The sequence below is a fragment of the Kocuria varians genome, assembly GCF_006539885.1.
Taxonomy (GTDB): Bacteria; Actinomycetota; Actinomycetes; order Actinomycetales; family Micrococcaceae; genus Kocuria; species Kocuria varians.
Genome location: NZ_BJNW01000007.1, coordinates 56,702 through 141,336 on the forward strand (window position 1 = coordinate 56,702; position 84,635 = coordinate 141,336).

Annotated in this window: 75 protein-coding genes and 2 pseudogenes (1 of these 77 cut by a window edge); 34 read left to right on the forward strand and 43 right to left on the reverse strand. The window is 70.1% G+C overall.

The window, feature by feature from the left end:
- Window positions 1-833 carry the 3' portion of a VWA domain-containing protein gene (locus KVA01_RS05190; protein ID WP_068467285.1) on the forward strand. 508 nt of this gene lie to the left of the window's left edge, so only the last 833 of its 1,341 coding nucleotides appear in the window; the start codon falls outside the window, past its left edge; its stop codon occupies window positions 831-833.
- 355 nt (window positions 834-1,188) lie between these two features.
- Here KVA01_RS05190 and KVA01_RS05195 read toward each other — a convergent pair whose 3' ends face one another.
- Both KVA01_RS05195 and KVA01_RS05200 read right to left on the reverse strand, forming a co-directional pair.
- Window positions 1,189-4,797 carry a bifunctional proline dehydrogenase/L-glutamate gamma-semialdehyde dehydrogenase gene (locus tag KVA01_RS05195; protein WP_068467287.1) on the reverse strand — a complete coding sequence of 1,203 codons (3,609 nt, stop codon included), beginning with the start codon at window positions 4,795-4,797 and terminating at the stop codon, window positions 1,189-1,191.
- Window positions 4,798-5,025: 228 nt separating this feature from the next.
- Window positions 5,026-7,110, reverse strand: a complete 2,085-nt coding sequence (locus KVA01_RS05200) for a glycoside hydrolase family 15 protein (RefSeq protein ID WP_068467288.1) — start codon at window positions 7,108-7,110, stop codon at window positions 5,026-5,028.
- Window positions 7,111-7,271: 161 nt separating this feature from the next.
- Between KVA01_RS05200 and KVA01_RS05205 the strand changes: the two genes are divergently transcribed.
- From KVA01_RS05205 to KVA01_RS05225, 5 genes are all read left to right on the forward strand, one after another.
- On the forward strand, window positions 7,272-7,745 hold the full coding sequence (locus KVA01_RS05205; protein ID WP_068467290.1) for a DUF805 domain-containing protein: 474 nt from the start codon (window positions 7,272-7,274) through the stop codon (window positions 7,743-7,745).
- A gap of 100 nt (window positions 7,746-7,845) precedes the next feature.
- Window positions 7,846-8,232 carry a DUF805 domain-containing protein gene (locus KVA01_RS05210; RefSeq protein WP_141269206.1) on the forward strand — a complete coding sequence of 129 codons (387 nt, stop codon included), beginning with the start codon at window positions 7,846-7,848 and terminating at the stop codon, window positions 8,230-8,232.
- A gap of 236 nt (window positions 8,233-8,468) precedes the next feature.
- The gene (locus KVA01_RS05215) at window positions 8,469-9,404 is read left to right on the forward strand and encodes a metal ABC transporter substrate-binding protein (protein ID WP_068467294.1); all 936 of its coding nucleotides are present in this window, start codon (window positions 8,469-8,471) and stop codon (window positions 9,402-9,404) included.
- The gene (locus KVA01_RS05220) at window positions 9,401-10,204 is read left to right on the forward strand and encodes a metal ABC transporter ATP-binding protein (protein ID WP_068467296.1); all 804 of its coding nucleotides are present in this window, start codon (window positions 9,401-9,403) and stop codon (window positions 10,202-10,204) included. The genes KVA01_RS05215 and KVA01_RS05220 overlap by 4 nt, the downstream gene beginning before the upstream one ends.
- Window positions 10,201-11,070, forward strand: a complete 870-nt coding sequence (locus KVA01_RS05225) for a metal ABC transporter permease (RefSeq protein ID WP_068467297.1) — start codon at window positions 10,201-10,203, stop codon at window positions 11,068-11,070. Before KVA01_RS05220 ends, KVA01_RS05225 begins: the two co-directional genes overlap by 4 nt.
- A gap of 32 nt (window positions 11,071-11,102) precedes the next feature.
- On the opposite strand, the gene KVA01_RS05230 is transcribed toward KVA01_RS05225, so the two are convergent.
- Window positions 11,103-11,786 carry a metal-dependent transcriptional regulator gene (locus KVA01_RS05230; protein WP_068467299.1) on the reverse strand — a complete coding sequence of 228 codons (684 nt, stop codon included), beginning with the start codon at window positions 11,784-11,786 and terminating at the stop codon, window positions 11,103-11,105.
- A gap of 61 nt (window positions 11,787-11,847) precedes the next feature.
- Here KVA01_RS05230 and KVA01_RS05235 point away from each other — a divergent pair, with 61 nt between their 5' ends.
- From KVA01_RS05235 to KVA01_RS05255, 5 genes are all read left to right on the forward strand, one after another.
- On the forward strand, window positions 11,848-12,144 hold the full coding sequence (locus KVA01_RS05235; protein WP_068467301.1) for a hypothetical protein: 297 nt from the start codon (window positions 11,848-11,850) through the stop codon (window positions 12,142-12,144).
- 88 nt (window positions 12,145-12,232) lie between these two features.
- A complete protein-coding gene (locus KVA01_RS05240) occupies window positions 12,233-12,835 on the forward strand; it encodes a TetR/AcrR family transcriptional regulator (RefSeq protein ID WP_141269208.1) in 603 nt (200 codons plus the stop codon).
- A gap of 194 nt (window positions 12,836-13,029) precedes the next feature.
- Window positions 13,030-13,347, forward strand: coding sequence for a metal-sensitive transcriptional regulator (locus KVA01_RS05245; protein WP_068467306.1), 318 nt, complete (start codon window positions 13,030-13,032; stop codon window positions 13,345-13,347).
- A gap of 62 nt (window positions 13,348-13,409) precedes the next feature.
- A complete protein-coding gene (locus KVA01_RS05250) occupies window positions 13,410-13,619 on the forward strand; it encodes a heavy-metal-associated domain-containing protein (protein ID WP_068467308.1) in 210 nt (69 codons plus the stop codon).
- A complete protein-coding gene (locus KVA01_RS05255) occupies window positions 13,612-16,164 on the forward strand; it encodes a heavy metal translocating P-type ATPase (protein ID WP_141269210.1) in 2,553 nt (850 codons plus the stop codon). Before KVA01_RS05250 ends, KVA01_RS05255 begins: the two co-directional genes overlap by 8 nt.
- A gap of 193 nt (window positions 16,165-16,357) precedes the next feature.
- On the opposite strand, the gene KVA01_RS05260 is transcribed toward KVA01_RS05255, so the two are convergent.
- The 3 genes from KVA01_RS05260 to pdxR all read right to left on the reverse strand — a co-directional run bounded on the left by KVA01_RS05260 (window position 16,358) and on the right by pdxR (window position 19,088).
- On the reverse strand, window positions 16,358-16,798 hold the full coding sequence (locus tag KVA01_RS05260; RefSeq protein WP_068467311.1) for a hypothetical protein: 441 nt from the start codon (window positions 16,796-16,798) through the stop codon (window positions 16,358-16,360).
- A 78-nt stretch (window positions 16,799-16,876) separates the two neighbouring features.
- On the reverse strand, window positions 16,877-17,518 hold the full coding sequence (locus KVA01_RS05265) for a hypothetical protein (RefSeq protein ID WP_231860538.1): 642 nt from the start codon (window positions 17,516-17,518) through the stop codon (window positions 16,877-16,879).
- A 64-nt stretch (window positions 17,519-17,582) separates the two neighbouring features.
- A complete protein-coding gene (gene pdxR, locus KVA01_RS05270) occupies window positions 17,583-19,088 on the reverse strand; it encodes a MocR-like pyridoxine biosynthesis transcription factor PdxR (protein WP_141269212.1) in 1,506 nt (501 codons plus the stop codon).
- Between the two features lie 112 nt (window positions 19,089-19,200).
- Between pdxR and pdxS the strand changes: the two genes are divergently transcribed.
- The 6 genes from pdxS to KVA01_RS05300 all read left to right on the forward strand — a co-directional run bounded on the left by pdxS (window position 19,201) and on the right by KVA01_RS05300 (window position 24,334).
- Complete coding sequence (gene pdxS, locus KVA01_RS05275) at window positions 19,201-20,130, forward strand: pyridoxal 5'-phosphate synthase lyase subunit PdxS (RefSeq protein WP_068467315.1); 930 nt, start codon at window positions 19,201-19,203, stop codon at window positions 20,128-20,130.
- Window positions 20,127-20,744 carry a pyridoxal 5'-phosphate synthase glutaminase subunit PdxT gene (pdxT, locus tag KVA01_RS05280; protein ID WP_371858568.1) on the forward strand — a complete coding sequence of 206 codons (618 nt, stop codon included), beginning with the start codon at window positions 20,127-20,129 and terminating at the stop codon, window positions 20,742-20,744. The genes pdxS and pdxT overlap by 4 nt, the downstream gene beginning before the upstream one ends.
- A gap of 200 nt (window positions 20,745-20,944) precedes the next feature.
- On the forward strand, window positions 20,945-22,078 hold the full coding sequence (locus KVA01_RS05285) for a trans-sulfuration enzyme family protein (RefSeq protein WP_068467318.1): 1,134 nt from the start codon (window positions 20,945-20,947) through the stop codon (window positions 22,076-22,078).
- 15 nt (window positions 22,079-22,093) lie between these two features.
- Window positions 22,094-22,930 carry a transporter substrate-binding domain-containing protein gene (locus tag KVA01_RS05290; protein ID WP_068467320.1) on the forward strand — a complete coding sequence of 279 codons (837 nt, stop codon included), beginning with the start codon at window positions 22,094-22,096 and terminating at the stop codon, window positions 22,928-22,930.
- Complete coding sequence (locus tag KVA01_RS05295; protein ID WP_068467321.1) at window positions 22,927-23,601, forward strand: amino acid ABC transporter permease; 675 nt, start codon at window positions 22,927-22,929, stop codon at window positions 23,599-23,601. The genes KVA01_RS05290 and KVA01_RS05295 overlap by 4 nt, the downstream gene beginning before the upstream one ends.
- A complete protein-coding gene (locus KVA01_RS05300) occupies window positions 23,594-24,334 on the forward strand; it encodes an amino acid ABC transporter ATP-binding protein (protein ID WP_068467323.1) in 741 nt (246 codons plus the stop codon). Before KVA01_RS05295 ends, KVA01_RS05300 begins: the two co-directional genes overlap by 8 nt.
- Before the next feature lie 12 nt (window positions 24,335-24,346).
- On the opposite strand, the gene KVA01_RS05305 is transcribed toward KVA01_RS05300, so the two are convergent.
- From KVA01_RS05305 to KVA01_RS05325, 5 genes are all read right to left on the reverse strand, one after another.
- Window positions 24,347-25,342: a TPM domain-containing protein gene (locus KVA01_RS05305; RefSeq protein WP_231860539.1), complete on the reverse strand. Its 996-nt coding sequence runs from the start codon at window positions 25,340-25,342 to the stop codon at window positions 24,347-24,349.
- 181 nt (window positions 25,343-25,523) lie between these two features.
- A complete protein-coding gene (locus KVA01_RS05310) occupies window positions 25,524-26,414 on the reverse strand; it encodes a universal stress protein (protein ID WP_068467325.1) in 891 nt (296 codons plus the stop codon).
- 61 nt (window positions 26,415-26,475) lie between these two features.
- Entirely contained in the window at window positions 26,476-27,471 is a 996-nt protein-coding gene (locus tag KVA01_RS05315) for a universal stress protein (RefSeq protein ID WP_068467327.1), read from the reverse strand.
- Window positions 27,472-27,647: 176 nt separating this feature from the next.
- Window positions 27,648-29,102 (reverse strand): MATE family efflux transporter, encoded by a 1,455-nt coding sequence (locus KVA01_RS05320; RefSeq protein ID WP_443093540.1) that lies wholly within the window; start codon window positions 29,100-29,102, stop codon window positions 27,648-27,650.
- A 46-nt stretch (window positions 29,103-29,148) separates the two neighbouring features.
- Window positions 29,149-29,505, reverse strand: a complete 357-nt coding sequence (locus KVA01_RS05325; protein WP_068466757.1) for a universal stress protein — start codon at window positions 29,503-29,505, stop codon at window positions 29,149-29,151.
- 193 nt (window positions 29,506-29,698) lie between these two features.
- On the opposite strand from KVA01_RS05325, the gene KVA01_RS05330 reads away from it, so the two are divergent.
- The 3 genes from KVA01_RS05330 to KVA01_RS05340 are packed head-to-tail and all read left to right on the forward strand — an operon-like array spanning window position 29,699 to window position 32,781.
- Entirely contained in the window at window positions 29,699-30,700 is a 1,002-nt protein-coding gene (locus KVA01_RS05330; RefSeq protein ID WP_231860506.1) for a tripartite tricarboxylate transporter substrate binding protein, read from the forward strand.
- The gene (locus KVA01_RS05335; protein ID WP_068466759.1) at window positions 30,697-31,275 is read left to right on the forward strand and encodes a tripartite tricarboxylate transporter TctB family protein; all 579 of its coding nucleotides are present in this window, start codon (window positions 30,697-30,699) and stop codon (window positions 31,273-31,275) included. Before KVA01_RS05330 ends, KVA01_RS05335 begins: the two co-directional genes overlap by 4 nt.
- Complete coding sequence (locus KVA01_RS05340) at window positions 31,276-32,781, forward strand: tripartite tricarboxylate transporter permease (RefSeq protein WP_068466761.1); 1,506 nt, start codon at window positions 31,276-31,278, stop codon at window positions 32,779-32,781. It begins immediately after the preceding gene.
- Between the two features lie 37 nt (window positions 32,782-32,818).
- On the opposite strand, the gene KVA01_RS05345 is transcribed toward KVA01_RS05340, so the two are convergent.
- Window positions 32,819-34,102, reverse strand: a complete 1,284-nt coding sequence (locus tag KVA01_RS05345) for an MFS transporter (RefSeq protein ID WP_068466763.1) — start codon at window positions 34,100-34,102, stop codon at window positions 32,819-32,821.
- A gap of 102 nt (window positions 34,103-34,204) precedes the next feature.
- Between KVA01_RS05345 and KVA01_RS05350 the strand changes: the two genes are divergently transcribed.
- Entirely contained in the window at window positions 34,205-35,452 is a 1,248-nt protein-coding gene (locus KVA01_RS05350; protein ID WP_068466764.1) for a hypothetical protein, read from the forward strand.
- 92 nt (window positions 35,453-35,544) lie between these two features.
- On the opposite strand, the gene uhpT is transcribed toward KVA01_RS05350, so the two are convergent.
- From uhpT to KVA01_RS05370, 4 genes are all read right to left on the reverse strand, one after another.
- Entirely contained in the window at window positions 35,545-36,969 is a 1,425-nt protein-coding gene (gene uhpT, locus KVA01_RS05355) for a hexose-6-phosphate:phosphate antiporter UhpT (protein WP_068466766.1), read from the reverse strand.
- Window positions 36,970-37,138: 169 nt separating this feature from the next.
- Window positions 37,139-37,792, reverse strand: a complete 654-nt coding sequence (locus tag KVA01_RS05360) for a LysE family translocator (protein WP_068466768.1) — start codon at window positions 37,790-37,792, stop codon at window positions 37,139-37,141.
- Window positions 37,789-39,147 (reverse strand): glycosyltransferase family protein, encoded by a 1,359-nt coding sequence (locus KVA01_RS05365; protein WP_082810155.1) that lies wholly within the window; start codon window positions 39,145-39,147, stop codon window positions 37,789-37,791. Before KVA01_RS05365 ends, KVA01_RS05360 begins: the two co-directional genes overlap by 4 nt.
- 169 nt (window positions 39,148-39,316) lie before the next feature.
- Window positions 39,317-40,624 carry a glycosyltransferase family protein gene (locus KVA01_RS05370; RefSeq protein WP_068466770.1) on the reverse strand — a complete coding sequence of 436 codons (1,308 nt, stop codon included), beginning with the start codon at window positions 40,622-40,624 and terminating at the stop codon, window positions 39,317-39,319.
- Between the two features lie 237 nt (window positions 40,625-40,861).
- On the opposite strand from KVA01_RS05370, the gene mptB reads away from it, so the two are divergent.
- A complete protein-coding gene (gene mptB / locus KVA01_RS05375; protein WP_141269216.1) occupies window positions 40,862-42,430 on the forward strand; it encodes a polyprenol phosphomannose-dependent alpha 1,6 mannosyltransferase MptB in 1,569 nt (522 codons plus the stop codon).
- 132 nt (window positions 42,431-42,562) lie between these two features.
- Here mptB and KVA01_RS05380 read toward each other — a convergent pair whose 3' ends face one another.
- Genes KVA01_RS05380 through eat form a run of 5 tightly spaced genes read right to left on the reverse strand, consistent with a single transcriptional unit; the run spans window position 42,563 to window position 48,393 of the window.
- The gene (locus KVA01_RS05380) at window positions 42,563-43,339 is read right to left on the reverse strand and encodes a 3-oxoacyl-ACP reductase (protein ID WP_141269218.1); all 777 of its coding nucleotides are present in this window, start codon (window positions 43,337-43,339) and stop codon (window positions 42,563-42,565) included.
- Between the two features lie 56 nt (window positions 43,340-43,395).
- Window positions 43,396-44,754 (reverse strand): aldehyde dehydrogenase family protein, encoded by a 1,359-nt coding sequence (locus KVA01_RS05385; RefSeq protein WP_141269220.1) that lies wholly within the window; start codon window positions 44,752-44,754, stop codon window positions 43,396-43,398.
- A complete protein-coding gene (locus KVA01_RS05390; protein ID WP_141269222.1) occupies window positions 44,751-45,527 on the reverse strand; it encodes a gamma-glutamyl-gamma-aminobutyrate hydrolase family protein in 777 nt (258 codons plus the stop codon). The genes KVA01_RS05385 and KVA01_RS05390 overlap by 4 nt, the downstream gene beginning before the upstream one ends.
- A gap of 1 nt (window position 45,528) precedes the next feature.
- Window positions 45,529-46,911, reverse strand: coding sequence for a glutamine synthetase family protein (locus KVA01_RS05395; RefSeq protein ID WP_141269224.1), 1,383 nt, complete (start codon window positions 46,909-46,911; stop codon window positions 45,529-45,531).
- 48 nt (window positions 46,912-46,959) lie between these two features.
- Window positions 46,960-48,393 (reverse strand): ethanolamine permease, encoded by a 1,434-nt coding sequence (gene eat, locus KVA01_RS05400; protein ID WP_141269226.1) that lies wholly within the window; start codon window positions 48,391-48,393, stop codon window positions 46,960-46,962.
- Window positions 48,394-48,600: 207 nt separating this feature from the next.
- Between eat and KVA01_RS05405 the strand changes: the two genes are divergently transcribed.
- The gene (locus KVA01_RS05405) at window positions 48,601-49,308 is read left to right on the forward strand and encodes a FadR/GntR family transcriptional regulator (protein ID WP_141269228.1); all 708 of its coding nucleotides are present in this window, start codon (window positions 48,601-48,603) and stop codon (window positions 49,306-49,308) included.
- A 27-nt stretch (window positions 49,309-49,335) separates the two neighbouring features.
- Here KVA01_RS05405 and KVA01_RS05410 read toward each other — a convergent pair whose 3' ends face one another.
- From KVA01_RS05410 to KVA01_RS05425, 4 genes are all read right to left on the reverse strand, one after another.
- Entirely contained in the window at window positions 49,336-49,719 is a 384-nt protein-coding gene (locus KVA01_RS05410) for an RNA-binding S4 domain-containing protein (protein WP_141269230.1), read from the reverse strand.
- 249 nt (window positions 49,720-49,968) lie between these two features.
- Window positions 49,969-51,486, reverse strand: a complete 1,518-nt coding sequence (locus tag KVA01_RS05415) for an APC family permease (RefSeq protein WP_141269232.1) — start codon at window positions 51,484-51,486, stop codon at window positions 49,969-49,971.
- On the reverse strand, window positions 51,483-52,409 hold the full coding sequence (locus KVA01_RS05420; protein ID WP_141269234.1) for a universal stress protein: 927 nt from the start codon (window positions 52,407-52,409) through the stop codon (window positions 51,483-51,485). Before KVA01_RS05420 ends, KVA01_RS05415 begins: the two co-directional genes overlap by 4 nt.
- Window positions 52,406-53,866 (reverse strand): flavin monoamine oxidase family protein, encoded by a 1,461-nt coding sequence (locus tag KVA01_RS05425; RefSeq protein WP_141269236.1) that lies wholly within the window; start codon window positions 53,864-53,866, stop codon window positions 52,406-52,408. The genes KVA01_RS05420 and KVA01_RS05425 overlap by 4 nt, the downstream gene beginning before the upstream one ends.
- A gap of 130 nt (window positions 53,867-53,996) precedes the next feature.
- Here KVA01_RS05425 and KVA01_RS05430 point away from each other — a divergent pair, with 130 nt between their 5' ends.
- A complete protein-coding gene (locus KVA01_RS05430; RefSeq protein WP_233438768.1) occupies window positions 53,997-54,698 on the forward strand; it encodes a TetR/AcrR family transcriptional regulator in 702 nt (233 codons plus the stop codon).
- 15 nt (window positions 54,699-54,713) lie between these two features.
- On the opposite strand, the gene KVA01_RS05435 is transcribed toward KVA01_RS05430, so the two are convergent.
- Together KVA01_RS05435 and KVA01_RS05440 are read right to left on the reverse strand one after the other, a co-directional pair.
- Window positions 54,714-56,147: a gamma-aminobutyraldehyde dehydrogenase gene (locus tag KVA01_RS05435; RefSeq protein WP_068466786.1), complete on the reverse strand. Its 1,434-nt coding sequence runs from the start codon at window positions 56,145-56,147 to the stop codon at window positions 54,714-54,716.
- Window positions 56,148-56,345: 198 nt separating this feature from the next.
- A complete protein-coding gene (locus KVA01_RS05440) occupies window positions 56,346-57,728 on the reverse strand; it encodes a YncE family protein (RefSeq protein ID WP_141269238.1) in 1,383 nt (460 codons plus the stop codon).
- A 116-nt stretch (window positions 57,729-57,844) separates the two neighbouring features.
- On the opposite strand from KVA01_RS05440, the gene KVA01_RS05445 reads away from it, so the two are divergent.
- The 5 genes from KVA01_RS05445 (at window position 57,845) to KVA01_RS05465 (ending at window position 61,334) form a co-directional block, all read left to right on the forward strand.
- Entirely contained in the window at window positions 57,845-58,747 is a 903-nt protein-coding gene (locus KVA01_RS05445; protein WP_233438769.1) for an NAD(P)-dependent oxidoreductase, read from the forward strand.
- The gene (locus KVA01_RS05450) at window positions 58,744-59,232 is read left to right on the forward strand and encodes a carboxymuconolactone decarboxylase family protein (protein ID WP_141269240.1); all 489 of its coding nucleotides are present in this window, start codon (window positions 58,744-58,746) and stop codon (window positions 59,230-59,232) included. The genes KVA01_RS05445 and KVA01_RS05450 overlap by 4 nt, the downstream gene beginning before the upstream one ends.
- Window positions 59,229-60,359, forward strand: coding sequence for a pirin family protein (locus KVA01_RS05455; protein ID WP_082810152.1), 1,131 nt, complete (start codon window positions 59,229-59,231; stop codon window positions 60,357-60,359). Before KVA01_RS05450 ends, KVA01_RS05455 begins: the two co-directional genes overlap by 4 nt.
- A 116-nt stretch (window positions 60,360-60,475) precedes the next feature.
- Window positions 60,476-60,838: a GNAT family N-acetyltransferase gene (locus tag KVA01_RS05460; RefSeq protein ID WP_068466792.1), complete on the forward strand. Its 363-nt coding sequence runs from the start codon at window positions 60,476-60,478 to the stop codon at window positions 60,836-60,838.
- Window positions 60,839-60,983: 145 nt separating this feature from the next.
- Window positions 60,984-61,334 (forward strand): DUF488 domain-containing protein, encoded by a 351-nt coding sequence (locus tag KVA01_RS05465; RefSeq protein ID WP_068466794.1) that lies wholly within the window; start codon window positions 60,984-60,986, stop codon window positions 61,332-61,334.
- A gap of 63 nt (window positions 61,335-61,397) precedes the next feature.
- Here the strand turns inward: KVA01_RS05465 and KVA01_RS05470 are convergent, their stop codons facing one another.
- The gene (locus KVA01_RS05470; protein WP_170221122.1) at window positions 61,398-62,351 is read right to left on the reverse strand and encodes a hypothetical protein; all 954 of its coding nucleotides are present in this window, start codon (window positions 62,349-62,351) and stop codon (window positions 61,398-61,400) included.
- A 494-nt stretch (window positions 62,352-62,845) separates the two neighbouring features.
- Here KVA01_RS05470 and KVA01_RS05480 point away from each other — a divergent pair, with 494 nt between their 5' ends.
- Together KVA01_RS05480 and KVA01_RS05485 are read left to right on the forward strand one after the other, a co-directional pair.
- On the forward strand, window positions 62,846-63,808 hold the full coding sequence (locus tag KVA01_RS05480; RefSeq protein ID WP_068466798.1) for a hypothetical protein: 963 nt from the start codon (window positions 62,846-62,848) through the stop codon (window positions 63,806-63,808).
- Between the two features lie 213 nt (window positions 63,809-64,021).
- A complete protein-coding gene (locus KVA01_RS05485; protein ID WP_068466799.1) occupies window positions 64,022-64,213 on the forward strand; it encodes a CsbD family protein in 192 nt (63 codons plus the stop codon).
- A gap of 109 nt (window positions 64,214-64,322) precedes the next feature.
- Here KVA01_RS05485 and KVA01_RS05490 read toward each other — a convergent pair whose 3' ends face one another.
- On the reverse strand, window positions 64,323-65,678 hold the full coding sequence (locus KVA01_RS05490; RefSeq protein WP_068466801.1) for an MFS transporter: 1,356 nt from the start codon (window positions 65,676-65,678) through the stop codon (window positions 64,323-64,325).
- 148 nt (window positions 65,679-65,826) lie between these two features.
- On the opposite strand from KVA01_RS05490, the gene KVA01_RS05495 reads away from it, so the two are divergent.
- The gene (locus tag KVA01_RS05495) at window positions 65,827-66,150 is read left to right on the forward strand and encodes a putative quinol monooxygenase (RefSeq protein ID WP_068466803.1); all 324 of its coding nucleotides are present in this window, start codon (window positions 65,827-65,829) and stop codon (window positions 66,148-66,150) included.
- 4 nt (window positions 66,151-66,154) lie between these two features.
- A complete protein-coding gene (locus KVA01_RS05500) occupies window positions 66,155-67,084 on the forward strand; it encodes an N-acetylglucosamine kinase (RefSeq protein ID WP_231860507.1) in 930 nt (309 codons plus the stop codon).
- Between the two features lie 163 nt (window positions 67,085-67,247).
- On the opposite strand, the gene KVA01_RS05505 is transcribed toward KVA01_RS05500, so the two are convergent.
- From KVA01_RS05505 to KVA01_RS05515, 3 genes are all read right to left on the reverse strand, one after another.
- Window positions 67,248-68,423 (reverse strand): acyl-CoA dehydrogenase family protein, encoded by a 1,176-nt coding sequence (locus tag KVA01_RS05505; RefSeq protein ID WP_174805707.1) that lies wholly within the window; start codon window positions 68,421-68,423, stop codon window positions 67,248-67,250.
- A 57-nt stretch (window positions 68,424-68,480) separates the two neighbouring features.
- Entirely contained in the window at window positions 68,481-69,659 is a 1,179-nt protein-coding gene (locus tag KVA01_RS05510; RefSeq protein WP_068466834.1) for a CaiB/BaiF CoA transferase family protein, read from the reverse strand.
- 320 nt (window positions 69,660-69,979) lie between these two features.
- Entirely contained in the window at window positions 69,980-70,225 is a 246-nt protein-coding gene (locus KVA01_RS05515) for a hypothetical protein (protein WP_068466807.1), read from the reverse strand.
- A 724-nt stretch (window positions 70,226-70,949) separates the two neighbouring features.
- On the opposite strand from KVA01_RS05515, the gene KVA01_RS12725 reads away from it, so the two are divergent.
- Entirely contained in the window at window positions 70,950-71,402 is a 453-nt protein-coding gene (locus tag KVA01_RS12725) for a GNAT family N-acetyltransferase (RefSeq protein ID WP_197461419.1), read from the forward strand.
- Here KVA01_RS12725 and KVA01_RS05525 read toward each other — a convergent pair.
- From KVA01_RS05525 to KVA01_RS05575, 11 genes and pseudogenes are all read right to left on the reverse strand, one after another.
- Entirely contained in the window at window positions 71,365-72,597 is a 1,233-nt protein-coding gene (locus KVA01_RS05525) for a M20 family metallo-hydrolase (protein ID WP_068466811.1), read from the reverse strand. The two genes, KVA01_RS12725 and KVA01_RS05525, sit on opposite strands and share 38 nt — an antisense overlap.
- Window positions 72,598-72,714: 117 nt before the next feature.
- Window positions 72,715-73,956 (reverse strand): MFS transporter, encoded by a 1,242-nt coding sequence (locus KVA01_RS05530; RefSeq protein ID WP_068466813.1) that lies wholly within the window; start codon window positions 73,954-73,956, stop codon window positions 72,715-72,717.
- Window positions 73,957-74,019: 63 nt separating this feature from the next.
- Window positions 74,020-74,583: a hypothetical protein gene (locus KVA01_RS05535; RefSeq protein ID WP_141269244.1), complete on the reverse strand. Its 564-nt coding sequence runs from the start codon at window positions 74,581-74,583 to the stop codon at window positions 74,020-74,022.
- 264 nt (window positions 74,584-74,847) lie between these two features.
- Window positions 74,848-75,819, reverse strand: coding sequence for a glycerophosphodiester phosphodiesterase family protein (locus KVA01_RS05540; RefSeq protein WP_068466817.1), 972 nt, complete (start codon window positions 75,817-75,819; stop codon window positions 74,848-74,850).
- Window positions 75,820-75,849: 30 nt separating this feature from the next.
- The gene (locus KVA01_RS05545; RefSeq protein WP_068466819.1) at window positions 75,850-76,782 is read right to left on the reverse strand and encodes a glycerophosphoryl diester phosphodiesterase membrane domain-containing protein; all 933 of its coding nucleotides are present in this window, start codon (window positions 76,780-76,782) and stop codon (window positions 75,850-75,852) included.
- Window positions 76,783-77,071: 289 nt separating this feature from the next.
- A complete protein-coding gene (locus KVA01_RS05550) occupies window positions 77,072-77,578 on the reverse strand; it encodes a metallophosphoesterase family protein (RefSeq protein ID WP_068466821.1) in 507 nt (168 codons plus the stop codon).
- A gap of 13 nt (window positions 77,579-77,591) precedes the next feature.
- Window positions 77,592-78,635 carry an ACR3 family arsenite efflux transporter gene (arsB, locus tag KVA01_RS05555; protein WP_068466836.1) on the reverse strand — a complete coding sequence of 348 codons (1,044 nt, stop codon included), beginning with the start codon at window positions 78,633-78,635 and terminating at the stop codon, window positions 77,592-77,594.
- A 106-nt stretch (window positions 78,636-78,741) separates the two neighbouring features.
- Window positions 78,742-80,118, reverse strand: coding sequence for an L-serine ammonia-lyase (locus tag KVA01_RS05560; RefSeq protein ID WP_141269246.1), 1,377 nt, complete (start codon window positions 80,116-80,118; stop codon window positions 78,742-78,744).
- 155 nt (window positions 80,119-80,273) lie between these two features.
- A pseudogene (gene nrdF / locus KVA01_RS05565) lies at window positions 80,274-81,292 on the reverse strand (class 1b ribonucleoside-diphosphate reductase subunit beta).
- Window positions 81,293-81,324: 32 nt separating this feature from the next.
- Window positions 81,325-82,455: pseudogene (locus KVA01_RS05570) on the reverse strand (ribonucleotide reductase barrel domain-containing protein); the annotation flags it as partial.
- Between the two features lie 781 nt (window positions 82,456-83,236).
- Window positions 83,237-84,427 (reverse strand): alcohol dehydrogenase catalytic domain-containing protein, encoded by a 1,191-nt coding sequence (locus KVA01_RS05575; protein ID WP_068471233.1) that lies wholly within the window; start codon window positions 84,425-84,427, stop codon window positions 83,237-83,239.
- Between the last annotated feature and the right edge of the window lie 208 nt (window positions 84,428-84,635).

The following is an 84,635-nucleotide window of genomic DNA, read 5'->3' on the forward strand; positions in this document are numbered from 1 at the left end:
CCGCGGAACCGACCCCGCTGAGCCCCGCACTGGCGGCGGGTGCGGCCTCCGGCGGACCGCAGCCGAACACCACCGTGGTCTCCCGCGCGGACTGGGACGACTACCACTCCAAGCACTCGGACACGGACCTCGTGGCGAGCACCCCCGCGGACACGGACGCCCCCACCGCGGACGACGCCACCCTGCAGAAGGCCCTCGACCAGTGGGCGCACCTCGCCGAGGCGTTCCACGCGCTCGTGGCGATCGACGCCTCCGGGTCCATGGCCGCGAAGGTCTCCGAGGACGGCTCCACCCGCATGGACCTCACCAAAGCGGCCGCCCAGACCGCGGTGAAGCTCTTCCCGGACCACGACGAGCTGGGTCTGTGGAAGTTCGGGCGCGAGCTCGACGGCACCAAGGACTACAGGGAGCTCGCCCCCGTGCGGGAGCTCAGCGAGACCGTTGACGGCACCACCCAGCGGGACGCCCTCGCCAAGGACGTGGACGGGCTGACCTACTACCCCAAGGGCTACACCGGCCTCTACGACACCACGCTCGCCGCCTACCGGCAGGTCCTCAAGGACGACGCCCCGGACCACCTCAAGACGGTCATCGTCCTCACGGACGGCATCAACCAGGACGCCGGGTCCATCGGCCTGGACGAGCTGCTGACGAAGCTCAAGGACGAGCAGGACCCGGACAACCCGGTACGCATCATCACCGTGGGCATCTCCCAGGACGCGGACGAGACCGTGCTGCAGAAGATCGCGGCGGCCACCGGAGGCTCCTCGCACATGGCCCGTGCGCCGGAGGACATCCAGGACGTGTTCGTGAAGGCGCTGACGAGCGAGTAACCCGGCGACGCCCCGCCGCGCGCTTCCGCGGGATCGGTTCACTCTGAGGTGTAGTTCTGACAGAAAAACCCGCCGCCCGGGAGTCAGAACTACACCTCAGAGTGCTTCCGGTCGGGGCTCGCGCCGGGGCGAAACATCTGGGGCACGATCTGCCCACAGAATCGCCCGTTCCGTGGGCAGGTTGCGCCTCAGATGTCGCGCCGCGGCCCCCGCCCCGAGCGTGCAGGTCCTATGGCGCTCAGGCGGTCATCGGCACCCGGGCCGCCCGCCGTCGCCACCACCCAGGGACGACGACGGCGGGCCGCCACCCCGGTCTCCCGGAGGCGCGGCCCGCCGCACGTGCACGGTGCGTGGATCAGCGCACCAGCTCGTCCACCACCCGCTGCATGGACTGACTGTGGTTGCCGAAGCGGTGCATCGTGATGGACACGGCCTGTTCGGCGAGCATGTACATCATCTCCATGCGCCCGGCGCCCACCACGTCGTCCGTGATGAGGGCGATGTCCGGGTGCTCCGCGCGCACCGCGTAGAGGCTCGCGAGGTCCTCGTCGGTGCCGTCCCACGGGGAGATCACGCGAACGCGAGCTCCGTGGCGGACGTCCAGGGCGTCGTCGTCGAGGGCACGCAGGTCCGCGAGCTGGCCGAGCGCGCCCAGGGAACCGGTGTCCAGGGCGTGTGCGAACTCCTCGTCCGTGGCGGGGTTCAGCACGGTGGCGAACAGGCCGTTGACCGCCGCGGGCAGCGAATCGGCGGCGCTGAGCACCACCTGCGAGCCCGAGCGAACGGCCGCGAGACCCACGCGCAGAACGTCCGTGAGCGAGGCACCCTCACGGGCACGGACGATCACGGTGCGGGGACGGTAGCGGAACAGGTTGGCCTCGCTGCGCAGGGCAGTGGGGTCCTTCACCTGGCCGAACTCGCGCTGCCACTCGGACTGGTCCGACTGCGCGGCTCGGCGCAGCCACACGAGGTCCTCGTCCGAGAGCAGCGGGGTGACGCTGTCCAGCGCCCGGTGCACCCGCGGGTCCAGGACCCAGGCGCCGGCCGCACCGCGGTCCGTGCTCGAGGATGAGAACGGGGCCCGGGTCCACCGGCCGAGCGAGGCCAGGTAGTTGGGACCGCCGGCCTTGGCGCCGAGGCCCACGGAGGAGCGCTTCCAGCCGCCGAACGGCTGGCGCTGCACGATCGCCCCGGTGATGCCGCGGTTCACGTAGAGGTTGCCGGCCTGAACGGTGTCGATCCAGCGCAGGATCTCGTCCGCGTCCAGCGAGTGGATGCCCGCCGTGAGCCCGTAGTCCGTGGCGTTCTGCAGCTCCACGGCCTCGTCCAGGCTGTCCGCGGACATGAGCCCCAGGACGGGCCCGAAGCACTCGGTGAGGTGGAAGAAGGACCCGGGCTTCACACCCGTGCGGATTCCGGGGCGCCACAGGCGGCCGGAGTCGTCCAGCTGCTTGGGCTCGATCAGCCACTCCTCGCCCGGTTCGAGCTCGGTGAGGGCCTTGAGGAGCTTGCCCGCGGGCTGTTCCACGGTGGGGCCCACGGTGGCCTGCAGATTCACGGGCCAGTCCACGACCATCGACGACGCGGCGTCCACGAGCTGGCGGCGGAACCGCTCGGACTTCGCGACGGAGCCCACCAGGATGCCGAGCGACGCCGCGGAGCACTTCTGTCCCGCGTGGCCGAAGGCGCTGGAGACGAGGTCCCACACGGCCTGGTCGCGGTCGGCACTGGGGGTGATGACCAGGGCGTTCTTGCCGGAGGTCTCCGCGGACAGCGGGCGCTGCGGGTCCCAGGAGGCGAAGAGCTGCGCGGTCTCGTACGCGCCCGTGAGGATCACGCGCTCCACGTCCGCGTGGGAGATGAGGGTCTTGCCGGCCTCACCCTCCACGGCGTCCACGAGCTGCAGCACGTCGCGCGGCACACCGGCCTCCCACAGCGCCTCGCACACCGCGGTGGAGCAGCGGCGGGACTCGGGGGACGGCTTGTGGATCACGGCGGAGCCGGTGGCCAGGGGTGCTACGGTGGTGCCCGTGGGGATGGCCAGCGGGAAGTTCCACGGCGGGGTCACCACGGTCACGTGGTGGGGCACGAAGGTGCCGCCGTCCACGAACTCCAGCTCCAGGGCACGGCGCGCGTAGTAGCGGCAGAAGTCCACGGCCTCGGAGACCTCGGGGTCACCCTGTTCCAAGACCTTGCCGGTCTCCGCACCGGCCACGGCCATCAGGTGCCCGCGCCGCGCGGCGAGGATGTCCGCGGCGCGGTTGAGGATCTCCGCGCGCTCACGGGCGGGGGTCTCGGCCCAGCGCTTGCCGGCCTCCTTGGCGGTGGCCACGATGTCGTTGACCGCCGCGACGGCCTCGTCCGAGTCCTGGTCCATGTCCTTGAGCAGCTCGGGGGTTGCCACGGAAGCGTACCACTCGGCACTGCCGATCTTCTCCGCCAGGGTCTCCGCCCAGCGCTGGTTCGCGGAGACGGAGACGTCCGTGTCCGGTTCGTTGCGGAACGGCTCGTCCAGCGGGAGCGTGGCGCTCTCGCCCACGGTCTCCGCGGTACGGTCCTGGTTGCGACGCGGCGCGGGGGCCTGCGGGTCCGTCTCCAGCGCGGCCAGGGCGGCACGGAAGCGGCCCTCCTCGCGGCGGAAGACCCAGTTGTCCGGGCCGAGCTCGAAGATCCCCGACATGAAGTTCTCGTTCGCGGAGTTCTCCTCGAGCCGGCGCACCAGGTAGGACACGGCGACGTCGAACTCCGCGGGCTTCACGGCCGGCACGTAGAGCAGCAGCTGGCCCACGTCCGTGGACACGGCCTCGCTCTGGCTCGTGGCCATGCCCTGCAGCATCTCGAACTCGATGCGGTCGGTCACTCCCCTCTCGTCCGCGAGCAGGTGCGCGAAGGCGATGTCGAAGAGGTTGTGCCCGGCCACGCCCAGGCGCATGCCCGTCATGCGCTCGGGGTGGAAGAGCCAGGAGAGCACGCGCTTGTAGTTGGTGTCCGTGGCCTGCTTGGACTCCATGGTGGCCAGCGGCCAGCCGTGCATCTCCGCGTCCACGTTCTCCATGGCGAGGTTGGCGCCCTTGACCAGGCGAACCTTGATCTGGGCGCCGCCGTCCGCCACGCGCTGTGCGGACCACTCGGACAGCCGCTGAATCGCGCCGAGGGCGTCCGGGAGGTAGGCCTGCACCACGATGCCGGCCTCGAGGTTCTTCAGCTGCGGCTTGTCCAGCAGGCGCTGGAAGACCTCGATGGTGAGCTCCAGGTCCGAGTAGACCTCCATGTCCAGGTTGATGAACATGGTGCCGGTGCCCTTGGTGGCGGCGGTCTCGTACAGCGGCAGCAGCCGCTCGACCACACGCTCGGCGGTGCGCTCGAAGCCCCAGTGGGACAGCTGCGGGACCACGGAGGAGACCTTCAGGGAGACGTAGTCCACGTCCTCGCGGCGCAGCAGCCCCTCGGCGTCAGCGAGGTGCTTCTTGGCCTCGTCCTCACCGAGCACCTCCTCGCCCAGGAGGTTGATGTTCAACCGGTGACCGTGCTGCTTGAGGCCCTTCACGGACTTGCCGAAGGGCCCGGGGCGGGCGTCCACGACCATGTGGCCGACCATCTGGCGCAGCCGCGTGCGCGCGGCGGGGACCACCACGGAGGGCAGCGCGCCGGCGAGCACGGTGCCCGCCTGGATCTGCGCCCGGTCCGCGGCGGGCATGGACTGCGGCGCCAGCTTGGCGATGTCCTGCAGCGCCTTCGCGGCCGCCCTGGTGTCCTCCGTGCGGATCACACGGTCCACGAAGCCCACCGTGAACTCCAGCCCGTTGGGGTCCTGGAGCACGGCCGCGAGGCGGTCCTCGGCGGGGTTCTTCTGCTTGTTCTTGCGCTGGTTCTCCTGCGCCCTCTGCAGCCACGTGCGCACGAGGTCCACGGCGGGATCGGCCAGAGCGTGAGGGTCGGTTCCGGTATTGACGGTGCGTGCCATTGCAGCGCCTCCAAAGTCTCGGCCCGGGAAAGGTGCCGAGGCACTCCCTCGGCCACCAGCCGAATCCCTCCGGGCCAGGCGTGGCTGGTGGCATCACGCTACCGCGCGGGCGCCGTGCGCGAGTAGTCGGCCTCACAGCAGCCTGCAACACACCTCACGCGGGGCTCTGCCACGCCGACGACGCCGCCCGCTCGCCCGCTTCTCGCGGCGTCGCGCCCGGGCCCGCGCTCAGGAGAGCTCGGCCTGCAGGATGTCGAGCACCCGGATCAGGTGCAGGTGCGCCCCGGTCTGCGGGAAGTTCCCGGTGGCCCGGTGCTGGGAGGGGGAGTAGGTGGCGGCGAGCAGCCCCAGTTCGTTGGCGGTGCCGAGCACGAGGTCCGTGAGCCGCACGGCCTCCCGGGTGTGCCCGCACATGGCCAGCTGCTCGGCGAGCTGCAGCGTCGCGGAGGTGGACGGCGCGGACTGGCCGGTGAAGCCGTCCTGGCCGATCGAGGAGGCGAAGGCCTCGGCGTCGTCCAGGTCCGTGAGCTGCGGCAGGTTGCGGTAGCGGTGCAGCAGCCCGGAGCGGTCCGTGAGCTCCGTGCGGATGCGCTTCACGGTGCCGAGCATGCGCTCGTCGTCGTAGGCCACGAAGCCCACCGTGGGCAGCTGCAGCAGGGAGGCGTCCACGTCCGTGGAGCCGTAGTACTGCACGAACGAGCCGACCTGCGGGTCGTAGCCGCTGGTCCAGATCTCGTGCGCGAGCTGGTCCCGGTGCTCCTCCCAGGTCTCCACGTCCCCGGGCAGGCCGTGGATGCGCACGGCGTCCACGCCGGCCTGCATGGCGGCCCACATCATCACGCGCGAGTGCGTGTAGTACTGGGGCTCACCGCGCATCTCCCAGATGCCCTGGTCCTTCTCTTCGTAGTTGGCGACGACGGCGCGCAGCAGCGCCTGCTGCAGCGGCCAGGACAGGTGGTCCTCCTGCACCCCGCGCCGGCGCAGCATCTCGAAGACCCGCAGCACGTGCCCGGCCACGTCCGACTGGTAGTGCAGACCGGAGGAGTTGCCGTCGCGCACCGGCCGCGAGCGCTCGTAGCCGGGCAGGTCCACGAGCCGCTCCCGGATCTGCCCGGAGCCGTCCAGGGTGTAGACGTTCGAGGGGTTGTTGACGTCCCCGGCGACCGCACGCAGCAGCCAGTTGCGCAGCTGGGCGGCCTCGCGGTCGTGCCCGTGGTCGAGCATGACCTCCAGCCCCAGGGCGGCGTCCCGGGGCCACGCGTGACGGTGGTCCCAGGTGCGGTCCCCGCCGAGCACCTCCGGCAGCGAGGTGGTGTCCGCGGCGATCAGACCGCCCGTGGCCTGGTGCATCAGCCCCCGGACCACGAGCAGGCTGCGGCGGATGATCTCCGCGGGGGTGTCCTGGGTCGCGGAGAAGGTGAGCTCGCGCGCGGAGGCGGTGCCCGGCGTCGTCGGCTCCCCCTGCCCGCCGGCCACGGCGTCCAGGCGGCCGGTGGCGACGCCGCCCGCGGCGCCTCCCACGGGCACCGCGCCGGTCCCGGTGAGGTCCGTGCTCTCCGCGGAAGTGGGATCCGTGAGGGGGTCGTACGGCTCGTAGAGGTCCGTCCACTCCTGCCAGACGTTCAGGGTGGTGGTCAGCGTCTCGTTGACGTCCACCGCCTCCGGGGGAACCCCGTGGGAGGGGAACCACGTGAGGGTGAAGTCCCGGGTCTGGCCCGCGGCCACCTTGAACGAGCCCGCGTGACGGCGCTTCGCGGGGTCCGGGTCCGCCTCCGGGAGGGGGTCGCCGTGGAAGACCACCGAGTCCGGCCCGGCCATGCCCACCAGCACGGACTCTGCGGCGGCACCGGACTCCTCGGCGTCCTCCTCGAGCATCTCGAAGCGGGTCAGCCACGGCACCGACGAGCCGTAGTTGAAGCGCAGGCGCAGGTCCTGGAACATCTCCACCTCGCCGGTGAGACCCTCCACCCGGCGGATCAGCTCCGTGCGGGAGGTCAGCGGCATGAAGTCGGTGACACGCACCGTGCCGGTGTCCGTGATCCACACCGTGTGCAGCACGAAGGTGCTCTCCGCGTAGAACCGTTCCACGGTGGTGACCCCGGGCAGGGACATGTCCACCTGGGCGTCGTCGTCCACCGCGCAGGCCGGCGCCAGCAGCCACCGGCCGTGGTCCGGGGAACCCAGCAGGGCCGCGAACAGCGCCGGGGAGTCGAAGCGCGGGACGCACCACCAGTCCACGGAGCCGTAGCGCGAGACCAGCGGCCCGCTGCGCATGTTCGACAGCAGGGCGTAGTCCTCGATCTTGGAAGCCATGCCCCCAGAATTCCACAAACGCCGCAGCGCCTCACCCCGCGCAGACCCCTCGCCGGGAACTGCTGGCCGTTCGGCCAGGACACCGCCCGCGCGCCATCGATAGCCTGGGCAGGACCTGGGCGTCCCTCCGGACCCTCGACCACCCCACGAGAAAGGCACCCATGAGCATCCCCCAGCAGTACGAGCCCCGAGCCACCCAGCCCGGCGAGCCCGTGGGCCCCCTGCGCGCCGTCGGCAACTACGTCCGCAAGGGCTTCCAGTTCTCCGGCCGCGCCTCGCGCTCCGAGTACTGGTGGATCGCCCTGTGGTCGCTCCTGGTGGGAGGCGTGCTCAAGTACGCACAGACCCAGAACGAGGACTGGATGGAGACCACCAACGCCCTCGGGAGCCTCGTGGGAGTCCTCCTGTCCCTGGTGCTCCTGGTCGTGGGGCTTCTCGTGGTCATCTTCAGCATCTCGCTGTCCGTCCGCCGCCTGCACGACTGCAACCTCTCCGGCTGGCTGTACCTGCTGATCCTCGTCCCCGTCCTGGGCTCCATCGCGCTGCTCATCATCGCCGCGCTGCCGCCGGACCCGCGGGGTGTGCGCTTCGACAACCCGAACCCGCGGCGCGTGCAGGAGAACGCGGCGGGCTGAGCCCCCGCTCGGAAAGTCCGCACGAACGAGGAAGGTGCCCCATGAACCCATTCCATGTCCTGGCGCGTCGTGCCGCTCAAGCCGGTGAGCCCGTGGGCCCGTGGGCCCGCTGAGGGCCGTCGGGAACTTCTTCCGGAAGGGAACCACTTTCTCCGGCCGGGCCTCACGGTCCGAGTACTGGTGGATCGCGCTGTACGTGGCGCTGCTCTCCGTGGTGCAGCAGGTGCTCCTAGACCGGCGCTCGAAGAAGCCTCACGCCCCGGAGAAGCAGCGGCACCAGCCCCGAGTACTGCCGGTGCTAGGAGCGCTCGCGGGCGTCACCGCGCTGGTCACCTGCAACGTCTCCCTGTCCGTGCGCCGGCTGCACGACGTGAACCGCTCCGGCTGGTGGTTCCTGCTGACCTTCATCCCGGGGCTGGGCACCGTGGCGCTGATGGTCCTGTCCTCGCTGCCATCCAACCCCCGGGGCGCGCGGTTCGACCGGTAGCGGCCCTGAGCTGTGGGGGCTTTGCACCCTGACTCCACCCGGTCTACGTGAGCGCCGGTTCTCGCCGACGCAGCCGGCAGACCGCGGGCGAGCGAGGACGACGCCGCTCGGCCCCTGCGCGGGCCGGGCGGCGTCGTCCGTCGTGTCGTCCTTGCCCCGCCCCACCCGCCTCACTAAAGTTCGGTGCACCGAACTTTAGAATTTCTCGATACGGAGCTCGATGCGGAGGAGGCGTCATGGCGGGGTGGGGAAACCGGTGGCGGGCGGTCGCGGCGGTGGCCGCGGGAGTGGTGATGCTGTGCGGGTGCTCAGGCACCCCGGAGGCCACGTCCGCCGGTGCCACGCACCACGACGGCAAGCCGACCGTCCTCACCACGTTCACCGTGCTCGCGGACATGGCGTCCGTCGTCGGCGGAGAGCATGTGACGGTGGAGTCCATCACCAAGCCCGGCGCGGAGATCCACGACTACGAGCCCACCCCCGCGGACGTGGGCAAGGCGTCCCAGGCGCAGCTGATCCTCGACAACGGGCTCGGGCTCGAGCACTGGCTCGGGCAGTTCGTGGCCTCCGCCAACGTGCCGCACGCCGTGGTGTCCGACGGCGTGGAACCCATGGACATCGCGGACCGCCCCGGCACCCCGAACCCGCACGCGTGGATGAGCCCCACGAACGGGCAGCGCTACGTGGACAACATCGTCACGGCCCTGAGCAACCTGGACCCCGAGCACGCCGAGCAGTTCCGCGAGAACGGCACAGCGTACAAGGCGCAGCTGGAGAAGGTGGGTACCGATCTGAAGAACCGCCTGGCCGAGCTGCCCTCCCAGCAGCGCGCCCTGGTCACGTGCGAGGGCGCCTTCTCCTACCTCGCACGGGATGCCGGGTTGAGCGAGCACTACCTGTGGCCCGTCAATGCGGAGCAGGAGGCCGGGCCGCAGGAGCTGCGCAGGGCCATCGACGTCGTGGGACGAGACCGCGTGCCCGCCGTGTTCTGCGAGTCGACCGTCTCGGACCACCAGATGAAGCAGGTCGTGGAGGCCACCGGCGCCACGTTCGGCGGCACCCTCTACGTGGACTCGCTGTCCGAGAAGGACGGCCCCGTGCCCACGTACCTCGACCTGCTGCGCCACGACGCCGAGACCATCGCCCGCGGTCTCACCGGGGAGAAGCGGTGAGGCCCGCGGTGCAGGCGCGCGGCGTCGTCGTCGACTACGGCAGCGTGCGCGCCCTGGACGGCGTGGACCTGACCATCCGGCCCGGGTGCGTCACGGGGCTCGTGGGGATGAACGGGTCCGGGAAGTCCACGCTGCTCAAGGCCGTGACAGGAACCGTGCGCCCGGACGCCGGGACCGTGGAGGTGGCCGGCGGCAGCCCCCGCGAGGCACGCCGGAAGGGCCTGATCGGGTACGTGCCGCAGAGCGAGGACGTGGACTGGTCCTTTCCGCTGTCCGTGCGGGACGTGGTGATGACCGGGCGCTACGGCCGCATGGGGTTCACGCGGCGAGCGCTCCCGGCGGACCGGGACGCCGTGGCGGACGCCCTGGAGCGCGTGGAGCTGACCGACCTCGCCCGGCGGCAGATCGGCAGGCTCTCCGGAGGGCAGCGCAAGCGCGTGTTCGTGGCGCGCGCCATCGCCCAGGGAGCCCGGATCATGCTCCTGGACGAGCCGTTCGCCGGCGTGGACAAGCGCAGCGAGGCGACCATCGTGGGCCTGCTCCACGACCTCGCCGCGCGCGGCTGCGCCGTGGTGGTCGCCACCCACGACCTGCAGGCCCTGCCCGAACTCGCCCAGGAAGTGGTGCTGCTGCGCCGCCGAGTGCTCTTCCACGGGCCCGTGGCGCAGGGCCTCGCGCCCGAGAACCTCGTGCGCACCTTCGGCCTGGACGTCATGGCGCGCCCCGGGGACGACGACGCCGCGCCCCCGGAGACCGCGCCCGGCACCGTCCAGACCCCGCCGTGGGAGGAGAACGCATGAACCTCGTGGAGCTGCTCGCGGAACCGTTGACGTACGAGTTCATGCTGCGCGCCATGGTCACCACGGTGGCCGCGGCGGCGGTGTGCTCGGTGCTCTCGTGCTGGCTCGTGCTCGTGGGCTGGTCGCTCATGGGGGACGCCGTCTCCCACGCGGTGCTGCCCGGCGTGGTGCTCGCCTACATCCTGGGGATCCCGTTCACGGTGGGTGCGATCGTGGCGGGTGTGCTCGCGGTGGTGCTGATCGGGGGTCTGCGCGGGACCAGCAGGGTCAAGGAGGACGCCTCGATCGGGATCGTGTTCACGGCCATGTTTGCGCTCGGGCTCGTGCTCATCTCGGTCACCCCGAGCCAGACGAGCCTGAGCCACATCGTGTTCGGCAACGTGCTGGGCATCTCCGCGGCGGAGCAGCTGCAGATCTGCGTGCTCGCGGCGGTGGGGCTGCTCGTCATGGTGCTCAAGCGGCGCGACCTCACCCTGTACGCCTTCGACCCCCTGCACGCGCACGCGATCGGACTGTCCCCGGCGCGCCTCGGTGCGCTGCTGCTCGGCCTGCTCGCGGTGACCTCGGTGGCCGCGCTGCAGGTGGTGGGGGTGGTGCTCGTGGTCGCCATGCTCATCATCCCCGGCGCCACCGCGCACCTGCTTACCGACCGCTTCGGTGTGATGCTGCTGCTCGCCCCGGGCATCTCCGTGGCCTCCTCGGTGACCGGGATCTACCTCAGCTACTGGCTCGACGCCTCCCCCGGCGGACTCGTGGTGCTGGTCCACGCGGGCGTCTTCGCGCTGGCCTACCTGCTCAGCCCCGCGCACGGGGTGCTGGGCCGCAGACTCGCGGCACGACGTCGCCGTCGGGCGTTGGCGGGGTAGGGCACCAGGGCAGGCCCTCTCGCGACTCCAACTCAGGCATTGTGGGAGAGCGACACCCACACCGCGTCCGTGGCGGTCTGTCCGAGGGCCACACTGTGGGCGCCGTCGTCCAGCACGGCCTGGACGGACTCCGAGTACGGGCCGCTGGAGTGGATGTCCAGGGGGACGCCCACGCCGATCCCGTTGTCCGCGAAGAAACGCAGCAGCTCCGAGTCCCGGTCCGAGATCCGTTCCACGCGCACGCGGGTGCCGTCGGGAACCGTGGAGAGGGAGACCGCGTCCGGGGAGGTGACGGTGCCGTCCCGCGCGGGGATCGGGTCGCCGTGGGGGTCGCGTGCGGGGTGGCCCAGGAGGTCGTCCAGGCGGTCGATCATGAAGTCGGACGCCGCGTGCTCCAGGTGCTCGGCCTCGTCGTGGACCTGGTCCCAGCGGTAGCCGAGCGTCTCCACGAGGAACGTCTCGATGAGGCGGTGACGGCGCACCATCTCCACCGCGAGCGCGCGGCCCTGCTCGGTGAGCTCGATGGCGCCGTAGGGACTGTGCGCCACGAGCCCCTGCTCCGTGAGCCGCTTGAGGGCGTCCGAGACGGTGGACTGGCGCAGCCCCACCTGGGCCGCCACGGCGGAGGTGGTGACGGGGTCCGCGGACCACTCCCCCAGGTTCCAGATGGCCCTCAGGTAGTTCTGGTGGCTCACCGACAGTTTCGCGACGGACATGGTGGGAGACTAACAAGAAGCCGGGCCGGCCCGGGCGGTCGAATGCGAGCCAGGGGGTTCCGTGGACAGGACCAGCAAGGCCCAGTGGAAGGCGATCTTCCTCAACCTCCTGAGCGGGGTCTGCGGCCCCCTCGGCATCTTCCTGTTCGTCACCCACCACCCGGTCCTGGGAGCGGCAGCGGTCCTGACCAGCCTTGGCATGGCAAGAATGGCCGGCACCATCCGGCAGGACGGCGCCATCGACGAGGCGATGGAGGCCAAGGCGGAGTGGGACCGCAACCACCCGGACGAGGCCCAAGAACCGGAGGAGCCCACCGCCCAGGATCCCGAGACACCCGGCCCCACCACCAGGCTCTGACTGCACCCACCGGGGCGCGCAAGGCGAGCACCGGGGCACGCGCCGCGGGCTCCGGGGCCGCGCCGCGGCGTCGTCGTAGCCTGGAAGCATGGACGACACGGCCCCCGACCCCTCCCCCGAACGCCCGGCCGACATCCGCGTGGCCCACACGCGCAGGGCGATCCGCGAGGCCTGCCTGCAGCTGCTGGGCACCCAGGACGTCCGCAGCCTCACCGTCTCCCAGCTGTGCAAGGAGGCCGGAGTCTCCCGCGCGAGCTTCTACCAGCACTACACGGGGCTGGACGACGTCTACGCGGACATCGTGCGCCAGGAGCTCGCCCGCACGGCGAAGGACCTCGAGGCCTCCGAGGACACCCCCGGCCACGACCCCCTGGAACGCCTCGTGAGCTACGTCCACGCGCGCGGCACGGGCCCGGTGGTCATGATCACCAACCCGGTGCTGGCAACCCGCGTGCGCCCGCTCGTGGAGCAGTGGCTCACGGAGCGGATCGCCCGGGCCTCCTACGCCGCGGAGCTCGCGGACCTGGACACCGACCGGCGCGCACGGGCCTACTTCGTGGCCGGCGGCCTCACCACCCTGCTCGGACGGCAGGCCCGCGGGGCGACGGCGTCTGCGAGCCCGGCGGAGATCACCCGACTGATCCGCGCCTCCATGAGGACGGTCCTGCACCCGGACGACGCCGCCCACTGAGTGCCCGGCGCGGAGCTACGGTTCGCGGCGGGGCTCGCCACCGCTCAGGGTCTGAGCCCGGCATCAGGGCCGGTAGTCGAGTCCCGCGGTCAGGCCCGGGCGGGCGCCCCGGACCCCACGGCGACGCCGCACGCGCACCTCGTGTGCCCGGCATCACGTTGTTCGCATACCCCCCTAGGGTATAGGTTCGAGGCATGAGCACAGCAGAGACCCCCACCCGCGGCTACGCCCAGGACAAGGCCGCCTATGCCCGGCGCCTCAAGCGCATCGAGGGCCAGGTGCGCGGCATCCAGCGCATGGTGGAGGAGGACGCCTACTGCATCGACGTCCTCACCCAGATCTCCGCGATCCAGTCCGCCCTGAAGTCCGTGAGCCTGGGCCTCATGGAGGAGCACCTGGGCCACTGCGTCAAGCACGCCGTGGAGCACGCCCACGACACCGGGGACACCTCGGACATGGACGCCAAGCTCGCGGAGGCCAACGCCGCGATCGCCCGTCTGGTCAAGAGCTGACCGCTCACCCCGAACCCCACAGGGCCCACCCGGTCCTTCCCCCGAGCACCAAGGAGAACATCATGACCACCACCGTGAACGTTGCCGGGATGACCTGCGGCCACTGCGTCTCGTCCGTGAAGGAGGAGCTCGCGGAGGTTCCCGGTGTGACCGCCGTGGACGTGGACCTGCACTCCGGCGGGGTCTCGCCCGTGACCATCGAGAGCAGCCGCGAGCTGGCTCCCGCGGAGATCACGGAGGCCGTAGCGGAAGCGGGGTACAGCGTTGCCTGATCCCACCACGTCCTCCACCCCCACCATCGACCGGGAGGTCCACGGGCCCCTGCGGGAGCTGGACCTCCAGATCACCGGCATGACCTGCGCGTCCTGTGTGGGCCGGATCGAGCGCAAGCTCAGCAAGATCGACGGCGTGAAGCCCTCGGTCAACCTGGCGCTCGAGTCCGCATCCGTGCAGGTCCCGCGGGACGTCTCGGACGAGCAGATCCTCGACACCGTCAAGCGCGCCGGCTACCAGGCCACGATCACCGGCGGGGCGCAGCCCTCCGGTTCCGACGCCCCGACCACGTCCGCCACGGGCGGCGGCTCCGGGACGGGCGGCACGGCGTCGTCGTCCGCGGCGGACGGCGCCGCACCGCGTCCGGAGCCCGGGGACGACGACGCCGCGCGCGCCCGCGCACCCCGCCCCACCGCGAGTTCCGGGTCACCGCGCACCGCGGAGGCCCCCACACCGGCCGGGGACACCCGCACCGGCCGCCCCTCCGGCTCCGGCGACCAGCCGGACGCCCCCGAGCGTTCGGCAACCCCCGCGAACGAGCACCGCGACCCCGCCGCGGAGGTGACCCCCGCCCAGCGCCGGATGGACGACCTCAGGAAGCGCTTCTGGGTGGCCGCGGCGTTCTCCGTGCCCGTGTTCGTGATGTCCATGGTCCCGGGCACCCAATTCCCGCACTGGGGCTGGGTGGCCGCCGTGCTGGCGCTGCCCGTGGTCACGTGGGCGGCCTGGCCGTTCCACCGGGCCACCGCCGTGAACGCGCGGCACCTGTCCACGACCATGGACACGCTCGTGTCCCTGGGCGTGGCCGCCGCATACCTCTTCTCCCTGTGGCACCTGGTCGCCGATCCCGGCATGACGGCAGACGCCCACCTCGGCATGCCCATGGACATGTCCGGGCACCAGCTCTACTTCGAGTCCGCCGCGCTCGTCACCACGTTCCTCCTGCTGGGCCGTTGGCTGGAGGCACGCGCCAAGTCCCGCTCCGGCGAGGCCCTGAAGGCGTTGCTGGACCTGGGCGCGCAGCAGGCGACGGTCGTCGCCCAGGACGGCACCGAGCGCACCGTGCCGGTGGCCGAGCTGCAGGTCGGGGACACCTTCGTGGTGCGACCGGGCGAGAAGATCGCCACGGATGCCGTGGTCGTGGAGGGCGAGTCCGCCGTGGACGCCTCCATGCTCACCGGGGAATCCGTCCCCGTGGAGGTGGGCCCCGGGGACAAGCTGACCGGCGCCACCGTGAACACCACGGGCCGCCTGCTCGCCCGCGCCACGCACGTGGGGTCGGACACCGTCCTCGCGTCCATGAGCCGCACCGTGGCCCGCGCCCAGGCAACCAAGGCCCCCGTGGCGCGGCTCGCGGACAAGATCTCGTCCGTGTTCGTCCCGGTGGTCATGGGGATCGCCCTGCTGACACTCGTGGTCTGGCTGCTCGTGACCGGTGACCTCAACCGCGCGTTCGTTGCGGCGGTCTCCGTGCTCGTGATCGCGTGCCCCTGTGCCCTGGGCCTGGCGACCCCCACCGCCATGCTCACCGGCACCGGCCGCGGCGCCCAGCTGGGCATCCTCATCACCTCCGCGGAGGTGCTCGAGGACACCCGCTCCGTGGACACCGTGGTGCTCGACAAGACCGGCACCGTGACCCACGGGGACATGGCGGTGAGCGGCGTGACCCCGCTGAACTCGTGGTCCCGGGACCAGGTCCTGGACCTCGCGGCGGCCGTGGAGCGCTACTCGGAGCACCCGATCGCGCAGGCCATCGCTGCGGCCACGCCGCACCGCTACGAGGTCTCCCGCTTCGAGTCCGCCCCGGGCGGAGGCGTCCGCGGATATGTCCCGGACGGCATGAACGCCCGGCACGTGGTGGTGGGCCGCGAGTCGTGGCTGGCCAGGAACGGGGTCATGCTCGACGCCCAGGAGACCGAGGCGCTGCGCCTCGCCCGCCAGAACGGTTCCACGACCATCCTGGTGGCCATCGACGGCCGTCTGGCCGGCTTCGTGGACCTGCAGGACACCGTCAAGGAGGAGGCCCCGGGGGCCATCGCCGAGCTGCGCCGGCTGGGCCTGCGCCCGGTGCTGCTCACCGGTGACAACGCCGCCGTGGCACGTTCGGTGGCCGCCCGCGTGGGCATCGGCGAGCAGGACGTGATCGCGGACGTCACCCCGGACGGCAAGGTCCGGGCCATCGAAGACCTGCAGGCGCAGGGTCACGTGGTGGCCATGGTGGGCGACGGCGTCAACGACGCCCCCGCGCTCACCCGCGCGGACCTGGGCATCGCCATGGGCTCCGGCACGGACGCCGCCATGCAGGCCGCGGACATCACCGTGGTCCGCAGCGAGCTGACCGCCGTTCCCCTGGCCATCCGGCTGTCCCGCAAGACGCTGGGAACCATCAAGTCCAACCTGTTCTGGGCCTTCGCCTACAACACGGTGGCCATCCCGGTGGCGGCCCTGGGCCTGCTGAACCCGATGGTGGCCGGTGCGGCCATGGCGTTCAGCTCGGTGTTCGTGGTCCTCAACTCGCTGCGGCTGAGGCGGTTCGCCCGCTGAGCCTGGCAGGGCCGGACCAGCTCTGGCCCCGCCGGGCCGCCCCTGCGGCGCCCGGGACTCGCCGACCCCGGCGCACGCCGCCCGATGCCGCGCTGCCACCAGATGGCACCCACGGAAACGGCCCCGGAGAACCTCAGGTTCTCCGGGGCAGTTCGTGTGTGCTGGAACAGGGCCCGTGCACGTCAGGCGGTGCTCAGCGGGCGCTCGAGCCCGGCTCCTCGCCGGTGGTGTCCGGGCGCACGCGCTGGCCGAACTCCGGTTCGTCAGTGGTCGCGGCGGGGCGCTCCGCGGTGCCGCTGGCGGCGTCGTTCTGAGTGCGGGCCCGCTCGGCCTCGCGCCGGGCCTTGTTCTCCGCGAAGATCTTGGCGGAGGAGCGGTTCACACCGGTGCCCTGGCCGAGCTCCTCGGCGTTGGGCTTCTCGAGCAGCATGAGGGTGGCGCACACGACCACCGAGGCGATGAAGGCGATGCCCGCCGCGATCAGGCCCAGGCCCACACGTGCGGTGTTCTCGGTGCCGCCCGCGGCGACGGTGGAGACGACCACGAAGGCGACGACCGCGAGGACCACGGAGATGACCAGGGGGCCCTTGATGTCGGTTTTGCGTCGGCCGTCGTGCTCACTGCGCTGGGCCACGTGATTCCTCCTGGCGGTGCTCTCGGTGTGGTGCGGGAGCGGGTGACGCCCGTCAACCCGACATGTCAGTCTACGCGGTCAGGCCGTGCGTTCCGGGCCCCGAGGGGCCTCGTCCGCCGCCCGCGCGTCGTGGCGCAGGCTCAGCGCGGCGATCAGCTGGCTCACGCCGATGAGGATGGCGGCACCGCCGGCGATCCCGAGCTCCGCCTTGGTCCCCAGGGGCTCCACGAGCACCATGCCCATGGCCGCGAACACGCTGACCACGCCGCACAGGGTCCAGTCGCGGCCGAGCGGGAACTCGTGCCGGAAGCGCATGCCCAGGACCAGTTCCGTGATCCCGCACAGCCCCAGGATCACCGCGGAGCACAGGACGAACAGCCAGTCGCTGCCGGCGACGACCGCCGTGAGTGCCCCGCCGAGCACGTACAGCACGCCGTAGGACTGGGGGATGCTGCGGCTCGCACCCAGGTCCACGTCCTCGCGGCGGTTCAGGCGCATCTGCAGGAAGACCGCGGAGACACCCGTGCCCACCAGGAAGAACGCCATGACCCAGCGCCCGCCCTCCAGGGTGGGCCGCTGCCAGAACACGGTCACGGCCGCGAAGACCAGGGCGACGACGGCCCGCAGCAGCGTGGGCGCCCACAGGTCGTGGCGCACGTCCGCCCCCGCGGGGCGGTTGCGGGCCTCCCCGCCGTGCGGTGCGGAAATCTGCTCGGGCACGCTGGAACTCCTGATCTGCCGTGGTGGTCCCGCCCAGTCTAACGAGAGGGGCCCCGGGAGTTCCCTAGGAGCCGGCCGCCCGGCGCAGGATCGCGCGCAGCACGGCGGTGCCGCGCGTCAGCTCCTCGTCGGACACCGTCAGCCCCAGCACGAGCCCCTCCGCCGACGGCGACGACGCGGCCCCGCCTCCCGGCCCCGCCTCACCGGGACGCGCGGTCCAGTACCCCCGCAGCCCGCTCACGAGCACCCCTCTCTCCTGTGCCTCGCCGAGCACACGGTCCTCGTCCCGCACCTCCACGACCGCGTGCGCTCCCCCGGCCATGGGCACCACGGCCGCCCCGGGAAGGTCGGCGAGCGCGGTGGCGACGAGCGAGCGGCGTCGTCGGAAGGAGCGGCGCATCCGGGCGGTGTGGCGCTGGAACTCGCCGGAGGCCATGAACCGGGCGAGCGCGTCCTGGGCCACGAGGGACACGGGAGACCCCAGGGCGGCGCGGGTCTCCAGCAGCGCGGGCAGCAGCGGCGCGGGCGCCACGAGGTGCCCGAGGGCCGCGGAGCCGCCCAGCACCTTGGCGAAGCTGCCGAGGGTGACCACGGTGTCCCCCGCGGCATCCAGGGCACCGAGGGCGGGCAGGGGCTGGCCGGTGTGGCGCAGCTCGGAGTCGTAGTCGTCCTCGACCACCACCGCGCCGTGCTCACGGGCCCAGGCGAGGAGCTCGAGGCGACGGCTCACGGGCATGGTGCCGCCCAGCGGGTACTGGTGCCCGGGGGTGACCACCAGGACGTCCGGGGGCACGGCGACGTCCCACCGACCGTCACCACCCCAGCAGCCGGCGGGGAGCACGGCGGGGTCCAGCCCGTGGTGGTCCACCGCCACGGGCAGCGCGAGATGCCCGGCGGCCTCGACCACGCGCCGCAGCGCGGGGTAGCCGGGGTTCTCCACGGCCACGCGCAGGATCCTGCGGCGGGCAACGCCGAGCACGCGGAGCACGAGCTGCAGCCCGTCCCGCACGCCCGCGGTCACCAGGATCTCCTCCGGTGCGCGGACGATCCCGCGGTTCAGCCGCAGGTGGTCGGAGAGGTGCGCCTGGAGGGAGGTCCCCGCCCCGAGACCCCGGGCGGTGGCGCCGGCGGCGTCCCGCCACGCGCCGCGCCAGGCGGGGGTGTCCAGCGCGGTGACGGGCCCGGCGCCGGGGCGCAGGTCGATCACCCGGGCCCCCTTCTCGGGTGCCGCGACCACGGCGGGGGCACCGGGGACGGGGGCGGGCGGCGTCGTCGTCGAACGGGACGACGACGGCGCCGGCACCGGGGACAGCGACGGCGTGATCCGCGTGGCCCCCCGGTCCGCGACCAGGTAGCCCTCCCCGGTGAGCACGTCCCAGGTCGCCGTGACCGTACCGCGGGAGATGCCGAGCCGGGCGGCGAGCGCCCGGGAGGACGGCAGCGGGTCGCCGGGATGCAGCACACCCCGCGCCACGAGGTCGCGAATCTGCCGCACGAGCTGTTCCCCCAGGGGCACCTCGGAGGCCCGGTCCGCGGTGAGGGGAAGGTCCGCATCCCGGGGATGGCGCACGGGGACTCCTTGTGCTCGCTGACAGTCGATGCCACGACCGCCCGGCGTGGACCAGTCGTTTCGGTCAATTATGGCCCTACCACTGGACCACTCCCCGGACGACGATGGACCCATGACTGAATCGACCCGCACCTCGGACCAGAACCCCACCCCCGTGACCGGCTCGCCGCTGGTGAAGCGCGGCCTCGCGGACATGCTCAAGGGTGGCGTGATCATGGACGTGGTCACCCCGGACCAGGCGCGGATCGCCGAGGACGCCGGCGCCGTGGCCGTCATGGCGCTCGAGCGGGTCCCCGCGGACATCCGCTCCCAGGGCGGCGTGGCGCGCATGAGCGACCCGGACCTGATCGAGCAGATCATCGACACCGTCTCCATCCCCGTGATGGCCAAGGCGCGGATCGGGCACTTCGTGGAGGCCCAGGTGCTGCAGCACCTCAAGGTGGACTACATCGACGAGTCCGAGGTGCTCTCCCCCGCGGACTACGTCAACCACATCGACAAGCACCGCTTCGACGTCCCGTTCGTGTGCGGCGCCACCAACCTGGGCGAGGCGCTGCGCCGGATCACCGAGGGCGCGGCCATGATCCGCTCCAAGGGCGAGGCCGGCACCGGGGACGTCTCCGAGGCCACCAAGCACATCCGCACCATCCGCGCGCAGATCGCGGAGCTGCAGGCCGTCTACGCCGCCGCCCCGGACGCGCTCTACGTCAAGGCCAAGGAGCTGCAGGCGCCGTACGACCTCGTGGCCGAGGTGGCCCGCACCGGCTCCCTGCCCGTCGTGCTCTTCACGGCCGGCGGCGTGGCCACCCCGGCGGACGCCGCCATGATGATGCAGCTCGGCGCGGACGGCGTGTTCGTGGGCTCGGGCATCTTCAAGTCCGGCAACCCCGCCGAGCGCGCCCGCGCGATCGTCGCGGCGACCGCCTACTACGACGACCCCGCCCGCATCGCGGAGGCCTCCCGCGGCCTGGGCGAGGCCATGGTCGGCATCAACGTCTCGGACCTCCCGGCCCCGCACCGTCTCGCGGAGCGCGGTTGGTGAGCGGCTCCCCCGGATCCGCGGCACCGGTGGTCGGCGTGCTGGCCCTGCAGGGCGGGGTGGTCGAGCACATGCGTGCCGCGGAATCCTTGGGCGCCCGCGCGGTCAAGGTGCGCGCCCCCGAGGACCTGCAGGCCCTCGACGCCCTGATCCTCCCCGGCGGCGAGTCCTCCACCGTGGACCGGCTGTGCCGCACGTTCGGACTTTTCGAGCCGCTGCGGGACGCGATCCGCGGCGGGCTGCCCACGCTGGGAACGTGCGCCGGGCTGATCATGCTGTCCTCGCAGATCGAGGACCCGGCGCCGGGCCAGCAGTCCCTGGGGGTCCTGGACGTGACCGTGAACCGCAACGCGTTCGGTTCGCAGGTGGCCTCCGAGGAGGTGGCGCTGGACTGGCTGGCCCCCGACCCCGCGAGCGGAGCGGAGGGCGCCACCGTGCGCGCCGCCTTCATCCGGGCACCGGAGGTCACGCGCACGGGAGAGGGCGTGGAGGTCCTCGCCCGCCACCGCGGGGCCGTGGTGGCGGTGCGCCAGGGCAGCGTGCTCGGCATCAGCTTCCACCCCGAGCTCACCGGGGACACAACCCTGCACCGGACGCTGCTCGACGCCGTCGGCTAAGCCTGCGGCCCGCTCGGGTCGCGGGGGCCAAGACGGTTCCCCACGACCGCCGCGCGGGTGCCGTGGAACCGGACCGCGGCACCCGCGCGGGCGGCACCCGGGCACATCCCCGCACCGCGTCTTCTGACGCAACACATCTCGCTTTACGGTGCTGGAACGGTGCAGACCTGACTCCCTTGACCACTTCGACGGAGGACTCCTTGCCCGGCTTCACCACCCGCACCATCCACGCGCTCCACGACGTCAGCCTGGGCGCGGTGGTGCCTCCGATCTACACGGCGTCGACCTTCCTGCAGCCCACCGAGGGCGGTGAGGGCCCGTTCGAGTACCAGCGCGGCTCCAACCCCACCCGCACAGACGCGGAGACCACGCTGGCCGCTCTGGAGGGTGCCCGGCACTCCTTCGCCTTCGCCACGGGCATGGCGGCGACCGGCGCGGTGCTCGGCACCCTGAGCTCCGGTGACTCCGTGATCATGGGTCTGCCGGTCTACGGCGGCAACTACCGCTGGGCCACCATCGAGCTGCCCAAGCGCGGTGTGACCACCCACTTCCACGACGACCTCAACGGCCTCTCGGACGAGGACTTCGACGAGAGCACCCGCATCGTGTTCCTCGAGACTCCCTCCAACCCCACGCTGCGTGTGACGGACATCCGCCGCGTCGTGGATCTGGCCCACCGCCACGGCGCCCTGGTGGTCGTGGACAACACGTTCCTCACCCCGTACCTGCAACGACCGCTCGAGCTCGGCGCGGACGTCACCGTCCAGTCCGCCACCAAGTACCCGGGCGGGCACGCGGACCTGTTGGGCGGCGTGGTGAGCACGAACGACGACCCCCTGGCCGAGCAGGTGCACCTGGCCCAGATGGTCTCGGGCGGGGTGCTCTCCCCCATCGACTCCTACCGGCTGATCCAGTCCGTGAAGACCCTCGGGATCCGCCTGGACCGGCAGCAGGAGAACACGCGGCGCGTGGTCGAGTTCCTGCGCGGCCGTGACGAGGTCGCCCGGGTGCTCGTCCCCGGCTCCTACAGCGACGCCGAGGCGCGCATCCAGGAGGGCCAGGCGGACGGCCCCGGCGCCCTGTTCTCCTTCGAGCTCACCCCGGACAAGGACGTCCGCGCCTTCCTGGGGGCACTGAAGGTCTTCGGTTTCGCGGTGAGCCTGGGCGGCATCGAGTCCCTGATCTGCCTGCCCACGTCCATGACCCACGGGGCATATTCCTCCGAGGACCGCGAGCTCGCCCACCTGACCGAGAACCTGCTGCGCGTGGCCGTGGGGATCGAGGACGTCGAGGATCTTCTCGCGGACCTCGCCCAGGCCCTCGACGCCGCCTGAGCACCGGGAGCCCCCGTGGAGTCTCATCGTCCGACGCGACGCACCGTGCTCAGTGGCACCGGTCTGGCGGGGCTCGCCGCGCTGCTGAGCGCGTGCTCCTCCGACGGCGGCTCGGACGCCTCCGCGTCCTCCGCCGCCCCGGAGGACGCCCTCGCGAAGATCAAGCGCTCCGGCGAGGTGCGCATCGGCATGGAGGGAACCTTCCGCCCGTACGGCTACCACGACTCCTCCGGTGCCCTGGTGGGCTACGAGAAGGAGATCGGTGACCTGATCGCCAAGGACCTGGGCGTCCGCGCCACGTACGTGGAGACCCAGTGGGACTCGCTGATCGCCGGTGTGGGTGCCGGGCGCTACGACCTGGTCATGAACAACATCGCCCCCACCGAGGCGCGCCGGAAGAACTTCGACTTCTCGATCCCCTACGCCGTCTCCCAGGGCCGGGCGGGCGTCGCGGCGGACTCCCCGCTGACCTCCGTGGACCAGGTCGCGGGGCACACCTCCGCGCAGACCGAGACCTCGAACTTCGGGCAGACCATGGCCGCGATGGGCGCGCAGCTCGTCCCGGCCGCGGGTTTCGACGAGGCCATCATGCTCGTGTCCTTCGGGCGCGTGGACATGACCGCCAACGACTTCGTGACCTTCCAGGCGTTCTTCGACCAGCGCCCGGACGTCCACATCCGGCTGCTGGACGGCCAGGTCGGTGACGCCTCCGAGTCCGCGGTCCTCATGGCCCTGAACCAGCCCACGCTGCGTGCGGCCGTGGACAAGTCCCTGACCACCCACATGGACAACGGAGATCTGGCCAAGATCTACGAGAAGTACGTGTCCACCGACCTCACACCGGAGCCATGACCGACTTCCTGGGCCTCTGGGCCGACTCCCTGCCCCAGCTGCTGGCGGCCACCGTGAAGGTGACCATCCCGCTCAGCATCATCGCCTTCGTGCTGGCCCTCGTGGTCGCGGTGCTCGCCACCGTCATGCGCCTGAGCCGGATCCGGCCCCTGCAGTGGCTCTCGCGGTTCTACGTGTGGCTGTTCCGCGGCACCCCGATCCTGGTGCAGCTGTTCATCATCTTCTACGGTCTGCCGGCCGCCGGGATCACGCTCTCGGCGTGGACCTCCGCGATCCTCGCGTTCACCCTGAACACCGGTGCCTACGCGGCGGAGACCCTGCGCGCCTCGGTGCAGTCCATCCCCCGCGGGCAGCTGGAGGCCGCCCGCACCCTGAACTACACGGGGTGGCAGACCGTGCGGCACGTGATCGCACCCCAGGCGCTGCGCATCGCCCTGCCGCCGCTCGGCAACGACCTGATCGACCTGGTCAAGGGCACCTCCCTGGTCATGGTCATCACCCTCGCGGACGTGTTCCAGGTGGGCCGCCAGATCGCGGCCACCAACTTCCAGCCCCTGGCGCTGTACGCGGAGGTGGCCGTGATCTACCTGGCCATCTTCACCGTGCTGTCCTTCGCGCAGTCCCGCCTGGAGCGGGTCTCCAACCGCTACATCAGGAGCTCCCATGCTTGAGCTGACCCGCGTCTCCAAGAGCTTCGGGGAGACCACGATCCTGCGGGAGATCTCCCTCGCGCTGCGCAACGGTGAGACCACCGTGATCCTGGGCCCCTCCGGCTCCGGCAAGTCCACCCTGCTGCGCACCATGAACCTGCTGGAGGTGCCCGAGTCCGGGCGGCTGGAGATCAACGGGGACGCGGTGGAGTTCGGCGGCAAGCTCACCCGCCGGCAGATCTCCTCGATCCGGCGCCGCTCCGCCATGGTCTTCCAGGGCTACAACCTGTTCCCGCACCAGACGGTGCTCGAGAACGTGGCCATGCCCCCGGCGCTGAACGGCAAGAGCGACCGTGCCACCGCCAGGACCCGCGCGGTGGAGCTGCTGGAGTCCGTGGGCATGGGCCAGCGGCTGGAGGAGTACCCGGACAACCTCTCCGGCGGGCAGCAGCAGCGCGTGGCGATCGCCCGGGCGCTGGCCGTGGAGCCCGACTACCTGCTCTTCGACGAGCCCACCTCCGCCCTGGACCCCGAGCTCGGGGCGGAGGTCATCCGGGTCATGGAGGGCCTGGCCCGCGAGCGCCGCTCCCTGGTGGTCGTGACCCACAACATCGGCTTCGCGCGCCGGGTCGCGGACCGCATCGTGTTCCTCGCGGACGGCGGGATCGGCTTCGACGGCACGCCCGAGGACTTCTTCGCCTCCGAGAGCGAGCGGATCCGGCGCTACCTCAACGTCTTCGACGCCGCCGTCTGAGCCCCGCAGTCCTCAGAAGCTCCCGGACGCCCCGCCCCCGGTGAAGCCGCCGCCACCACCGAAGGAGCTGGACGCACCGCCCCCGTAGGAGGAGGACGTGGCGGACGGCGTGTAGGTGCTCCCGCTGTACACGGCCGGGTACATCACGTAGAGCGGCAGCCAGGACTGGAACGTGGGAGCGTACTGGATCTCGTGCTCGATCCCGTCCTTGTCCCTGCCCTTGCGGGGTGTGTCGTTGAGACCCGGGGCCTTCCGGTTCTGCGCGCGGTACCGGTAGTAGGCGCGGCGCATGCCCTCGGTGATCTCCTCGTCCGGGTGCTCCCGCTGGTACTGCTCGATCTCGCGGTCCGCCCGCTCTCGGATCCGCCGCGTGCGGCTCGCCCTGACCGTGAAGAACCCGATGGCCGCCACGGCCGCGGCCCCCAGCACGCTGAACAGGATCGTCATGAGCGTCCGGTGGTAGGCGGCCCGGTCCGCGGCGGCCTGGGGATCGGCCTCGTCGTAGACCTCGGTGACGGTGTCCGTGAAGGCCTCGGCGTACTGGCCGTCCTTGAACCCCGGTTCGAGCTTGTCCTCCATGATGCTCCGGGCGTCGTCGTTGGAGAGCACCTCGCGGGCGCCGTCCGCGACCTCGATGCGCAGCTTCCGCTCGCCCATGTCCGCGACGATCAGCACTCCGTTGTTGCGGCCGTCCTCGCCCACGCCCCAGTCCGTGGCGACCTTGCGGGAGTAGTCCTCGATGTCCTCGCCCTGGGTGTCGTCCACGGTGAGCACCGCGGCGCGGATGTACTCGTTCTCCCGGTTCTTGTCCCCGATCAGGTGGTTGAGCTGCTTCTCCTGGTCGGGGGTGAGCAGGTCCGCCTGGTCCTGCACGGCGCCCTCCGAGGGCCGTGGCGGCACATCCAGTGCCTGGGCGGGGGTGACGACGCCGGCCACCAGGACCGCGCCCAGCGCACCTCCCACCAGGGCCCGCCGCAGTAGGGTCGGTGTCTGTTCGGCAGTTCTCACGGGGTCCTCCAGCTCATCGACATCAGGTGTCCTGCACCCTGTTCTCGTGCGTCCAGGCCACGCCGGGGGCCTGCCCGCGCCCGGGAGCGGACACGACGACGGCGCGGGACCTGGCCCCGCGCCGTCGTCATCATCTCAATGCGTATGCATATTCAGGCGGCCCGCCGACCACCCGCCCCACTCACTTCTTGGCCGTGGGGACCACCATCATCGGAGACTCCGCGTCCGCGAGCACCGCCTGCGAGACGGAGCCCATCAGCAGCCCACGGAACCCGCCGTAGCCGCGCGTGCCCATGACCAGCAGGTCTGCGGTGCGGGAGGCGTCCACCAGGGCATCCGCCGGGCGACCCTCGAGGACGCGGGTGGCCACGTCGAGCCCCGGGTACTGGCCCCGCAGCTCCTCGGCCACGCGGTCCGTGAGCTCCTGGGCCGGGGCCTTGAGCTGCTCCTGCACGGTCTGCTCGAGCTCGTACGAGTTGACCGGCAGGTAGCCGGTGGTGGGCACCACGTTCACGACCGCCAGGGTGAGGCCGTGGTCCGCGGCGTAGCGTGCCGCCACACCCACGGCCTTGTTCTCGGTGCCGAGCTTGTCCACGCCCACGACGACGGCGCCGGCAAACGTCTCGCCCTCCGGCCGGGTCTCGCGCTCGTCCGGGTTCCAGCTCTCCGGCAGGATCACCACGGGCGCCGTGGAGTGGGCGGCCACCGCGGAGGACACCGAGCCCACACGGCCGCGGATACCGTGGTGACCGCGCTTGCCCATGACCACCAGGGCGGCGTCCTTCGCCTCGTAGACGATCACGCCGGCGGCGTCGCCGCGCTCGATGACGCCCTGGGCGGTGACGCCCGCCGTCTTCGCCTTCGCCACGGCAGCGCGGGCCAGCCGCTCCGACTCCTCCTGGAGGGCCTCCGCGAACGCGCCGTAGATCGACTGGTCCAGCCCGGTCTGGCTCCCCGTGGAGAGCACGATCTTCAGCGGGAGCTGCTGCTCGAGGGCGTCCGCGATGGCCCAGTCCAGGGCCCGCTCGCTGTGGTCGGAGCCGTCGTACGCCACCACAATGTTCTGCGTCATGTCTTCTCTACCTGCCTGTTCCGTGTGGGAGTCGTGGGGTCGGATCATGTGCTCGGGGGGGTCAGCGGCCGCTGGGGACCACCATCACCGGCCCGGCCGCAGCACCCAGCACCGCCTGGGAGACGGAGCCCATCAGCAGCCCGGTGAAACCGCCGATGCCGCGGGAGCCCACCACCACGAGGTCCGCGGTGCGGGTGGCCTGCGTGAGCACGCGGCCCGGGCGGCCCAGGAAGGCGTGCTGCGTGACGGTGAGCCCCGGTTCGCGCTCGGAGATGCGGCAGGCCAGTTCCGAGAGGTTCTCGAGCGCCTCCTGGAAGTAGTACGGCCGGCTGTACTGGTCCTGGAACCACCCGGGGGTCCCGGAGAGCGCGCCGTTGACGGAGACGATGCTCAGCGCGGCACCGTGCGCCACGGCGTACTTCACGGCCTCGGCCACGGCGGGGTTCTTCTCGCCGGAGGAGTCCACGCCCACGACCACGGAGCCGGTGTAATCGGTCTCGGACGCGGAGGGCCGGTCGTCGTCCTTCTCGCGCGGGTCCGGGAGCCGGACGTCCTCAGCGGCGCGGGCCTCCCGGCGCACGATGTCCGCGTCCGAGGCGTCCTGCGCGGCGCTGGGCGGGACCACGACCACGGGCACGGGGCTGTGCGCCGCGACGGCCGCGGAGACGGAGCCGAGCCGACCGCGCAGGGCACCGCCCTTGCCGCGCTTGCCGGTCACGACGAGGCACGCCCCCTTGGCCTCCTCCAGGATGGCGCGGGCGGCGTCGCCCTCGCCGAGAGTCTCCTGGACCTCGACATCGGGGGCCTGCTCACGGGCGTACTCGCTCGCGGCCGCCAGGTAGCTCTTGCTCTCCGCCACCACGGCCTCGTGGAAGCGGGCCTCCAGGCCGGGCTCGCCCACGGCGAGCAGTGGGTAGGAGGTGATCAGGCGCACCGGCACGTGGCGGGCGCGGGCCTCCGTGAGGGCACGGTCCAGCGCCCTCAGGGCGATGTCGGAACCGTCGATGCCCACGAGGACGGGAGCGGTGGGGGGGGTGTTCAGAACGTCTTTGTTCATGCTTCAAGAATACTCCTCGCGGCCCGTTCCGGGGCGGTCCAACCCGCGTTTCGGGGCCCGTTACCGCCCCTCTGGCGCAGGCCGGCCACCCCCTCACGCGGGCACATCCCACCCTCTCGCACGTGCCCCGCCCATACCTTCACGAGGACCCCACCCGCACCGTGCAGGGAGTGCCGTCAGGCCATCGCGAACATCCAGCGCGAGCTGCGGATCCGCCACCCGAGCGTGACCGCGCGCACCGCCGTGTACCCGCCCGCGTAGGCGAGCCACAGCCACACCGCACCGCCCACCCCGGTGCCGCCCCACTCGAGCACGGCCCACAGCAGCGGGAGGTAGACCAGCAGGTTCACCACGCCCGCGATGGCCAGGTAGCGGGCGTCCCCGGCGCCGATCAGCACGCCGTCGAGCACGAAGACGAACGCCGCGAGCGGCTGGGCCACGGCCACCACCACGAGTGCCGCGCCGAAGACCGCCTGGACGCCCTCCGAGCGCGTGAACAGGAAGGCCAGGTGCGGTCCGAGCACACCCACCACGAGCCCCGTGACCACGCCGAAGCCCAGACCCCAGCGCAGCAGCCGGTGCATGAGCCGGCGCACCTGCGCGCGGTCCTCCTCGCGGGAGACGTCCCGCGCGCCGAGCTCCTTGCCCAGCAGGGCCTGCGCCGCGATCGCGAGCGCGTCCAGGGCGAACGCGAGGAACATGAAGACGGTCATCGTCAGCTGGTAGCCGGCCAGGTTCTCGGGGCCCTGGGCGGTGGCCACCACCACCGTGAGCAGGATCGCCACGCGCAGGGACAGGGTCCGCAGCATGAGCCACGAACCCACGGTGAGGTGCGAGCGCACCCGGCCCCAGGACGTCGCCAGCCCTACCTCCTGCGCCCGGAACCGCCGGCCGAGCATCACCAGGTAGGTCACGGCCATGGCCCACTGGGTCAGGCTCGTGCCGATCGCGGCACCGGCCACGCCCAGGTGCGCCCCGTAGACGAGCGCGAGGTTCAGGACCAGGTTCAGACCGGCACCCGCGGCCGCGACCACGAGCGGGGTGGTCGTGTCCTGCAGCCCACGCAGCACACCCACCGAGGCGAGCACGAGCAGCATGGCCACGAGGCCGGGCAGGGACCACAGCGCGTACGACGTCGCCTGGTCCAGGACCTCGCCGTGCGCTCCCATGGTGCTGAGCAGGGGCCGCATCACGACCGCCCCCACCCCCGCGAGCACCACGCCCAGGCCCGCCGCGGTCCACAGTCCGTCGCGGCCCACGGCCAGGGCCTCGGCCAGCCGCCCGCCGCCCAGGTGCCGGGCCACGGCGGGAGTCGTGCTGTATGCCAGGAACACCATGAGTCCCACGACCGTCTGCACGAGGGTCGAGGCAACCCCCACACCGGCGAGCTGGGCGGTGCCCAGGTGACCGATGATCGCGGAGTCGGCCAGCAGGAAGAGCGGTTCGGCGATCAGCGCCCCGAATGCGGGGACGGCGAGCGCGAGGATCTGCCGGTTCAGGCTCGGGCCGGCGGCCCCGGAGGGTCGGCCGCCGGGTGCGGGCGACGACGCCGCCCCGCCGGAACCGGGGGCCGGGACGTCGTCGTGCGGGGGGCGGGCGGCGTCGGCGGAGGAGGCGTCGGGAGCGGGCACGGGTCCAGCGTAGGCGGGGCGGCAGACACCGCCGAGAAGCGGGGCGTCAGTGACCGGGGGCGGGCTTCACGGAGATGACCGGGACCGCGGACTCGAGGATGATTTGCTGGGCGGAGGACCCCAGGAAGATCTTTCCCGCCGGGGACCGGCGGCGAACGCCCACCACCACGGCCTCGACGTCCTCCCGGTTGGTGAGGTCCACGAGATCTCCCACCGCGTCACGGCTGCGGGCGGCGGCGCGCTCGAAGCTCACCCGCTGGTAGTCGAAGGCGGCGGCGTCGGGCTCGGAACCGTCCACGGGGAAGACCACCAGGTCGGTGTCGCGGCGCCGGGCCTCCTGCACGGCGAAGTCGCGGGCGGCGTGGCCGGCGGGGGAATCTGCGGCGGCGAGAATGATGGCCATGGGTCCTCGTTTCGGTCGGTGCTGGCGGGGCCGTCCGGGGACGGCGGGATGGGTCGCCCCCGAGCGTACGGGGAGAACCACGGACGCGAGCAGGGGTGCCCGTCCACGACCCGTGGGCAAGTGTATGGTAGGTCACATTCTCGCGGCCCGGAGGGCGGCACAGGAAGCCCCGCTCCCCGACCCCGGAGGAATCGTGAGTCCCACACACTCCCCCAACCGCCGACAGTTCCTGACCTACGGGCTCGGGGGCATCGTCGCGGTGGGTGCCATCGGAACCGCCACGGTCGGCTCCATCACCTCGGCCTCGGGAGGCAATGACCTCCGGTCCTCGCTGACGATCATCGCGCCGGCCGCCGCGGGTGGCGGATGGGACACCGTGGCCCGGGAGATGCAGCAGGCGCAGCGGGCGAACGGCATCGTCAACAACACCCAGGTGGTCAACATCCCCGGGGCGGGCGGCACGATCGCGCTCGGCAACATGGAGATCCTGGCCGGCAAGGCCAACAACCTCATGGTGGGAGGCACCGGCCAGCTCGCCGCCACCATCCAGTACGACTCCGCCACCACCTACGCGGACGTGAACCCCCTCGCGGTGCTCGTGGAGGAGTACGACGTCATCGCCGTGGCAGCGAACTCTCCCTACAAGAACCTGAAGGATCTCATGAGCGCGTGGGCCGAGGAGCCGGGGAAGGTGCCCTGGACCGGCGGCGGCTCCTTCGACCAGCTCGTGGTCGCGGACATGGCCCTCAAGGCCGGGCTCTCCCCCAAGGACATGATCTACGTGTCCTCGGACGGGGGCGGGGAGTCCACCCAGGCCCTGCTCAACGGCACCGCTGCGGCCGCGGCCTCCGGCTACCCGGACACCATCGACCAGGTGGAGTCCGGACGCCTGCGGGCCCTGGCGATCGTGGCCAAGGAGCCCGTGCCGGGCGTGGACATCCCCACCACCGTGGAACAGGGGTACCAGGTGACCCTGGCCAACTGGCGGCTGGTCGTGGCCCCGGGCGGCATCACGGAGGACGAGAAGAGCGAGCTCGAGACCATCGTGCAGGAGACCATCCACACGCCCCAGTGGCGGGACGCCATCGAACGCTTCTACTGGAACGAGAACGTGATCACGGGCGCGGACCTCTCGCGGTTCCTCGACGAGGAGAAAAAACGCATCCAGGGCCTCTACAAGGAGTTGGGACTGTGACAGACCAGGTGACCGGCTCCGCCCCGGAGACGCCCCTTCCGCCCACGGACGAGGCGCCCGCCGCACAACCCTCGCTGCTGGGGGAGCTGACCGTTCCCCTCGTGCTCGCCGCCTTCGCCACGTACCTGTTGGTGGGGCTGCTGAGCATGGAGGTCCCGGACTCGGTGGACTTCCCCGGGCCGAGGTTCTTCCCCGCGGTGATCGTCGCCGTGATCTACGTGCTCGTGGTCCTGGAGGTGCTCGGCGCGCTGCGTCGCAGGGCAGCATGGCACCGCACTTCGGCGAGCACGTCGCCCGCCTCACCGGGGCAACGGCCCGAGAAGGCCACAACGTTCTCGTGGCCGTCCTTCGCCTGGGTCGTGGGCGGCTTCCTGATTTTCTCGCTGACCCTGGAGTTCCTGGGATGGATCATCGGGGCGGCCATGCTGTTCTGGTTCGTGGCGCGTGGTTTCGGAGACCGCCGCCCGGTCCTCTCTCTCGTCGTGGGACTGACGCTGAGTTCCCTGGCATACATCGCGTTCGACATGGCCCTGGGGCTCTCCCTCCCCTCGGGCATCCTGGGAGGTGGGTTCTAGATGGACACCCTGTCGCTGCTGATGGACGGCTTCGCCGGAGCCCTGACCGTCCAGAACCTCTTCTGGGTGGTGCTGGGATGCTTCCTGGGCACCGCCGTGGGCGTGATGCCCGGCCTGGGGTCCTCCATGGCCGTGGCCCTGCTGCTGCCCGTGACCTTCGCGCTGGAGCCCACCGCGGCGTTCATCATGTTCTCCGGCATCTACTTCGGAGGACTGTTCGGGGACTCGACCATGGGCATCCTGATGAACACCCCGGGGCAGTCCTCCGCGATCGCCTCGACCTTCGAGGGTCACAAGATGGCCCTGTCCGGGAGGGCGCCCCAGGCCCTGGCCACCGCGGCCATCGGGGCATTCATCGGTGGTTTCGTGGCCTCCGTGGTGGTGGTCTTCTTCGCCCCGCTGCTCGCGGACTTCTCCACGAAGTTCGGACCGGCGGAGTACTTCGCCCTGGCGCTGTTCGCCTTCGTGGCCACCTCCTCCGTGGTGACCAATTCCGCGGTCAAGGGGCTCCTCTCGCTGGCCTTCGGACTGGGAATCGCCGTGGTCGGCATCGACTCCGTCACGGGCATCCCCAGGTTCACCATGAACTCCCCATACCTCTTCGACGGCATCTCCCTGGTCACCGTGACCGTGGCGGTGCTCGCGCTGGGCGAGGTCATCCACTTCGCAACCGTGGCCCGCTTCAAGTCCGAGGGCCAGATGCTGCGATCCCAGGGGCGTCCCTGGCTCAGCCGTGCAGAGGTGCGGGAGGCCATGCCGGCGTGGCTGCGCGGCACGGCCATCGGCCTGCCGTTCGGCGTCATCCCCGCGGGTGGCGCGGAGATCCCCACGTTCTTGGCGTTCGGTGCGGAACGGAAACTGGACCGGCGCCGCCCGGACCCGCAGTTCGGCAAGGGTGCCATCCGTGGCCTCGCCGCCCCCGAGGCCGCGGGAAACTCCACCACCGGCATGGCCATGGGTGCTCTGCTCGCCCTGGGTCTGCCCATCTCCGGCACGGCCGCCATCATGCTCGCGGCATTCCGACAGTACGGGTTGCAGCCCGGGCCGCTGCTGTTCGAGCGGGCCCCGGACCTCGTGTGGTCGCTGCTCGCCAGTTTCTTCATCGCGATGGTCGTGCTGCTGATCATCAACCTGCCCTTCGCGATGGTGTGGGCCAAGCTTCTGCTCATCCCCCGCCCCTACCTCTACGCGGGCATCACGGTGTTCTGCGGCCTGGGCATCTACGCCACCTCCGGGTCCACGTTCGACCTGCTCATGCTGCTGGGGGTCGGCATCGTCGGGTTCCTGATGCGCATGCACGACTACCCGCTGGCACCCCTGATCATCGGCATGGTGCTCGGCCCGCTCGCGGAGTCGAGTCTGCGAGATGCCCTCATCAGCGCTGACGGGGACGCCTCGGTGCTGCTCAGCGGCCCCATCAGCATCACCCTCTACGCCGTCCTGCTGGTCGTGCTCCTTCTGACGCTGCGCAGCAAGGTCACCAGCCGCACCCGCAGGGACGTCTGAGCGACGACGACGCGGCTGCCGCCGCGTAGAAAACGTGTCAGGGCTGCGGGTCCCGCGCGTCGTAGCGCATGAACCCGGGGAACATGCGCACGAGCAGCAGGACCAGGGCAAGGCACATCGTGGCACCGCCGAGGGCGGCCCAGCCGGGGCCGAGCCACTCGCCGCCGGTGCCCATGGTGGCATCGCCCAGGCGGGGACCACCGGCGACGACCACGATGAAGATCCCCTGCAGCCGCCCGCGCAGGTTGTCCGGGGTGGCGGCCTGCAGGATGGTCGTGCGGAAGAGCATGGAGACGGAGTCCGCGACCCCGGCGGCCACGAGTGCGAGGCAGGAGACGATCAGGGGCCAGACGGTGTCCGCGCCCCAGCCGCCGGAGGCCACGAGGACCACCGCGCCGAACGCCATGATGCACACGGCCCACCCGGCCACCGCCGCCGCGCACGCCCGGCCATGGTGGTTGATGCGGATGAACACGCCGGAGAAGATCCCGGCGATGATCGACCCCGCGGCGAGCGCGGCGGTGAGCAGTCCCACCGTGAACTGGCCCCCGCCCAGCACCGACGCGCCGAGCACGGGGAACAGGGCGCGAGGCATCGCGAAGATCATGGCGGCGAGGTCCAGCAGGAACGTCATGCGCAGGTTGGGCCGGGTGGCGAGGAACGCGAAGCCCTCCACCACGGAGCGGAAGCCGGCCCTCGTGGCGGCGCCGTCGTCCCCCGGCTCGGGAGGCAGCGAGGGCAGCATGTACATGGCCCACAGGCTCACGCCGAAGCTCAGGGCGTCCAGGGTGTAGGCCCACTGGAAACCCATGGTGGCCACGGTGAAGGCGCCGAGCAGTGGGCCGATCATCAGGCACGAGCCCATGGTGAGCTGGAACAGCGCGTTGGCCGCGGGCAGCTGCCGCACGGGGACCACGCGGGGGACGATTGCCCCGCGCACGGGCTGGTTCAGGCCCTGCGCGAAGGAGTGCAGGGCCACGATCGTGTAGAGCACCGCCACGTTGCGGATGTCGAGCCACGCGTGCGCGGCGAGCGCCACGGTCATCGCGAACAGCCCCACGGTGGTCCACAGTCCGGCCAGGCGGCGGTCCGTGGTGTCCCCGATGGACCCGCCGTAGAGGCCTGCGACGATCAGCGGCACGAGCGCGAAGACCCCCACCAGGCCGACCGCGAACGTGGAGCGGGTGAGCTCGAAGACCTCCAGGCTGATGGCGATCACCGTGAACTGGCTGCCGAGCATGGACAGCGTGGACCCCATCCAGAGCCTGCGGAAGGCGGGGATCTCACGCACCGGGGAGATGTCCAGGAGGAAGCGGGCCACGGGTTGATCCTAGGTCGCATCCTGGGTCCCGGTGTGCTGTGCGTGTCCGCCGCAGCGCTTACCCTGGGACCACCCCACGTCCCCGGGATCCCAGGAGCAGCCATGCGCACACGCGAGCAGCGCTGGGCCGCGCGCTCTGCCCGCGGCTGGCCTCGGCTGCGCGTGCACGCGGTGCTCAACGGTCTCGGGGCGATGCTCGCCGGGGCGGGGCTGCTGTGGTTCACCCGGGGTCCGCTGCACTTCCAGAACTTCCCCGCGGGGGACGTCGCCTGGTTCTGGCGGGTGGTCTCCCTCGTGCTGGCGGTCCTGGTACCGTACGTGCTGCTCGCCACGGGCCTCCACCTTCTCCTCGCGGGCGCCACCGCCACCCGGCGCGCCGCCCTGGCCGCGGGCCGTTCCCGCACGGTGGTGCTCAACCCCGACGACCCGGACGAGCCGCCCGTGACCGTCCAGAAGCTCACGGAGCACACCCCACCGGGCGTGAAGATCCGCGCCCACGCCCTGCACGGTCGCCACCACGACAGCCGCTACACCCGGGACCTGCTGGGCCTGCTGCCCGTCCAGTCCCCCGCAGCGCTCGTGCCCCTGGGGGCGGGCATCCTGGCGCTGGTCGTGGCCGCCGTCTACTACTCCACGGGATATGCCGAACCGGCCATGGTTCTGCTGCTGGGCGTCCTCCACCTGGGGTGGAAGCTCTTCCGGGGCTGGCGCAGCCACCGCGTCTTCGCGGACACCCGCTGGGAGACCCCCCGGGAGGTCGTCGTGGACACCGGCCCCGTCCCACGCGTCACGCCCCTGCGGAACGAGGACACGGGGACCGGGCCCACCGCCCGGGTCACCCGCTTCCCGGACGACGACGCCGCGGCGCCGGTCCCACGCGAACGGGAGTGGACGACGTCGTCCCCCCGCTCGGAGGTGGGGTACGAGGACGAGCCCTACGAGACCACGGACGAGCTTCCCGTGATCGAGCAGATCCGCGACCGCTACGCCGCGCCCAAGAAGCAGAGCGCCTCCCAGCGACGGCTGGCCGAACGCGCCGAGCGGGAGGCGGTCCGCCGCAGGCTGCCTCGGGTGGTGGCCGCGGAGCGCACCGCCACCGCGCCGACCACCCCCGTCACCCGTGTGCCCGCGGAGCGGGACGGTCCCGGCACCGTGGAGGATCCGCAGTGGGAAGCCGCCGAGCAGCAGGAGCAGCGGTTCCAGCAGAAGCGCTACGAGGACCACCTGCAGCGCCACCGGGAGAAGCGCGAGGACCGGCTGCGCAGCGCCGAGGCCCGGGAGCCCGAAGAAGCGCCGTCCCTGCTGGGCTACGCCGTGAACCGGTTCCGGCGCCGCGGGGACGAGCGCTGAGCCACCAGGTGGAATGGACAGCGGGGCCCGCACTGTGTGCGGGCCCCGCTGTCCTCGTCACACCCCCGCAGCAGGCGCCGCGGCGTGGGCGCTCAGACGCTCTCCGTGTGGGCCACTCGCTCACCACGGCGCTCAGCGGCCTGCAGCGCACGGATCCGCTTCTCCTCACCGAATGCCACCAGGGCCAGCAGCGCGATGCCGCAAGCCAGGGCGATGTAGAAGACCGTGAAGACCGCGGGCCACCCGTGCAGGTTCATCCCGAAGAGATTGAGGCCCTGGCTCTCCGGATCCGCAATGGCTGCGAGACCCACCTTGGCCATGGAGTCTCCGAAAAGGTAGGCGAACGTGCCGGTCATCCCGTTGGCCACCGAGATGGCCCGCTTGGGCACGAAACCCACCAGGGACACCCCGATCAGCAGCTGGGGACCGAAGATCAGGGCACCCAGCAGGAAGAGGGCCACATTGACCATCATCACGCTGGTGGCGTTCTTGTACAGGCCCACCGCGAAGATGATCAACACCATGCAGCCCAGCGCCACGACGGCACGGCGACCCTTGAGCAGGTCCGAGATGTACCCCCACAGAAGGCTGGCCACGAGCGCGCCGATCTCGAAGAAGAAAATGGTGTTCACGGCGTCACCGGCGTCGAAGTGCAGCTGCTCGGTGACGTAGAGGGGTGCCCAGTTGTCGATGCCGATCCGCACGATGTAGACGAAGACGTTCGCCACGCACAGGATCCAGATCCACGGGTTGCGCAGGATGTAGGTGCGGAAGATCGCGCCCTGGGTCATGGCCTCCGCAGTGGTGTTCTCCTCCTCGATGGCCTCGCCGAAGATCTCCTCGATGCGGTTCCACCCCAGCTCCTCGGGGTCATCCTTGCCGATGAACAGGCCCGCCACACCGATGAGCAGGCCCACCACCGCGGGGAAGAGGAACATGCCCACCACATTTCCGCCGAAGAACGTGTTGGCGCCCCACAGGGCGATGCCACCGGCCAGCGCACCGCCGATGTTGTGCGAGGCGTTCCAGAAGCCGAGGTACCGCCCGCGCTTGGCGCGCGGCGCCCACCGGGAGATCGTGGAGTAGGAGGCGGGGCCACCCACCGACTGGAACACGCCGTTGAGGCCCCACAGGACGATGAACAGCCCGATCACCGAGCCGAACGCACTGAGCAGCAGGCCCATGACCAGCACGGTCAGGGAGGCACACACCAGCATGAAGCTGATGATCCGCTTGGTGTTCTTACCGTCGATGAAGTACCCCAGGAGGGTCTTTCCCAGGCCGTAGGTGATGCTGAACGCCAGGCCGATGTACCCCAGTTCCAGGGTGCTGAGACCGAACTGGTCCTTCAGCATGGGCTGGGCTGCCTTGAAGTTGTTTCGGATCAGGTACATGGCCATGTACGTGAGGAACACCACGAAGAAGGCCTTGAGGAACTGTTTCAGCCACAATTTTCGCTGGACGCTCAGCGGAATGCCCACGTTCGGCTTTTTGTCAATGGCGAAGAACTGCCGCATGATTTACCACATCCCCCTCGATGTGCCATCCGATGATGAAAAATATCGTACTCTTTATAGCACTTTAAAAGGTTGCTCTCATCCGGAACACGCCGCGCGAGAGAACTCCGGGTCCAGCCCGCAAGGACTCTCCGGTCCCGCTCTGTGCCGGCTCAGCCGAGCCCGGCGATCACCCCCGGGATGGAACCGCATCCACCGCCAGCGCGACCCCAAAGCCGATCAGCACGAGCCCCGTGACGCGGTCGATGCCCCGCATCACCCGGGGACTCGCCAGCCACCTCCGCGCCCAGCGGCCACCCGTGATGAGCACACCGAACCACGCCACGGTCAGCGCTCCGTGCACGGCAGCGAGCAGGGCTCCCATGAGCAGCGGAGAGGTGCCCTCCGGAAGGAACTGCGGGATGGTCGCGATGTAGAAGACGCCCACCTTGGGGTTGAGCAGGTTGGTCCCGGCACCCGTGAGCCAGCCGCGCCACGGGGAGTCAGCGGCCGGGGGTGCGGCGTCGGCAGCTTCCGGCGCGCCGGGCGTCCGGCGGAAGGAGCGTACGAGCATGGAGGCGCCGAGCCAGATCATGTAGACCGCCCCGGCCGCCGTGAGCAGGCGGTACGCCACCTCGGAGGCCGCGAGCAGCGCGGAGACCCCCGCGGCCGCCGCAACGCCCCACACCATTGCCCCGCTGGCGACACCCAGGGCCGTGGCCCACGCGTAGGGGCGCGTGCGGGTCAGGGTGGAGCGCAGCACGAGCGCGGTGTCCAGGCCGGGAACCAGCGCGAGCAGCCCCGCCACCACGGCGAACGCCAGCACAGCGTCCAGCACGCTCATGCGCCTGCTCCGGGGGCCAGCGGACGACGCCGCCCGGGGGCCTCCCGGCCCGCGTCCCGGTCCCGCGCATTCCGGTCCAGCGCGTCCACCGGGGCCCGGCTGCCGAGCTGCCAGATCCGCCGGGCGGTCCACAGCAGCAGGGCTACGAGCAGCACGTTGCGCACGGTGAGCACCGCGGCCATGACCGGGTTCGCGTGGATCAGCGGCGTGTAGAACAGCGGGTAGATCACGAACGTGGTGGCCGCGATCCCCAGCACCATGAGCGCGGGGGTGCGCCAGCGCACGCGGTCGTGCAGCAGACCCACCATGATCACGGGCGCGAGCCACACCATGAACTGGGGGGAACCCACCTTGTTGAACACGATCAGCACGGTGGTCAGCAGCAGGGTGCCCGCGTAGACCAGCCGCCCGCAGTCCGCGCCGCGCCGCAGGGCCCGGATGAGCAGGGCCGCGGCACCGGCCACCGAGAGCAGCAGCAGGGGCTGCATGAGGGAGGCCATCATGTCCACACCGGGCCCGTAGACCTCGGTGGAGTTGATGGCGGTGTTGTCCGCGATCTTCGAGCCCCCGATGCCCAGCACCGCCGCCCACACCCACGGCGTGGAGAACGTGGCCTCGAGCTGCATGCCGCGGGAGCCCTGGTTGAGGGCGAAGTCCGCAATGTGCTCGATCCCGCCGAGCACCAGCACACCGGCCACCACCAGCGCGCTCACCACCACGCCGGTGAGCACGATCCGCGCGCGCCGGCGCAGCGCGATCACCATCGCCAGGACGGCGGCGGCGGGCCACACCTTGATCCAGGTGGCCACGCTCAGCAGTGCCGCGCCCACCACGGGCCGCCGCACCGCGTACAGCAGGCCCAGGAACACGATGGGCGCGGCCACGCCCTCCACGCGCGCGAAGCTCAGGTAGCCCAGGAACACGGTGAACACGACCCACCACCAGCCGGCCACCACGGCCGAACGGCTGCGGCTCAGCACCGCAGAGCTCCCGTGCGGAGCCTCCGGGGACGACGACGCCGCGCGGCCGGGAAGTTCCCCTGCCTCGGGGCGGTGCGCGCGGTGCAGCAGGAACCACATGGCCACCGCGTTGAGCGCAGTGATCATGAGCGTCCACGCGAGCAGGTAGAGGTCGTGCCCGGCGATCCGCGGGAGCATGATCGGGATCTGCGCGAGCACGGGGTACACCCACGGGCTCACGGACCCGGAGGCCGGGGCGTCGTAGCCGGCCATGGCCCACTCGCGGTACTGCTCGGTGTCGCTGAACGCCCAGCCGTGCAGGAAGAACGTGGCCATCCAGCACAGGAAGTACACGTGCACCCCGGCGAAGCCGCACCACACCGCGGCGGGAGTCATCAGCCACTCGCGCGGGGGACGGCGCACCGCGCCGGAAGCGGCCCGGCCGGCAGAGTCGCCGGAGCCGGACGTCGCGGCAGCAGCGGCGGGTTCCCCGGAAGTCGCGGACGTCACCGGTGCCACCGCGTCGGGGCCCGACGCCGCGGAACCGGCCGCCGCGGCGTCGTCGTCATGCCTGCGGGGCCGCAACCGGGGCTCCCTTCGGTGCGGAACCGAGCCGGTACAGGCCGCGGGCGGACCACCACATCATGACCACCAGGAGCACGTTGCGGATGGTCAGCACGAGCGCCATGGCGGGATTGTTGTGGCTGAGCTCGGTGTAGAAGAGCGGGTAGATGAAGAACGTCGCAATCCCGATCAGCACGGCGAGCAGTGCGGGGGTGCGCCACGCGTGGCGGTCGTGGACCAGGCCCACGGCGATCACGGGGCCGAGCCACACCATGAACTGCGGCGAACCGACCTTGTTGAAGACGATGAACGCGGTGACCATGGTCAGCGAGCCCGCGAGGAACAGGGCGGTACGGTCCAGGGTGCCCGCCCGCAGGCCGCTGCGCAGCCCGCGCACGATCAGCACCACGACCACCACGGCGGCCACGAGGAACAGCGGCTGCATGAGCTTGGACATCACGTCCGAACCGGGGCCGTCCACCTGCATGGAGTTGATGTCCGTGTTCATGTACATGTGCGAGTCGCCGATGCGCAGCACGGACAGCCACAGCCACGGGGTGGTGAAGGTGGCCTCGAGCTGCATGCCGCGGTCCCCCTGCTGGGTCGCGAAGTCCGCGATCTTGTGGACCGAGCCGGACGCCGCCGCCACGGCCACCGCGACCAGCGTGGCCAGGACGCCGGCCAGCAGCACCGCACCGCGACGCCGCGCGGCGCTCAGCAGCGCGAGCACCACCGCGGCGGGCCAGACCTTCATCCACGTGGCGAGGCTCAGCAGCAGGGACGCCACGAACGGGTGGGCCACCCCGTAGACCAGGGCGATCAGCACGATCGGCGCCGTGAACCCGTCCATGCGGGCGAAGCCGAGCCAGCCCATGAGCAGCACGAAGCCGAGCCACCACCAGCCGGCGGCGAAGGCCTCGCGCTTGCGGCCCCACGCGGTGAGCTTGCCCATGGCCACGGCGTTGAGCACCGAGATCATGAGGACCCACAGGAAGAAGAACGGTCCCGGGCCCGCCAGGCCGGCGAGCCACATGGGCACCTGCGCGAGCACCGGGTAGACCCAGGGGCTCGGGCCGGAGGGGATGTTGCGCTCGTCGAAACCGGCGGACGCCCAGTCCCGGTAGATGTTGGTGTCACTGAACGCGTTGCCCCTGAGCGAGACGATCAGCGCGAAGACCAGGAACCCCAGGTGCACCAGCAGGAAGCCCACCAGCAGCGCGCGGGGCGTCATCAGACGCTCCTGCCAGCGCGGGGGGAGCACGGCGTCACGGAACCGGGTCAGGGCCGCGAATGATCTGTCTGTGAGCACGGGTGGGATCCTTCTGCGAGTGCGCGGTGCGGGTGGTGCGGGGCGTGCCCCCGGCCGCGAGCGACATAGCCCTCCCCAGATTCTATGGGCCCGTGCCCGACGCCGCCCTGCCGCCCCGCGGGGCGGCCCTCCAGATTGCCTCGGCGGGCGGTGGCCGTCCTGTAAAGTCGGGGTTCTGAGCCGCTGGACACCTCGGCTCGCCCACCACTGGTCGGCTGAGGGGGCTGCGAAGATCTCATGACCGCAACGGGCTCCCCCACCACGCACACCGGATCCACCGCCATCGTGGAGTCCAGGGCCCACGTGGCCGTGATCCAGGGCGTGATCGGCTCCCTGATGATGCTCGTGGGCTCCGTGGGCACCGGGTGGATCGCCAACGGCTCCCCCATGGTCCGTCACCCGCTGGTGATCGAGCTGCGGGTCAACGCGTGGGGCGTGTACACGTGCACTGCGCTGCTGACCCTGGGCGCCATGCTGCTCATCCGGTCCTGGTTGCGGCTCGGTCAGCGCCTGCGCGGCTGGCCCCCGGGCTCACTGCGCACCGTGCGCACCGCCGTGATCGCGTGGTCCGTCCCGCTGCTCTTCGCGGTTCCCATCTACTCTCGGGACGTCTACGCGTACATCGGGCAGGGCCGGCTCATGCTCGCCGGCAAGGACCCGTACGTGGAGGGCATCTCCTCCCTGGACAACTGGTTCATGCTGGGCGCGGACCCCGAGTGGGCGGAGGCCCGCACCCCCTACGGCCCCTACTTCCTGTGGATCGCCGCCGCGGTGGTGCGCCTGACCAACGCCCAGCCGGACGCCTCCGTGATGCTGTTCCGGCTCGCCGCGTACGTGGGCGTGATCCTGTGCATGGTCTACGTGCCCAAGCTCGCCCGGCTGCACAACGTGAACGGGGCCCGCGCCCTGTGGATCTCCGTGGCCAACCCGCTGTTCCTCATCAGCTTCGTGGCCAGCGCCCACAACGACGCCCTCATGGTGGGGCTGGCCGTGGCCGGCGTGTACTTCGCGGCCACAAAACATCCACTGATCGGCATACTTCTGGTCACCGGGTCCATCGGGATCAAACCCATCACCATCCTGCTGCTGCCGTTCATCGGGCTGCTGTGGGCGGGCAAGGGTGCCTCGTGGCCGCGGCGCTTCGTAATCTGGGCGGCCACCGCCCTCATCAGCTTCGGCCTGCTCGCACTGAGCGGCTGGGCGGACGGGCTCGGCGTCGGATGGGCCTGGGCGCTGCTCGACCCCACCCCCGGCTACACGGGGTACTCGCCGTCCGGCTTCCTGGGGCAGCAGGTCGAGCGCCTCGGGAACTTCCTCGGTCTGCCCGGCGGGGACATGGCCGGAACCTTCCGCAGGCTCCTGCAGGCCGCCGCAATCCTCCTGGTGCTCGTGCTGATGTTCGTGGGCGGGGACCGCAAGATCGTCCGACGCATGGCCATCGCGTTCGCCGCAGTGGTCCTGCTCTCGCCCATCATCCAGCCCTGGTACATCCTGTGGCTGCTGCCCCTGCTCGCCGCCACCGGCATCAAGGACAACTGGCAGATCCGCATCATCTACATCGTGGTCACGTTCTTCGTGGTTTTCGGTGCGCAGGACCAGCTCTCCGTGTGGCCGTTCCTCACCCTCAGTGTGAGTGTGTCCCAGGTGGCGTTCGTGATCACCGTGGCGTTCACGCTGTACCTCGCGCTGATCGACCCCCGCACCCGGACGCTGCTGACCCACGGCGGGTGGCGCGGCTGGTTCGGCCCCGGCCCGGCGTGGCCGTCCACCGAGCTGGTGGCCCCGCCGCGCCGTCGCCGCGGCTGACCCGCCGACGACGCCGTCCGCCGGGTGGGGGCGACGCTGCCGATCCGAGCCGCACCGCGGTCACGACGCGCAGCGGGGACGTGTCGTCCGGCTCTCCGGACGACACGTCCCCGCCGCTGACTTCCCTGCCCGTCAGAGCGGAGTGACGTACGCACCCGAGATGCCGCCGTCCACCAGGAACGTGGACGCCGTCATGAAGGAGGAGTCGTCGCTCGCCAGGAACGCGACCGACGCCGCCAGCTCCTCCGGCTCGGCGAAACGCCCCAGGGGGACGTGCACGAGACGGCGGGCCGCCTTCTCCGGGTCCTTGGCGAAGAGCTCCTTCAGGAGAGGGGTGTTGACCGGCCCGGGGCACAGTGCGTTGACCCGAATTCCCTGACGGGCGAACTCGACCCCCAGTTCACGGCTCATCGCCAGCACGCCCCCCTTCGACGCGCTGTAGGAGATCTGGGAGGTCGCCGCTCCCATCACCGCCACGAAGGATGCCGTGTTGATGATCGACCCCTTGCCCTGTTCCTTCATGTAGGGGATCGCGTACTTGCAGCAGTAGTACACGGAGGTCAGGTTCACCTCCTGGACCCTGCGCCAGGCGTCGATGTCGGTGTCCAGGATGGAGGCGTCGTCCGCCGGGGAGATCCCCGCGTTGTTGAAGGCGATGTCCACGGACCCGAACTCCTCGTGGGTCCGCGCGTACAGGGCCTCCACCTCTTCCTTGTTCGTCACGTCCACCCGGACGAACATGCCGTCGACCTCGGCCGCAGCCTTTTCGCCGGTGGCGGGATCGATGTCCGCGATCACCACGCGGGCTCCCTCGGCGGAGAGCCTGCGGGCCGTGGCAAGACCGATGCCGCTGGCACCTCCCGTGATGACGGCGCTTCGGTCGACCAGACGACGGGCATTGACATCCATGAATTCTCCTTCTTTCGACTTTCGAACTGGTGCGGCGGAGGGTTTCCCCGCGCGACTCACTGACTGGAAATGAAGACGTTCTTCGTCTCGGTGAAGGCGTCGGGCGCGTCGGGCCCGAGTTCCCGTCCGAATCCGGACTGCTTGAAGCCGCCGAACGGGGTCCAGTAGCGCACCGAGGCGTGGGTGTTGACGGACAGGTTCCCCGCCTCCACGCCGCGGGACACCCGCAGTGCACGGCCGACGTCGCGGGTCCAGATCGAACCCGACAGGCCGTACTCGGTGTCGTTGGCCACCCTGATCGCGTCCGCCTCGTCCTCGAACGGCACCACCGAGATGATCGGCCCGAAGATCTCCTCCTGGAACACCCGCGACGTCGTGGACGGCAGCAGCACCGTGGGAGGGAACCAGAACCCGGCACCGGACGGGGCAGACCCCTGGAAGGCGACCGGGGCGTCGGAGTCCAGGAAGGATGCCACGGAATCCCTGTGGTGCGCCGAGACCAGCGGCCCCATCTCAGTGCCCTCGCCCCAGGGGTCCCCGCACGTGAAGTCCTTGACGGCCGGTTCGAGCAGTTCGAGGAACCGGTCCAGCACCGAGCGCTGCACCAGGACCCTCGAGCGGGAGCAGCAGTCCTGCCCTGCGTTGTCGAAGGCACCACCCGGCGTGGCGGCCGCGGCCGCTTCCAGGTCGGCATCCGCGAAGACGATGTTCGAGTTCTTCCCCCCGAGCTCCAGGGTCACTCGCTTCACCTGCTCGGAGCAGCCCGCCATGATCTTCTTCCCCACGCCGGTGGAGCCGGTGAACACCACCTTCCGGACCGCTGGATGAGTGACGAACCGCTCCCCCACCACGGAGCCCTTGCCCGGGAGCACGGTGAAGACCCCCTCCGGGATACCCGCTTCGAGCGCCAGTTCCCCCAGCCGGATGGCCGTCAGAGGTGTGATCTCGGCCGGCTTGAGGACCACGGTGTTCCCGGCCGCGAGCGCCGGCGCGAACCCCCAGCCGGCGATCGGCATCGGGAAGTTCCACGGCACGATGATGCCGACGACCCCCAGTGGTTCGTGGAAGGTGATGTTGACGCCCCCCGGCGCGGGGATCTGACGCCCTGAGAGGCGTTCCGGTGACCCCGCGTAGTAGGTGAGCACGTCCCGCACGTTGCCGGCTTCCCACCGCGCATTGCCGATGGTGTGTCCGGCGTTGCGCACCTCGAGTGCGGCGAGGTTCTCGATGTCCGCGTCCACGGCATCCGCGAAACGGCGCAGCAGGCGGGCCCGGTCCGCCGGGTCCACCGCCCGCCAGGTAGCGAAGGCCCGCTGCGCGCGGTCGATTGCGGCGTCCGTCTCCTCCAGCGAGGCCATTCCGACGGACTCCACGACCTCTTCCGTGGCGGGGTTGATGATGTTCGTTGCGCTCATGAGATCGGAGCGTCCTTTCGGTCTGGGGAAATCGAGGTGCTGGTCCGGTGGTGGTGTGCATACTCGCGGGCTGCAGCGAGGAACCCGTCGAAGAGCCGCACGTCCTGGCGGTTCTCCTCGGGATGGAACTGCACGCCCAGGGTCCAGCCCCCGGTTGCGGTCTCCACGGCTTCCACCGTTCCGTCGTCCGCGCGGGCGGTGACAACAAGGCCGTCTGCCACCCGGTCGAGCGCCTGGTGGTGGTAGCAGGGAGAGTCGGCCGACTCCCCCAGGAGTTCCGCACACCGGCTGCCGGGAGCCGTGGCGAAGTGCACGCGTCCGTACACACCGGGTTCGGGCTGGTACCGAGCGGCACCGGGGTTCACGTCCGGCAGGTGCTGCTCGAGCGTGCCCCCGAGGGCGACGTTCAGGACCTGCGCGCCGCGGCAGATCGCGAACAGCGGCAGCTCCATGTCGAGGGCCCTGCGGGTCAGAGCGATGTCGTGCTCGTCCCGCGAGGGCTGCGACCTGGTCCTCGGGTGGGGCTGCGCCCCGTAGAAATCAGGGTCCACGTCCACCCCACCGATCACCACCAGGCCGTCGACGAGATCCAGGACGTCAGGGTCCGTGCCCAGGGGCGGGAGCAGCAGTGGTACGCCCCCGGCGCGGACGATCCCTTCCACGTAAGCCCCGGGGACGATCGCCGCCGTGGCATTCCACACCCCCCAGGAGCCCTCCTGGTAGTACGTGGTGACGCCGATCCGCGGGCGCCTGACGTCCTCCTGCCCCGCCATGTCAGAGCCTCTCGAAGCCACGTCGCAGCTCCCAGTCGGTGATCGCCGCCTCGAAGGCGGCCAGCTCCACGTCCGCGTAGTGGACGTAGTGGTCCACGACCTCGTCACCGAACAGTTCCCGGGCGAGCTGCGAGCCATCCAGCAGATCCCGGGCCTCCCGCATGGTGGAGGGCACCACGGGAGCGTCCGACTCGTACGCGTTGCCCTCCATCATGGGCTCCAGCTCGAGCTGGTGCTCGATGCCGTAGAGACCCGATGCCAGCATGGCCGACAGCGCCAGGTAGGGGTTCACGTCGCCACCCGGCAGGCGGTTCTCCATGCGGGCCGACTGCCCGCTGCCCACCAGACGGACCGAGCAGGAGCGGTTGTCCATGCCCCACGCCACCGCCGTGGGGGCGAAGCTGCCCTTGACGAAGCGCTTGTAGGAGTTGATGTTCGGTGCGTAGAAGATGGTCAGTTCCCGCATCCCCTTGAGGACGCCGGCGATGAAGTGATCGTAGACCGCGGTCCGCTCGCCCTTCTCCTTGTCCCAGAACACCAGTTCACCGTCGAGTCCCCGCAGGGACATGTGGATGTGGCACGAGCTGCCTTCGCGGTCGTTCGGCTTGGCCATGAACGTCACCGATTTGCCCTGGTTGTGCGCGATCTGCTTGGACGACAGCTTGTACACCACGTGGTTGTCCGCCGTGACCATTCCGTCGTCGTACCTGAACGCGATCTCGTGCTGGCCGTAGTTGCACTCGCCCTTGGCGTTCTCCACGGTCAGCCCGGCCGCGTACATGGCGTTGCGGACCTCGCGCAGCAGCGGTTCGACGCGCTGCGACCCGAGCAGGTTGTAGTCCACGTTGTACTCGTTCGCCGGTTCCAGGTTCCGGTAGTCGGAGTCCCACGCATCCTCGTAGCTGGTGTTGTAGACGCAGAACTCCAGCTCGGTACCGGTCAGCATCGTGAAACCCATGTCCTTGGCACGATCGAGCTGACGACGGAGCATGGCCCGGGGCGACATGGGGATCGGTTGCCCGTCGTGCCCCACGAGATCGCACTGGATCATCACCTGACCCGGGTTGTGGGGCATCAGACGGATGGTGTCCAGGTCCATGTCGAAGCTCATGTCCCCGTACCCCGCCTCCCAGCTGCTGATGGCGTAGCCGGCAGGCGTGTTCATCTCCGTGTCCACCGCCAGGAGGTAGTTGCAGCCCTCCGCGCCCTCATCGAGGATCGCGTCCAGGAAGAACTGGGCGTGGTTGAGCTTTCCCTGCAACCGGCCCTGCATGTCCGTGAATGCGAGCACCACGGTGTCGATCTCCTGGTCCAGGATCTTCTTCCGCAGTTGGTCCACGGTGAGCATTCGATCGTTTCGGGGGTGCTTTGCTTCTGCGCTCATGTCGTTCATTCCTCAGTGGGTGTCAGTGGTGCGACGGTCGGTGCAAATTCATTGGAGAGACGTTTCGGCGCTCTGGACGAGGGCGAATTCCTCCTCCGGTGCGTTCGCCACCAGGTGGTGACGGCTGTAGAACCAGAAGTACGCCACGAACACCACAAAGACGCCCGCTGTGATGGAGGCGGCGGTGACATCCACGAGGAACGTGGCGACCACCGCGACGAGCGCGAGGACCATGGCGACGCCCGTCGTCACGACTCCGCCGGGCGTGCGATAGCCCCGCGGGAGGTTGGGCTCACGGAACCGCAGGACGATGTGGGAGAGGTTCAGCAGAACGTAGGAGACCGTGGCACCGAAGACGGCGATGTTGATCAGGAGACCACCGTTCTTGGTAGCGGCCGCGAGAATGAAGCCGATCGTGCCCGGCACCAGCAGGGCGACCCAGGGGGTCCGTCGCTTCCCGGTCAACGAGAGGAAGCGTGGCAGGTAGCCCGCGCGTGACAGGGCGAACAGCTGCCGGGAGTAGGCGTACATGATGGAGAAGAAGCTGGCGACCAGACCGGCCAGTCCCGCGTAGTTGACCACACCGGCCATGATGCTGTCCGGCCCGTCGACGGCGCGGATGGCCTCCGGCAACGGGTTGTCGGAGGTGCTCATGGCCTCGGCGCCCCCGCCCCCCGGCACCAGGACCAGCATGGCCGCCCCGCTCACCAGGAGGATGAGCATCGCCACGATGATGCCCCTGGGCATGTCCCGCGTGGGGTCGGTCGTCTCCTCCGCGGCGAGAGGGACACCCTCCACCGCGAGGAAGAACCAGATCCCGTACACCAGGGCCGCCAGGACCCCCGTGTACCCCATGGGCAGGAAGGCACTCGACCCAGCGGCGTCGTTCGGGACGATGTCGAAGAGGTTGGCGGCGTCGAAGTGCGGGATGAGCGCGACGACGGTGACGACGAGCGCGAGCACGGCGACCGCCGTGATCCCGAACATCAGCTTGAGAGCCTCGCCCACACCGCGCATGTGGATGCCCATGAACACCAGGTAGGTCACCAGGTAGACGGGCCACGAGTTGGTCAGCCCGAACAGCCCTAGCGCTTCGATGTACCCGCCGATGAACGTGGCAATGGCAGCCGGTGCCACCGCGTATTCGATGAGCACTGCGGTGCCCGTCGCAAAGCCGCCGAGAGGCCCCAACGCACGGCGGGCGAACCCGTAGCCTGCGCCGGCCGTGGGCAACGTCGAAGACATCTCCGCGAGGCCGAAGACCATGCACGTGTACATGACGCCCATCAGCACGAACGCGATGAGCAGACCGCCCCAACCGCCCTGGCCCAGACCGATGTTCCACCCGGCGAAGTCGCCGGAGATCACGTAGGAGACTCCGAGTCCGGCGAGCAGCACCCACCCCGCAGCCCCGGCCTTCAGCGTGCGGTGCTCCATGTAGCTGGAGTCAGCGACATACCCTGTGGTCTGCTCGTGCGGCATGGGGTTCCACCTCTGGATGTCGGAGCTCGCAAACTCAGGCCTAAAGGACTAGTTTCAGTCCATAATGATTTCCTGAAGTGTTACAGGACACACTGAGGGCGTCAAGGGGCGGAACCGGTTCCCCACCTGGGCGTGTGTCTCTCCGGAGATCCCCACGCGCTCGTAGAGTGGGGCCGGTTGTCACAGTCGAGGAGAAGGAGTCCGGTGGTGGAGTTCGGACACCCCTACGCGATTCTGCGCCCCGTTCGTTCGGGCAACACCTTCGAGGAGACCATCGAGCACCTTCTCCAGGCCATCAAGCTCGGCCTCTTCCCCCGGGGCGAGAAACTGCCCCCGGAGCGGGATCTGGCGGTGCACCTTGGGGTTTCGCGGGCCACGCTGCGCGACGCCCTGGCGGAGCTGCAGAGAGCCGGGTACCTCGAGATACGCCGGGGCCGGTACGGGGGCACCTACATCCTGGGCAGCCCCCACCTCGCCGACGGCGCGGCGGGCCCCCTGGATCCGGAGGCGTGCCAGGACGTGCTCGTGTTCCGCGCAGTGGTCGAGCCCGCGGCCGCCGAGCTGGCAGCCAGGGCGGACCTGTCAGCCTCCGCCCGGCAGCACCTGCAGACGTGTCTCACCGATGTGCAGCAGGCGGACGAGAGCACCTACCGCACCCGCGACGCCAGGTTCCACATTGCCGTGGCCGAACTCGCCGGGAGCCCGTCCCTGGTGGCAGCTGTCGCCGATGTACGAGCACGGGCAAGCGCGCTGCTGGACCAGATCCCGTTGCTCTCCACCAACCTGGACCACTCCAACGCCCAGCACAGCGCACTGGCCGAGGCGGTGCTCCGCGGGGACCCGGTCCGAGCGGAGGCCCTCATGCGCAGCCACCTCGAGGGAACCGCTTCCCTGCTGCGGGGATTCCTGCCCTGACGGGCCCAGGGGCAGGCGCGGGGGCCCTCAGTGCTCCCCGCGCAGCCTCTCCAGCTCGCGGCGGTCCTTCTTGGTGGGACGCCCCGCACCGCGGTCACGCCGCGCCACGGGCACGCTGAGCTCGGCCGGTCGCGGTGGGGAGTGGTCGATGTAGCACTGCGCGGCCACCGACGCGCCCACGCGCTTGACGATCAGGCGGCGCACCTCGAACTCCTGCTGCCACCCGGGGCGTTTCACGCTCACACGGTCGCCCACACGCACGGGCTGCGCGGCCTTCACGGGGGCGCCGTTCAAGCGGACGTGCCCGGCGCGGCACCCCTGCGTGGCGGAGGAGCGTGTCTTGAAGAGTCGGACCGACCACAACCACACGTCCAGGCGCGCGGAGGCGGGCTCGTTGCTGGGAGCAGACATGCCCTCACGGTACCCGGACGAGCCGGCCCGGTGCCCGGCCCCGACCGCGGAGAAAGGACGCGGAGAGAGGACGAAGAGAGGAGAGAGCAGAGACTCGGAGACCCCGCTCCCGCCACCCTCTGACCTGCCGACCGGGGCAGGGACTGAGGCGGCACGTCCTGGAACGCGACGACGCCGCCACCCGGGCGGTGGCGAACCACCCGGGGGACGGCGTCGTCGTCGGACCGTGTCCGGACCGCGGTCCGTGGGTCAGTCGACCACGGGCAGCTCCGTGGTCTCGAAGCGGTCCTTGAAGAAGGACGGGTTCCGGTAGTACTGCGTGACCATCACGACGACGCCCAGCAGCAGGATGCCGATCCCCAGGATGAAGACCAGGCCCACGCCCCCGATCTGCGAACCCGAGCCGTACGAGGGGTCCGTGGAGTCCACGGCCGTCTGCACGAAGAACATCAGGAGCAGGATGCCGCCCAGCAGGGGTGCCAGCAGGTTGCTCAGGAAGCTCTTCACGGACCGGAACCAGGACCTGCGGAAGTACCACACGCACGCGAGAGCGGTCACGCCGTAGTAGAAGCACACCATCATGCCCAGCGCGGTGATGGTGTCCCACAGGACGTCCTCACTCACGATGCGCATGAACGTGTAGAACAGCGAGGAGACGACCGCCGCCGCCACCGTGGCGAAGCCCGGGGACTGGAAGCGGCGCGTGATGCTCGCGAACCGACGGGGCAGCGCACCGTAGTAGCCCATGGCCAGCATGGTGCGGGCCGGGGACACGAACGTGGACTGCAGCGAAGCCGCGGAGGAGGAGAGGATCGCCAGGGACAGCAGGATCGCCATGGGCCCCATGACGGGACCGGCGAGCGCCGCGAAGACGTTCTCCTGGATGTCGGGGTTGTTCAACCCCACACCCGTGTCCCCCAGGCCGGCGAAGCTGAGCACCGCGAGACCCACCACCATGTAGAGCACCACGATGGAGAAGATGGTGGCCAGCGCCGCGCGGCCGGGAGTGGTGGCCGCTCCCTTCGTCTCCTCGTTGATGGTCAGCACCACGTCCCAGCCCCAGTAGACGAACACCGAGAGCGAGACACCTGCCGCGAACGCGGACAGCGAGCCCACGCCCAGCGGGTTGAACCACTCGGCCTGGATGGCCAGGCCGCCCTCGGCCGTGCCGTTGGCCACATGGATGAACGCCGCGACCGCGAACCACAACAGGATCAGGATCTGGAACGCGACCAGCACCCACTGCACCTTCTCGGTGGTCTCCACCCCTCGGTAGGAGATCCAGCACGCCGCCGCCATGAACACCAGACACGTGAGCACGTTGACCTGCACGTTGCCGGCCAGATCCGCGAGCTCCGGGCGCCCGGTGATCTGCGCCAGCATCAGGTAGAAGAACTCCACCGCGACACCTGCCAGGTTGGAGAGCACCAGGATGGTCGCCGCGAGCAGACCCCAGCCGCCCATCCAGCCCACCCACGGTCCGAAGGCCTTGGAGGTCCAGGTGAAGGTGGTGCCGGAGTCCGGCATGGCCCGGTTCAGCTGGCGGTAGCCCACGGCCACCAGCAGCATGGGGAGGAACCCCACCAGGAAGATGGCCGGGAGGTGGACCCCCACGACCGCCGCGGTGGGGCCCAGGGCCCCGGTGAGGGTGTAGGCCGGCGCGATGCAGGACATGCCGATGACCACTGCGCCGAGCAGGCCCACCGATCCCGAGCTCAGCCCCTTGCCCGTGCCGCCCTCGGCCTCGTTCTCGATCTCGGTGCTCATGACTCCTCCTCCGCGCTGGAAGCCCTCATGGGAAGCACGACCATGGGGATCGGCAGGTGACGGAGCATCCGGATGGCCGTGGTGCCGAGGAAGATCTGACGATCCCCGGCGAGACGGGACGAACCGATCAGGAAGACGGCGTCGGGCTGCCAGTCCACGGAGGCGATCGCCTTCTTGAGCGTCTTGCCGCGGGCCACCTTCACGGAGACTGGGACCTGGGCCCCGATCTCCTTCGCGTCGCCCTGGAGGTTCTCCTCCACCTTGGCAATGGCCTCGGTGGCCTCGCCCTGGACGTGGTCCAGGGGCAGGAAGCTCACCAGGTCCAGCTCCAGGCCGCTGCGGTACGCGGCCTCCCGGGCCTCCCGCATGATGCGGTGACCCCCCGGTCGCATGCCGATGCCGGCATAGATCCGCTGGATGGCGGTAACACCCTTGTAACCGCGGGGGGCGAGCGCCACGGGGACGCCCGCCCGGTGCAGGAGGGTGTCCGTCACGGGACCCACGGAGAACTTGGCGGTGTACTTGCCGCTGGCCGCACCCACGACCACGAGGGTCGCGTCGAACTCCGTGACGGCGGCCAGCAGGCCACCCGCCACGGAGGTCGAGGTGCGGATGTGGCCGCGTGCCACGACATCCGCGGGGACGACGTCGAGCGCCTCCTGCAGCCACTCGTTGGCCTGCCGGCGCAGCATCGGCGTCACGTCACCCACGGGCGGGTAGACCGGAAGGTACGGCTCGTCCACCCGGAGGACGCACACGACCTCCAGCTCGGCCCCGAACGCCGAGGCCATGGCGATGCCCAGACGCAGCGCGTCCCGGCTCCGCTTGTCCCCCTTGTAACCGATGACGTAGCGGAAGACGTCGTCCTTGCCGGCACCGCGCGTCTCGTCGCGGTCCCCGGCGGTCGAGGCCGGGCGGGTCACCGCGCGTTCCTCGCTTCCACGATCTGCTCGGCGGCGAGGGCACCCTGGCGCAGCGCGCCGTCCACGTGCTGGTAGCCCTCGGCCGCGAGGTCGGAGCACGCCCAGCGGATCGGACCCACGGGCTCGGACTGGATGGCGCCGTAGCGGTGCAGGCCACCGAGGTCGTAGGACGCGGCGTAGGCACCACGGGTCCACTCCTCGGAACCGAAGTCGGACTCGTAGTACACGACCGGCTCGAGGGCCTCGTCACCCAGGTAGTGGGCGAGCGACTCGAGGATGCGGCGCTTGCGCTCCTCGGCGGGCAGGCGGAAGACCTCGTCCGCCTTCTCGTCCGAGACGAAGCCCACCAGGGTGCCGCGCTCGTCGCCGTGGTTGGTGTTGTCGTAGACCTCCTGCGAGAGCTCGTTCGCCCCGAAGCCCGTGCCGGACAGGCCCTTCTCGCGCCAGAACGGGGTCTCGTAGACCGCGTGCACCTTGATGACGATGCCCAGCGACTGGTGCTGGTGCATCTGGTGCTGGAAGCGGGGCAGCGGCGGCTCGAAGGAGATCCGCGAGTAGAGGTTCGGCGGCACGGCCACGACGACGTCCTTGGCCTTGACCGTCACGCGGTCCGAGAACACACGCACCGTGTAGTCGGGGTCGTGCTCCTCGTAGGTCTCGCCCTCGCCGGCCCACTGGATGGTGCGCACCGCGGAGTTGAGGAAGACCACGGCGTCCGTGCCGCCCTCGACGACCTCGGTGCCTTCGTCCACGCCCAGCTGCTCGGCCATGGTCTCGGACACGGACTGCATGCCACCCACCACGCGGCGGTCGAGGATGAAGTCCTCGTCCACCAGGTTGGAGAAGGAGCCGGCCGATGCCGCCATGAGCACCGCCTGCAGCGCCGAGAAGGCGTGCGAGGGCTTGGTGAGCATGCCACCGGCGATGTAGATGCCGATGTTGTTGCAGGCCTCTTCGTCATCGCTGTTGCGGCGCAGCCAGTCGTGGAAGGACACGGTGTCCAGCTCACGGGCCTTCTCGGCGGCCCACGGCTCCTTGGCCCCGACCTCGGCGGCGAGCTCGTCCAGGATCCCGATGAGCTTGTCCATCTCCTGCTGCGTCTTCTCGGACGCGGGGAACATGTGGCCGGAGTAGGTGTGACGGGTGCCGTCCGGGGCGATGTAGACGGACTCGCCCTCGCGGTAGCGGGCGAAGGTCTCCAGGCCCAGCTCGTCCGCGAGGTCGAGCAGCACGGTCTGGTCCGGGGAGATCCACTGGCCGCCGATCTCGAGGAACGCACCGTCGATCACGTTGGACCAGGTGCGCCCGCCCACGCGGTCGCGGGCCTCCAGGACGGCCACGGACTTGCCGGCCTCCTTGAGGCGGCGGGCCGCCATGAGACCGGCGGGGCCGGCACCGACGACGACGACGTCGCGCTCGATGGCCTGCTGGGAACCGAATACTCGTTGTTCAGACATTGCTTTTCCTTTCAGGAAATGTGGCTAGCTTTTATAGGCGGGTCATATCTGATCCGGTGAACCCTTTAGAGTGGTGCACCCGTGCATCTGCATCGATCAAAGCCGTGTTTGCGGCGGACCAGGAGGAGCGTTGACGCAGGTTTCCCCGGACCGCGGCCGTGGCAGGCCCCGCACGCCGATCCTCACCCGACGCCGGATCACCAACGCCGCAATGGACCTGATCCAGACCTCCGGGTACCGCTCGTTGACGATGTCCGCCCTGGCGGCACAGCTCGGGGTCTCCGCGTCTGCTCTCTACAACCATGTGGGCTCCAAACGGGACATCATGATTCTGGTCCAGGACCGGGTCAACGAGGAGATCGACTGCTCCGGGTTCGAGGTGGAGGAGTGGGACGCGGCCCTCGAGATCTGGGCCCGCTCCTACCGGGACGTGTATTCCCGGAACATCCCCCTGATCCCCGTCATTGCAGTGCTGCCGGTGGCGAATTCCCCCCATACGCTGGCGATGTACGAGAAGGTGACCGCCGGACTCATGAAAGCCGGCTGGCCCGAGCCGTGGGTGGTCAATGCCGTGACGGCCGTGGAATCTCTGGTCTTTGGTTCGGCCTACGACGCCACCGCTCCCGACGACATCTTCGATCCCGGTGATCTCAACGACGTCGCACCAATCTTTTCGGCGGCCGTGGCGAGCCGGGATCTTGTGCTCACGCTCGACGAGGACGAGGTGGAGGTCCGCAGCGGCGCCGACGCCGCGTTCGACCTCGGCCTGCGCTGCCTGCTCGCGGGATTCCGCCAGGAGCTGGCGGCCCTGCGCCACGGTGTCTCACCCTGACGCAGGGCCTGCACCTCAGGCCTCGAGGGAGTGCATCACGTGCTTCACCCGGGTGTACTCCTCCACGGAGTACAGGGAGAGGTCCTTGCCGTAGCCGGAGTGCTTGAAGCCGCCGTGCGGCATCTCGGAGACGAGCAGCATGTGGGTGTTGACCCACACGCAGCCGAAGTCCAGGTCCCGGCTGACCCGCATGGCCGTGCCGTGGTCGGACGTCCACACGCTGGAGGCCAGCGCGTAGAGGACGTCGTTCGCGAGCTCCACGGCCTCCTCCTCCGAGCTGAACGTCTGGACCGTGAGCACGGGGCCGAAGGTCTCCTCCTGCACGAGGGCGTCGTCCTGGTGCATGCCGGTGATCACGGTGGGCTCCACGAAGAAGCCGTCCGTGCCCTCCACCGGCTTGCCGCCGGCCACCACGGTCGCGTGTGCCGGGATGTTCTCGAGCTTCGTGCGGACGTCCTCGAAGTGGCGGACGTTGTTCAGCGGGCCGAAGTCGTTCTTGGACTCGTCCGCGTCACCGGTGACCGTCTTCTTGGCCTGCTCCGCGAGAAGCTTCACGAACTTCTCCTCGACGCTCTTCTCCACGAGGATGCGGGTGACCGCGGTGCAGTCCTGGCCGGCGTTGAAGGTGCCGTACTGGACGAGCTGCTCGGCGGCGCGCTCGAGGTCCGCGTCCGCGAAGACGAGGGCGGGCGCCTTGCCGCCGAGCTCCAGGTGGGTTCGCTTGAGCCCCTCCGAGGCGCTGCGTGCCACGGCCTGTCCCGCCCGCACCGAGCCGGTGATGGAGACCATCCCGGGCACGCGGTGGGTGGTGAGCAGCTCACCGGTCGTGGCGTTGCCGAGCACCACGTTCAGGACGCCCGGGGGCAGGATCTCCCCGGCCAGGCGGGCCAGCACGAGCGTGGACTCGGGCGTGGTGTCGCTGGGCTTGAGCACGATAGTGTTGCCGGCCGCCAGAGCGGGACCGATCTTCCAGATGCCCATGAGCAGCGGGTAGTTCCAGGGGGCCACCTGTGCCACGACGCCCACCGGCTCGCGGCGGATGTAGGAGGTGTGCTCGGACATGTACTCCGTGGCGGCGCGGCCCTCGAGCGTGCGGGCGGCACCGGCGAAGAAGCGGAGGTTGTCCGTGCCCGCGTCCACCTCTTCCGAACCGATCTGCGCCCTGGGCTGGCCCGTGTTGCGGTGCTGCGCCTCGACGAGCTCGTCCTTGTGCTCCTGCAGGGCGTCCGCGAGCTTCAGCAGGGCGTCCTGGCGCTCCCCCGGCGTGGTCCTGTTCCAGGTCTTGGCGGCCGCGGCGGCGGCCTCGAAAGCGGCGTCGACGTCCTGCTCGTCCGAGACGGGCGAGATGGCGACGACCTTCCCGTCGGACGGGTTGACGATCTCGATGGTCTCCTGACCGTGGGCGGCCACGAACCGCCCGTTGATGAAGTTCTGGAGTGTCTCGGCCATGGGTGTCTCCTTACCGGAACGACGGACCTACGGAACGCATGGCCCTTGGTGACCCCCCGGGCCACGCGAGTCGTCTGTAGTTTAGATCACCCTAAATGATCGTCATTCATTTATGAACCCGCCGGAGAAACAATTGCGTACGGGGTCACCGGTACCGGTGACCCCGTACGCAACAGGTCTTCGCGTCCGCGCGGGGCGTCAGTGCTGGTGGGAGCCCTTCCCTGCCCGGTCAGCGGGCGCGGGCGCCTCCGGCTTTCCCGTGGTCACGGCCAGCTCCACCGGGGTCTGCGGGAGGTCCTCGGTCTTGCTCACCGTGCCGGCCGCGAGGTCCACCACGTGCAGCTTCTTGTTCTCCGCGTCCGTCACGTAGGCCTTGCCGCCCGCCACCTTGACCGCGGGACCCGGCTGCTGCCAGTCTTCCTTCTCCTGCCACGGCTGGATCACGTCGATCTTCCGGGTGACCGCGCCGGTGTTCTGGTCGATCACGTTGAGCTTGCCGTCGTACGTCAGCACGAGCCCTTCCCCCTGCGGACCGCGCGCCAGGGAGCGGAACCAGTAGGAGGAGCCCAGATCCACGAGCTTGTGGGACTCGTCGCGGGTGTCGAACAGCGCCACACGGGTGGGCCGCTCGTGCTCGGCGTCCTTGTCCGTCTTGTAGTCGCCCAGCACCACCGGGGACTTCTCGGAGCCGGCCAGGTTGCCGGATCGGGCGTAGGCATTCTTCACCGCCACCTTGTGGAAGGCACCGTCCCGGTAGACCACGGGCCCGTTCTCGCAGCCCACCACCACCGTGTCCGTGGTGGCGCCGGCAGCGGCCACGGCCTCGCCGTGCACACCCGGGCAGTCGGTGGTCTCCGCCGCGACCGAGCCGTCCTTGGCCAGCACCTGCACGGTGTGCCGCTCGTCCTCGGTGCCCTTCGTGGTGAACAGCGTGCCGTCCGCGAGCTCCAGCGCCACCCCGTGGTGCGGGGCCGCCGCCTTCTTCTTCTCGACCTCCAGCGGGCCCTTCTCCTTCAGCGCCTCCGAGGTGAAGGTCTGGATCGAGCCGTCACCGTCCCCGAAGAGCGTGGTCTTCCCGCCGTGGACCACCACGTGCCCCGCGTGCGGCGCCTCGAACGAGCGCTGCGTCAGCGCCGGGGCGGACTCGTAGTAGTGGTAGTGGTCCCCGTGGGCCTTCGCGTCCAGTCCGGTGTCGAAGACCGTGAACCGGTCACCGTCCGAGACCATCACGTGCCGGCCGTCCCCGGCGTCGTTGAGCCGCAGGAAACCGTCCTCCGGGACGTCCGCGACCACCTCGCCGGACTCCGTGTCCACGGTGAGCAGCCCGCCGTCGTAGGAGACCACGGCGCGCGGGGTGAGGCTCTGCACCTCCGTGGGCCCCTGTGCGCGGGCCGTCGCGTCCGCCGCGCTGCCGGAGGAGGACGACGACGCCGCCCCGCCCGTCTGCACGCACCCGGCGAGCAGTAGCGCGGTCACCCCCAGGGACGCCACCGCGAGCGGAACGCGGGCCGGTCGGAGGGCAGATCCGCGCGCTGCGGAGGAACGGACGGGGGACGAGGAAGCGCTGGCTGGTCTGTGCATGGGGACAGGTTAAACGTAATAAGAATCATTTTTATCTAGGCCGATGAACTACCCCGGGGCGTCATCTGGCGGGCCACAATGGGTGTGGAACCGCCCGCCCGCAGACAGGAGCGATCATGACCAGCACACCTCGCACCGTGGGAGTCATCGGCCTGGGAGCCATGGGGGCACCCATGGCCGGGCACATGGTCGCCGCCGGGCACGACGTCGTCGTGCTGCGCCACAGCCAGTCGAAGGCGGACGGGGCGCGCCCCGTGGACGAGCCCCGTCACATGGCGCGGCAGGCGGACCTCGTGGTTCTGGTGGTCCCGGGCGCGGACGAGATCGACGCCCTGCTGCCCCACCTGGCCGAGGGCGTCACGGAGCGGGACCCCGGGTACGGGCGGATCGCCGTCGTCGTCTCCTCGACCGTGTCCCCGGAGGACGTGGCGCGCTGGCACGCCGAGTACCCGCTGCTGACCTTCGTGGACGCACCCGTGTCCGGCGGCGAGGCCGGGGCGGTGCGGGGCGACCTGTCGATCATGGTGGGCGGGGACGACGCCGAGGCCGTGGGTGTGACCCTGGGGGTGCTCGAGTGCTGCGGCCGGCCGGTCCACCTGGGGCCGCTGGGGGCCGGGCAGGTGGCCAAGGCGTGCAACCAGCTGATCTGTGCGGCGGAGATCGTGGCCCTGTCCGAGGCGTCGGTGGTCGCGGAGCGGGCGGGGCTGGACCTGGCCGAGCTGCTCGAGCTGATGCAGCGCGGCTACGCCGGCTCCGTGGTCATGGCGGACAAGACCCCCAAGCTCGTGGCCCACGACTACACGACCTCCGCGCGCGCGAGCTTTGTGCACAAGGACGTCGCCGCGTACCTGGACGCCGCCCACGCCACCGGCACGCGCTCCGTGGCTGGGCGGACCCCTGCTCGACGCCGCGCGGCGCCTCGTGGACGACGGCTTGGGCGAGCGCGACTCCGCGGTCTTCCAGCAGTGGGTGGCCGATCAGGAGCACCACCCGCAGGTCTGACATCATGCGGGGTATGAGCACCGACACTCCCCAGGACCCGCTGCACTTCTACCTGGACAAGTCCAACCCCGCCGCCTGGAAGGCCATCGGGGCGCTGTCCAACGCCGCCAAGGAGCAGGCGCAGCAGGCCGGCCTGGACCCGCAGCTCGTGGAGCTCGTGATGCTGCGCGTGTCCCAGATCAACGGCTGCTCGTACTGCCTGGACGTGCACACCAAGCGCGCCGTCAAGGCCGGTGTGAGCGACCAGCGCCGCGGCCTGCTCCCCACGTGGGAGGACGCCGCCGTGTACTCGGAGCAGGAGAAGGCGGCCCTCGCCCTGGCCGAGACCGTCACCCGGCTGCCCGGCCCCGAGGACCGGGACGCGTGCCAGGTGGTGAGCCACGGGGCCCTGACGGACGAGCAGTACTCGGCGGTACAGTGGCTCGCCATCACCATCAACACGACCAACCGCATCTCCATCATGTCGCACCACCCGGTCCGCCGAGAGAAGGACAGGTCATGACGAACCCCGAGAAGAACCCGCAGCCCACGGTGTGCACCAACCACCCGGACCGTTCCGCGGCCGGGACCGGGCTGAGCAACGGGGTCGCCGTGGCGGCAGGCGAGAACGGTCCCGTGGAGATCCTGGAGCCCCGCGCCGTCCCCCTGGGCGGACCGCGCGGCATGACGGTCCAGCGCACTCTGCCGCAGAAGGCCCGTTCGCTGATCGGGGCGTGGTGCTTCCTGGACGCCTACGGCCCGGACGACGTCGCCGCGACCGGCGGCATGAAGGTCGCCCGCCACCCGCACACGGGGCTGGCCACGGTGTCGTGGCTGTTCGAGGGCCACATCGACCACATCGACTCCGCCGGCAACTGGGCCACGGTCCGGCCCGGCGAGGTGGACCTCATGAACGCTGGGCGCGGTATCACGCACTCCGAGTTCTCCACGGCCGACACCACCGTGCTGCACGGCGTGCAGCTCTGGCACGCGTTCCCGGACGCGGACCGCTTCGGCGAACCGGGTCTCGACAGCCACCGGCCGGAACCCGTCACCGGGGAGGGCTTCTCCGCCCGCGTCTTCCTGGGATCGCTGCTCGGGGTGACCTCCCCTGTGGCCACCCGCCTGCCGCTGACCGGCGTGGAGCTGCACCTGGAGCCGGGAACCCCCCTGGAGGTCGAGGTCCCCGCGGACCACGAGCACGGGCTGCTGCGCGTCACCGGTCCCCTCGCGCTCGACGGCGTGGGCATCCCCCGGCACGGGATCGCCTACACCGCGCCAGGGCGGGCCACCCTGCGGATCACCGCCGGTGACGAGCCCGCCCTGGCCGTGCTGATCGGCGGGCAGCCGCTCAACGAGCAGATCGTGATGTGGTGGAACTTCGTGGGCCGCTCGCACGAGGAGATCGAGACCTGGCGGCGCGCCTACATGGAGGAGATGGGATTCACGGCGCCCTCCGCGGACTCCCCGCTGCCCGCTGACCGGGTGGGCGGCTCCGTGGCGACCGGTGCCTTCGAGGTCGACGAGCTGCTCGGCAGCTCCTACGACGACGGCCGCCCCTTCCCGCAGTTCGGGACGTTCCCTCCGGGTCAGCCGGCACCCCTGCCGGCCCCCGAGCTGCCGAACACCACGCTGCGCGCGCGGGGGTGAGCGGGCGGCGTCGTCGCGCGAACCACGCGCACGAGGACGACGCCGCGCGAGCACCCGGCGCAGCGCCCCGGGCCCACCACGAACCAGCCAGAATCCGTCCGTCCGAGGAGGACACCATGAGCGAGAACCCCACCATCGAGAACCCGCAGGTCTCCCTGGGCGCCGACGAGCAGGGCACCCAGCGCTTCGAGATCCGCGTGGACGACCCCGCGGACCCGGTGGGCTTCACCGTGGCCATCGACCACCAGGCCGGCGAGAAGAAGCAGCGGATCTTCCCGCACACCGAGGTGGACGACGCCTTCGGCGGGCACGGACTGGCCTCCACCCTCGTGCGCGAGGCGCTCGACGCGACCATTGCGGACGGCTATGAGCTCGTAATCTTCTGCCCGTACATCAAGTCGTGGATCAAGAAGCACCCCGAGTACGAGCAGTACACGGTCAAGCCGACCACGGACCACCTCGCGGCGCTGCGCGGCTGACCCGGGCCGAGGTACATCAGCGGAGCAAACGCACGCTGGCGGTGCCCCAGGGTGCCTCAGCGGAGCAAAGGCACGCAGGAGGCCCCGCAGGCTGCACTGGCGGAGCAAAGGCACGCGGCCGGAACGGCGGGTGTATACCGGAAGCATGAACGTTGTGGTGAAACGCATCTATGATGAGCCCGCCCAGAACGACGGCACCCGGGTGCTGGTGGACCGCGTCTGGCCGCGGGGCATCCGCAAGGCGGACGCGGACCTCGACGACTGGAACAGGGACGTGGCGCCCTCCACCGAGCTGCGCAAGTGGTACGGCCACGACCCGGAGAAGTTCGACGAGTTCTCCCGCCGCTACCGCGAGGAGCTGGACACCGAGGCAGGCCGCGAGGCCCTGCAGAAGCTGCGGGACAGCGTCAAGGGTAAACGCCTGACCCTGCTCACGGCCTCCAAGGCGGCGGACATCAGCCAGGCCGCCGTGCTGCAGAAGATCCTCTCGGACTGAGCGGCCCCGCTGCGGGGTCTCAAGACCCGCGACCTATCCGGGTGGGCAGCAACGCCGCCCCGGTCAGTGCGCCGTGAAGCTCCAGGCCTGCTCCGTCTCCACGACCACGTACCGGTCGCCCTCGCCCACGGTGACGTCCAGGTCCGCGGGGGCCTGGTGCCACTGGTGCGCGTCCGGGAGGCTGAGGTCGTCGGCGGGATAGACCTCGACCGTGGGCACATCCGCCTTGTCCTGGCCGGGGACGCTGAGGGTGTAGCCGGTTGACGCCCCCGCCGGGATCCGGAAGACCGCCGAGCCGTTGCCCGCGACGGTCGCCCCGCGCTGCACCTCCGGAACCGAGGAGAACGGGTAACCGGTGACCTCCCAGGTCATGCCCTTGTTCCCCTGCGCGTAGAGGACGCCGGTGTCACGGGTGAGGCCTCCCTCGTTGATCAGCCTGGACCCGGTCTGTCCCGACCGGAGGAGCGTCGTGGACATGGACGTCGTTCCGCCTGTCTTGTCCTTGCCGCTCACGAAGAACAGCCCCTTGCCCGTGCCGCCGGCCTTCCAGACCAGCAGCATCGGGCCGTCGTGGGAGGGGACGGTGATGGTGGCCGCGGGGTCGCCCTCGGTCAGGCTGGACTCGGCGAAGGTTCCGCTCTTGTGGAACAGCGCCTTCCCCGTGGGCGCGGGCAGTGGGTGCGCCCCGGTGTCGGCTTTCGCGCCCGGCGAGGGAACGGTCGTGCCGTCCGCAGCCTGCCCCGACGACGACGCCCCGGCCTCCTCGCGCGGTGTCGCCACCTCCCCGGTGCTCTCCGGCGCGGGATCGTCCCCGCCACCGGCGGAAAAAGTCTTCAGCCCCACGAAGACCAGCAGGCCCACGACGAGCAGCAGCACGAGAGCCCCCACGGCCACGAGCGCCACGGCGACGCCCACGGGCACACCCTCACGAGCGGCTGCGCCGGTGTTCCACGAGGGCGTGTTCGCGCCGGAACCCTCCGGCCTGCCCTGACCCCACACGGGCGCGTACTCCTCCACGGCGTGCGGACCCCGCCCGTCCGAACGCGGCCCGGGATACGGTCCGGCTCCGCTCCCGGGACCGGCACCGGGCCCGGGACCGGCACCGGGCCCGGGACCGGCACCGGGCCCGGGAGGCCCGTAGGGGTCGAAGGTGAGCCGCGGGTCGAAGCCTCCCTGCGCCCCCGGGTTCGTGCCGTCGCCGGCGCCCCAGTTCGGGTTCCGGCCATCACCGGCGTTCGGAACCGGATTGGTGCCGTTCCCGGCGTTCGGGCACGGTCCCAAAGGTCCCGGACGGCGCTCCTCGGGCGGCTCGGGAGGGGTGGCACCTGCAGACGTACTCATGGAAACCTCGCACCGTGGTGATCTTTCGGTCATCCTCCCACGGGAGGGGCCGTGCCACACCGGTGCGGGCTTTTGAGACCCTTCCAGGATCGCCGCGTACCGTGGTTCCCGGTCGTGAATTCGCTTCATACCGGACCCTGACCCCCCCACCACGATCGAGGTCGATTCCCATGCGTTCCCGTTCCGTCCCCCTCGCCTCCGCCCTCTGCCCCCTCCTGCTGCTGACCGGTTGCGGCGCTGGCTCCACGGAAGCCGACGACGCCGCGGACGGCGGCGGCGCAGCGTCGTCGTCGTCCCAGAGCAGCGAACCGGAAACCACGCCCTCCCCCACCCAGCCGGCGGAACTGATCGGGGGCGGCACCACCCTGTTCCCGGACCGCAGGTTCGTGGCGCTCTACGGCCACCCGGGAACCCCCGGCCTGGGCGCGCTCGGCGAGCAGGGACCGCAGGAGTCGGTGTCCCGCGTGAAGGAGCTCGCCGCGAGCTACGAGCCGTACAGCGAGGAGAAGGTGGTCCCGGCGTTCGAGATCATCGCGACCACCGCCTCATCGGATCCCGGCCCGGACGGCAACTACTCCAACGAGTCGCCCATCGAGGAGCTCGAGCCGTACGTGAAGGCCGCCGAGGACAACGGCGTCTACGTGGTCCTGGACCTGCAGCCCGGCCAGGCGGACTTCCCCTCCCAGGCCAAGCAGTACGAGAAGCTGCTCAAGCACCCGAACGTGGGCCTCGCCCTGGACTCCGAGTGGCGCCTGGCCCCGGGACAACTGCCGCTGCAGCAGATCGGCTCCGTGGACGCCTCGGAGATCAACGAGACCGCGGAGTGGCTCGCCGGCCTCACGGCCGAGAACAAGCTGCCGCAGAAGGCCATGATCCTGCACCAGTTCTCCATGTCCATGATCCGCAACCGGGAAGCCATCAACACGAGCCACCCGGAGCTCGCGTACGTGCTGCACGCGGACGGGCACGGCACCCCGGACCTCAAGACGGGCACCTGGAAGACCCTCCAGGAAGGCCTGCCGCAGGGGATCCGGATGGCCTGGAAGAACTTCTACGACGAGGACACCCCCATGTACACGCCGCAGCAGACCTTCGCGATCACCCCCAAGCCGTGGTTCGTCTCGTACCAGTGAGGCCCGCACCCGTGAGGTCCCGGGGCTGAGGCTGCGGGCGAGACCACCGGCGAGGCCCGCGACGGAGTCATTGGGTCCGCGCGGATAAGGCCGCAGGAGGAACGGCAGACGCGGGAGTTCGCCGCGGGAAAAATTTCCGGCAGCATCCTTCCCTTCTTCCCCGGGGCGGGTCTAGATTGTGAGCACCTGTTCGATCCACGGAAGGAAGTGCCTATGGGACTCGGTGACAAGATCAGCAATGCTGCGGAGAAGGCTTCCGGCACCGCCAAGGAAAAGCTTGGTGACGCCACGGACAACAAGGATCTGCAAGCTGAAGGCGCCGCGGACAAGGTTTCCGGTGGCGCAAAGCAGTCCGTGGAGAACATCAAAGACGCCGGCAAGAATCTGAAGGACGGGCTGAGCTGAGCTCCGCACCCGCAACCTTTTGACCGGAGGGCCCTCGTCGCGAAAGCGGCGGGAACCTTTCGCATGCCCGGGCTGCTCCGCCGGGACGGCCCGGCTGTGGCGGGGGGGGTCAGCGCACCCGGTAGCGGCGTCGCGCCACGATCAGGCTCACCAGCGACAGCAGGGCGACGGCGGCGTAGTAGATGCTCGGCGCGGTGAGGGAGCCCGTGGCGGACACGAGCCACGCGAGGGCCAGCGGTGCGAAGCCGCCGAACACGGTCACGCCCAGGTTGTAGGCCACGGACATCCCTGTCGTGCGGATCTCGGTGGGGAACATCTCCGTGAGCAGCGCGGGCAGCGGGCCGAAGTACATGGCCATGATGATGCCCAGCACCGCCTGCACCACGGTCAGGGTGGCCACCGACGGCACGGCGACGAGCCACAGGAACAGCGGGTACACCACCACGACCCCCACCGCGGCGGCCACGAGCATCAGCTTGCCGGGTCCCACGCGGTCCGCCAGGTGGCCGATGAACGGCGAGCCCACCAGGGTGACCAGGCCCGCGACCACACCGCCCAGGTACGCGGCCCAGGAGGGCAGGTCCAGGTTCTGGATGGAGTAGGTGGGCATGAACAGGATCGTGTACACGGACATGGACGCCAGCCCCACCACGCCCGCCGCGGTGAGCCACCGGCCACCGGAGTGCAGGATGGTCTGCGCGAGGGGGCCGCGGCCGAGGGAGGGGCGGGGCGCCGTCGTCGTCGAATCGTGGGCGGCGGCCGACGCCGCGCGCTCGCGCTCGTCCTGCAGCCGCTGGAAGTCGGGCGTCTCGTCCATGCGCAGCCGGATGAACAGACCCACGGGCCCGATCAGCAGACCGAAGACGTAGGGCACGCGCCAGCCCCACGAGTACAGGGCCTCCTCGCTGAGCAGTCGGTGCAGCACGAAGCCGAAGCCGGAGGCCAGGAAGATCGCGATGCCCTGGGTGGCCACCTGCCACGAGCCGTAGAACGCGCGCCTGTCCGGGGCGTTCTCGATCAGGAACGCCGTGGCCGTGCCGAACTCGCCACCGGCGGAGAAGCCCTGGATGAGCCGCGCGAGCAGGATGATCAGAGCGGCGGCGGGGCCGATCACCGCCGAGGTGGGCGCCACGATCATGAGGAGCGTGCCGAGCATCATGAGCACGATCGTGATGGTGAGGGCGGGGCGGCGGCCGTGGCGGTCCGCGAAGGAACCCAGCACGAGCGCACCGAGCGGGCGGATCAGGTAGGAGACGGCGAACGTGCCGAAGGTCAGCAGCGTGCCGGTCACGCGGTCGATGCCGTCCGACTCGAAGAAGAGCTTGGAGATCACCACGGCCAGGGACGAGTAGACGATGATGTCGAACCACTCGAGCGCGTTGCCGATCGAGGAGGCGACCACGGCGCGGCGTGCGGTGACGCGCTGCTCGTGGGTGACGGGTGTGCCGACGGTCGTGGTGCTCATACTTGCACCGTAAACCATTTTCACCGTGGGCCTCCCCGCCGTGACGTCGCGTGACGTGGGAGCCCCGCCCTATGCTGGGCGGGCAAGAACATGCCGGGCGCGGCACTCACCGCGCCCCGCGATCCACCGGACGAGAGGCAGCAGCGCAATGATCTTCATCGTGGTCAAGTTCGAGGTCAAGGACGAGTACGTGGACCGCTGGCCCGAGCTCGTGGCCGAGTTCACCACAGCCACTCGGCAGGAGCCCGGCAACAAGTGGTTCGACTGGTCCCGCAGCCTGGAGAACCCGAACGAGTACGTGCTCGTGGAGGCCTTCGAGGACGACGCCGCGGAGGCGCACGTGAACTCCGAGCACTTCACGCGCATGACCGAGCAGTTCCCGCAGTACCTGGTGAAGACCCCGCGCATTATCTCCCGCCAGATCGAGGGTGACGGCTGGGAGGAGATGGGCGAGGTCCAGGTCTCCGAGTAGGCCCGTGAGCACGCACCTGGTGGGCCTGGACATCGGCGGCTCGCACACGCGCGGCGTCCTGTTCCGCGACGACACCCCCGTGCGCGGGGCCCGGTCCGGGTCCGCGAACGTGCAGAACGTAGGTACCGCCGCGGCCGAGAGCGCCCTGGAGAGCGTGCTCGCCGAGCTGCACGCTCCATCCGGCACCCCGGTGCTCGCGGGTGCCGGTGGGGTGGACACCGCGCACGACGCCGCCCGGCTGGCGGGTCTCATCCGTCACGCCGGGCGGCTGGAGACCTCCACGCCCGTGCGGGCCGTGCACGACACGCGGCTCATCCTGGCGGCGGGCGGGCACACGGCCGGAATCGCGCTCATCGCCGGCACCGGCTCGGTGGCCTGGGGCGTGGACCCCTCCGGGCACGAGGTGCGCTGCGGCGGGTGGGGCTACCTGCTGGGCGACGAGGGCAGCGGGTGGTGGATCGGCCGGGAGGCGGTGCGGTGCGTGCTGCGCCGGTCCCAGCACACCGGTGCCACCGCCCCGGGGTGCGACCGTGCGGCGTCGTCCGCGCGCCGCGAGGAGGACCTGCTCACCCGAGCCGTGCTGGAGCACGCCGGCGTGGCCGAACCGACCGATCTGATCGGGGCGTTCCACGAGCACCCTGACCGCACCCACTGGGCCGGTCTGGCGCGAGCGGTGTGCGACCTCGCCGGCCGCGGGGACCCTGCGGCCCGCGAGCTGGTGAGCGCCTCCGCGCGGCACCTCGCGGACCTCGTGCTCACCGTGGCGGAGGGGATGAACGAACCCCTGCCGGTGGTCGTGGGCGGTGGGCTGACGGGCACCGTTGTGGGACGTTCCGTGCGGGAGATCCTCCAGGAGCACGGACTGTCGGTGACCCTCCTGGACCGCGAGCCGGTGCTGGGAGCGCCGCTGCTGGCCCGCTCGACGGCCGGCTGAACCACGTGGACTGAAGCGACCCCGGGGAGGGGCGCTGCGGCGTCGTCGCCGTTCAGGACGCCGCAGCGCGCGAAGGCAACACCCACCACGGCAGCCCGCCCCCGCACCAGGCCGGGCACCTGCCCTGTAGCACGGGGAGGCACCCGGTTCAGGAGGCGCGGACTCAGCGGAAGGCGGCCACGCCGGTGAGCTGCTGGCCGAGGATCAGCGAGTGCACCTCGTCCGTGCCCTCGTAGGTCCGCACGGACTCCAGGTTGTTGGCGTGGCGCAGCGGCGAGTAGTCCAGCGTGATGCCGTTGCCGCCCAGGATGGTGCGGGCCTCGCGGGCGATCTTGATGGCCTCGCGGCAGTTGTTGAGCTTGCCCACGGAGATCTGGTGGTGCTGCAGCTTCCCGGCGTCCTTGAGGCGGCCGAGCTGCAGGGCGAGCAGGAAGCCCTTGTCGATCTCGAGCGCCATGTCCGCGAGCTTCTGCTGGGTGAGCTGGTACCCGGCGAGCGGACGGTCGAACTGCATGCGCTCCTGGGAATACTTCAGGGCCGCCTCGAAGGAGTCGCGGGCGGCGCCCATGGCACCCCAGATGATGCCATAGCGGGCCTCGTTCAGGCACGAGAAAGGCCCGCGCAGCCCCTTCGCCTCGGGCAGCATGGCGGAGGCGGGCAGGCGGACGTCCGTGAGCTCGATGTCGCACTGGATCGACGCGCGCATGGACAGCTTGCCCGTGATGGGCGTGGCCTGGAAACCCGCGGTGTCCGTGGGGACCACGAAACCACGGATGCCGTCGTCGGTCTGCGCCCAGATCACGGCCACCTTGGCCACGCTGGCCAGCCCGATCCAGCGCTTGGCGCCGTTGAGCACCCAGTCCTCCCCGTCCCTGCGGGCGAAGGTCTGCATGGACGAGGGGTCGGAGCCCGCGGTGGGCTCGGTGAGACCGAAGCAGCCGATGGCCTCACCCGCGGCCATCTGCGGCAGCCACTCCTGCTTCTGCTCCTCGGAGCCCCACTTGTAGATGGCGCTCATGGCCAGAGAGCCCTGCACGGACACGAACGTGCGCAGTCCGGAGTCCCCGGCCTCCAGCTCCGCGCCGGCCAGGCCGTACTCCACGGCGGAGCGGCCCGCGCAGCCGTAGCCCTTCAGGTGCATGCCCAGCAGGCCCAGCTTGGCCATCTCGGGAACGATCTCCAGGGGGAACACGGCGTTGTCGTACCACTCGGCGATGTTCGGCCGAATGGCGGTGTCCACGAAATCGCGCACCGTTGTGCGCAGTGCGATCTCTTCTTCGGACAGCAGGGAGTCGAAGCTCACCAGGTCCATGACGTCCACGGGATTCATTTCACTCATGGGACCACTGTATGACCGCGGACACACTGCACCCGGCGACGCACCCGGCCGGGCGCATCACATGTCATCGCCGGGCTGTTGCCGCGGGGCGCGCAGCCACGCGACCACGGAGTCGGTGTCCTCCCCGAGCTGCGGGGGTGCGGCGGTCGGGGAGGCGAGCGGCGGGGTCCACTGCGCGGGGTGGCGGAACTGGCGCCCCACCGTGGCACCCGTGCGGTCCTGGACGTCCACGGTGGGTTCCAGGCCGAGCTCCTCGGCGAGCGCGACACCCTCGTCGATGCCGGCGACCTTGCCCGCAGGAACGCCCTGCGCGGTGAGCGCCTCCTGCCACTCGGAGGCGGATTTCGCCGCCAGCGCGTCCTCCAGCAGGGCCGTCAGCTCCTCACGGTGGGCGACCCGTTCGCCGTTGCTGGCGAAGCGCTCGTCCTCGACCAGCTCGGAGATGCCCAGCACGGCGGTGAACTTGCGGAACTGGGCGTCATTGCCCACGGTCACGGCCAGGGGCGCATCCGCGCAGTTCAGCAGCTGGTAGGGGACGATCGAGGGGTGGTCGTTGCCCATCCGCCGCGGGACCACGTCCGCGCCCAGGTAGGCCTGGCCCTGGTTCACGAGGGCACCCTGCAGGCTCGAGAGGAGACTGACGTCGACGTGCGCGCCGCGACCCGTACGGCGTCGTCGTTCCAGGGCGGCGAGCGCGCCGATCGTGGCGTCCTTCGCGGTGAGCACGTCCACGAGGGCCACGCCGGCCTTGGTGGGGCGGCCGTCCGCCTCTCCCGTGATGCTCATCAGCCCACCCACGGCCTGCACCAGGAAGTCGTAGCCCGCGAGGTGCGCGCCGCCGGTGGTGCCGAAACCGGACACGGACACGTAGACCACGCCGGGGTTCTCGGCAGCGATCTCGTCGTAGCCCAGGCCCAGCTTGGCCATGCCGCCGGGCTTGAAGTTCTCGACCACCACGTCCGCGCGCAGGGCCAGCTCACGGGCGAGCTCACGTCCCTCGTCCGTACCCAGGTCCAGGCAGACGGACTCCTTGTTGCGGTTCACGGACTCGTAGTAGGTAGGGCCTGTGGGCGAGAACGGCGGACCCCAGTGGCGGGTGTCGTCGCCGCTGCCGGGCCGCTCCACCTTGACCACGCGCGCCCCCAGGTCCGCGAGCGTCATGGTGCACAGCGGCCCCGCGAGCACTCGCGAGAAGTCCGCGACGAGCACGCCGTCCAGGGGCAGGGGATCGGTCACGGGGTCCTCCTCGGGTCGGGTGTTCCCCCACTCTATGACCGTGGCCACATGTTCCTGCCGTCCTGGGGCTTCGAGGCCGACGACGCCGCGCGGCGCCTCCCTCATAGCTAGTGGCCGGTCAATCCCGGACAAACGCGCTCAGTCCCACTCTCAGAAGAGTCCATGAGACAAGAACCCCGAACTCCAGCGGAGCCTTAGCCAAGCCATTACTCATGCGTGGACTCGGTGTCCTCGCAATCCTCGTTCAATTCCGCTGCCTTCATCCACAGACGGTAACTGCCGGACAACCTCAAGATTCATCAACCCCCGAGGCAACAATGTCATGGCCTCGTACAACTAGCCCCGGGGTCGTGCGTCGTCCTGCATCTTGCGCTCCAGCCGACGGTCTGAAGCTTTCTCATGATGAGACGGAGCGGCCACGCCAGGATGAGGCTGACAAATGCCATGACGACCAGGTGCCACCAGAAGTTCTCGATGCCGGCCGTCACAGCCTGAGCGATGAGAACGATCACGATGATGCCGACGAAAAAGATCGGACTGGATGCAGGGTTCGGCTGTCGTTCCATCAATCCACCGTACGGCCCATCCGAGACAGTTTCCAGGAGAGCAAGGCCATCGTCCCAGACTCTGGCCAATCGGCCAGACCCGGGCGACAACGTCACGCCGAAAGGGGGCGTCCCGCGGATCCGTTCGCCCCAGCCGGTCATGTCCGCCCCTGCCAGAGCGGAGGGGACCAGATCAACTGTGACCGGGTTGCCGTTCTGCAGCGCGTACCGCCCCTCCGATCGACGTGATGATCGCCTACGATACTGCCGGGCCAAGGGGTCGGTTGTCGGCGAGAGTCGCACCGTTGCCGGTGAAACCACCGCCGGTCGCACGGCTGATGACAAGCGAGGACGGACCCCCCGTTGCCCCATCCCTCAACGCCGAAGGGGCATGCCGTGCCTAATCCTCTGCTTGCAGTGCTCGACGAACTCCGGAAGTCCTCCGGGGAGCGTGCCGATGGTCCCGTGGTCCGGGAATGTTCCCCTGACCGCTCCGAGCTGCGGATCGTGCACAGCGCCTGCCCGGCGTCGGAGCTCCCCGGGGTGATCCGACGTGAGATCGAGCTGGCCCGGGAGCTCGGCGCAAAATTCGAGTGGAAGCTCTACGGTCACGACCAGCCCCCTGGGGTTGGCCCGGGCGCTGAGGGAGGCGGGGCCGGAGCCGGAAGAGCGGGAGACCGTCCTGGCCCTCGACCTCCGGGAGCTGCCGGCCAGTGTCACTGATCGTCTCCGCACACTGGGCGATGTGCGGTCAGTGGACGTCGCAGGACTCGCCGACTACGAGCGGATCTCACGCGAGAGCGGCAGGAAGGACTCCGCCGCCGAGCGCACACGACTGGCGCGCACCATGGCCGAGCAACCGGACGGCATGCAGGTGCACGTGGCGTACCGGGACGGTGCGCCCGTCTCCGGCGGCAGGCTCTATCTGCCCGTCGGTGGGGCGCTGGAGAACCACGGGGCGGCCGAGCTCGCCGGGGGCCGAACCGTGCCGAGACACCGCCGTCAAGGACTTTTCACCGCTACCGTGCTGAGCCGGATCTCCGCCGCCGTGGCAGCCGGGGCCAACACACTGTGGGTCGATGCGCTGCCGACGTCGGCGCCGATCCTCGGGAAGCTCGGCTTCACTCCGGTGACCTGGACCCAGCCCTACGTCCTGGCCGTCACCCCAGCTCCCCCTGCGCCACCCGCCGCAGCGTAGCGGTGAGCATCTCGAGCCCCGCGAGCATGTCCTCGTCCGAGGTGAACTCATACTCGTTGTGCGTGATGCCCCTGTGGGAGGGAACGAAGAGCATGACGGTGGGCAGCACGTCCTTCACGTTGGTGGAGTCGTGGCCGGCCAGCGTCATGATGCGGGTGTGCGGCAGGCCGAGTTCCACCACGACCTCCTGAGCGAGTGCGAGGCCCTCCGGGGCGTACTCGTCCACGTCCCACGCGTGGCGGTTCACGGTCTCGATCTCCACGTTCGCGGCCTGCGCGGCCGCCTCCATCTCCTGCGCAAAGGAACGGTCCGCGGCGTTCAGGCGCTCGGCGTCCGGGCTGCGCAGGTCAATCACCAACCGGGCCTCGCGCGCCACCGCCACGGGTGAGTTGGGTTCGATCAGCAGCTCCCCGCAGGACGTGATGACATCGTGCTCCAGCGCCACCTTCCGGGCCGCTGCGATCAGCAGAGAGGCTCCCAGCAGGGCGTCCCTGCGGTCCTCGATCAGCGTGGACCCTGTGTGCGCCTGCTCCCCGAGCACCCGCAGCTCGTACTTGCGCACGCCCCACGTGGCCTCCACGAGCCCGATGGTGAAGCCGTCCTCCTCCATGGACTTCCCCTGCTGGATGTGCAGCTCCACGTATGCGGTGGCCTCCGGGATGCTCTCCTCGCCGCGCTGGCCGAGGGCGTCCAGCGCCTCGCGGACGCTGACCCCGGCGGTGTCCCGCACCGCGAGCGTCTCCTCCAGGTCCCGCTTGCCGGTGTAGACGGAGCTGCCCATCATGGACGGCTTGAATCGGCAGCCCTCCTCGTTGAACCAGTTCACGACGCACAGGTTCCGGCTCAGCTGGACCTCCCCGTCCAGCGCGGCGCGGTGCAGCGCGGCACACGCGTGCGCGCCGGCGAGCACGCCGTACGCGCCGTCGAACCGTCCGGCCCGCGGCTGCGAGTCCAAGTGCGAGCCCACGAGCACGTACGGGGCGCCGGGCGTGTGCTCGAAGAGCCCGAACTGGTTGCCGATCGCGTCGTAGTGCACCGTGGCCCCCTGCGCCGCGAGCCACCCGGCGAACCACTGGCGGTTCAGGCCGTCCGTCTCCGTGGCGGCCTGCCGCTCCACGCCTCCGGAGACGAGCCCGCCGTTGCGGGACATCTGCGCGAACGCGTCCAGGAAGTCGACGCTGCGGTGCTGGTTCATGGGGCCTCCCGGGCGCGTGTGGGCCGCGGGACGGTCCCCGCGGGTGCTCGTGGGGCCATGCTACGGCGCGGGTGTGACGCGCATCTCGTCAGCCGGTCGTCGGACGACGACGCCGCCCTACGCCTTGCGCGGGCCCCGCACCGATTTCTCGACGCCGCTCGCGAGCAGCAGCGCGCACGTGAGCCAGATGGCACCTCCCGGCCCCAGGGGTGCCGCCACGGCACCGGCCGCCACGGGCAGGATCACCTGGCCCAGCCGGTTGCCCATGAGCCGCACGGCCAGCGCGGACCCGCGCCACTCACCGGGCACGGAGGTGGAGATCAGGGTCATGGTCAGGGGCTGGCCCAGCCCCAGGAAGAAACCGCCCACCGCCAGGAAGACCGCCGCGATCCAGAAGCGGTCCAGGAACAGCGGGGGGACGATCAGTGCCAGGCCGGAGGCGAGCAGGCTCGCGATCAGCAGGGTTCGCCGGGAGAAGGCCCCGGAGAGCCACGGCAGCAGCAGGCGGGAGGCGATGGACGCCATGCCGCGCACCCCCAGCAGCAGGCCCACCACGGACGGCGCCACACCGGTCTCCTCGCCCACCAGGGGCAGGAACGCGGTGAGGATGTCGAGCATGGCCAGCAGGGACAGCGACGCCACCATGTTGGACGCGATGCCCGGCATCCGCAGGATCCGCACCACGCTGGGACGTTCGGTGCCTGCGGAGGCCCCGTCCGGCGTCGTCGTGCTCTGGGCCCGAACCCGGGTGCGGGGCGCGGGACCGAACTTGAGGATCAGCAGGGGCGCGGCGAGCACGGTGATGAGCACGCCGATCCACAGGCTCTCGTTGACGGAGGCCAGGCGCTGCGGGGAGGCGACGTCCGAGCCGTGGCCCACGATCCAGCCACCCAGCGCGGGGCCGATCATCTGCCCGGCGGAGAACGCGGCGGTGAACCAGCCGAAGCCCTTGTCCAGGTCCTCGTCCGCGGCGTACCGGGCGATCGCGGACTGCCCACCGATCGTGAAGCACAGGTGTCCCATGCCCAGCACCGCGCTGGAGACGAAGATCAGCCACACGGAGGGCGCGAGCGCGATCCCCACCCCGCCGAGGCCGAGCAGACCCACCCCCGCGAGGATCAGCGTGCGCAGCTGGGGCGCGCGGTCCGAGACCCGCCCGAGCCACACGGCGCTGACCAGGGGCAGGAGCGCGTACGCGGCGGTCGTGAGGCCGATGACCACCGGGTCCGCGTGCAGCGCCAGCAGCTTGTAGGACGTGATGGGGCGGAAGAGGTTCAGACCGGACTGCGTGAGCACCGCGCACGCCACCAGGATCCACAGCCACGTGCTGGACCGGGGTGCGCGGGTGGTCTCGGCCATGCGCTCCACCCTAGAGGGTCGGCGGGAGGGCGAGGTCACCGTGAAGACAGCGTGCGGCGGGGGTCAATAGATCCCGTCAGGGCTGACCGCACCATGGTTCTGGTCCTTGACGACCGACGAGTCGAGGGGCGGCCCGTGAGGGTCCGTGATGTAGCCGTTGCGGATGCTCGTGATGACGATCTTGTTGGTCACACGACCGATCCCGGTGGCCCCGTCCCGAAAACTGAAGAGGATGTCCGGGACACTGTTGCTCGTGCTCAGCTTCGGCATCACCGTGCCCGCGGGCAGAATCCAGGTGAGCCTGGTGGTGCGGGTGGCTGAGTTGTAGTCGGCGCGGGACAGCGATCCGTAGCTGCTGCCAGCCGTGAAACTGCGCTCGTTGGCTGCGGGGCCCGAAAGGCCGATGACATCGACGGTCACGACCAGGTCTTCGATCAGCGTGTACGAGTCGAGCGGGCTGGTCCGCGCGATCCCCAGGTCCAAGTAGGCACTGTTGAGGTACCCGTTGGCCCCACCACCGCCGTCGAACAGGATGCCGAACGGCGCCACATTCGACGCCGCGTACGCCGGGGCGTTCGAGGCCGCAGCGATCACGGGCACCGACCACAGCGCACCCTTCACCAGCATCCGGCGAGTGGCGGCCTGCGACGGGGCGGTCGAGGATCTACAGCCCGCCTCACGGCGTGCCGACGGTGCGGAGGGCGCCCCAGCTCCAGAGGCGTTCTTCTCATGACGCAGGGATCCCATGACTCCCTTTCGGTCGGTTGAAGCGCCCTCTCCCGACCGCGAGGACTACTTCCTGTTGCACAGGTCACAGTAGTGGATTCTTTTGCATGAATCCCCGCTCGTGACGCCACCTGGAGCTTCCTTCTGGCCTGGGGTTCTCTCCCATCACCCCACGAACAGCGTGTCCACCACGCGCTGCAGGTCCGTGCGGTGGGACATCTCCTCCTCGGTGTCCTTGACCTGCGTGACGTGGTCCGTGATCAGCCCGTCCGCCTCCGATCCCAGGAACTTCTCCATGGACTCCTCGGTGTTCACGGTCCACACGATGGCCTTCTTGCCGCCGGCGTGGATGCGCGCGATCCGCTCGGGGGTGGCGGCGTCCTCCTCGAGGATCAGGTAGTCGCCCACGAGCATGTCCGCCTCGCCCACGCTGAAGTAGAAGAGGTAGCCGGTCTCGATCTCCCGGTGCTTCTCCTCGATGTACTTGATGAGGTCGTAGTCCAGGGACAGCAGCACGGACTGGTCCTCCATGCCCTTCTCGCGGATGGTGCGGATGACGTCCTCCGCCATCTGGTGGTCCGCCGTGGGGCCCTTAAGCTCCACGAACATGCCGATCTTGTCCTTCTTCCCGGCGTCCAGGATCTGGTCCAGGGTGGGCACGGGCGCCTCGGCAGGCTGGCTGCCGAACTGGTTGTGGATCTTCAGCCCGGCGATCTGCTCGGAGGTCATCTCCTCCATGGTCCGGGGGTCCCCGGTCACGCGCTTGAGGTTGGGGTCGTGGTTGATCATGTACGCGCCGTCCGCGGTGCCGCGCACGTCGAACTCGGAGAACGCGGCACCGGCCTTCGCGGCGGCGTCGACGCCGGCCACGGAGTTCTCGGGGGCCAGGTCACCGCCGGTGCGGTGGGCCACGATCGCCATGTCGCGGCGCTGCGCGAAGACGTCGTCGAAGTTCGCCGCGAGCAGCGCGGCCAGGCCCACGCACAGCGCCACCACCACGGCCACGATCCCCACGAGCAGGCCGGTACGACGCCGCGGGGCCCGGCCCTCGGCCTGCTGGACGTCCTCGGCGGTGGGGGTCGGGGTGAACGGGGAGGAGCCGGCGCGCCGTTTCTCGTCCTTGGCCGACTCCTTCACCCGCGGGGCGGCCACCACGAAGAACGCCGTCTACACGAAGATCGCGAAGGGCGCCAGGATGAACCCAGCGACTGCGAGCACCACGGCGGCCAGCAGCAGACCGGTGAGCAGGGCGAAGCGGGCCTCGGTGCTCTGGGGCTGCATGAGCTCACCGGGCAGGGCCGCGAGCACCAGGAACAGCAGCGCCACCGCACCCGCGATCAGGAACAGCAGCAGCAGGCGGGGCAGGAGCCCCAGGAAGAACAGCCGCGCCTGCTGGCGCACGAGCCGCCACGAGAAGCGGAACCCGCCCCACACGGTGGTCCCCCGCAGCAGCACGGCGTGGAAGACGAAGATGCTGAGCACACCCACCACCGCCAGGAGCACGATCAGCGCCACGTAGCCGGTCAGGTACAGCGGATTCGCGTAGATCACGCTCGTGATGAAGTTCGGGATGCGCAGACCGCTCAGCGCGGAGAGCCCGAAGCCCATGCCCGTGAGCGGGACGATCAGCCCCACGTACACCAGGATGAGCAGACCCGCCGGCTGCAGGAACCGGGGGAAGGAGGCCAGCGCGGCCTTCAGGTCACCCCACAGCGAACCCTTCCGGTGGCCCTTGAGGCTGTCCGCGGCGATCAGCATGAGGCCGTTGATGTTGATGACGATCAGCAGGCTCAGCACCAGCAGACCCACCAGCACCAGCACCACGCCCTGCGGCGAGAGCAGGAAGGAGACGTAGTCGCCGCTGGAGATGGCGCTGCGCCCGGACCACCGGATCAGTCCCATCATGGCCAGGCGGAACAGCGGCAGGATCACCACGCCCACCAGCAGCGCGGCCAGGACCTGGTACTGCACGAACCGGCCGATGGTCGAGCGGAACCCGCCCACCAGCCCCCTCAGCGTGAGCTGCCGCGGCAGGTGCCCCGGGTTGCGGGAAGCCACGGCGGTGGACGGTGCGGGGGCGCCTGGGTGTTCGGCGGGCATGGAGTGCTCCTGAAGGGGTGGCTTCAGAGGGCAACGGCAGAGGACCGCCGCGGGACGTGCGCCCAGCCTACCCACAGGCGGGTGACATCGCTCACGAAGTCCGTGCGAACGACTGCACCGGGACGACGGCGCGGCGGCGGGCAGGTCCCGAGCTGCCGGTCCCCTACGGGGCACCCGGCACGACGCCGCGAGCGGGCGGCGAGCGCGCGGCGTCGGCCCGGCGGCGTCGCCCCAGGGACAACGTCGCGAACCCGACGGCGCGGCGTCGGGTCAGCGGCGCGGCCCTAGCTCACCTGCGCGGCAGCTCCACGAGCTGCACGTCCGTGAGCCGCCCGGCATCCGCGGTGACCCGCATGTAGGTGCAGTGCGGCTGGCGGCGGCGGTCCGTGGGCGAGCCGGGGTTCAGCAGCCGCATCCCGGAGGGTGCCAGGGTGTCCCACGGGATGTGGCTGTGGCCGAAGACCAGGACGTCTGTGTCCGGGAAGGCGGCGTCCATGCGCTTCTCGCGGCCCTGCTTGGCGCCGGTCTCGTGGGTCATGGCCCAGCGCAGACCCTCCAGCTCCCACCGGGCGGTCTCCGGCATCTCGGCGCGCAGCTCGGGGCCGTCGTTGTTGCCCCACACGCAGATCAGGCGGCGGGAACGCTCCCGCAGGGCCTCGAACGTGGCGAGGTCCACCCAGTCCCCGGCGTGCACGACGACGTCCGCTGAGTCGACCTCCCGCCACACCTCCTCGGGCAGGTCCTTGGCGCGCTTGGGCAGGTGGGTGTCGGCGAGCAGCAGCAGGGAGGCGGTCACGAGGTCGTCCTTCTCATCGTGTGGGAACGGTGGGGTCGCCCGGGAAGAGCCGGGATCCGAGCGCCACCGAGACGTACACCAGGGCGACGAGCACCGGGACCTCGATCAGCGGACCCACCACCCCGGCCAGCGCCTGGCCGGAGGTGACGCCGAACGTGCCGATCGCCACCGCGATCGCCAGCTCGAAGTTGTTGCCCGCCGCGGTGAACGCCACGGTGGTGGACCGGGCATAGTTCAGACCGGCGGCGCGGGCGCCGAACATCCCGAGGGTGAACATGACGGCGAAGTAGCACAGCAGCGGCAGCGCGATGCGCGCAACGTCCCACGGCCGGGAGGTGATGGCGTCCCCCTGCAGCGCGAAGAGCACCACGATGGTGAACAGCAGGCCGTAGAGCGCCCAGGGGCCGATCCGCGGCAGGAACCGCTCCTCGTACCACTGCCGTCCCCTGGCCCGCTCCCCCAGGACACGGGTGAGGAACCCGGCGAGCAGCGGGACCCCCAGGAACACGAGCACGGAGACCACGATCGCGCCCACCGAGAACTCCGCAGAGGTGGTGGGCAGTCCCAGCCACGAGGGCAGCACCTGCAGGTAGAACCATCCCAGGACTCCGAACGCGAGCACCTGGAACACCGAGTTCAGCGCCACCAGGACGGCGGCCGCCTCCCGGTCACCGCACGCGAGATCGTTCCAGATCAGCACCATGGCGATGCACCGGGCCAGACCCACGATCACCAGACCCGTGCGGTACTCGGGAAGGTCCGGCAGCAGCAGCCACGCGAGGGCGAACATCACCGCCGGGCCCACCACCCAGTTCAGCACCAGGGACAGCACGAGCAGCCGGCGGTCGCCGGTCACCCGGGCCGTCTCGTCGTAGCGGACCTTCGCCAGCACGGGGTACATCATCACCAGCAGCCCCAGGGCGATCGGCAGCGAGACCTCCCCGATCTTCACGGACTCGAGGACGGTGCCCAGACCGGGCAGCGCTCTGCCGAGCAGCAGCCCCAGCACCATGGCCCCGAGGATCCAGGCGGGGAGCCAGCGGTCCAGGAAGGACATCTTCCGCAGCACGGGTGAGCCGTGGGCCGCAGAGGTGGAGGGGGTGTTCGTCACCGGGTGGTTCTTCTTCCTGGTTCTCGGTTCTGGTTCTGGGAGCCCCGGGCGCTCAGCACTCGATGACGTTCACGGCCAGACCGCCGCGCGAGGTCTCCTTGTACTTGATCTTCATGTCCGCGCCGGTCTCGCGCATGGTCTTGACCGCCTGGTCCAGGGAGACCTTGTGGATGCCGTCCCCCTGCATGGACAGCCGTGCCGCGTTGATGGCCTTGACGCTCGCAATGGCGTTGCGCTCGATGCACGGGATCTGCACGAGCCCGCCCACGGGGTCGCACGTGAGCCCCAGGTTGTGCTCGATGCCCATCTCCGCCGCGCACTCCACCTGCCGGGGGCTGCCGCCCAGCACGGCGCACAGCGCGGCCGCCGCCATGGAGCACGCGGAACCGACCTCGCCCTGGCATCCCACTTCCGCACCGGAGATCGAGGCGTTCTCCTTGATCACGATGCCGATGGCTGCGGCGGTGAGCAGGAAGTCCACGATCTTGTCGTCGCACGCGTCCGTCATGAACCGCGTGTAGAAGTGCAGCACCGCGGGAATGCTCCCGGCCGCACCGTTGGTGGGGGCGGTGACGATCCGCCCGCCGGACGCGTTCTCCTCGTTCACCGCGAGCGCGTAGAGGTTCACCCAGTCCATGCCGTACAGGGGGTCGTCCCCGCGCTCGGTGGTCAGCAGCCGCTTGCGCATCTCCGGGGCACGACGCCGCACCCGCAGTCCCCCGGGCAGGGTCTTCTCCTCGCGGGTGCAGCCGTTCTCCACGCACTCCTGCATCACGGACCAGATGTGCAGCAGCTGCTCGCGGGTCTGCTCGGCGGGGCGCCACGAGAGCTCGTTGGCCGCCACGACCTGCGCGATGCTGAGGCCCTCGAACTCGCAGATGGCGAGCAGCTCGTCCCCGGTGCTGAACGGGTACCTGACGGGGGTGTCGTCCTCCACGATCTTGTCCGCACTGCTCTTGGAGTCGTCCACCACGAACCCGCCGCCCACGGAGTAGTAGATGCTGTCGCGGATCACGGCCCCGGCGGCGTCGTACGCCGTGAAGCTCATGCCGTTGGGGTGGGTGGGCAGGGACTTGCGACGGTGCATGACCACGTCCAGGGAACGGTCGAACGGGATCGCGTGGACCCCGCCCAGCAGCAGCTGCCCGGTCTCGCCGGCCAGGGCGACCTTCTCGTCCGCGTGGTCGGTGTCCACGGTCTCCGGGTCCTCGCCCATGAGCCCCAGGATCACGGCCTGGTCCGAGCCGTGCCCCCACCCGGTGGCCCCCAGCGACCCGAAGAGCTGGGAGTGGACGCGCGCCACGGAACCCAGCAGGGCGTCGTCGGCGAGGCCCGTGACGAACAGCCGCGCCGCCCGCATGGGCCCCACGGTGTGGGAGGACGACGGGCCGATGCCCACCGAGAACAGGTCTAGAACACTGAGCGCCATGGTGTGATCTCCCCACTGTCGGACTCGCGCGGCAGTGCGGATGGGCCGCCGTCGGTCGAGTGCGCGCCCGGCACGGAAGGGGGCCGCGCGCATCGTCCCCACGGTACGTGGGTCTCACATAGTGGGCAAGCGGGGCCGACGGCGCGCAGGTCCTGTCAGAACTCCCAGTCCGCGTCCGTGGTGTCCTCCCCCTTGCCCATCACGTAGCTGGAGCCGGAGCCGCTGAAGAAGTCGTGGTTCTCGTCGCTGCCCGGGGACAGCGCCGCCAGGATCTCGGGGTTCACCCGGGTCCCCCCCCCGCCGGGAAGCGCTCGGGGTAGCCCAGGTTCATCAGGGCCTTGTTCGCGTTGTAGCGCACGAAGACCGCGACGTCCTCCATCAGCCCCAACGGCTCGTAGAGCGCCCCCGAGTACCGCATCTCCAGGTCGTAGAGCGTCTCCAGCAGCCCGAACGTGAACTCCTGCATCTCCGCGCGCTCCGCGGCGGTGTGCTCTTCGAGCCCCCGCTGGTACTTGTACCCGGAGTAGTAGCCGTGCACGGCCTTGTCCCGCAGGATCAGACGGATCATGTCCGCGGTGTTCGTGAGCGTGGCGTGCACCGAGAAGTGCAGCGGCAGGTAGAAGCCGGCGTAGAGCAGCAGGGACGAGAGCAGCGTGGAGGCGACCTTGCGCTTGAGCGGGTCCGAGCCCACGTAGTGCTGCAGCACCTGCTTGGCGCGCTGCTGCAGCAGGTCGTTGCCCACGGCCCACTCGTAGGCGGCGTCGATCTCCGGAGTGGTGGCGAGCGTGGAGATCACGGAGGAGTACGAGCGCGCGTGCACGGCCTGCATGAACGCGATGTTCGTGTACACCGCCTCCTCGTGCTCGGTGCGGGCGTCCTGGATCCGGCAGATCTCCCCCACCGTGGCCTGCACGGTGTCCAGCGTGGTCAGGCCCGTGAATACCCGCATGGTGAGGGTGCGCTCCTGCGGGCTCATCCGCTGCCACGCGGGGATGTCGTTGGACAGCGGCACCTTCTCCGGGAGCCAGAAGTTCGCGGTCAGCCGGTTCCAGACCTCCAGGTCCTTGCCGTCCGTGACCCGGTTCCAGTTCACCGGACGCACGCGGGCGAAGGGGTTGTGCCGGTAGGACGGCGGGGTGACGGAGTGCTGCAGGTAGGAGGCGGTGGTGCTCATAGCTCTTCCGTTCTGTGGGGTGCGGGCGGGGTTCAGAGGGCGCAGGAGACGCAGCCCTCCACGGCGGTGCCCTCCAGGGCGAGCTGGCGCAGCCGGATGTAGTAGAGGGTCTTGATGCCCTTGCGCCATGCGTGGATCTGCGCCCGGTTGAGGTCCCGGGTGGTCGCCGTGTCCTTGAAGAACAGGGTGAGGGACAGCCCCTGGTCCACGTGCTGGGTCGCGGCGGCGTAGGTGTCGATGATCTTCTCCGGACCGATCTCGTAGGCGTCCTCGAAGAACTCCAGGTTCTCGTTGCTCAGGTGCGCCGCCGGGTAGTAGACGCGCCCGAGCTTGCCCTCCTTGCGAATCTCGATCTTCGCGGCCACCGGGTGGATCGACGCCGTGGCGTGGTTGATGTAGCTGATGGACCCGGTGGGCGGGACCGCCTGCAGGTAGGCGTTGTAGGGGCCGTGCTCCATCACGGCGTCCCGGAGGTTCTCCCACTGGGTCACCGTGGGCAGGGCGATCCCGGCGCGCTCGAAGATCTCCCGGACGCGCGGCGTCGCCGGCTCCCAGGACTCGCGGACGTACTTCTCGAAGTAGCTGCCGTCCGCGTAGGCGCTGCGCGCGAAGCCCTCGAAGCTCTCGCCGCGCTCGGCCGCGATCCGGTTCGAGGCGCTCAGCGCGTGGAACGCCACGGTGCGGAAATAGGCGTCCGTGAAGTCGATGCCCTCCGCGCTGCCGTAGTGGATGCGCTGCGAGGCCAGGTAGCCGTGCAGGTTCATCTGGCCGAGCCCTATCGCGTGCGACGCCGCGTTGCCCGCCGCGACCGAGGGCACCGCGTCGATGTCCGTCTGCTCGGACACGCTCGTCAGTGCCCGCACCGCCGTCTCCACCGATCCCGCGAAGTCCGGGGCGGCCATCATCCGCGCGATGTTCAGCGACCCCAGGTTGCAGGAGACGTCCCGGCCCACGCTCTCGTAGCCCAGGGCGGCGTCGTACTCGGACGGCGCGTTGACCTGCAGGATCTCGGAGCACAGGTTGGACATGTTCACGTGCCCGGCCAGCGGGTTCGCGCGGTTCACGGTGTCCTCGAAGAGCACGTAGGGGTAGCCGGACTCGAACTGCAGCTCCGCCAGCGTCTTGAAGAACTCGCGGGCGCTGATGGTGGTGGAGCGGATGCGGGGGCGGCCCACACGGTTTGCAGACCGCGCCGCGGCGCCGTGAGGGGGGACGCGGAAAACGCCCGGTAGCTGTAATACGGGAGGCGCAGAACAAGCAGGCTCAGGTGGTTGCTACGTACCGGGCGGAGCGAGAGCAAATCCGGGAGTTCATGAAACTCGAGGACCCGGGTCACCGGGGTCAGTTCCGGGCAGCTGGACAGCACCGGGATGCCCCCGCGCCGCCGGGGGAACAGGTACGACCATGGCACCTGCGCAGCCCAGCTCCGGACCGTGGGAACGACGAACGAGGGTTGCAACTAGGGCTCTTGTGCTGGGTTACACGGAGAAGATGCGTGAGAAGAACCCGCGTCGGGGCTCTGGCTGGTGCCTGGGCGCGAGAGACTCAGGCGCTGGTTCTGGTTCCGGTGCCGGGGCAGCGGGTTCTGGGGTGGTACGGGAGCTCTGCCCGGTGAGCATGCGCAGCGCCATGCGCTCGGTTTTATTCGCGATCTGGAACGCGTCCAGAGCTCGGTGGTGTTCTTCGGCCCGTGCTTCAGCAACTTCGGCGCGCCGACGCCACTCCTGCACCTCAGCTTCCAGCTCACGGACGCGCTCGAGCAGGCGCTCGGTGTTTTCCGATCCCTCCAAGGGTTGAGCAGACGGCGCCATTGGTCTGGCCTGTGGGGGCGGTATGGAATGACCGGCCATGGAGAGAACGAAAAGGCGCCCTGAGCCTGAGGCGCGTCCTGGCGGCACTGAGGCCCTGGCAAATTGCCAGGGCCTCAGTGCCAGGTGGGCAAGATCAGGAGGCGATCATGCCGTGGGGGTCGATGATGTACTTCTCCTGCGAGCTGTTGTCGAAGTCCGCGTAGGCCTGAGGAGCATCGTCAAGGCTGATGACCTTGGTCTGCAGCATGTCCGACAGGTACGGCATGCGGTCCCACAGGATCGCCTGCATCAACTCGTAGTTGTAATGCATGATCGGCGCCTGGCCAGCGGTGATCTTCGGGGACTTGATCCAAGCGTTGCCGAATTCAATCGGGTAGATGCCGTTCTGCTCGTCCTTGGAATCCGCCAGGGGGTCAGGCCCATAGATACCGATGATGCCGGTGGCGCCTCCCGCGCGGGTAACGTCGATCACCTGGTTGATCGCATAGGCCGGATCCTCTTTGTCCGCGTCCTTGCCGATGCCGTGAGCTTCGGTGCCGACGTAGTCCACGGCGCAGTCGACCATCGGCTCGCCAAGGATCTTTTCGATCTGGTCCTGCAGCGGGACATCCTCGTTGAGGTCAACGGTTTCGCAACCGTTGCGCTTCATCAGGGCCAAGCGATCCTTGTCATGGTCTCCGACGATGATGCAGGACGCCCCCAGCAGGCGCGCAGCTGCGGCGCCGCAACGGCCCACGGGGCCGGCCCCCGCGATGTAGACAGTGGACCCGGGCTTGGCGCCAGCCTCCATGAGGCCGTGGAAGGCAGTCGGGAGGATGTCAGAGAGAAGCGCCAGATCGCGGATCTTCTCCATGGCCTGGTCACGGTCCGGGAACTTCAGCAGCTGGAAGTCCGCATAGGGAACAAACAGATACTCGGCCTGTCCGCCGTCCCAGCCGCCCAGGTTGAAGCCGTAGGCAGCGGAATCGGCGTCCGGGTTGCAGGTCTGGCAGACCTCGGTACGACCGTTGCGGCAGTTGCGGCAGCGGCCGCAAGCCACGTTGAAGGGAACCGAGACCAGGTCGCCTTCCTTCAGGAACTCGACGTCGGAGCCGATTTCCACGACTTCCCCGGTCATCTCATGCCCCATGACCATGCCTTCCGGGGCGGGGAAGGACCCGCGGTAGATGTGGAGGTCACTACCGCAGATGTTGGAAGCCACGATCTTCAGGACAACACCGTGGGGTGCCTTCTTGCCGTTGGGCATCTGGAGCTTCGGGAAGTCCAGATCCTCAACCTGCATGTTCTTCACGCCGCGGAAGACGACGGAACGGTTGCCTGCCATGTTCTTCACTCCTTCTTGAGTTCTCACACCGGGGGCCCCGGGGAGACTCGGTTCAGCCCCAGTCCTGAGGCTTTCCTCAGTGAACCACAGGTCTCTCACCAGCTGAACCAACCCCCAGGGGCATCGTGGGGAGGGATGCGTCGTGGGGAGGGAAGCGTCCTGGGGGTGGGCTTGTCCAGGCTCGTAACGGTCGTGCAAAATCAAAAAG

Excerpts from the sequence above, each read along its gene's own strand:
- KVA01_RS05195 (WP_068467287.1), bottom strand. The coding sequence starts at position 4,797 with ATGGCACGCACCGTCAATACCGGAACCGACCCTCACGCTCTGGCCGAT.
- KVA01_RS05200 (WP_068467288.1), bottom strand. The coding sequence starts at position 7,110 with ATGGCTTCCAAGATCGAGGACTACGCCCTGCTGTCGAACATGCGCAGC.
- KVA01_RS05205 (WP_068467290.1), top strand. The coding sequence starts at position 7,272 with ATGAGCATCCCCCAGCAGTACGAGCCCCGAGCCACCCAGCCCGGCGAG.
- KVA01_RS05215 (WP_068467294.1), top strand. The coding sequence starts at position 8,469 with ATGGCGGGGTGGGGAAACCGGTGGCGGGCGGTCGCGGCGGTGGCCGCG.
- KVA01_RS05225 (WP_068467297.1), top strand. The coding sequence starts at position 10,201 with ATGAACCTCGTGGAGCTGCTCGCGGAACCGTTGACGTACGAGTTCATG.
- KVA01_RS05230 (WP_068467299.1), bottom strand. The coding sequence starts at position 11,786 with ATGTCCGTCGCGAAACTGTCGGTGAGCCACCAGAACTACCTGAGGGCC.
- KVA01_RS05240 (WP_141269208.1), top strand. The coding sequence starts at position 12,233 with ATGGACGACACGGCCCCCGACCCCTCCCCCGAACGCCCGGCCGACATC.
- KVA01_RS05245 (WP_068467306.1), top strand. The coding sequence starts at position 13,030 with ATGAGCACAGCAGAGACCCCCACCCGCGGCTACGCCCAGGACAAGGCC.
- KVA01_RS05250 (WP_068467308.1), top strand. The coding sequence starts at position 13,410 with ATGACCACCACCGTGAACGTTGCCGGGATGACCTGCGGCCACTGCGTC.
- pdxS (WP_068467315.1), top strand. The coding sequence starts at position 19,201 with ATGACTGAATCGACCCGCACCTCGGACCAGAACCCCACCCCCGTGACC.
- KVA01_RS05295 (WP_068467321.1), top strand. The coding sequence starts at position 22,927 with ATGACCGACTTCCTGGGCCTCTGGGCCGACTCCCTGCCCCAGCTGCTG.
- KVA01_RS05300 (WP_068467323.1), top strand. The coding sequence starts at position 23,594 with ATGCTTGAGCTGACCCGCGTCTCCAAGAGCTTCGGGGAGACCACGATC.
- KVA01_RS05310 (WP_068467325.1), bottom strand. The coding sequence starts at position 26,414 with ATGACGCAGAACATTGTGGTGGCGTACGACGGCTCCGACCACAGCGAG.
- KVA01_RS05315 (WP_068467327.1), bottom strand. The coding sequence starts at position 27,471 with ATGAACAAAGACGTTCTGAACACCCCCCCCACCGCTCCCGTCCTCGTG.
- KVA01_RS05325 (WP_068466757.1), bottom strand. The coding sequence starts at position 29,505 with ATGGCCATCATTCTCGCCGCCGCAGATTCCCCCGCCGGCCACGCCGCC.
- KVA01_RS05340 (WP_068466761.1), top strand. The coding sequence starts at position 31,276 with ATGGACACCCTGTCGCTGCTGATGGACGGCTTCGCCGGAGCCCTGACC.
- KVA01_RS05350 (WP_068466764.1), top strand. The coding sequence starts at position 34,205 with ATGCGCACACGCGAGCAGCGCTGGGCCGCGCGCTCTGCCCGCGGCTGG.
- uhpT (WP_068466766.1), bottom strand. The coding sequence starts at position 36,969 with ATGCGGCAGTTCTTCGCCATTGACAAAAAGCCGAACGTGGGCATTCCG.
- KVA01_RS05360 (WP_068466768.1), bottom strand. The coding sequence starts at position 37,792 with ATGAGCGTGCTGGACGCTGTGCTGGCGTTCGCCGTGGTGGCGGGGCTG.
- KVA01_RS05365 (WP_082810155.1), bottom strand. The coding sequence starts at position 39,147 with ATGACTCCCGCCGCGGTGTGGTGCGGCTTCGCCGGGGTGCACGTGTAC.
- mptB (WP_141269216.1), top strand. The coding sequence starts at position 40,862 with ATGACCGCAACGGGCTCCCCCACCACGCACACCGGATCCACCGCCATC.
- KVA01_RS05380 (WP_141269218.1), bottom strand. The coding sequence starts at position 43,339 with ATGGATGTCAATGCCCGTCGTCTGGTCGACCGAAGCGCCGTCATCACG.
- KVA01_RS05385 (WP_141269220.1), bottom strand. The coding sequence starts at position 44,754 with ATGAGCGCAACGAACATCATCAACCCCGCCACGGAAGAGGTCGTGGAG.
- KVA01_RS05390 (WP_141269222.1), bottom strand. The coding sequence starts at position 45,527 with ATGGCGGGGCAGGAGGACGTCAGGCGCCCGCGGATCGGCGTCACCACG.
- KVA01_RS05395 (WP_141269224.1), bottom strand. The coding sequence starts at position 46,911 with ATGAGCGCAGAAGCAAAGCACCCCCGAAACGATCGAATGCTCACCGTG.
- eat (WP_141269226.1), bottom strand. The coding sequence starts at position 48,393 with ATGCCGCACGAGCAGACCACAGGGTATGTCGCTGACTCCAGCTACATG.
- KVA01_RS05410 (WP_141269230.1), bottom strand. The coding sequence starts at position 49,719 with ATGTCTGCTCCCAGCAACGAGCCCGCCTCCGCGCGCCTGGACGTGTGG.
- KVA01_RS05415 (WP_141269232.1), bottom strand. The coding sequence starts at position 51,486 with ATGAGCACCGAGATCGAGAACGAGGCCGAGGGCGGCACGGGCAAGGGG.
- KVA01_RS05425 (WP_141269236.1), bottom strand. The coding sequence starts at position 53,866 with ATGTCTGAACAACGAGTATTCGGTTCCCAGCAGGCCATCGAGCGCGAC.
- KVA01_RS05435 (WP_068466786.1), bottom strand. The coding sequence starts at position 56,147 with ATGGCCGAGACACTCCAGAACTTCATCAACGGGCGGTTCGTGGCCGCC.
- KVA01_RS05440 (WP_141269238.1), bottom strand. The coding sequence starts at position 57,728 with ATGCACAGACCAGCCAGCGCTTCCTCGTCCCCCGTCCGTTCCTCCGCA.
- KVA01_RS05445 (WP_233438769.1), top strand. The coding sequence starts at position 57,845 with ATGACCAGCACACCTCGCACCGTGGGAGTCATCGGCCTGGGAGCCATG.
- KVA01_RS05450 (WP_141269240.1), top strand. The coding sequence starts at position 58,744 with ATGAGCACCGACACTCCCCAGGACCCGCTGCACTTCTACCTGGACAAG.
- KVA01_RS05455 (WP_082810152.1), top strand. The coding sequence starts at position 59,229 with ATGACGAACCCCGAGAAGAACCCGCAGCCCACGGTGTGCACCAACCAC.
- KVA01_RS05460 (WP_068466792.1), top strand. The coding sequence starts at position 60,476 with ATGAGCGAGAACCCCACCATCGAGAACCCGCAGGTCTCCCTGGGCGCC.
- KVA01_RS05465 (WP_068466794.1), top strand. The coding sequence starts at position 60,984 with ATGAACGTTGTGGTGAAACGCATCTATGATGAGCCCGCCCAGAACGAC.
- KVA01_RS05480 (WP_068466798.1), top strand. The coding sequence starts at position 62,846 with ATGCGTTCCCGTTCCGTCCCCCTCGCCTCCGCCCTCTGCCCCCTCCTG.
- KVA01_RS05485 (WP_068466799.1), top strand. The coding sequence starts at position 64,022 with ATGGGACTCGGTGACAAGATCAGCAATGCTGCGGAGAAGGCTTCCGGC.
- KVA01_RS05490 (WP_068466801.1), bottom strand. The coding sequence starts at position 65,678 with ATGAGCACCACGACCGTCGGCACACCCGTCACCCACGAGCAGCGCGTC.
- KVA01_RS05495 (WP_068466803.1), top strand. The coding sequence starts at position 65,827 with ATGATCTTCATCGTGGTCAAGTTCGAGGTCAAGGACGAGTACGTGGAC.
- KVA01_RS05505 (WP_174805707.1), bottom strand. The coding sequence starts at position 68,423 with ATGAGTGAAATGAATCCCGTGGACGTCATGGACCTGGTGAGCTTCGAC.
- KVA01_RS05515 (WP_068466807.1), bottom strand. The coding sequence starts at position 70,225 with ATGGAACGACAGCCGAACCCTGCATCCAGTCCGATCTTTTTCGTCGGC.
- KVA01_RS05525 (WP_068466811.1), bottom strand. The coding sequence starts at position 72,597 with ATGAACCAGCACCGCAGCGTCGACTTCCTGGACGCGTTCGCGCAGATG.
- KVA01_RS05530 (WP_068466813.1), bottom strand. The coding sequence starts at position 73,956 with ATGGCCGAGACCACCCGCGCACCCCGGTCCAGCACGTGGCTGTGGATC.
- KVA01_RS05535 (WP_141269244.1), bottom strand. The coding sequence starts at position 74,583 with ATGCTGGTGAAGGGTGCGCTGTGGTCGGTGCCCGTGATCGCTGCGGCC.
- KVA01_RS05545 (WP_068466819.1), bottom strand. The coding sequence starts at position 76,782 with ATGCCCGCCGAACACCCAGGCGCCCCCGCACCGTCCACCGCCGTGGCT.
- arsB (WP_068466836.1), bottom strand. The coding sequence starts at position 78,635 with ATGTCCTTCCTGGACCGCTGGCTCCCCGCCTGGATCCTCGGGGCCATG.
- KVA01_RS05560 (WP_141269246.1), bottom strand. The coding sequence starts at position 80,118 with ATGGCGCTCAGTGTTCTAGACCTGTTCTCGGTGGGCATCGGCCCGTCG.
- KVA01_RS05575 (WP_068471233.1), bottom strand. The coding sequence starts at position 84,427 with ATGGCAGGCAACCGTTCCGTCGTCTTCCGCGGCGTGAAGAACATGCAG.